This is a genomic window from Phormidium sp. CCY1219 (assembly GCF_035615515.1).
Classification (GTDB): Bacteria; Cyanobacteriota; Cyanobacteriia; order Cyanobacteriales; family Laspinemataceae; genus CCY1219.
On the sequence record NZ_JAJENT010000550.1, the window covers coordinates 1 to 82,985 of the forward strand.

At 50.0% G+C, this 82,985-nt stretch carries 69 protein-coding genes, 1 CRISPR repeat array and 1 riboswitch; of the genes, 26 read left to right on the forward strand and 43 right to left on the reverse strand.

Translation table 11 applies throughout. From position 1 onward, the window contains the following. The first annotated feature begins 639 nt into the window (after positions 1 to 639). Complete coding sequence (locus LKK83_RS14910; RefSeq protein ID WP_324631990.1) at positions 640 to 2,961, forward strand: caspase family protein; 2,322 nt, start codon at positions 640 to 642, stop codon at positions 2,959 to 2,961. A gap of 125 nt (positions 2,962 to 3,086) precedes the next feature. After that, positions 3,087 to 4,010, forward strand: a complete 924-nt coding sequence (locus LKK83_RS14915) for a M23 family metallopeptidase (protein WP_324631991.1) — start codon at positions 3,087 to 3,089, stop codon at positions 4,008 to 4,010. A 125-nt stretch (positions 4,011 to 4,135) separates the two neighbouring features. On the opposite strand, the gene glgA is transcribed toward LKK83_RS14915, so the two are convergent. From glgA to hemC, 3 genes are all read right to left on the reverse strand, one after another. Then, positions 4,136 to 5,560 carry a glycogen synthase GlgA gene (gene glgA / locus LKK83_RS14920; protein WP_324631992.1) on the reverse strand — a complete coding sequence of 475 codons (1,425 nt, stop codon included), beginning with the start codon at positions 5,558 to 5,560 and terminating at the stop codon, positions 4,136 to 4,138. A 238-nt stretch (positions 5,561 to 5,798) separates the two neighbouring features. Then, positions 5,799 to 6,458 (reverse strand): glycoside hydrolase family 108 protein, encoded by a 660-nt coding sequence (locus tag LKK83_RS14925; RefSeq protein ID WP_324631993.1) that lies wholly within the window; start codon positions 6,456 to 6,458, stop codon positions 5,799 to 5,801. A gap of 182 nt (positions 6,459 to 6,640) precedes the next feature. Next, complete coding sequence (gene hemC, locus LKK83_RS14930; protein WP_324631994.1) at positions 6,641 to 7,609, reverse strand: hydroxymethylbilane synthase; 969 nt, start codon at positions 7,607 to 7,609, stop codon at positions 6,641 to 6,643. A 770-nt stretch (positions 7,610 to 8,379) separates the two neighbouring features. Between hemC and LKK83_RS14935 the strand changes: the two genes are divergently transcribed. Together LKK83_RS14935 and LKK83_RS14940 are read left to right on the forward strand one after the other, a co-directional pair. After that, positions 8,380 to 9,003 (forward strand): hypothetical protein, encoded by a 624-nt coding sequence (locus LKK83_RS14935; RefSeq protein WP_324631995.1) that lies wholly within the window; start codon positions 8,380 to 8,382, stop codon positions 9,001 to 9,003. A 458-nt stretch (positions 9,004 to 9,461) separates the two neighbouring features. Next, a complete protein-coding gene (locus LKK83_RS14940) occupies positions 9,462 to 10,031 on the forward strand; it encodes a pentapeptide repeat-containing protein (RefSeq protein WP_324631996.1) in 570 nt (189 codons plus the stop codon). A 124-nt stretch (positions 10,032 to 10,155) separates the two neighbouring features. Here LKK83_RS14940 and LKK83_RS14945 read toward each other — a convergent pair whose 3' ends face one another. Together LKK83_RS14945 and LKK83_RS14950 are read right to left on the reverse strand one after the other, a co-directional pair. Next, positions 10,156 to 10,911: a hypothetical protein gene (locus LKK83_RS14945; protein ID WP_324631997.1), complete on the reverse strand. Its 756-nt coding sequence runs from the start codon at positions 10,909 to 10,911 to the stop codon at positions 10,156 to 10,158. 274 nt (positions 10,912 to 11,185) lie between these two features. Beyond that, positions 11,186 to 11,953 (reverse strand): ferritin-like domain-containing protein, encoded by a 768-nt coding sequence (locus tag LKK83_RS14950; RefSeq protein ID WP_324631998.1) that lies wholly within the window; start codon positions 11,951 to 11,953, stop codon positions 11,186 to 11,188. Between the two features lie 467 nt (positions 11,954 to 12,420). On the opposite strand from LKK83_RS14950, the gene LKK83_RS14955 reads away from it, so the two are divergent. The 3 genes from LKK83_RS14955 to LKK83_RS14965 are packed head-to-tail and all read left to right on the forward strand — an operon-like array spanning position 12,421 to position 13,578. After that, entirely contained in the window at positions 12,421 to 13,191 is a 771-nt protein-coding gene (locus LKK83_RS14955; protein WP_324631999.1) for a pentapeptide repeat-containing protein, read from the forward strand. Positions 13,192 to 13,206: 15 nt separating this feature from the next. Continuing rightward, positions 13,207 to 13,401, forward strand: coding sequence for a hypothetical protein (locus LKK83_RS14960; protein WP_324632000.1), 195 nt, complete (start codon positions 13,207 to 13,209; stop codon positions 13,399 to 13,401). A 33-nt stretch (positions 13,402 to 13,434) separates the two neighbouring features. Then, complete coding sequence (locus tag LKK83_RS14965; RefSeq protein WP_324632001.1) at positions 13,435 to 13,578, forward strand: hypothetical protein; 144 nt, start codon at positions 13,435 to 13,437, stop codon at positions 13,576 to 13,578. Between the two features lie 230 nt (positions 13,579 to 13,808). Here LKK83_RS14965 and LKK83_RS14970 read toward each other — a convergent pair whose 3' ends face one another. The 4 genes from LKK83_RS14970 to LKK83_RS14985 form a co-directional block, all read right to left on the reverse strand. After that, positions 13,809 to 15,569, reverse strand: coding sequence for an NAD+ synthase (locus LKK83_RS14970; RefSeq protein ID WP_324632002.1), 1,761 nt, complete (start codon positions 15,567 to 15,569; stop codon positions 13,809 to 13,811). Between the two features lie 61 nt (positions 15,570 to 15,630). Further along, positions 15,631 to 16,347: an NUDIX hydrolase gene (locus LKK83_RS14975; protein WP_324632003.1), complete on the reverse strand. Its 717-nt coding sequence runs from the start codon at positions 16,345 to 16,347 to the stop codon at positions 15,631 to 15,633. A gap of 4 nt (positions 16,348 to 16,351) precedes the next feature. Continuing rightward, complete coding sequence (locus LKK83_RS14980; RefSeq protein WP_324632005.1) at positions 16,352 to 16,930, reverse strand: nicotinate-nucleotide adenylyltransferase; 579 nt, start codon at positions 16,928 to 16,930, stop codon at positions 16,352 to 16,354. 76 nt (positions 16,931 to 17,006) lie between these two features. Continuing rightward, the gene (locus LKK83_RS14985; protein ID WP_324632007.1) at positions 17,007 to 18,416 is read right to left on the reverse strand and encodes a nicotinate phosphoribosyltransferase; all 1,410 of its coding nucleotides are present in this window, start codon (positions 18,414 to 18,416) and stop codon (positions 17,007 to 17,009) included. Positions 18,417 to 18,983: 567 nt separating this feature from the next. On the opposite strand from LKK83_RS14985, the gene LKK83_RS14990 reads away from it, so the two are divergent. Continuing rightward, positions 18,984 to 19,133 (forward strand): hypothetical protein, encoded by a 150-nt coding sequence (locus LKK83_RS14990; RefSeq protein WP_324632008.1) that lies wholly within the window; start codon positions 18,984 to 18,986, stop codon positions 19,131 to 19,133. 132 nt (positions 19,134 to 19,265) lie between these two features. Here the strand turns inward: LKK83_RS14990 and LKK83_RS14995 are convergent, their stop codons facing one another. Beyond that, positions 19,266 to 19,898 carry a diacylglycerol/polyprenol kinase family protein gene (locus LKK83_RS14995; RefSeq protein WP_324632060.1) on the reverse strand — a complete coding sequence of 211 codons (633 nt, stop codon included), beginning with the start codon at positions 19,896 to 19,898 and terminating at the stop codon, positions 19,266 to 19,268. A gap of 269 nt (positions 19,899 to 20,167) precedes the next feature. Between LKK83_RS14995 and yidD the strand changes: the two genes are divergently transcribed. Beyond that, positions 20,168 to 20,428 (forward strand): membrane protein insertion efficiency factor YidD, encoded by a 261-nt coding sequence (gene yidD, locus LKK83_RS15000; RefSeq protein ID WP_324632009.1) that lies wholly within the window; start codon positions 20,168 to 20,170, stop codon positions 20,426 to 20,428. 117 nt (positions 20,429 to 20,545) lie between these two features. On the opposite strand, the gene LKK83_RS15005 is transcribed toward yidD, so the two are convergent. From LKK83_RS15005 to LKK83_RS15035, 7 genes are all read right to left on the reverse strand, one after another. Further along, positions 20,546 to 20,746 carry a hypothetical protein gene (locus LKK83_RS15005; RefSeq protein ID WP_324632010.1) on the reverse strand — a complete coding sequence of 67 codons (201 nt, stop codon included), beginning with the start codon at positions 20,744 to 20,746 and terminating at the stop codon, positions 20,546 to 20,548. 394 nt (positions 20,747 to 21,140) lie between these two features. Then, on the reverse strand, positions 21,141 to 21,449 hold the full coding sequence (locus LKK83_RS15010; RefSeq protein ID WP_324632011.1) for a Calvin cycle protein CP12: 309 nt from the start codon (positions 21,447 to 21,449) through the stop codon (positions 21,141 to 21,143). Positions 21,450 to 21,633: 184 nt separating this feature from the next. After that, positions 21,634 to 22,770, reverse strand: coding sequence for a mechanosensitive ion channel family protein (locus tag LKK83_RS15015; protein WP_324632012.1), 1,137 nt, complete (start codon positions 22,768 to 22,770; stop codon positions 21,634 to 21,636). Between the two features lie 8 nt (positions 22,771 to 22,778). After that, positions 22,779 to 23,882: a mechanosensitive ion channel family protein gene (locus tag LKK83_RS15020; RefSeq protein WP_324632013.1), complete on the reverse strand. Its 1,104-nt coding sequence runs from the start codon at positions 23,880 to 23,882 to the stop codon at positions 22,779 to 22,781. Between the two features lie 234 nt (positions 23,883 to 24,116). Then, complete coding sequence (locus tag LKK83_RS15025; RefSeq protein WP_324632014.1) at positions 24,117 to 26,510, reverse strand: CHAT domain-containing protein; 2,394 nt, start codon at positions 26,508 to 26,510, stop codon at positions 24,117 to 24,119. A gap of 185 nt (positions 26,511 to 26,695) precedes the next feature. Further along, a complete protein-coding gene (locus tag LKK83_RS15030; RefSeq protein ID WP_324632015.1) occupies positions 26,696 to 27,730 on the reverse strand; it encodes a serine hydrolase in 1,035 nt (344 codons plus the stop codon). A gap of 369 nt (positions 27,731 to 28,099) precedes the next feature. Beyond that, complete coding sequence (locus LKK83_RS15035) at positions 28,100 to 29,116, reverse strand: transposase (protein ID WP_324632016.1); 1,017 nt, start codon at positions 29,114 to 29,116, stop codon at positions 28,100 to 28,102. A 244-nt stretch (positions 29,117 to 29,360) separates the two neighbouring features. Between LKK83_RS15035 and LKK83_RS15040 the strand changes: the two genes are divergently transcribed. After that, the gene (locus LKK83_RS15040; protein ID WP_324632017.1) at positions 29,361 to 30,845 is read left to right on the forward strand and encodes a protein adenylyltransferase SelO; all 1,485 of its coding nucleotides are present in this window, start codon (positions 29,361 to 29,363) and stop codon (positions 30,843 to 30,845) included. A gap of 98 nt (positions 30,846 to 30,943) precedes the next feature. Here the strand turns inward: LKK83_RS15040 and LKK83_RS15045 are convergent, their stop codons facing one another. After that, entirely contained in the window at positions 30,944 to 32,215 is a 1,272-nt protein-coding gene (locus LKK83_RS15045) for a tetratricopeptide repeat protein (RefSeq protein ID WP_324632019.1), read from the reverse strand. A 259-nt stretch (positions 32,216 to 32,474) separates the two neighbouring features. Here LKK83_RS15045 and LKK83_RS15050 point away from each other — a divergent pair, with 259 nt between their 5' ends. Together LKK83_RS15050 and LKK83_RS15055 are read left to right on the forward strand one after the other, a co-directional pair. After that, positions 32,475 to 33,218: a RibD family protein gene (locus LKK83_RS15050; RefSeq protein ID WP_324632020.1), complete on the forward strand. Its 744-nt coding sequence runs from the start codon at positions 32,475 to 32,477 to the stop codon at positions 33,216 to 33,218. A gap of 115 nt (positions 33,219 to 33,333) precedes the next feature. Beyond that, complete coding sequence (locus LKK83_RS15055; RefSeq protein WP_324632021.1) at positions 33,334 to 34,530, forward strand: GNAT family N-acetyltransferase; 1,197 nt, start codon at positions 33,334 to 33,336, stop codon at positions 34,528 to 34,530. A gap of 108 nt (positions 34,531 to 34,638) precedes the next feature. On the opposite strand, the gene alr is transcribed toward LKK83_RS15055, so the two are convergent. Next, positions 34,639 to 35,832, reverse strand: coding sequence for an alanine racemase (gene alr, locus LKK83_RS15060; protein WP_324632022.1), 1,194 nt, complete (start codon positions 35,830 to 35,832; stop codon positions 34,639 to 34,641). A 53-nt stretch (positions 35,833 to 35,885) separates the two neighbouring features. Between alr and LKK83_RS15065 the strand changes: the two genes are divergently transcribed. The 6 genes from LKK83_RS15065 (at position 35,886) to LKK83_RS15090 (ending at position 43,034) form a co-directional block, all read left to right on the forward strand. Beyond that, positions 35,886 to 36,089: a hypothetical protein gene (locus tag LKK83_RS15065; RefSeq protein WP_324632023.1), complete on the forward strand. Its 204-nt coding sequence runs from the start codon at positions 35,886 to 35,888 to the stop codon at positions 36,087 to 36,089. A gap of 225 nt (positions 36,090 to 36,314) precedes the next feature. Then, entirely contained in the window at positions 36,315 to 37,361 is a 1,047-nt protein-coding gene (locus tag LKK83_RS15070; protein WP_324632024.1) for a cytochrome-c peroxidase, read from the forward strand. Next, positions 37,358 to 39,298, forward strand: a complete 1,941-nt coding sequence (locus LKK83_RS15075; protein WP_324632025.1) for an adenylate/guanylate cyclase domain-containing protein — start codon at positions 37,358 to 37,360, stop codon at positions 39,296 to 39,298. The genes LKK83_RS15070 and LKK83_RS15075 overlap by 4 nt, the downstream gene beginning before the upstream one ends. Positions 39,299 to 39,549: 251 nt before the next feature. Beyond that, complete coding sequence (locus LKK83_RS15080; RefSeq protein ID WP_324632026.1) at positions 39,550 to 41,082, forward strand: adenylate/guanylate cyclase domain-containing protein; 1,533 nt, start codon at positions 39,550 to 39,552, stop codon at positions 41,080 to 41,082. A gap of 78 nt (positions 41,083 to 41,160) precedes the next feature. Beyond that, entirely contained in the window at positions 41,161 to 41,658 is a 498-nt protein-coding gene (locus LKK83_RS15085; RefSeq protein ID WP_324632027.1) for an HNH endonuclease, read from the forward strand. Continuing rightward, a complete protein-coding gene (locus LKK83_RS15090) occupies positions 41,655 to 43,034 on the forward strand; it encodes a DHH family phosphoesterase (protein WP_324632028.1) in 1,380 nt (459 codons plus the stop codon). The genes LKK83_RS15085 and LKK83_RS15090 overlap by 4 nt, the downstream gene beginning before the upstream one ends. A 109-nt stretch (positions 43,035 to 43,143) precedes the next feature. Here the strand turns inward: LKK83_RS15090 and murJ are convergent, their stop codons facing one another. Next, complete coding sequence (murJ, locus tag LKK83_RS15095) at positions 43,144 to 44,808, reverse strand: murein biosynthesis integral membrane protein MurJ (protein ID WP_324632029.1); 1,665 nt, start codon at positions 44,806 to 44,808, stop codon at positions 43,144 to 43,146. Between the two features lie 284 nt (positions 44,809 to 45,092). On the opposite strand from murJ, the gene sfsA reads away from it, so the two are divergent. After that, positions 45,093 to 45,824 carry a DNA/RNA nuclease SfsA gene (gene sfsA, locus LKK83_RS15100; protein ID WP_324632030.1) on the forward strand — a complete coding sequence of 244 codons (732 nt, stop codon included), beginning with the start codon at positions 45,093 to 45,095 and terminating at the stop codon, positions 45,822 to 45,824. Positions 45,825 to 45,923: 99 nt separating this feature from the next. Here sfsA and LKK83_RS15105 read toward each other — a convergent pair whose 3' ends face one another. The 3 genes from LKK83_RS15105 to LKK83_RS15115 form a co-directional block, all read right to left on the reverse strand. Beyond that, positions 45,924 to 46,889: a protochlorophyllide reductase gene (locus LKK83_RS15105; protein ID WP_324632031.1), complete on the reverse strand. Its 966-nt coding sequence runs from the start codon at positions 46,887 to 46,889 to the stop codon at positions 45,924 to 45,926. 501 nt (positions 46,890 to 47,390) lie between these two features. After that, a complete protein-coding gene (locus LKK83_RS15110; protein WP_324632032.1) occupies positions 47,391 to 47,768 on the reverse strand; it encodes a single-stranded DNA-binding protein in 378 nt (125 codons plus the stop codon). 724 nt (positions 47,769 to 48,492) lie between these two features. Beyond that, positions 48,493 to 48,699 carry a hypothetical protein gene (locus tag LKK83_RS15115; protein ID WP_324632033.1) on the reverse strand — a complete coding sequence of 69 codons (207 nt, stop codon included), beginning with the start codon at positions 48,697 to 48,699 and terminating at the stop codon, positions 48,493 to 48,495. A gap of 479 nt (positions 48,700 to 49,178) precedes the next feature. Here LKK83_RS15115 and LKK83_RS15120 point away from each other — a divergent pair, with 479 nt between their 5' ends. From LKK83_RS15120 to mreD, 3 genes are all read left to right on the forward strand, one after another. Continuing rightward, positions 49,179 to 50,189: a rod shape-determining protein gene (locus LKK83_RS15120; protein WP_324632061.1), complete on the forward strand. Its 1,011-nt coding sequence runs from the start codon at positions 49,179 to 49,181 to the stop codon at positions 50,187 to 50,189. A 69-nt stretch (positions 50,190 to 50,258) separates the two neighbouring features. Further along, the gene (gene mreC, locus LKK83_RS15125; protein ID WP_324632035.1) at positions 50,259 to 51,032 is read left to right on the forward strand and encodes a rod shape-determining protein MreC; all 774 of its coding nucleotides are present in this window, start codon (positions 50,259 to 50,261) and stop codon (positions 51,030 to 51,032) included. 8 nt (positions 51,033 to 51,040) lie between these two features. Beyond that, positions 51,041 to 51,598: a rod shape-determining protein MreD gene (gene mreD / locus LKK83_RS15130; RefSeq protein ID WP_324632036.1), complete on the forward strand. Its 558-nt coding sequence runs from the start codon at positions 51,041 to 51,043 to the stop codon at positions 51,596 to 51,598. 20 nt (positions 51,599 to 51,618) lie between these two features. Here mreD and dtd read toward each other — a convergent pair whose 3' ends face one another. The 11 genes from dtd to LKK83_RS15185 form a co-directional block, all read right to left on the reverse strand. Beyond that, positions 51,619 to 52,077 carry a D-aminoacyl-tRNA deacylase gene (dtd, locus tag LKK83_RS15135; RefSeq protein ID WP_324632037.1) on the reverse strand — a complete coding sequence of 153 codons (459 nt, stop codon included), beginning with the start codon at positions 52,075 to 52,077 and terminating at the stop codon, positions 51,619 to 51,621. 492 nt (positions 52,078 to 52,569) lie between these two features. Then, positions 52,570 to 53,733 carry a CobW family GTP-binding protein gene (locus tag LKK83_RS15140; RefSeq protein ID WP_324632038.1) on the reverse strand — a complete coding sequence of 388 codons (1,164 nt, stop codon included), beginning with the start codon at positions 53,731 to 53,733 and terminating at the stop codon, positions 52,570 to 52,572. A 469-nt stretch (positions 53,734 to 54,202) separates the two neighbouring features. After that, a CRISPR array of direct repeats spans positions 54,203 to 57,782; the repeat unit is 36 nt; unit sequence GTGCTCAACGCCTTACGGCATCAGAGGTTAGGCAAG. A gap of 250 nt (positions 57,783 to 58,032) precedes the next feature. Then, on the reverse strand, positions 58,033 to 58,326 hold the full coding sequence (gene cas2 / locus LKK83_RS15145) for a CRISPR-associated endonuclease Cas2 (RefSeq protein ID WP_324632039.1): 294 nt from the start codon (positions 58,324 to 58,326) through the stop codon (positions 58,033 to 58,035). Between the two features lie 9 nt (positions 58,327 to 58,335). After that, the gene (locus LKK83_RS15150; protein WP_324632040.1) at positions 58,336 to 60,000 is read right to left on the reverse strand and encodes a type I-MYXAN CRISPR-associated endonuclease Cas4/Cas1; all 1,665 of its coding nucleotides are present in this window, start codon (positions 59,998 to 60,000) and stop codon (positions 58,336 to 58,338) included. A gap of 84 nt (positions 60,001 to 60,084) precedes the next feature. Further along, on the reverse strand, positions 60,085 to 60,804 hold the full coding sequence (locus tag LKK83_RS15155; protein ID WP_324632041.1) for a CRISPR-associated protein Cas5: 720 nt from the start codon (positions 60,802 to 60,804) through the stop codon (positions 60,085 to 60,087). A gap of 2 nt (positions 60,805 to 60,806) precedes the next feature. Then, the gene (locus LKK83_RS15160; RefSeq protein ID WP_324632042.1) at positions 60,807 to 61,727 is read right to left on the reverse strand and encodes a type I-B CRISPR-associated protein Cas7/Cst2/DevR; all 921 of its coding nucleotides are present in this window, start codon (positions 61,725 to 61,727) and stop codon (positions 60,807 to 60,809) included. A 75-nt stretch (positions 61,728 to 61,802) separates the two neighbouring features. Further along, positions 61,803 to 63,491 carry a type I-MYXAN CRISPR-associated protein Cmx8 gene (cmx8, locus tag LKK83_RS15165; RefSeq protein ID WP_324632043.1) on the reverse strand — a complete coding sequence of 563 codons (1,689 nt, stop codon included), beginning with the start codon at positions 63,489 to 63,491 and terminating at the stop codon, positions 61,803 to 61,805. After that, the gene (cas3, locus tag LKK83_RS15170) at positions 63,488 to 65,878 is read right to left on the reverse strand and encodes a CRISPR-associated helicase Cas3' (protein WP_324632044.1); all 2,391 of its coding nucleotides are present in this window, start codon (positions 65,876 to 65,878) and stop codon (positions 63,488 to 63,490) included. The genes cmx8 and cas3 overlap by 4 nt, the downstream gene beginning before the upstream one ends. Before the next feature lie 52 nt (positions 65,879 to 65,930). Next, positions 65,931 to 66,581, reverse strand: a complete 651-nt coding sequence (gene cas6 / locus LKK83_RS15175) for a type I-MYXAN CRISPR-associated protein Cas6/Cmx6 (protein ID WP_324632045.1) — start codon at positions 66,579 to 66,581, stop codon at positions 65,931 to 65,933. 137 nt (positions 66,582 to 66,718) lie between these two features. Continuing rightward, a complete protein-coding gene (locus tag LKK83_RS15180; protein WP_324632046.1) occupies positions 66,719 to 67,081 on the reverse strand; it encodes a hypothetical protein in 363 nt (120 codons plus the stop codon). A gap of 270 nt (positions 67,082 to 67,351) precedes the next feature. After that, positions 67,352 to 68,344: a helix-turn-helix transcriptional regulator gene (locus LKK83_RS15185; protein WP_324632047.1), complete on the reverse strand. Its 993-nt coding sequence runs from the start codon at positions 68,342 to 68,344 to the stop codon at positions 67,352 to 67,354. Between the two features lie 661 nt (positions 68,345 to 69,005). Between LKK83_RS15185 and LKK83_RS15190 the strand changes: the two genes are divergently transcribed. Then, positions 69,006 to 70,301, forward strand: coding sequence for an aminopeptidase P N-terminal domain-containing protein (locus LKK83_RS15190; RefSeq protein WP_442957319.1), 1,296 nt, complete (start codon positions 69,006 to 69,008; stop codon positions 70,299 to 70,301). A gap of 183 nt (positions 70,302 to 70,484) precedes the next feature. Here LKK83_RS15190 and LKK83_RS15195 read toward each other — a convergent pair whose 3' ends face one another. The 5 genes from LKK83_RS15195 to LKK83_RS15215 form a co-directional block, all read right to left on the reverse strand. Continuing rightward, positions 70,485 to 70,724, reverse strand: coding sequence for an HNH endonuclease (locus LKK83_RS15195; protein ID WP_324632048.1), 240 nt, complete (start codon positions 70,722 to 70,724; stop codon positions 70,485 to 70,487). Between the two features lie 5 nt (positions 70,725 to 70,729). Continuing rightward, on the reverse strand, positions 70,730 to 71,383 hold the full coding sequence (locus LKK83_RS15200) for a hypothetical protein (RefSeq protein WP_324632049.1): 654 nt from the start codon (positions 71,381 to 71,383) through the stop codon (positions 70,730 to 70,732). A 208-nt stretch (positions 71,384 to 71,591) separates the two neighbouring features. Then, positions 71,592 to 71,957 carry a KGK domain-containing protein gene (locus LKK83_RS15205; RefSeq protein ID WP_324632050.1) on the reverse strand — a complete coding sequence of 122 codons (366 nt, stop codon included), beginning with the start codon at positions 71,955 to 71,957 and terminating at the stop codon, positions 71,592 to 71,594. A 193-nt stretch (positions 71,958 to 72,150) separates the two neighbouring features. Next, positions 72,151 to 72,498 (reverse strand): KGK domain-containing protein, encoded by a 348-nt coding sequence (locus LKK83_RS15210; RefSeq protein ID WP_324632051.1) that lies wholly within the window; start codon positions 72,496 to 72,498, stop codon positions 72,151 to 72,153. Between the two features lie 302 nt (positions 72,499 to 72,800). Next, positions 72,801 to 75,263: a dynamin-like GTPase family protein gene (locus LKK83_RS15215; RefSeq protein ID WP_324632052.1), complete on the reverse strand. Its 2,463-nt coding sequence runs from the start codon at positions 75,261 to 75,263 to the stop codon at positions 72,801 to 72,803. Between the two features lie 23 nt (positions 75,264 to 75,286). Here LKK83_RS15215 and LKK83_RS15220 point away from each other — a divergent pair, with 23 nt between their 5' ends. Further along, positions 75,287 to 75,511 carry a hypothetical protein gene (locus tag LKK83_RS15220; RefSeq protein WP_324632053.1) on the forward strand — a complete coding sequence of 75 codons (225 nt, stop codon included), beginning with the start codon at positions 75,287 to 75,289 and terminating at the stop codon, positions 75,509 to 75,511. A gap of 313 nt (positions 75,512 to 75,824) precedes the next feature. Here LKK83_RS15220 and LKK83_RS15225 read toward each other — a convergent pair whose 3' ends face one another. From LKK83_RS15225 to cysS, 3 genes are all read right to left on the reverse strand, one after another. Further along, complete coding sequence (locus tag LKK83_RS15225; RefSeq protein WP_324632054.1) at positions 75,825 to 77,486, reverse strand: hybrid sensor histidine kinase/response regulator; 1,662 nt, start codon at positions 77,484 to 77,486, stop codon at positions 75,825 to 75,827. A 445-nt stretch (positions 77,487 to 77,931) separates the two neighbouring features. Further along, positions 77,932 to 79,041, reverse strand: a complete 1,110-nt coding sequence (locus LKK83_RS15230; protein ID WP_324632055.1) for an AI-2E family transporter — start codon at positions 79,039 to 79,041, stop codon at positions 77,932 to 77,934. A gap of 141 nt (positions 79,042 to 79,182) precedes the next feature. Continuing rightward, a complete protein-coding gene (gene cysS, locus LKK83_RS15235) occupies positions 79,183 to 80,646 on the reverse strand; it encodes a cysteine--tRNA ligase (protein WP_324632056.1) in 1,464 nt (487 codons plus the stop codon). A gap of 352 nt (positions 80,647 to 80,998) precedes the next feature. On the opposite strand from cysS, the gene LKK83_RS15240 reads away from it, so the two are divergent. Beyond that, positions 80,999 to 81,151 (forward strand): hypothetical protein, encoded by a 153-nt coding sequence (locus tag LKK83_RS15240; protein ID WP_324632057.1) that lies wholly within the window; start codon positions 80,999 to 81,001, stop codon positions 81,149 to 81,151. A 250-nt stretch (positions 81,152 to 81,401) separates the two neighbouring features. On the opposite strand, the gene LKK83_RS15245 is transcribed toward LKK83_RS15240, so the two are convergent. Further along, a complete protein-coding gene (locus LKK83_RS15245) occupies positions 81,402 to 81,725 on the reverse strand; it encodes a DUF4278 domain-containing protein (RefSeq protein ID WP_324632058.1) in 324 nt (107 codons plus the stop codon). 38 nt (positions 81,726 to 81,763) lie between these two features. Then, positions 81,764 to 81,853, reverse strand: a riboswitch (Glutamine riboswitch). 193 nt (positions 81,854 to 82,046) lie between these two features. Here LKK83_RS15245 and LKK83_RS15250 point away from each other — a divergent pair. Continuing rightward, complete coding sequence (locus LKK83_RS15250; protein WP_324632059.1) at positions 82,047 to 82,874, forward strand: hypothetical protein; 828 nt, start codon at positions 82,047 to 82,049, stop codon at positions 82,872 to 82,874. The last annotated feature ends 111 nt before the right edge of the window (positions 82,875 to 82,985 follow it).

The following is an 82,985-nucleotide window of genomic DNA, read 5'->3' on the forward strand; positions in this document are numbered from 1 at the left end:
GTTACCGCTACGGCTAACCCGGGAGGAGAGAGAAGCAAGCACCATTGACGCACCATTGTTTTGACTCCTAGTTTTTCTGTGGACAGGGGGCAAGAATTCCCCCGCGCCCCCGGGAAATTGATTCCTCGGCGGATAGCTGCCATTTGCTTGAGAATCCCCGGCAAAGATACCGGGGTTTTGATGCCCCGATCGCATGTCCGGGGAATGAACCGAAACCATCGGGTGGGCCAGTGATGTGCCCAACTTCGTGAGGAGGGGGATCCTCGAACTTGGGAACAAGTCTGAAAAGTAGGTTGTTGTGCCGGGACGCGATCGCCTTACCCTGGAGTGGATCCGTAAAACCACGGAGTCCGAATCGCCCGCGAGTGAGCCTTCCATTTGACCCCAGCATGGCACTTGGAAAGAGCCGCCCTGGTTCGGTAAATGTCCGGAGTCCGGCGCAATTTTTCTCCACTATACTTGCCCTTTCAGCCAACGTCAATACCATTTGACTTCTGTTAAAAAATTTTTTCAAACCGATGACATTTCCTTAGGAGTGTGGTAAGTTAGGTGATAACTGGGTTTCCCTGGGAACTCCAGGCGATCGCTGTTGGCAATCTAGACTAAACCCCCTTAAAAGTTCTTCCATCAAACAAACCAATGGGTAACATTAAACGTCGTCACTTTCTCCAAGGAGCGGGGGCCGCCCTCGCCGCCTTGGGATGGGACCACATCGGGATTCAGCGTCAAGGGTTGAGTTACGCAAAAGTGTTAGCGCAGGATACGCCGCGCAAGCTAGCTTTACTGGTGGGTATCAATGACTATTCCGCTGCAAATATTACCCCATTGCGGGGCTGCATGACAGACGTTCACTTACAGCGAGAATTGTTAATCCATCGGTTTGGTTTTCATCCACAAGATATTGTTTCAGTAACCGATGATACGGAAATCAAACCCACTCGGGCTGGCATTCTCGAAGCGGTAGAAAACCATTTAATCAAACAAGCAAAACCCGGAGATGTGGTGGTGTTTCATTTCTCCGGACATGGTTCGCAAGTGGTGAATCCATACAATCGGTCCGGGAATGTCCGAGAAAAGCTAAATAGCACCTTTGTGCCCAGCGATCGCACCAGTCAGGTCAACAACCAACAGCCCACGGTTTCCGATATCATGGGAGCTACATTATTCCTGTGGATGTCAGCGATAAATACAGAGCAAATAACCACCGTATTAGATAGCTGTCATTCCGGAGGCGGGAAACGGGGAAACTTAACGATTCGCGCGTTACAAGGAGGCGAATATCCCAGTGAAGAAGAAATCGCCTATCATCAGCAGTGGATTTCGCAATTGGAACTATCTCGAGACACATTTATTCAGGCAAGAGAGCGCGGCGTAGCGAAAGGGGTCGTTATCGCATCGGCTGGGGCGCATCAACTGGCAGCAGATGCACCGTTTGACGGATTTTTTGCCGGGGCATTTACGTATTTGCTCACCCAATATTTGTGGCAGCACACCGGCGATCGCGCGGTAAAAACCGTGTTAGCAAATGTAGCCCGTAGCACTACCCGTCTCTCTTCTACGCAACAAATTCCGGAAATGGAAGTCAAACCGGGAAGCAATCATGGCGATCGCCCCAGTTATTTCCTCGAAGCTCAATCATTACCCGCCGAAGCGGTGATTAATTCCGTAGAAGGCGACGATCGCTTCCAATTGTGGTTGGGAGGCATCGATCCGCACTCATTTGCTGCCTTCGATCGCACTGCGGTATTTGCAGTAGCCGAAGGGTCGGGAGAGGTACAAATCGAATCGCGCCAGGGATTATTCGCACGCGCCAAAGCGATCGCACCTTCCCCAAATTTGCAACCCGGCACCCTGTTACAGGAAAAAATCAGAGCGATTCCGGCCAACCTCACATTAAAAATTGGCTTGGATGAGTCCTTGGGCGAAGACAGGGAAACCGCAAAGGCGGCGATCGCCCAACTGGACCGCATCGAACCCCTGGCTTTAGGTCAAACCCAAGTGCATTATATTTTCGGACGGATGACCGAGGCATTGCAAGCACAATTGCAGCAATCGGGGGTAGCCGAAATTCCCCCGGTGGGCAGTGTGGGATTATACGGTGCCGGTTTAGACGCGATTCCCGGTTCCTTTGGCGAGGCGGGAGAACCCGTCGCCGAAGCTTGCGATCGCCTAAAGGCGAAGTTTCGCGCCTTGTTAGCCGCGCGAATTGTCAAATTAACCTTAAATGCCGAATCCTCTCGATTGAACGTCTCCGCTGCCCTGAAAGTGGTGCAAGGCACCCAGACGGAATTTGCCGCCACTGCCTTTACGCCGCGCAGCCTCCGCAATCTATCACAAAGTGAGAAAACGGCAGCTAACCCCCCTTCCGGCACCATTGCCACCGTGGCAGGCATCCCCCAACTGCCCATCGGCACCCAGGTTCAATGCGAAATCGCCAATGGAGAAAATCGAGACTTATACGTTACATTGTTAGTGGTGACGACTACTGGGGAATTAGTGGTGGTGTTTCCGAATAGTTGGACCGCCGGCATTGATGCAGCGATCGTGAAAGCAGGAGAGACGCGCACCATCCCAGACCGCGATCGCGATGCCTTTCAGCTCACAGTAGGCGGTCCCGGGGGCAGTGCAGAAGTGTTAGCGATCGCCACCTTAGCGCCATTACGAGACTCCCTGCAACAACTGCAAGCGATCGCTGCCGCCAGAGGCACCCGCGAAGGCGCTTTAGTCCTCGAAGAAGAATCGGTAAACGCCGTAGATGGACTGCTGACGGATCTCGATCGCGCCGTTCGCAGCACCCGCAACCTCGAAGAAGAATCGGTAAACGCCGTAGATGGACTGCTGACGGATCTCGATCTCGCCGTTCGCAGCACCCGCAACCTCATCGCCTCCTTCGACCCGCGATCGCGCGTTGCCGGAACCGAACAACTAGCCTCCCTGTCGATTACCTACGCAGTGGTTTAACAGTGGTGTCGTGCAACCCATGTTAACATCAACAGGACTGACGCACCACCTTCACCGGTAGGGTGGGCAAGTTTTTGCCCACCCTACAAATAGCTAAATACTACCTCTTACCTTCCTAACTGCCCATGATTTCATCCCGTTGGTCGATCGGACTTGCCACCCTCCTGTGCCTGACCCTTCCCCTGGGAGAGGTGCGGGCAAATCCCAGCACCTCCGAGACAAATATTTGTCCCCCGAGTTTGGGTTCCCCCGCCCTCGATCGCGTGCAAATCCATACCATAGCCCAGGGCGAAACCCTCGAGGCGATCGCGCAACAGTACAACCTCAAACCCGCCACCATCATTGGCATGAATCCCATCCTGCAAACGGGACAATTCCCCGTGGGCACTCAGATTCGCATTCCCCCGTTTGATGGCATAGAAGTCAGAGTAGAACCGGGACAAACCTGGAGTGACTTAGCAGCCATTTACCAAGTGCCAGGGGCAGCAATTTTCGACAATAACGGCTGTTTGCTCTCGCCGCCGGAAGTCGTCTTCATCCCCGGCGTCATGTGGTCCGAGGATGGTTCTAGCGGGGGTCGGATCCCGGTTGCGCCGGCGGGCAGTCAGTCTCCGACCCCGGAAATCGAAGGCTATCCCTTAGCGGTTCGCGGAGAAATGATTTTAGGGTATGGCAACACCCGCCAGGAACCCCAGACGGGACAACTGACCTTTCACAGCGGGATTGATTTCAAAGCGCCGATTGGCACTGCAGTATTGGCAACCGATGATGGGGTAGTTGCCTTTGCCGGCGATCGCGGGGCCTATGGCAATCTAGTAGTTATCAACCATGCCAACGGCAAACAAACCCGCTACGCCCATCTGGGCATTTTAACCGTAATGACGGGAGAGCAAGTGCAGCGCGCTCAGCAAATTGGCACCCTGGGATACTCCGGAAATCCCGACAGCAACGAACCGCATTTGCACTTTGAAGTGCGATCGTCTACCCAGGAAGGATGGGTCGCACAAAATCCCGAACCCTATTTGCGATCGCAAATCCTCACACCGTGAATCCCCCAACTCGGCAAAATATAAAAACAGGAGAGGGTAAAGTGCCAAGGCGAAACCATCCGCTTTCACCTGGGCACGCTTCTCCCTTCTCCTGCATCATGTGCCGATAAAAAGGCCGATTTCAATTAAGTTTCAGCCATTTCCTTTTTCGGTTCTGAGGGGAAGAGTTCCTCTTCCGGCAGACCCAGAATGTTCCCGTACATTTTGACGTATTCTTTCGCCGAGTTCACCCAGCTAAAGTTTTGCGCCATGCCGCGCTGTTGCAATTGTTCCCAGCGGTCTTTGAAACGATAGCCTTCCCAAGCGCGCACCATGCAGGTGTACAAATCTAACGGTTCATAGCGATCGAAACAGTACCCGGTACCGCTTTCGTTCATCGGGTCGTGATGAGACACCGTATCCACCAGACCTCCCGTGCGGCGCACGATCGGTACGCATCCATAGCGCATGGCCAGCATTTGGCTGATACCGCAAGGCTCAAAGCGACTGGGCATCAAGAAAGCATCGCTGCCGGCATAGATGCGGCGGGCGAGAGAGTCGTTATAGAGTAAATACGTGGCCATGCGACCCGGGTAACGAGTTGCCAGTTGCCACATTTGGGTTTCGTAGTAGCGATCGCCGGTCCCGAGCAAAATGAACTGAGCATCTGTATAAGCCAAAAAGCGATCGAGGATCTGCAACGTAATATCCAAACCCTTTTGTTCCACTAACCGCGTTACCATGCCGACTAAAAAGGCACCCTTATTCACCTCCAAACCGACTTCTTCTTGTAACGCAATTTTGTTGGCTTCCCGTTTATCCAGGGACTTGGCCGCGAAATTTTGCGCCAGACGGTTATCTGTTTCCGGATTATAGGAATCGAGATCGATGCCATTGACAATTCCCACTAATTTTTCACTGATAAACGACATCAACCCTTCCAGGGTTTCGCCGTAATTAGCGGTTTGAATTTGTTTGGAATAGGTAGGAGAAACGGTATTGACGCGATCGGCGTATTGCACCGCCGCCGCCATTGTGTTGTGACCCTGCATGTACCAGGGGCACCAGGTCATCTGTTCCAAACGCCAACGCCACGGCCCTTGATAGGCCAAATTGTGAATGGTGAATACCGTGCTAATATCGGGAGATTGGTGCATCCACACCGGAATCATCCCCGTGTGCCAGTCATGGCAATGGATAATCTCCGGTTTCCAATAGTTCCAGGCAAATTCTGCCGCACCATTGGCAAATAAGGTGAAGCGCCAGTCTTCATCCTCTCCGGCATAGATGCGGCGCGGGAGAAACGAGGGATGGCCAAACAGGTACAAGGGCACTTCGGTTCCAGGTAGCATGGTTTCGTAAATGTCGAAACTCTGGAACATCGCATATCCCTGCCAAATAGGGTCGCTCGGCACTTCCATTTTGTCAGGTAAGAAACCATAGTAAGGCATGAAGATGCGGACGTCATGCCCCATCTGTCGCAGCACTTTTGGCAGTGCGCCGACTACATCACCCATTCCGCCAACTTTTGCAATTGGAGCCGCTTCTGCGGCGACAAATAGAATTCGCATCTTGTTTTCAGCGTTCCCTGAAATCTTCACGTACCGCCATCATAACTGGAGGGGTGACATGACGAGCGCGATCGCCGCTTTGAATCTGGGGCAATGCAACCTCGGTACCGACGGTCCCAACCCGTGGCGATGCCGCATAATTTTAGGGACAAGGCATTATTGCCTTGTCCCGAGAAGATTTGCGATCGCCGGTTGATAAAGTTGGGATTCGATCGCCCATTAATTCTATGTTGTCCGATTAATGAGGGGTTTTGAGCAAATCCACCACTTCTTGCAACAGGGCGATCGCCTGTTCGAGTTTGCCTGCAATCTCTACCTGCGGTGCCCGCGACACCTCCCGGATGGGGGGTGCTTCGGCGACGGATTCGAGGCTCAATTGCTCGATGCAATGCAACAAATCGCGATCGCGACGCAACCATCCTTGCAAAAATATCTCTTGGCTGGGATTGGCTTTCACTCGCTGCTGGCGATATGCCATTCGCCCATGACAATATCGCTTCGCCGTTTCCAGATTGTTCTGTTTTGCCAACGCCGCTTGGGTTTGCGGCCCAAAGTCCCCATCCACGGTGACGCCAAGGGCTTCTTGCAAAAACTCAATGCTGCCTCTAACGTGAAAATTTACCGCCGTATCGAATTGAACCACGCTTAAGGGCAAGCACATGACCTCGGCGTGGCAACGCTGCCAATAATAGCGGTAATAAATGTCTTCCAGTTCGCTTTCGGTCATTTGGCTGACGAACTGTTCCGGTAAGCCTTGGTGGCGGCGATAGGTATCGTAGGTGGCTTGACTAATTCCGCGATCGACCTTTCCGGCGAGGTCTTCTGGGTGTCCGCTTCCTCCTTCCCATTTGAGGGTGAATTGCAGGGCGGTTTTAAATGGATCCACTGAATGGGTCATAATCGAAATTTGGACTTGCAATTTGCAATGGTGGTAGAGACGCGAAATCTCGCGTCTCTATTCCCAAAATTCAGCGGATGTGGAGGCTGACCCGCAAAACCACCCAAATCGCTTCCTCTACAGCGATCGCTTTTCCCGATCCGGGCAAACCGATTTGGGGGGCGCGCCGAACCAACCCAGAATTAACTGCGCTGGATTTGCTCGAAGATTTCGTCGAGAATTTCTTGGGCACCCATTTCCCGCAATTTCTCCGCCAGTTGGATCCCTAGGTGTTGGGCTTGGTCTGGGGTGCCGCTGATGGCGTCTTTAATTAGTCGCTTGCCATCGAGACTGGCGACCATGCCGGTTAAGGTCAGCCGATCGCCTTCAATTTTGGTATTTACTCCAATTGGCACTTGACAACCGCCTTCAAGTGTGTTAAGAAACGCCCGCTCGGCATAGCAGCGTTGCGCGGTTTCCCGGTGTTCGAGGGCTTTGAGCAGGTCGAGGATTTCCGCATCGTCGGTCCGACACTCAATCCCTAGGGCACCTTGCCCCACGGCATGCAGGGAAATTTCCGGGGGAATGACTTGGTGAATGCGATCGCTCATTCCCAGTCTGGTTAACCCGGCGACGGCTAAAACAATCGCATCGTACTGTCCTTCGTCTAGTTTCGCCAGTCTCGTATTCAAGTTGCCCCGGATATCTTTAAATTCTAAATGGGGGAAGTGATACCGAAGCTGGGCCAGTCGTCGCAGGGAGGAGGTTCCTACCACCGATCCCGGCGATAGGGTCTCGAGCTGTTTGTCTTTGTGCTTCTCATGCACCACTAGGGCATCCGCCGGATTCTCCCGTTCGGTGACGCATCCTAACATTAATCCTTCGGGTAGGTTGGTGGGCAGGTCTTTCAGGGAATGCACCGCTAAGTCGGTTTCGTGCTGCAGCATTCCCACTTCCAGCTCTTTGGTAAATAGCCCTTTATCCCCAATTTTGGCTAAGGCAACATCGAGGATTTTGTCGCCTTGCGTACTCATGGTGTGGACTTCAAAGCGGCGATCGGGAAAATGCTTTTGCAGTTGCTCTTGCACCCAGTGGGTCTGCACTAGGGCGAGTTGGCTTTTGCGTGAACCAATGCGAACGGTGCGCGGCGGGCTGGAAACGGTTGAGGTCATAATGATGTCGCGTGGTTTATGCTGATAGGTTAACCATGTCTAGACTACCGCAGGGGGAACTCAATTCTCTCTTTTGGCCGATCGCTTTTCCTCAACAAAAGGGCGATCGCTCCTCTCCTCCTTCCCCGGTTTCGCGATCGCTCTGGGCTATCCTCCTAACACTCCGCCTCTGCTGCTGTGTCCTGTTTCCCTCTACCCCCCCCATCTCTCCCTCCCTTTCTTTTCCTGTGGCTTCATCTGTTGTGACAATCGGCGATCGCTATGGCTGGCATGGCCTTTTTCTTCCTCTTCCTTTCCCTCAACTCCTAAAGAAATATGCATCTAGATAGAGTGAATTATTCTGCAGGTTCGCTACAATAGTCCCCAAGATAGACTCAAGGTAAAATTTAACCAAGTCGGTATTTTTTAACCCCTCTCAAATCCAGCTACCCCTATCTTTTCAGCTTTTCGGGTGGCTGCTTTTTAAATCAAATATTCTTTTAGGGTAAAATATTCTATCACCGGATAGATAATTTAACTGACTATTTCCTGTATCATAACTAACTAAAGCAGCAACTTTTTGCACTGAACTCTATAAACAATCATTTTATTTCTCCGATTCAAACCCCCCATTTAATCGGATTTTCAGGAAATCACCCCATCTAAAAGAAGAGGAGAAAATGGATATTTAAGAGTGCAAATATATACGGAGATAGATATCATTCTGGAAAAATATGAGCTAGATTAACACTAGCCGAAAAACGCAGGAGAAGGAGAGGAGAAAAATTATTATGCGAAGAATAGCTATCATCGGTTCTAGCGGCTCTGGAAAATCTACCCTAGGTCGGCAGCTTTCCGATCTATTAAATGTGGATCTGATTCACTTCGATCGTCTGTGCTGGAAACCCGATTGGGTGCCCACCAGTAACGCCGAACGACAACAACAGTTAGATCGTTATTTGCAAAAAGAACGTTGGATTATTGAAGGCGACGGCGATCGCGCGAATCCGAATCTTATCTACGATCGCCGTTTTGCCCATGCAGATACCATCGTCTGGTTGGATTTTCCCCGCCATACTTGTTTCTGGCAAATTGTCCAAAAATACTTGAACGATTCCGGCGATCGCCAGGATCTACCCGCCGGATGTCAGCCCAATATTTTCCACAAAGGTTTTCTTAACTTTCTCAAGCAGCTGTGGAACTATCCCCAACGCGATCGTCAGATAGTTGGTGAAAAAATCCAGCGTTATTGGCCAGAAAAACGAGTGTTTATTCTCCGCAGACCCACAGAAGTGAAAGACTTTATCCACGCGATCGCCCGCGTTAATTTTCTATCTACGTCGGCAGTGTCCCCCAAGGTTTCCAAAACAAAGCCTACAATCTCTAAGCTAATTAGCATCCCCGCCACTAGCTAATTTTCTTCAATCGCATTGATGTAAGCAACTCCTTGTCCGCTCATCGTTTAGAACAATTAACTCCACTTTAATTAGGTCAAAACCACCTGTAGCTTACTTTCTCCAAGTTAGGGAATCGAATTGCTCGATAAAAAGCAATTTTCGGCTAACTTGGAAAATTTTAATGGCAGAAAAATTATCGGTAAAAATTATCAGCAATTATGCAAAATAATTTGCAGGTTTTAACTCGTTAACTCGTTCCCAGGCTCCCGCCTGGGAACGAGTTAACGAGGCTCCGCGTCCGCCCAATAATTGAGAATGGAGAATTGGCATCCTTGCGCCGGAGGGAGGGTGGATCGATCGCGATGGGCGGGGGGGTGAAAAAGCGATCGGCTGTTGACAGGAGGATTGACCTCAGTTTGAACCCTCCACCCTACAATATTCTAGTTGTGTCAAATTGAGGTGCGGAGGAAACGAACGTGGATTATCGCGAACTGGTGGATCGCTACAACCAAGGAGAGAGAGACTTTCGGGGCGTGGATCTCGAAGGAGGGGACTTGGTGGAAATCACCCTCTATAGAGCGATGCTGAATAATGCATGCTTGAGGAAAGTCTATATGGGGCGGGCGGATCTGCGCGCCGTAGATCTGCGAAATGCGGACCTGAGTGGGGCGCAGATGAATGGAGCCTCGTTGGTGGGTGCAGACTTACGAGGAGCCAATCTCAGTGGGGCTTCTCTACGAGAGGCAGATTTGTACCGGGTGAACTTGAGTAATGCCAATCTCAGTGGGGCAGATTTGCATGAGGCAGATTTGCGCGAAACCTCTTTGCAGCAAGCGAATTTGCACGAAGCGGTGATCAGTGAAGCAGATTTGCGACAGTCTTCTTTGAGTGGGGCGAACCTCAAGGGTGCCGATTTGCGCGAAAGCAATCTTTATCAAGCCTCTTTCTATCAAGCTTGCTTGCACGAAGCGGATCTGCGCGATACGATTTTGACCTATTGCAACCTGCATGGTGCCACGATGCCCGATGGCACGATCCATGAGTAGTTAATTGCGCCTCGGATTGGCTCACAAGTGCGATCGCGCGATCGCACTTTCCGCCCTAGGGCGCGCTGTGGGGGGTCGATCCCGAGGCGATCGCCACCCTAGCCAATCCCCAGGGTCTATTCGATTAGGCTTCGGGTTCCTTTCCTGGCTGGAATTCTATCAGTTTTACATCGATTTCCGAGACGGTGCCGTGATGCAGGTATTGATAGCGACTCATGCCCACACCGGGAATAAAGTCTACCACTACGCGATCGGGGGCGGTGCGATAGGTGAACCGATATTGCGTTTTACTTCCGGAGGCGATTCTCTTGGCTTTTAATCCCACGAGTTCCTGTTGTTCCACATTCCAGCGATACGCACCATCTAAGCGCGTTAGCTGTGATGTCGGCCCAAACACTTGTCCGTCACGTAGGGGCGATTCGAGAAATAGTTCCGATTCTTCCAGTAAGTTGGCTAGGAAATCTCCCTCATCTTTCAGGCGCGTCAGTACCTCTGGAACGCGATCTCCCATCACTAAATAATACTTCCCCGGGTTCACTTCCACGATTAGATAATCCCCCCGCTGTTTGCCTTCCCTATACCACACTAAATCCGCCGGATGTCCTTTAATAACCGCTACGTTCAAATGTCCGCGTTGAAAGTTCTCGATGACTTCCATTCTCCAGGTTATCTTTTTTTCCTCGAGGTCTGCGGAGTTTTCTTCGGTCCATTTCGTCACGCCTTCGTAGAGCCAATAGGTGCCCTCGGACAGGGGCAATGCTATTTTATTGGCGGCAGTTTCTTGTGCCACAATTGTCTCTTTTGGCAACTGGATTGCCACCCGAACGCCTGACAAAATTACGGCGATGGTAATTACTGTAATAAACCACTGATGTTTCATTTTTGTAAAACTTAAAATCAAAAAATCACAGATGGGGAACGAATCGAACAAAAATTTATCCACAAGGTGGCGTCGGTCATTTATCCTCCCGGAATGACCCTCCCTCCGGACAAGATGAGGCCAATATAAACCGCTATTCGTTCTGCTAAAATTATTAGATAAATTATGAATCCTTGCTCATCGTTTTCTCCAGGACAATTCCCGGAATGAGGGGGCAATTCCTAAATTGCCCCGAACTCGGAAAGGCGATCGCGCGATCGCCTTAGCAGAGTGGTTAAGCGGCGGTTAATTCAGAGGCGGTTTCTTCAGTTTCCTCCATGTCTGTAGGTGCCCCATCGCGCACCAAGGAAGCTTGCGGTTTGCCTTGCATGAAACTACCTACCATCGCTAACATGGCATTCACTTTGCGCTCGCGCCACCGATCCACTACGCGATCGACTTCAGGCGGTGATAAGCGTCGCTGCAGCGCTTCGTACAAATACGCCGCATGACCGATTTCATCGTTGGCGATCGCGAGCATTCCTTTCTTCAAATTCGCACTGTGCGCCTCGTCTTCGGGCAACGCATTTGCCATTGATGCAAAATCTCGACTGGCATCCCGTTCCAAAATATAGGTGCTGCCCATAAATACAATCCAATCTATCGCTTCGGGTTTCAATTGCGCCGATTCATATCCCTCAAAAAATGCCGCAAAAAACGGACTGCGCCGATCGGATTTTTTCCCGTCTTTCTCGCTTTTGTTTTTCCGCATACTCTGGATATCGATCGCTTGTTTGTTAAGCTGTTTGAGCGCATGAGCGAAAATTTGACCGTGCCGCCGTTCGTCCGCTGCATGGCGATCGAGTTTCTCGGCTAACCATTCATCTCCCTCTTTTGCCGCTCTGTCTCTCAATGCTTCCAGAAAAGGCACCGATCCAGATTCGGCTAATTGAAACCCAGCAAGGGTATTGGGTCGCGTCAGCGGATCGCGAATGTTTCGCGCAGTAATATAAGCAACTGCACCGGAACTGACAAGATGGAGTACGTGAGTCCAGACGTTCATGGGCAATACTTTTCTAGATGAGTTGGGTCTATTCTGGTGATTTTAATGCATTTTTCTTGATTCGGTTTGATGGGTCTGATACATTTCGCCAAAATTTATGCCCTTGAAGGGCAATCAGCGGGATTAAGCGATCGCCCCGTTAAACCTCGCGGGTTAATTATTAAGCCCAACTCCACTTCCGGTTGCCCGATTCTTGCTTTCTCGTTTCGCCTTGGCTGATTTTTTCAGCCAAATAAACTCGCGGGCCAATCGCCAATTTATGGGAAAAATGGCAGGGAATCCCCCAGGGGCGATGGCGCAATGGCGCAGTTGCGATCGCGCAGTGTGAAAATAAATCCCCCCTCCACGGACGAAGAGCGGATAAAATTAAACTAACCATAGCGCCTGAATGGTGAAAATCTGCTTCGCCCGAAAGGTGACTTTGGCGGCTAATCCCAAATCTGTTAGTTGCAACAGAAGGATAAATAATGAAACTTAAACTCCTAGCGCCAGCAGCGGTGCTGACTACTTTTTGCTTTGCCATGCCGACAAGTGCGGAAAACGTGCAACAGATTCAACAGTTGCTCTCTACCAAGGAATGTGGCGGATGCGATTTGAGTAACGCCGGGTTGGTGAGGGCCAATCTCTCCAACGCCCAACTGGGTGAGGCAAATTTGATGCGGGCCAATCTCAGTCGCGCCCAACTGATGGGGGCGGATCTGCGCGGGGCGGATCTGCGCGGGGCGTCTTTGTTTGGGGCAAATTTGATGGGGGCGGATCTCAGCGGGGCGGATCTGCGCGGGGCGGATCTGCGCGAAGCGTATTTAGTGGATGTGAATTTGACTGATGCCCAAATTGAGGGGGCAAATTTGCAAGATGCGATCGGTACTCCCGCTACTGTCATGGATGTGGCAGATGTTTATAACTGGGGCGTCAGAGCAGCACAGCAGAAAAATTTGGACGAAGCGATCGCCTATTTTAACCAAGCTTTAAGCCTGGATCCGGAATTCGCACCCGCCTATCTGGCACGCAGCATTGTCCGCGCCCAAAAATCCGATCTCCCAGGGGCGCGCGGCGATGCAGAAATTGCCTTAGAACTGTTTGCGATTCAAAATAATCCCCAAGCGTTTGAAGCGACTCAACAATTAATCGCTCAAATCGATGCGGCTCAAAATCCCGACTCTGGTAACAATGGCGGCGGCGGTTTTATGCGATTCGTCGGCTCGATGGGGGCGCTGCTCCTGCGCTTGATGTTATGATTCCCCTCTTGGCAATTGAATTGGCATGGGAGTTCGAGTGTTAAGCGCAAAGGGGGGCGCACCCCTGGGGACTCGCGCCCCCTCCCCGCGCTCTTCACGCCAGTTGCGATCGCGATCGCCGAGTGTTTGGGCAAATATCACATGTCGGTTGCGATCGCGATCGCTTCCTCTGCGCCCTATATCGGGGATTCTACAGATATAGAATTTTAATCCTCTGGGTACTTTCAGGGATGGTGAGGGGCGATGTTAGAAAAACTCATTTTATCGGCAACAATTACCTTTGTCCTTAATTTCTTTGTCAGCACGAATCAACCCCCCGGACCCGGGATGCATCAGGGGGTCGAACTCCCGCAACCGGAATCGGCGATCGCGCGTTTCCAAAAATAATCCATTTTGTTGAAATTTCTGTTAACTGGTTCCCCCCCATGAGCGGGGAACCAGTTCAATGAAAACCTGCCAATTATTTTTCCTAAGTGATTACCAGTTGATTTTAACACAAAAACCCAAGCGTTTCAAGAGTGGCGCAGAGCATTTCCGAGAAATTTTTCCGCGCTGATTGCATTGATTCCGCAGGGGGAACGGAAACGGCTCTTCGCCACTGTTGTGGATGAGTAAAATTAAGTAGCAATTGGTTCTTTTTTGGTTTCTTCACTAATAATCGATTGCGGGACGCGAGAGGCAATTGGCATTCGCCAGCCGGTCCCGAAAGCGCGATCGGTGACTTTTAATCCCGGCGGGGCTTGTCGCCGTTTAAACTCGGCCCGGTTGAGGAGTTTGACGATTTTTTGTACCACGGCGGGTTCATGTCCGGCGGCGACAATTTCAGCCAGAGATTGATGTTTGTGAATCAAGCGATCGAGGATGTCATCGAGAATCTCGTAAGAGGGCAGAGAATCTTGGTCTACTTGACCCGGTTTGAGTTCGGCACTCGGGGGTTTAGTGAGGACACTTTCGGGGATAATAGTTTCGCCGGGATGGCGGGTATTGAGCCAGCGACAGAGGGCATAAACCTGGGTTTTGGGAACATCGGCGATCGCGGCTAAACCGCCACTCATATCCCCATACAAGGTGGAATATCCCACCGCCATTTCTGATTTATTCCCCGTGGAAATCAGCATATGTCCGAACTTATTGGAAATCGCCATTAATAAATTGCCCCGGATGCGCGCTTGCAGGTTTTCTTCAGTAACATCGTTAGGCAATCCTGCGAACAAATCCCCTAGGGTGCGATCGTAGGTGTCCATCAACTCGCCGATGGGTAAAGTATGGGTTTGAATGCCCAAGTTTTTGGCCAATTCTAATGCATCGTCGATAGATTGCGATGACGTATGGGGAGAAGGCATCAAAATGCCGAGTACCTTGTCTTTCCCTAAAGCAGCAGTGGCGATCGCCGCCACCAGAGAAGAATCAATCCCGCCACTTAATCCCATCACCGCTTTATCGAACCCACATTTGCAGGTATAATCCCGCACCCCCAACACCAGCGCCGACCAGATTTCTTCTTCTTGATTCAACACCGGATGTATCGGTTGGGTTTCGATTGGCTGTAAATCGCGCGTTTGTTCGTTCAGTTCCACCATGACAAAATCGGTGTCAAATGATGCCGCGCGCATCACCACTTCCCCAGACCGATTTAATGCCACGCTGTACCCATCAAAAATCAAGTCATCATTGCCCCCCACTTGGTTGACATAAATCACGGCTTTTTGATAGCGTAGGGCAACGTGACGGAGCATTTCTTCTCTGAGGTTTTGTTTGCCCACGGTGTAGGGAGAGGCGGACAAGTTGAAAATCAAATCCACGCCTTCTTCGGCAAGGTCGGAAATCGGATTGCAGGAGTAATGTCTTTTCCCCCAAAAGCGATCGTCATTCCACAAGTCTTCGCAAATTGTGACGCCAATGCGAATCGGATTGGTTTTCTCTTCCGAACCGTCCTCATCCAGAATATCCGTCAGGGAAAAAAAGTTGCTCAACGAGGCAGAATCAAAATAGCGATTTTCGTCAAATACATCGTAGGTAGGCAACAAGCGTTTGTGAAAAAAATGTTTGATTTTGCCGTTTTTTAGGAAGGCGATGCTATTATATAATGGCTTGCCCCCGGTGGTGTCGGCAAGGGCATTGACCTGTACCGTTCCCACTAAAACCGGCAGTTCGCTGGGTAATTGTTCTGCTAGTTTTTTTAACTGGATGACCATTGCTTCGATAAAACTCGGTCGCAACAGTAAATCTCTGGGGGGATAGCCACAAAGGGATAGTTCGGGGGTGAGCATCAGGTGCGCGCCTGCATCGGCAGCTTGTTTGGCCGCTGCAAGGATTTTTTCTGAGTTTCCCAGCAGGTCTCCGATGGTGGGATTGAGTTGCGCGATCGCAATTTTCATCAGGTTTTCTCCTATAAATATAAGGGTAAATGGAACGGAATTTATCTTCAGTTAGCCCGGGTCAAATAAACACTAGCGGTTTATCTTTTAAAGGGGCAAAGGCTTCAGCATCGAAGCGATAGAGAGTGGCGGGACGTCCTGCGCCGCGCGAAACTTTCAGCCCCGTATCGGCCAAAAACCCCAGTTTGAGAATTCTCGCCCGAAAATTAGAATAATCGGAGAAATTTTCGCCTAAAACTGTAGTATAAAGCTGATAAAGGTCGCTTAAGGTAAACACTTCTGGCAAGACTTCAAAGGCAACGGGACTGTATTCGAGCTTGTTTCGCAGTCGTTGATGACCGTATTTTAAGATTTCGTTGTGGTCGAATGCCAGTTGCGGCACTTCATCGAGAGGATACCAGGCAATTCCGCGCACGCCGCAACTGATTAATTGCGCTTCCTCAAATCGGACTAAGGCAAAATAACTCACCGACAAATAGCGACAGGGAGGAGATTCGCTGAATTCGCGCGGGTCGCGACCTGGGCCGCCGAAGGTGTACAATTGCTCTAAATAGAGATTGTTGGCTTGGATTTTTTCCGATAAAATCCGATAGGCTGCTTGTTCGAGAGATTCGCCTTGACGAACCAGGGTTCCGGGCAAACACCACTGTCCCAAAAAGGGTTCGTTTTCGCGCATGACTAACAAAACCAGCAACCGATTTTGGGCTGGATCGACGGAAAAAATCGCGTTATCGACTCCCACTTTAAAATCCAAAGGGAGGCTCAAAGACGCTGACATTGGTTTAACCGGCGTCCTGATAGGCGTAGAGATGTTCTTGGTTGATATAATTTTCCACGGGCGGGGGAACGGCTTCTTTGGTTTTGGTTTGGCGATAGGCGGTGGAGGAGACATCGGGAACCTCGAGAGGGGCGATCGCCACCTGCGCGCCCATGTCTTTCAGGGTTTGCAAGGCGTCTGGGGAAATCTCCGCACCAGGACGGGGCACCACCAGCAGTTGCACTTGTTGTAATAAAGTTTCCACGTTATACCACTGGGGTAACTGTTCGATCAAGTCGGAACCAATGACCAGGTGCAGTTCAGCATCGGGCCATTTTTGCCGCGCCACTTTCACGGTTTCTAGAGTTCTCGGATGACTCAATTCGGGATAAAAGTTGATATTCTCGGATTGGGAGACGCTTTCTCCCACCAACAACCGCAACATCTGCGATCGATGGTCCAGGGGGGTCTGATGAGATTTAAAGGGATTGTCCGAGGTCCAAACCGCCACGCGATCGAAGTGTTGGGAGAGCCATTTAATAATCACTTGGTGCGCTTTGGTCGGCGGATCGGCACTGGTTCCAAATAAAGCAATTGAAGTCATAGGATAGGTACGGGGTTGATTGCAGCAGAATTGAAAGTGTCAGGTGGATAAGGGATAATCGCTCATCCACCGGGGTTTACAAGAGGTTATATTTCTCTTGGGTTTTTTGGGTGAGCGCTTGCAAGGACTCGGAAATCTCTACCGGTGGTGGGGTGGGGTCGTCCAATTGGCGGGCGCTGTCGGGGAGAGAGGCAACGGTGTTTTGCGTGCGATCGCCGATCGCTTCGAGGGTGTCGGGAGAATGCACCGGTTTGCCTTTTCGGTAGAGCAGTTGCAACATGGGCGTTTCTCCGGGTTGCGGTTCCTCACTTGCCAATCCCAAGCGATCGCCCACCTGTTTCCCGCCTTCATAGCGGCGAAAAATTTGCTTGCGCCCCGGATAGGTGACTTTACCGCTGGATTTTTTCATCACGGGCATCCCGTCGATTTCGACGATTTTATACACCCCATTGACGGGGGAACCCGTGACCAATTTCGTGCCCACGCCATAGCCGTCTATCGGGCAATTTTCGGCTTTCAATTTGGCAATTTCCCACTCATCTAAATCGCCACTGACAAAGATGCGCGCGTCGGGAAGCAGTTCTTTCACCTGTTTGGAGAGTTTGGCCAAATCCCCGGAATCTATGCGGACGCCGGCCACTTCCATATCGCCGTCTAGGAGGCGATCGGCTAGCTGGCGGGCCGCTTCTACGGTATCGTAGGTATCGATCAGCAACGGCGCGCCGGGAAAGTAGTGGTGAAAGGCACGAAATGCCTGCATCTCGCTGCCTTCGGTGGCGGTGAGCGCCATCACCAGGGAATGGGCCATCGTCCCGGAGGGTTTGCGCCCTAGTTTGAGCGCCGCGAGAACGTTGGAGGTGGAATTCATGCCGCCGGCGATCGCCGATCGCGCCCCCCACATGGAGCCTTGGGGGCTAAAGGCGCGACGGGTGCCAAATTCTAGGATGGTGGCGGATGGTCCGGCGACATCGCGGATCCGGGCGGCGCGGGTGCCCACTAAGGTTTGGTAGTTTAAGGTGTTGAGTAGGTAGGTTTCTACTACCTGCGCCTGCCAAAACGGGGCCTCTACGCGCAAGAGGGGTTCGTTGGGGAAAACGGCGGTTCCTTCCGGTAGCGCCCAGACGTCCCCGGTGAAGCGCGCATTTTCTAGGGTAGACCAAAATTTGTCCGAGACTTTGGCAAAAATGCCGGTGGATTGCAAGCTGCTAATCTGCTCTGGGGTGAATCGGAAGTTGTGCAGATACTCGAATGCCTGGGCTAGTCCCATTGCGATTAAGTAGCCAAAGTTTTTGGGGAGCTTGCGGACGAATAGCTCGAAACTAGCGGGGCGATCGTCGAGTCCTTCGCCACAGTAGCACGCCGCCATTGTCAGCTCGTAAAGATCGCTTAAGAGGCTATAATCCTCTGGGGCGATCGTTAGGGATCCCTCCCCCGGGGGAGAAGCGGGTCGAGATCCGCGATTGTCTGATTCGGTGGCGGTTGCCATCTGCCTGGGTCCTCCTGCGATCGGTTTGTCTAATTATAGTAGCAATTACTAAAATTTGTCAGGGATTTCCAGATTATTTTTGGGAATTTGCGGCTCGAAACCCTGAAAAATCGCTTTGGTTAAATCTGTAACAGCTTCGCCGAGGATTTTATTTTGGTGAATTTCATTAAAAAGACCGAGGGAGATTCTGTCTCTCGGGGGATCGGATTGCCGGTGGGGGATGCTACGGATCGCGAGTGAGGCGGATGTCGGTATTGGGTGAAATCCCGAACCGCATACCCTCGGGAAACCGGATTGAAGCGATCGCGGATAATGTTAAAATAATCTATAGTTGTGCAGGCTGATTCCAGGTAAACGGTTGTAACGAAAAATTACTAACCTTAACGCAATTACCGCTGAAGCTTCCCCAAATGTTGCGCGAAATATTACGAAATTATAAGTTCTAATACAAAAGATTGCAAACTCCCCCCAAAGCTCTCCCCATGCTTTAATGTAAAAAGTAACGAGGTCTAATACCTTTCCTCTTAATTCTTGTTTTCAAAGTAGCTGAATGTTAGGAGCTTAACCATGAATATTTCCAAAATGTTTTCCGATGTTATGCAATATGTGTCCGAAGCCTTTGCTCGGATCTTTAGTCCCAGCGACGATATCTATCCCATGAGTGGCGTACAACCCTTTGAAGGCGACCCCTACAAAGACTCTCAATGGGCGGACTAATTCTAGCAAACCATTAATTGTGGCAAGCGTTAAAATACCTAAGTCAACCCCATCCAACCCGCGTTTGGATGGGGTTGGCTTTTGGATCGAAAATGGCAAAATTTAAACTTTATTTAACAAATGGGCCAGTTCCTAACTGAAAAATATCCGCTCTAACAAAAAGCAAAGCGCTGCAGTACCGAGGGGAACGGTCAGATTATCGATGCCGATTTTCGACACCGCTTCGAGTCCGGTAGCGAACAAAGCAACGGCAACAGATAACACCCAGATCGGCCAGAGATTGCCTTGGACGAGGGTAAGAATCAGTACCGTTACGGCATAGCTGACCGATGCCATTGTTAGCGACCCTTCCCAACTCTTTTTTTCCCCCCATAATCGATAGGGATGCTTGCCAAAACGCTGCCCCACTAAAGCGGCGCATCCATCCCCATAGGCCATGATTAATATGCCGATCGCCGCATAGTAGGGTTTGTCTAGGGGCCAGAACCACGCCACTAAGATGCCAATACTGATGGCATAAAAAAAGGTGCCCAGACTTTTGCGCCCCACGCTGTTGATACCGGGGAAGAGGGGATATTTGTAGGACAACAAAGCGATCGCCCCGGCGGCGATCGAGGCGACAATTGCCACCCAGGCGGGAATATCCAACCACCACGCCAGCAAAATCACGTTTCCGGTTCCGATATGAACCACCTTGCGAACCAGTTCCGAGTCGGTGTCGGTAAACTTATGCAGTCCTTCTGCCGTGAGAAAAATGACCGCCATCCAAAGGGCAACGGCTGCGCTATGTAGCCACAAATTCTCTGCAAATTCTAAGTGAAATAGGGAAGTAAGCACGGAAGTGATTTAACTCGCCATTAACAATACTTCCTATCACTGTATGGGATAATGGTGTCCTCGGCGATACTCCCAGGCCGATTTTCTGGAAATGCAGGGGCTTTCCCCGGTGGATAGCAGGGGTAGGGGGGCAACGAGTTGCCCACCGGTTATTGTCTGTTGGAAGTTAAAATTCAAATAGAATGCACGGGAGATTTATGAAAGCAGTGTTAATCGGGTTGATTCGCGGCTACCGCCTGCTGATTTCACCCCTGTTTCCCCCCGCTTGTCGGTTTCGGCCCACTTGTTCGGAATATGCCCTGGAAGCGATCGCGCGATTTGGCCCCCTGCGGGGCAGTTGGTTGGCGATCCGCCGCATTTTGCGCTGTCACCCGTTGCACCCAGGCGGATACGATCCGGTACCATTCCCCAGGGAGGAGATATCGAACCGGATCGAAAAAAAGGATTCAATTGATTGAGAATAAAAGAGTTTTGCTGAAATTTTGGCCGCCAATTATCTGGGGCGAGACCCCCCAAGGGCGATCCTCGCGCGATCGGCGAGTTGTAAACAAGGAGGAATTGGGCAAGGGACTCCCCTAGTCCAGAAGTTTGACCCGACCGCGTTTGGCGCTGTAAATCAGTCTGTTAATGATGTCGAGATGTTCGTCGTTTAAGGGAGAGTTTAAAAGTGCCGCCCGCAGTTGGGTGCGATCGGCGATCGTCATCTGACCCGAACACAAAATATCACCAAAGCGTTCTTCAATGGTGTCTTGGCATCTATTTTCCAGAGCTTTCATGGTTACGAATGGGTTTTAGTCAAATCATTCTCTCAATTCTCCGGGATTTTACGGAATTTGGGTGCGATCGCGGTTCGGGTTTCCATGTGACAATCATCGGCTCATTTAGTGACCTAAATCATTGACAAAAAAATTCCACAAGTTAAGGCAATCCCGCGATGGGAATAAATTCTCGTCAAAAAAAATAATCCCCAAGAGGGCAAGCTTCCCTCGGTTCCGACCTTTCATCTGAGAAGGAGGAAATAATTCGGATCCCTAGGGCACTCCTTTGGATGTCTCGTTCTACCGTTTTTAAACAATAATCCGGCAGGCAAATCTAAAATTTTTATTAAAAAAAACCCAATCCCGTTCGGGATTGGGAACTTAGCAATTGTCTAGAGAGTCTTAAAAATTCTTACAGGTCGTACATCCGAGCTTCAGAAGCATCCGGATGCTCCTCGCAGTAGCGTTCAAATGCGGTTTTCGGTAGTTTTTCTCTGCGGTGTGCCGAGGCAGAAAGTAATTCTTCTACGATATCCCATGCGACGGCACTCTCGCGAGATTCGACACCTTTTGCTTCGGAAATCGCACGCGCTTCGGCGATCGCTGCTTCGATTTGTTCATCCAGAGTGGGTGTAGGGCGTTCTCGAACCGGAACTGCAAATGGGGTGCTTCCCCGATTTACTCTAGCTTGCTTTTGTGGAGCTGTTAACGCTGGAGCCATAATTGTCGTACCTCCTATAAAAGATTCCCCGCCAGTTGGATTCTTCAGATTTGGGGAAGGGTTAAAAAGTCAATGACTTTTAAACCCGATGTCTTTATTTTAACGCGCCTGACCGACGGTTGGGGTGTCAATAACCGTAAAGCTTTTTTGCCAAACGTTATGAAGTATGAAGTTATGGAAATTTTTACAACGTAATCGGCGATTCCACATAAATGGTGGGGTCTTGCATGGTAAAATCGATACCGAAGGCTTTTAACTTTTTAGACATCGTATTGTTGGCTAATTCCAGCAATCGCTTCCGAAGTTCGATGGAATTTTCACTGGAGCCTAAAATGAAAAACGTCACCCTTGCCTGAGTGGTAACTTTTTCAAAGCCCTCTGAGTTGCGTTTCAGGAAATTATCGTTAAAGGCAATTTTGGTACTACCCGGATCGATGCCGTACACAGAGTTGGTGCTTTCTTTAATCGTCTGTTGCACCAAGGCATGTTCCCGTTCTTCCAGCAACCGATAGAAATCCAGATAAAGCAACACCATCACCTTCTTCGCCCGGGTGAGATTTTCGATTTCCATGCTGATTAAGGTGGAGTTGGGGACGATAAACAAGGTGCTTTTAGCAGAAGTGCGGATTTTAGTAGACCGCAAACCGATAGACTCCACCCGCCCCAACTCGCCATTCTGGAGGCGAATATAATCGCCGGGAACGAAGGGGCGATCTAAGTACAAGACGATGGTACTGAGAAGCTGCTCTAAAATCTTTTGCGCGGCGAAAGCAACGGCTAAACCGCCAATCCCCAAGCTAGCCATTAACCCAATTAAGTTAATCTGCAAGCTATTGGCATAGACGAGGGCAGCAAAAAAGCCGATAATCACATTCACCAAGGTTTCGATAACTAAGAGAAATTCATCTCCCGATCGCCCCCAGCGGCGAAGCAAGTCAATCCCATAGATGCGGACGACTTGGCGAAAAATGCGCGAAATCAGCCACGCCACGCTCACAATTACCCCTAAGTTAACAAACGGGGTCAGAAATTGGTACAAACTGGGGTAATCCCGCAGCCATACCAAAGATAAGGAAATCAGCAAAAAGGTGCCTGCCAATCTAAACGGTTGTTGCAGGGGTTCGATAAAATTATCGTAAATCGTCGTCACCTGCTGCGGCGAAACCCGGTGAATAATGATGCGGACGATGCTGGGGGTATAGCGCCCGATCGCCAAGGAACCGAGTAAGAAAATCAGAAAAATGACGTAGTTGGGCAGATCCGAGTCGTACAAAACATTGTAAAAGTTGCGGATGATACTGGTAAATTCTGACATATTCATCGACAAGGTTAGATAGTAATGGGCGAATCGACATAAATGGTGGGTTCTTCCATATCAAACCCAATCCCGTAGTCGCGCAATCGCTGGGTAATGTTTTGATTGGCTAAATCGAGCAGTTGACGGCGCAATTCCATCGACACTTCCCCAGAACCGAGAATAAAAAAGGTAATTTGCGCTTGAGTGCGCGCGTCGCTGCCGGCGAAGGTGCGATCGCGAAAGGAAACATCGGTATTGCGCGAGTCGATGCCAAAGATATCGTTGGTACTTTCTACAATTACTTGGCGAATCAATGCCCGTTCTTCATTGGGAACGATCCGGTAAAAGTTCAGGTAGGCGATCGCCATGACTTTTTTCGCCCCGGTAAAGTTTTCGATGGTGGTTTGGGTGAGGGCATTATTCGGCACCACAATTACCGTTCCTTTTCCAGAAGAGCGAATTTTGGTCGATCGCAACCCGATGGACTCCACCCGCCCAAAGGTGCCATCGGGCAAGCCGATATAGTCATCCACACCAAAGGGGCGATCGATATAAAGCACGATTCCGCCTAACAGTTGTTCCAAGGTTTTTTGCGCTGCAAATGCCACTGCCAATCCGCCAATCCCCAAACTGGCAAAAATTCCCAAAATATTGATTTTATGGGTTTGGGCAAAAATGACAAAGGCGATTAAAATAATCAGAAAATTAACCAGCCATTTGGCTAAAATCAAAAACTCGCTGTTGGTTTTTCGTCCTTTTTTCAGGGCGGCATCCAACACATACAGGTCGAAAAACTGTTTGAACAACTGAGAGGTCAACCAGGTGACACCAATGGCGGCGGATAAACTCAGGGGAATTTCGATCGCATCGGACCAGCGATCGGCGGGGTTGGGAATAATCAGCCACGCAATATCCGTAATACTCAGGGCAATCACCACCCCGATTAACGCCCGATAAGGATCCACAATTTGCTGATAAATTTCGACGGTTTTCGGCGCAGCGAATAACTTAATCAGCGGTTGAATCAGTTTCGGGATGAAATAGCCGGCAAGAAAGGCAACAACGCCCGCGCATCCGAGAAATAAAAACTGGACGCTTCGATCGATAAAGACGGCTTCGGGAAAATAATCAAGCATGGTAAATCTCCATCGCATTCTCCACAGAGAACCCCTGACGGGCAGAGGGCCTCAACGCATAAAAAACCCTGCCTCGCGCAAAGCATTGGCAACGGCAATCTCGTTGGGGGGTTCTCTGCTTTAGCGGTTGTCCATTGTTATTGTGCCATGAAAGGGGGACGCGCGATCGCCAAATCCGCGAATCGACCGCTCATCAAACGCCTTTCTCGTGCTGACGCGCACTATACAATTGCCTCAAAACGCTTCGCCAACCAGGGTAAATGCCGCCCAATCTCTCGGATCGGGATGCTGTTGCATGGTGTCTAACATCGCCGATCGCAATGCAGAGGCTTTATCGGGAGTGTCTTGTAAGACGCGGTAAAAGGCACGCATCAAATCGGCGGTGGGGGCATCGGGGACGAACCACAGGGACACCACCACGCTGGGAACCCCGGCGGAAATAAACGATCGCGACAGTCCAATTACCCCATCCCCGGTAATTTTACCTCTGCCGGTGTTGCAAGCACTCAGCACCACTAACGAGGCGTTCAAGTTCATGGACAGGATTTCGTCGGAGGTGAGCAATCCGTCTTCCTGGGGGTCTGGCGTGAGTGCCAGAGCACCGGGAACCCCCAATCCGAGGTGTTTGAGTTCGTCTAGCAATCCGTGGGTGGCTAAATGAATAATATCTGCCCCGGACATCTGCTGTGCGATCGCGGATTCGGTAGCCGTCTCGCCGATTATCGGCGCAATATCGAGCAAAGACGAGATGGCGATCGCTTCTTCTTCCGCCCCCGGTAATGGACTCAGAGGCGTGGGCTGTTCTCCCAAGTTTATCGGAATGCTGGGCATTTTCGGATTTCCTACCACCAAAACCGATGCGGATTTTAACGGATTTTCCCCCTTTTCTCGGGTAAGTTCCCGGGCGACTTTATGGGTTAAATCAAGTACCTGAATCGACGGTGCAGTGAGAATGGTATGCTGTTCGATTAAATACCGCCCCGCTTCATCTTGCAACGCGGGAAAGGGCACTAAAAATAGAGAGCCTTGCGGAATGAAAATCACCCGCGCTTCTGGATTTTCTGGCAATAAATCCACAATCGGCTCGATTAATAATTGATAGCTTTGCTGCAATCTGGCGTTTTTGCTTCGCCCTAGGGGTTTTTCGGAATTCCCCGATCCATCTTTCACCTCGTCGCGGGTGTTTCCTACCCACTCGGAAAGTGCCGCCTGGGACGGATTTACTCCCCGACTTCTGCCAGTGGCGGCGGCAATTCGGGTACGGGATGCGGCATCTTCTAGGTCGAGTTCTAAGCCTTCCATTGTAATGGTGCGAAAGGCTATTTTTCCGTTGGGAGGAATCACCCAACACCACAGTTGATTCTCGCCGATCGCGTATTCCACTAAGGTGGCATTTTGTTGGGCGGCAATTTGCTTGATTTTCTTGATGCTGAGGGGGTCGGGGGGTTGAAATTCTTCTGGGTTGGCGGCGAGTCTGGAGGCGAGAAGTTCCACAAATGCCCGCGCCCGACTTCGTTCGGCAATTTCTAAGGCAAATTCGATGTTTTGTTCTTCGATGAGGATTTGTTGTAGCAGCCGATAGGTTTCGGTTTGGCTGTCGAATAGGGAAACTTTGTTGGCATCGCTCAATCCCGGTTTGAGGGATTCTAATACTTCGATCGCGGCGAATAGGTTTTCAATTGCTCTTTCCTTGTTTCCCGATTTTAACAGGGTTTCTCCCATGTGGGACAAGGTGATTTTTTCTCCCCAGCGATCGCCAATGTCTCGTTGGATTTCTAAGGCTTGCTGATAGGCATCTAGGGCGTCTCGATATCGGTTGAGGTCGGTGTATGCTTTACCTATGTCGCTGAGGGCATAGGCTTCTTCTCTTCGGTTGCCAATTTGACGGGCGATCTCCAGTTGTTCCTGATGAAGTTCTAGGGCGCGATTGGAGAGTCCTAATGCAGAGTAGGAAACTCCCAATCCACCCAGCGAAAAGGCAACGCCTGCGGGATAGTCTAGGGTTTTTCTGATGTCTAATGCTTGGTGATGAAAGGAGATCGCATCTAAGTTTTTGCCTAAATAATAAGAGGCCCATCCCATTCCGCCCAGACAAAAGGCTGACCCGGTGGCTCCCTCGATGTCTTGGAAAATTTTTAGGGCTTTTTCATACTCGGCGATCGCGCGATCGTATTCCCCGAGGGAAAAGAATGCCCACCCCAATGCATACAAGGAATACGCTTCGCCGTTGGGGTCTTCGGTTTCGGTTTGCAGGGTCAGCGCTGCGCGATGAAATTCCATCCCGGTTTGATAGTGGCCTAGGTAATAATGCGCCCAGCCTAAATTGCTCAGGGTACTGGCTTCCCCGGCGCGATCGCCGAGTTCCCGATACACCTTTAACGCGGATCGCAACAGTTCGATCGCGGCTTCGTATTTACTCGCCCCGATTTTTTCTTGCGCTTGTTGCAATAATTTATCCGCTGATTCTTGTTTCGCCGTTTCCGCCGTTTCCGCCACGGTTGGAGTGGCCAAAATGCTTTCCTGGGGCGGGAAAAATGCCGCGATCGGTGTCCCTCTGCCATTCACCCACAGGGCAACCAGAAAGGATAAAATTACACCCGTGATGAAGCCTCTTTTATGCCGTCTCATGGTCTGCTTCTGCCTCCGCCAGACCTTCGCATTATAGCAAAAATTTTGCCGATTATTTTATTTTTTACAAAATTTTACCCCAAGAGCTTTTCTGGCAATGCAGGAGGAGAGGTTCAAAATTAATTTGCATTGAGCTTGCAGTTTATACTTCTAGACGAGGCAGCAAAGTAGGTATTTTTCGGCACTTAAAACAAGCGGGGTAAAATAAACTCTGTGACCTGGTTCATCCAATGTAAAACATCTGCTTCGGCGGCGGATTCTGGGGGGGTGACGGCAAACAGCAGATAGTATTTTTCGCCGCTGTCGGTTTGGAGAAAGCTGCTATCAATATAGGTGTTGGAAAATAAAGCCACTCCGCATTTACTGAGCATTCTGCCGGATTGATGGGCGTATTTGCGTTCCACTTGGCTCAAAAATCGACAGTAATTATCGGCATAGTTAAATCCTTCTTCTTTGGGGGTGTGAGACATCACCTCGCGCAACCACTGTCGGTCGGATTCGGTGAGGCGGAAACGCTCTTCGGGGGAAAAATACTCCGGTTGCACCAGGCGAACTAACACCTCTAAAATGTCGCTGGCACTCGCACAATTGCCCGGTTGTTTGTCTCTTTCCCAACAGCTAAATTGAGTAACCACAGGTTGGGCATCCTGACGAATTAGGGTTTGATTGTCGCGAATTTCAAACGGGGGCGAATCCACTAAGGTACCGCGATCGAGCATCAATCGCGTGATGGTCAACTGTCGCAAGTTTTTCGCCTGCAAACTGCGGTTGAGTTGTTCGAATCCCAACCATAATATCAGTCGGTTGGTGGATTCATTGTCGGAAATTACCAGCATTTTTCGCAGGTCTTCTGCGATGGAATACCATTCACGTTTGCCGACAATTCGATATTCGGCATCCCGTTGGATGTCCAGGCGATTCAGTTTTTCTAGCACTAAGGCGGCGATCGCCACTTTTACCGTGGAAGCAGGGGGAAAAAATCCTTCGTCGCCAGGGTCTACCATGCCGTTTTGATTGCGATCGCCATAGATGGCATGATGGGCGTAATAGCGAAATTCAGCCGGATTTTGCGTTTCGTCTACTTTCAAAAATAACGCTTTGCCTTGCCATTGTTCCATCTGCGTTAAGTAATTTCCTTGTTGCAAAATATCGCCTAATGTGGTAAGGTCTGACGTCAAGCGACGCGACAGAGAAGTGTCGGGCAAGGTTCGATTGACCACCGCTTCCCTCTGGCGCGCTTTTGGGGTAAGTCTGGGCCTGGATTCCGCCGATATGCAAGCGCTGGAAATGGCGATGGGAAGCAAGAAAGCGATCGCAAATCGGAGAGGGGCAAAAAGCCAATTTAATTTGATTTGGGGCGCGAGTTTGGGGGCCATTATATCGCGGGGGAAAACAACGGTCGAAACAGCAGTGAATTTAAACCGAGCGATCGGGTTTATTCCGGGATGCTGAGGTCTTCTCTATGATAATAGAAAAGGCGATCGCATTTCTCTCGCATCGGCCAGGTTTTCTCCAATCAATCCTCCGCAGCGAATCGGGCGATCGCCGGGGTGGGTTGTCATTAGAAATGCGATCGCCTCCTTGATTGCTTAGCTTTCTGTTTCTGGGTTGAGGAGTTGCTGGAATTGCGCCACCGATGGAATTGCGATCGCCTGTCGATGAAGCTGTTTGAGCAAATCGATGTCTTCAATCTGATTCACAGAAGCCACCACTTCTGCTGGCACCTCGGCAAACCGAATTTGCAAAATTTCCAGCACATCCTCGCGGCGGGTTTGGAGAGTTCCTTGTTGACGGCCCTCTTCACGTCCTTGTTGACGGCCCTCTTCACGTCCTTGCTCAATTCCCTCCTCTTTTGCCATTTCTTCTATCTGACTCATAAAAGGCATTTCTCTTTCCTCCCGATAACGAATGATTTCGGTTTTTAATTCTTGTTCGAGTGACGTGGGTAGAGTCATCATGCGGTCGATAAACCGGAAGAGATTCACCACTTCCTCTCGATTATAACCCCGTTCAAACAGGGAGCGGATGAGGGTCCACTTCCACTGTTTTCGTTCCGCCATTTTGCCCGTGGTAGCTAGGGTTTTTAAATGCGCCCTCACCATCAGAGCAAAGGGGTTATCATCTGATTCTAACTCCTGCCACCGACTTTCATAGTCTAGCAGTTTGGCGATCGGGAATTTGAACTTGAACTCATACCCATCCAGGGTGTATAAAATTTCACAAGGTCGCCACGAGGGGTTATTGTCCCCTAAAACGCCCAAGCTGACGACCCATCGGTTATATCGATCCAAGGCACGGTAATTGTACCGATAGATGCGATCGGTAAAATCGCGATCGTACTGACTTTGCACTTCTACGTGAATCAGAATCCAGAGGGGGTCTCCCGCCCTCAGTTTGACTTCAAACAATTTATCGGGAAACTTGGTACCACGCTTGGATTTGCGCCCCAGTTCCATCAGTTCCTTGTCTAGAGAACGATAGGGTTGACTCCAGTCGATTTCGCGATGAAGGTTGGGAAAAAAGAAAAGGAGGAATTGTTCAAAATAGATAGAGAGGGCTTCTTTCCAAGGGCCATCGTAGTCTGCTTTGATTTCTTCACTGCTCATAATAATTGATTTTAAATGGTGGTATTGAATTCTACTACATCAGAGGGGTTTAGTTCAAGCCATCGTTAATAAGTATCTACAATTCTGTAGTGCGCGCCACCTGATGGGTGGAGGCTTTCAAATGTCAGGGGAATCGGTTAATCACCACCGACGGTGAATTGCATTCTCCAATTTCACGCCAGCGATCGCATTTATCTCGCACCTGGTGGGTTATGCTGAAAAGAATGACTTTGATGCAGACCCTATGACTTTCGCTGAAACCTCCCAAACTCCAGAGTCCAATCCGTTTTTAACCCTCAACTACGAACCCGCCCTGGAATCCTTGGGCGACGATTACTACGATCGCGTCCCGGCGGCGGAATTTCCCTTGCACGTTCTGCGCTGGCGCAATGACGAAGTGCTGCCCAAACTGGGATTAGACCCCAATGCGGTCGCCGACGACGACTTTATCGAAGCCTTCGGGCACTTTCGCGCAGTGCGACCTTTTCTCGCACTGCGCTACCACGGGTATCAGTTTGGCGAATACAACCCGCAATTAGGGGATGGGCGCGGTTTTCTGTACGGACAAGTGCGCGGAACTGATGGCAAACTCTACGATTTCGGCACCAAAGGAAGCGGAACCACCCCCTATTCCCGAACGGCGGACGGACGCTTGACGCTCAAAGGCGGAGTGCGCGAAGTGCTGGCGGGGGAAATGCTGCACCGCATGGGGGTGCGAACCTCTCGCTGTCTCAGTTTAATCGAAACCGGGCAACAATTGTGGCGCGGGGACGAACCTTCCCCCACTCGTTCTTCCGTGATGGTCCGCTTCAGCGAGTCTCACATCCGGTTTGGCACCTTTGAACGGTTGCATTATTTGGGTCGCAAGGATTTGATTAAAAAGCTGCTCGATTTTGTCATCGAACAGTATTATCCCCGGGTGCGATCGGCAGTTTCTCCACCGATTCCGCCGTTAACTCGCACGGAAACCACCCATCCGGAGGAAAAATATATCCGCTTCTATCACGAATTGGTGCAACGGGTGGCGAAGTTAACAGCCCAATGGATGGCGGCGGGTTTTTGTCATGCCGTCTTGAATACGGATAATATGTCGATTACCGGGGAAAGTTTCGACTACGGCCCCTATGCCTTTATCCCCACTTACGACCCGAAGTTTACCGCTGCCTATTTTGATTATTTCGGTCGCTACAGATACGGCAATCAGCCAACCATTTGCCGCTGGAATCTGCAAATGTTGCAGGTGCCCTTAAAGGCGGTTATTGACCAACATGAAATGGAAGCGGCGTTAGAGCATTTTTACGAGTATTACAATCACTATTATCGGCGAGTGATGCTGGCGAAGTTGGGTTTCGGGAAACAAGATGTGCCGGAAGAACCGGGGACGGAATTGGTCAAGTTGACCATTCAGCTTTTGAGCGAGTCGCAAGTTATTTATCCGGAGTTTTTCTGGCAGGTAAGGAAGCAGTTTTCTCGCCAGTGGTGGGAAGATGCCAGCAAAATTTTACCCGAAATGGAAGGGTCGGAACTGTTGCATCAATGGCGGGAATTATACGCTCATTTGCTACAGTTCGTGTCTACCGACAGTCTGGAAGACATGCAAAATCGCATGGCGCGATACAATCCAGAAACGGTGATATTGAGGCCGGAAATTGAAGCAATTTGGGAACCAATTGTGGTGGATGATAATTGGCAGCCGTTTTACGAGTTGTTAAAGCGGATAAAAGCTTAATTGACCTGGCCTACTTAATAGCAGATTCCGTAGGGTGGGCACTGCCCACCGAGCAATTTTCATTCAAAGCGAGGGTGCCTAGCAGGCACCCTTTCGTATCATTCCCGATCGCGTTCGATATCGCGAATCACCTTTTCCAAATACCATTGTTCGCCCATTGCCGGATGTTCTTCTCGGGCACTTTGCAGCAGTCGTTCGGCGAGTTCCCAATATCCGCCCACGAGTCGCAGCAGTCGCTTTCGCAGGAACTCTTGAGTCGGCGCGGGGGTGGCTTGGGGCGTGATAGATTGAATTTGTTTCAGACTCTCCATCGCTTGATTGTAGTTTTGCCAATCTTCACGATCGCAATAAATTTTCGCCGCCGTTTGATAATCCTCAATCGCCGCCTGCATCTCCTCTAATTTAGAATAAGCGAGCGCCCGATTAAAATACGCATCGGGACTGTCTTCGTTGATTTCTAAAGCATAATTGTAATCGTCCAGCGCCCCGAGATGATTCCCCATTGACCGATAGATGTTTCCTCGGATAACATACAAACTGGCATCTTCCGGATTCAATTCCAAGGCGCGATTCAAGTCAGCGATCGCCCCGTGATTGTCCGCAAGTTTTAAGCGTACTTGTCCGCGATGCCGATACGCCAGTGCATCTTTGGAATTCAATTTTATCGCTTGATTTAAGTCAGCGATCGCCCCTTGCAATTCCCCTTGTTTGCCCCGAATCATCCCGCGATGCCGATAGGCGATCGCATCTTGCGGATCTACGTCTAAAATCCAGTTTAAATCCTCGATAGCAGCGCGATACTCACCTTTCTCCGCTTTTTGCAAAATATCCACAAAAAATTCCTTCGGATCGCGCAAGGGTAAATTCTGCCGAGGTTCGGCGTTCACTGGCGGTGGCGCTGGGGGTTGAAGCTGTTTGATTTTATCGAGACACTGGCGACATTTTTCCGAATCTTGTCGTTCGAGATACAGTTCCGCCGCTCTTTTAAAATTGCCGATCGCCATTTCCGTATCTCCCATTTTCCGCCGAATACTACCGCGCAAATTGTACGCCGAAGCATAATCCGGGTTTAGATCGATCGCGCGATCGGCATCTTGCAGTGCCTCTGGCAATTCCCCCGCTGCTAAGCGCGCTAAACTGCGGGAAAAATAGGCAGAGATTGCATCCGCATCCCGTTCGATGGCGTGGGTATAATCTGCGATCGCCCCGGAGAAATCTCCCGCGTCAAACCGCGCCAAACCGCGCTGATAAAACGCTTTGCCAAAAGAGGGATTTTGCTCTATGGCTTGGGTAAACGCCGCGATCGCCCCCTGATAGTCTTTCTGGCGCGCTTTTTCCAATCCTCGCTCGTAAAATTCTTCCTCTTCCATTGCCCAATTCGCCGCTTTTTTCGGCGCTCCTTGATAGTCAACCCGATAATTTTAGCTCGCTTTCCCGATTTAGTGCGCCAGGTCGTCAATTGGAATTTAAGCAATGCCCAGCCGAAGCTTTTAGATATTAAGTATAAACCATTGCGGGGTGGGCAGTTCCAGAACAGATGCGCGATCGCCCCCTCTGAGAGTGGCGAGGCCCATCCTACCATCTGCAATTATTTTTGCCCGAGTACATATAAAAATCAAACCTTTACCAATGGCACCCCATCTCTTACAATACATTCCATCTATCAAACCGCGAGGGACAGTAAATCCTATGCTCGATCGCCCCTATACCACCGTAGTGCTCGCCATGAGTGCCGATGGCAAAATTTCCGATGCCCAGCGATCGCCCACCTTATTCGGGTCTGCCAACGATAAAGCGCACTTGGAACGACAAGTGGCGGCGGCGGATGCCGTGTTAGGCGGGGCCGGGAGTCTGCGCGTCGGGGGAACCGCAATGCGCGTCCGAGATTCGCAACTGATACAACACCGTCTTGACAACGGCAAACCCGCACAACCGATGCAGATTATCGCCTCTGCCAGCGGTAACATCGACCCCACCCTGCCATTTTTCCGGCAACCCATTCCCCGCTGGTTGCTCACCACCGCCACAGGCGCTCAACCCTGGCAGAACCAACCGGGATTTGAGAAAATTCTGATTTGCCACACTCACGCCGGCGCGATCGCCTGGGAAAGCGCATTGCAACAGATTGCCCAGGCGGGAATCGAACACTTAGCGGTACTCGGCGGCGGTCAATTGGTGGGATCGTTGGTAGCGGCGGGGGCGATCGACGAACTTTGGCTCACGGTTTGCCCCCTGCTAATTGGCGGAACCCAGGCCCCCACCCCGGTAGACGGAAGCGGATTTCCCCTCCAGATGGCGACGCGCTTGGAATTGTTAGAGGTCACACCGATAGAACAAGAGCTATTTTTGCACTATCGAGTGAGAAAAGACTGACAATTGACAATTGATAATATTAAAATTGCCAATTGTCGATTGTCAAGAATTTATGCAAGAATTCCGGAGATTGCATTACCCTAAAATTTGAACGCTCTACCCTCAACGTTTGGTAATGGTGGAAAAGCATAAGCCTCAAGTTTCGGTTGTCTGGATTAACAAAATCGCTGAAGTGCCCCAGTCGGAGTGGGATGCCCTGGCGCTGCCGTTGAAAACGCCATTTTTTGAATGGGATTGGTTGCACAATATGGAGAGTTCGGGGAGTGCCACCGCAAAAACGGGGTGGTTGCCGAATCACTTAACTGTGTGGCGAGACGGGCAGTTAATTGCGGCGGCCCCCATGTACTTGAAAGGGCATTCGCGGGGTGAATTTGTATTCGACCATCAGTGGGCCGATTTAGCCTATCGATTGGGAATCGAGTATTATCCCAAATTGCTGGGCATGAGTCCAGTTACGCCGGTGACGGGATATCGATTTTTAATTGCCCCGGGAGAAGATGAGGAAGAAATCACCGGGTTGATGATTCACGCGATCGATGAATTTTGCGATCGCAACCAAATTTCCTGCTGTAACTTTCTATATGTCGATCCGGAATGGCGATCGCTCATGGAACGCTTGGGTTATATCAGTTGGCTGCATCACAGTTATATCTGGCAAAACAAAGGCTTCAACACCTTTGACGATTATCTCGCCGTCTTTAACGCCAATCAGCGCCGCAACATCAAACGGGAACGCAAAGCAGTTGCCAAAGCCGGTATCGAAGTCAAAGCCCTGCACGGCGATGAAATTGCTCATGCATTGTTTCCCCGGATGTATCAATTTTATAGCGACCACTGCGATCGCTTCGGTTGGTGGGGCAGCAAATACCTAACCAAGCGTTTTTTCGAACAACTCTACCATAACTATCGCCATCGCATCGTACTCGTCGCCGCCTACGAAGAAGGCATGGATGCGAGACATCCGGTGGCCATGTCCTTTTGCGTCACCAAAGGCGATCGGCTTTACGGACGGTATTGGGGCTGCAATTACGACATTGACTGCCTGCACTTCGATGCCTGTTATTATACTCCGATTGAATGGGGAATCGCACATGAGATTCAAACCTTTGACCCCGGTGCAGGGGGACAGCACAAAAAACGTCGCGGCTTTCCCGCTACCCCAAATCACAGCCTGCACCGCTTCTATCATCAGCGCCTCAGTCAAATCCTGCGCCCTTATCTCAAGGAAGTTAACCTGATGGAACAAAGACAAATCGAAGCAATCAACGAAGGTGTGCCGTTCAAACAAACCATGCCCGAATTGAAAATGTAACTTTTACTCACTTTTGCCACTCGTTCCCAGCACGTGCTGGGAACGAGTCATTCGTCCCCGTAGGCGGACTTAACCTGCTAAGGGACGATTTCAATCCCCCGCGTTTTATTAGGATTGAGCGGCGGACTCGCAACATTCCCACGGTTGACCGACAGCGACGCGAGGTAAGCGATGTTTGAAGCCGCAGAGAATTTCCCAGGAAATGGTTCCTAAAGTTTCCGCCCAATCATCGGCGGAAATGCTATATTTGCCATCGTCGCCCAAGAGCGTCACCACTTCACCGGGTTCGAGATCCGGGAATCGGCTCACATCAATCATCATTTGATCCATCGTAATCGCGCCGATTTGTCGCACTTTGTGGCCTCGGAGGAGAACCTGCATTCGGTCCGAGAGGTTGCGCGGTACGCCGTCAGCGTAACCGATCCCGATGACAGCGATTCGCAGATCGCGATCGGCCATAAACCGATGTCCGTAGCTGACCCCGGTGCCGGCGGAGATGTCCTTCACGTGAGTTACTCTCGCTTTGACTTGCAGTGCGGGTTTCAAATCCACTCGCGATCGCAAATGGAGGGCTGGATACAATCCATAAAGTCCCAATCCCACCCGCACCATATCGTAATGCAATGCGCGATCGCTCAAAGTCGCCGCAGAATTGGCTAAATGCAGGCGCGGTAGCTCAATGCCCGCCCCTTGTATCAGCGCAATCGCACGTTCAAACCGTTCTTGTTGCAAGTGCATCATCGTCGGATCCGGACTATCCGCCGTGGCCAAATGAGAATAAACGCTCGCCAATTGCAAATGGGGCAACCGATGCACCAACTGTACGAATTGCGCCGCCGCTTGCCAAGGTGCCCCCAACCGGGACATGCCCGTATCCAGCTTTACGTGAACCGGAAGCGACAGATCCGCAGCGCTCAAGCTTTCCGAGAATACCAGTGCTTGCTTGGGAGTACACAGAGTCGGTTGCAAGCGCCAGCGTACCATTGCGCGAAGCTGTTCGGGGGTATAGGTTGCACCGAGAACCTGCACCGGCGCGGTAATTCCCGCTTCTCGCAGTTCGATGCCCTCGGGAATTGTGGCCACACCAAGCCATTGGGCACCTGCTTTTAAGGCGGTTTGCGCCACCGTCACCGCCCCGTGACCGTATGCATCGGCTTTAATCACCGCCATCAAGTCGGTATGGGGGGATAACAAATGCTTGATAGCGCGGATATTGTGGCCGATCGCCCCGAAATCCACCTCCACCCACGCGCGATCGCGCCGCATTGACGAAATACTCTGGCTTTCTTCCCAGCTCAGCATGTCCACTCACTCCTCAACAGTCTGATTCAATTTCAATTAAGCACTATAAACCCATGCCTCACTCCGGATTTTTCAATTCCCGAAAGCGATCGGCAGGAGTTTCCCCCCATCAGCCTGCGATCGTACCACAGGGCAATGCTCTCTCCATCCCGGGAGAAAAATCCGCACAGCCGGAAAATCTACCCCTCCGACAGCGGATTCACTGGCTTCCCCCCGGATTCCCCACTCCAAAAAAATTAACGATCGAAAATCAATAATCGAGAACTGCTCAGCCGGATATTCAGACAACCGGACCACACTCCCTCCCGGGGGGTTTCCCTCATTTCCACCGCAAACCCTAACCGGGCGCTAGCATCTGCAACACAGTTCGAGTCCCACACTGCGGCTCAAATTGCAGTAGCATAAAAACAGCGATCGCGAGTTTTTTCCATTATCTGGCGAGAAGCTCTTGATTTCAATGCGATGGACGAACAGAAGGATCAATGATGACAGGTTTCAATACCAGCAATCGGTTAATTGCCCTGTTTTGCGTGTTATTTGCAATTTTGGTAGGATTGTTAGGGATTTTACTCTGGCAAGAGAGCCGATTTCCAGAGCCATCGGAAATGGATTGGGTTCAAAATGCTGTGGAAATTAGTGACATTCACGAACCAATTCAACCCATTCCCCAACACCTGGACTTGAATCCCGATAAAATTGCCTTGGGAGAAAAATTATTTCAAGAGCCACGGTTATCCAAAACTAATACTATTGCTTGCATAAGCTGCCACAATTTAAAGACCGGGGGAACTGATGGGCGGACTCACCGACGGCAGATAAATGGAGAAACCGTAAAGTTAAATACCCTAACCGTTTTTAATAGTGGATTTAACTATAAAATGAACTGGTATGGAAAATTTGACAGTTTAGAAGCACAACTAGATGAAGCGATAAGCAATCCCAATGGCATGGATTCGAGTTGGTCGGAAGTTCTAAAGACACTTGGAGAATTGCCCGATTACCTACAGGAGTTTCAGGAAGTATATGCCGATGGGATGACTCAGGCAAATGTGAAAGATGCGATCGCCACCTTCGAGCGATCGCTCTACACCCCCAATGCTCGTTTTGACCGCTTCTTATTGGGGGAAGAAAATGCCATCAGCGAGGAAGAAAAAGCCGGATATCAGCTTTTTAAAGACTATGGGTGCGTGAGCTGCCATCAGGGAAAAAACGTCGGCGGTAACTTATTTCAAAAGTTTGGGATTATCGGCAATTACTTCGCCGATCGCGGGCAAATCACCCGCACCAACTTCGGACGCTTTAACCTCACGGGGAACCCGGACGATTGCTATGTATTTAGGGTACCCAGTTTGCGAAACATCACCCTAAGAAGCCCTTACTTTCACGATGGATCTGCCCCGACCCTAGAAGCCGCCATTGCCGTAATGGCACAATATCAATTAGGACGTCAGTTATCCGCCGAACAAATCCAGCGGATCGTTCAGTTTCTAGAGACCTTAACTGGCGAATATCGAGACCAACCGTTATGAACTTTTTTCGACTTCGAGAACTCGCGATCGCCGTATTAGCGGTGATTGTATTTGGCTTTTTGTGGATTAATTCCCAAGCTATAAATTATCGAGAACATGAATATTTCAACCAGAGTTTGCGGCAATATAAAGAAATCAATGCCATTATCGACCGCGAAATATTTGAAATTCGCTATGGAATTTTAACCTACTACGATCCAATTAATCAGAATATCAAAAATTTGAAATCATTGCAACAGCAATTAAAGCAAGCCCCCAGCTTCATTCAGGGGCAGCAACGGGAAAAACTCAATGAAGTCCTGGAGGCAAACGCTAGACTCATCCAGGAAAAAGAAACCTTAATCGAGCAATTCAAATCCCGCAATGCCGTTCTCAACAATTCCCTGATTTATTTTCCCACCTTAGCCACAGAACTCGCGCAAAAAGCAGCCGCCGTTCCCCGAGGTCAGAAGTTGGCCGATCGTCTCAACCAATTATTGCGCGAGGTGTTAATTTATAACCTGAATTCCCGAGAAAATCTCGCGCCCAAAATCGAGGCAGAATTGGAAACATTATTGCAGATAAAGCGTGAGAGCAAGACTCAGGTAAAACCGCGCGAGATTGAGTTTGCGATCGCCTACGTGCGAACCATTTTAACCCACAAGCCGCAGGTGGATGAATTAATCGAGCGCTTAGTATCCCTGCCGATTTGGGAAAGCAGCGAAGACCTGTACAAAATCTACGATCGCTACTATGAAGAAGCCTTAAAAACCGCCAATATTTATCGCGTGGTTCTGTATTTATTTTCCTTGAGCGCTATTGGTGGCACTGCGGCCTATATTATCATCAAACTGAATAACTCCGCGATCGCCTTAAATAGCGCCAAAGAAAAACTGCAAGATGCCTTCAAAGCTACCCGAGAAGCCGAAGCCAAATATCGCACCATTTTTGAAAACGTCACCGAAGGCATATTCCAAACCAGTCGCGACGGAAAATTCCTCAGTGCCAACCCCGCACTCGCCCGGATTTTAGGGTATGATTCTCCCGAAGAAGCGATCGAGCTGATTGGCAACATCGGAAAACAACTTTACGTAGAAGCCTCTCGACGCCAAGACTTCATCGACTTAATCGAAAAATCCCACCTCGTCGCTGATTTTGAATCCCAAGTGTACTGCAAAGATGGCAGCATCATTTGGATTTGCGAAAACACCCGCGCCGTGTACGATAGCAACAACGAGTTTCTCTATTACGAAGGTACCCTGCAAGATATTACCGTTCGCAAACTTACCCTAGAAGCCCTGCGGTATCAACAAGAACAAACCGAAAAACTGCTGCTCAATATTTTACCCGAACCGATTGCAGAACGGTTAAAACGCCAAGAAGGCGCGATCGCCGATAGCTTCAACGAAGTCACCGTAGTATTTGCCGACATCGTAGGATTTACCGAAATCTCCTCTCAAATTTCTCCCAAGGAACTGGTTCAAGAACTCAACATTATTTTTTCGGGATTCGACCAACTCAGCGAGAAACACGGATTAGAAAAAATCAAAACCATTGGCGATGCTTATATGGTGGTCGCCGGACTCCCCCACCCGCGAGTCGATGGGGCCGAAGCCGCCGCCGAAATGGCCCTCGACATGCAGGAGAAAATTCGCCGACTCAGTAGCGCCACTTGTCAACCCTTCTCCATCCGCATCGGGATGCACACCGGCCCAGTTGTCGCCGGGGTGATTGGCATCAAAAAGTTTAGTTACGATCTGTGGGGAGATACCGTCAATACCGCCAGTCGCATGGAGTCCCAAGGAATTTCTGGGTGCATTCAAGTCACCACAGAAACTTACGAGCGATTAAAGCATAAATACCTATTTGAAGAGCGCGGATTTATCAAAGTCAAAGGCAAAGGCATGATGAAAACCTATTTGCTTCTCGAACGAAAGCTATGCCCATATTCAGTGTAAACGATAAACTAGCAAGAGTTGCACTGGAGCAACGCAATTGAGAATCGCGCCATTACATTCCACGAAACCGGTAAAACGCACTGCAACAACCCTTTGACTTGATTGGGGTGCTTCTACTAAAACTCCATCCAATTCCAGGTGATTTCCTTGGGAAACTGGTTCAGTTTAGTGCCAAAAGGAACCTCGGGGTAGGGATATCATCTAAAACATTCAGGTATCTAAATTAATAATAAGTAAACCTAAAAATACCCATGAAACAAAGATGTGTTACGGTAAAAAATTTGCTAAAATCTCGCTTGTCCCGGCAGATTACCCGGTGGGTATTTGTTAGCATTGTGGTGGTCGAAGCGATTATTTTGCTGCCTTCAGTTTACCGACGCGAGCGAGAAATAGTCCAGCATTTAGAAGAAGTTGGACTCGCATCGGTTGCTCCCCTCGTGCGTTTATGTGGTTCCCAAGTTACCCAAGAGAGAATTCGCCAAGTAGCCAAGCAACTGATGCTAGATTCGGTGGTGAAAGGCGGAGTGGTTTATATGGCAGACGGGCAACGCTTGGGAAGCTTTGGGGAAACCCCAGTGTTGAGATTTGCCGATTTAATGGGCAGTCCCGAGATGCGCTATCGGACGCCGGATGGCAACCGACATGAATTAGCCATGTCCACCCAGGAATTTGGAAATGATTACATTTTAATCGTGCGTTTGGATTCCTCCGACGTCAAATGGCAACTGAAAGCCTTTGTGGCCAGAATTGCCGGGTTAGTGTTGATTATTTGCGTTTTCGTAACCGTTGCCACCATGATAACCCTGGGAATTATCGTCATCGATCCGATTTTAAAATTGCGTCAAGCGCTGATTGCTGTGGGGGAAGCGCCGGGGGAGGATAATGGGAATTTAGCCTGTTATTCCCTTGGGGTAAAGCGTCAGGATGAGTTAGGGGAAGTGATGCTGACATTTAACGATATGCGGCATCAAATTTCGAGTTATGTCAGGCAGATTAAAGAGCGCGAAAAGCAACTGGAAAATCTGGTGATGGAGTTAGGAGTGGCGCGCGATCGCGCCGAAAAATTGCTGCTGAATATTTTACCCGACCCGATCGCCGAGCAGTTAAAACAGGGAGTGTATCCGATCGCCGAAAGTTTTGGTCAAGCCACCGTTTTATTTGCCGATCTGGTGGGCTTTACCGAACTTGCCGGCCACACCCCAGCGGTGAAACTGGTAGAATTACTCAACGAAATATTTTCCGCCTTCGACCAGTTGGCCGATAAGCATGGATTAGAGAAAATTAAAACCATTGGCGATGCCTATATGGTGGTTGGGGGGATTCCCACCCCCAGACCCGATCATGCCGAAGCGATCGCGCAAATGGCCCTAGACATGCAGCAAGAAGTGCGCCGCCTCGCCGCCCTTAAAAGCGAAGCACTCAGCATCCGAATTGGCATCCACACCGGGCCAGTGATTGCCGGCGTGATTGGCATCAAAAAATTTATTTACGATTTGTGGGGGGATACGGTCAATATTGCCTCCCGCATGGAGTCCCACGGAATCGCCGGCTGCATTCAAGTCTCCGAAACCACCTACCACCGACTGCAGCAACAGTTTCGCTTCCAGTCGCGCGGCCCGATCGCCATCAAGGGAAAAGGCAAGATGCAAACCTACCTGCTGATCGAGACACTCAACCCCACCCCCGACGAGACCCCCACCCACACCAAACCCAGCACTCGCGGTACATTAGAGCGTTTGGGAATTCTCAAACCCGCCTTAGACGAAGAGGATTTGACCAATTAAATCCAGATGAGCTAACACAGGACAAAAAACCTGTGTTAACATCTTTGACAACATTCTTTTTCTCAAAATTGAAAAGCAATGGGCAAGGTTCTAGTCCTTAATGCCTCCTACGAACCGCTCAACATTACGAGCTGGCGGAGGGCAATCGTATTGTTGCTTAAAGGCAAAGCCGAGCAAGTCGAACATAACGGCAGGATGATTTATGCCGAATTTCCACTGCCAACGGTCATCCGACTGAGGCATTACGTTCGCGTGCCGTACAAAGAAATCCCACTCACCAGGAGGAATATCCTACACCGGGACGGGCACAGTTGTCAATACTGCGGCTGTACCGGAGAAGATTTAACCCTGGATCACGTGATTCCGCGATCGCGCGGGGGAGGAGACACCTGGGAAAACCTAGTCAGCGCCTGCGTCCGCTGCAATGTCAAAAAAGGAAACCGCACCCCAGACGAAAGTAAAATGCCATTGATGAAAAATCCGCGTCGGCCATACAGTAGTCTTTATTTTGAAGTGACCAAACACCTCAAAACTGGCTCCCACAACGAGTGGCAAAAATACGTGATCGGAATTTGAACCCCAAGTCGTTGCAAGAACGGCTTGGGGTTTTTTCCAATCTGTTTGTGGCGATCGCTCCCCCTTGCCGCTCTCGCGTTATTGTTGAAATGTGTTGGCGCAGCTCCAGACGGTATTTGCCTGGGGGGGGCTGGCGCTGTTGTCGCTCGCCGATTGAGGGGAAAAATTTAGTGGGAGAATCGAACAACGAACGAGCCGAAATTGCCATTAACGAACAGGGGAAGCACAACTCAGCCGACGAGGCGTTCAGATGGCTTGACGAAGTAGCGATCGCCCAAGCAGACGCCCTGCGAACCACCTTAGAGCAGCACGTAGGCGATCGGCACTTGGTCGTTCTCCAGGATTTCCCGGATCCAGACGCCATGTCCTGTGCGTGGACCTACAAATTAATCGCCGCTCAATACGGCATTGAATGCGATATCGTCTACGCCGGGGCACTCAGTCACCAAGAAAACATCGCCTTGGTCAAACTCGCCGGGGTGCCGGTGCAGCGCTGGTCGATGGATACCGCAAAAACCAAAGATTTCACCGCCTACAACGGCTGCGTCTTAATCGACAACCAAGGCACCACCAGCCAGCTTTTATCCACCATAAAATCGGCGCAAATCCCCTTTACCGTGGTCATCGACCATCATAAGTTGCAAGAAGACTTGCACCCCGAATTTGCCGATATTCGTCCCCACATTCGCGCCACAGCCACGATTTTTACCCAGTATCTGATGGCGCAATTACTGCGGATCGATCCGAACAACGAAGACCACATCAAATGCCTCACCGCCCTGATGCATGGGTTGCGCGCCGATACCAACCAACTGCGACAAGCGCGGGAAGAGGATTTTCTCGCCGCCGCCTATTTGAGTCGCTATTACGACCCGCAACTGCTCAGTTCCGTGCTGCAAGCCACCCGCTCTAAACGAGTGATGGACGTCATCGAGCGATCGCTAAAAAATCGCATGATCCTCAATAACTTCTGCATCGCCGGCGTAGGCTACCTCCGCTACGACGATCGCGACGCCATTCCCCAAGCCGCCGATTTTCTGGTCACGGAAGAAAACGTTCATACCGCCGTGGTATATGGCATCGTCCACGATGAGGACGAAGACTTAGAACTGGTCACCGGATCCCTCAGAAGCAACAAAATCACCCTCGACCCGGATGAATTCATCAAAGAAGCATTCGGCAAAGACGCCCAAGGACGCTACTTTGGCGGCGGGCGCTCTCAAGCCGGCGGCTTTGAAATTCCGATGGGATTCCTCTCCGGAACCAACGAAAGCAAAGAATATGCCCGCATGAAGTGGGAAGTCTTCGATATCCAAATCAAGCAAAAGTTACTCAAATTGGTCAGTCCCAAAGATAACCCGATCGAAACCGAGTGATAGCACCCACAAAACCCCGCACCCTAGAAGGGTGGAGGTTCGCGCAAAAAGCCCGCCGACGCGGGCTAATTTCATGCCTACTGTTGCCCGGGAGTCATCCCGGGGCCAATTAACCCGATCGCCGAGAAAAGCGTTGGCGGACGCGCTCTACAAAAATATCCACTTCCGGCAATTTTAACTGAGTGGCGCATAAGGCAAAAACGCCCAACCCGCCAAATCCGGCCACACTCAGTTGCACGAATTGGATCGGCAAGCCCACCGGCGCGATGAGTTGTTCGCAACCGTGAAGAATGCCCCATCCCGCGAAACCGGCGAGGACGCTAGCCCCACTCAGCAAGGCCACCGGCTGACTCCAGGCTAACAAAGGCAACCCATGCAGCTTGCGATGGAGCAGCACCAACAGCGTCACCATCGAGATAATATTGACCCCCACGGTGGCCAACACCAAACCGGGGGCACCAAATGCATTGACTAACAGAAAATCCAGCAAGGCGTTGAGGAAAATATTCACCACGCTGACGCGAAAGGGGGTCTCGCCATCGCCCAAGGCATAAAACACCCGCACCAGCACGTCCCGTCCCAGGTAAACGAACATGCCCACGCCATACGCCATCAACATGGGCGCGACAAATGCGGAGGCGGCGGGGTCGAATGCGCCGCGTTCGTACACCACCCGCACGATCGCCACGGCTAAGGTAATCATTAATGCCCCCAAGGGCAACATGGTCAGGGCGGTGAGGATCAATCCCTGACGAATGCGCTGTTTGAGTTCGGGCCAATCCTGGGGGTCGGCTAAGCGGGAAAAGACCGGCAGTAAGGGGACTAAGAGCATGTTGGAGATAATGCCCAAGGGGGTCTGAACTAATAAGCCGGCATATCCCAAGGCGGCGGCGGCTTGCGGGATGTAGGAGGCGAAAAACAAGTCGGTGTAGACGTTGATTTGCAGCATCCCGGAAGACAGGGTAGCCGGTCCCATGACTTTCATCACGTCTTTGACCCCAGGGCGATTGAATTCAAACCGCAGGCGCAAGGTGCCTAAGCCGCTGCGCCACTGGGCGAAGACTTGGGCCAACCACTGCAATAGTGCGCCGGCAAGGGTTCCGCCGGCTAAGACCATACCGCCGATGGTGGCATATTGGGGAAGGCTGACATTGCTGCCCACTTGCACGACGAAGATGCCTAATGCGCCAATCACGGCGACGCTGGAAAATAAGGGGCTGATGGAGGGAAGCCAGTATTGGTCGGCGGCGTTTAGGGTGCCAAACCCAATGCCAATTAAGCCGGCAAGGACGGCGAGCGGAGCCATGATCCGAAATTGCCGGATGGCGATCGCTTGGGTCAGTTGCAGGGTTTGGAATTTTTCTGGATCGATTCCCTCGGCGGCTGCTTCGGCGGCGCTGATGTCCAGTCCCGGGGCCACTACGCTCATCAGGGGGTCGGCAAAGATGACTAAAATTACGGTGACGATCAGCAGTAAGCTCCCGACAAGGGTGGTGATGGTTTCCACCAGGGGGGCGGCTTCTTCCGCTTTGCGTTTGGCTAAAACGCTGACAATGGCGCTGTGGAACGGTCCGTTGATACCGCCGAGTAAGATGAGCAAAAAGCCGGGAATTACGTAGGCGTAGTTGTAGGCATCGAAGGCTGGCCCTACGCCAAAGGCTGCCGCGATCGCTTGTTGCCGCACTAAGCCAAAGACTTTGCTAATTAAGGTGGCGATCGCCACAATTCCCGCAATTCCGGCTAGGGAACGAGTCCGTTTTTGTTTTTCAGACACAAATCTTTACAAATCGTGACAGTGCTTCAATTTATTTAACCCCGAAATGGCTAATTGTAAACCTCTCGGGGGTTGCCTGCTGATACTGCTGCGTCCCCTCATCTTCAGGATTTACAATTAACATTCGAGTCAGGGGGTCGGTTTGATTTTTTCCCTCAGTAATCTACTCCCACTGTTGGTAGGTATTTTCTTCGTTTTTCGGCAATTTTCTGCAATCCTCGCGCAGTTGTAGCAAAGTATGATAAACTTAAAGATTGCCAAAATGATTCCTGTATCTTTCTTCGATGACCGACTTTATTTACCGCTATCCTTCGTTACAATCTGGCCGATTAATCAAACGCTACAAGCGGTTTTTGGCCGATATAGAATTGGAAACTGGCGAAACCATTACCGCCCATTGTGCCAATCCCGGAAAAATGCGGGGATTATCGGAACCGGGATACCGCGTCATGGTGTCGCGCAGTGACAATCCCAAGCGAAAATTGCCCTATAGTTTGGAATTAGTGGAGGCGCAGGATAACGAACCGACTTGGGTGGGGGTGAATACGAATTTGCCCAATCAAGCGATTAAATTGGCTTTAGAAGCGCGATCGCTTCCCGGATTGGGGGAGTACGATTCCATTTCCCCGGAAGTGGTGTACGGGCGGGATAAAAAAAGCCGGGTAGATTTTTTGTTAAATAAAAATGGAGAAAATCCGCCGATTTATGTAGAAGTGAAAAACGTAACTTGGGCGGAAGGGAGAAAGGCGTTATTTCCCGATGCGGTGACAACGCGCGGACAAAAGCACTTGCTTGAATTAGTAGATGTGGTGTTAGGAAATCAGGGGAGAGCCGTGGCATTATTTTTTATTGGTCGCAGTGATTGCGATATATTTGCCCCGGGAGATAGTGCCGATCCCGAATATGGGAAATTGTTGCGTCACGCGATGAATCAAGGATTGGAAATTTTGCCTTGTCGGTTTGAATTGACGCCGGAAGGGATTCGGTATTTGGGGTTAGCCAAACTGGAGATGTGAAAAAAATGGCTACGGCGATCGCGCGGTGGAATGCATCGGCGATCGCCGATGAGCCGCTATAAATGCTCGATTTCAAGAGCAATAGCAACCTCGGGAAGCTTATGCCAGTCCCACTAGCTTGGCGCTGAGATCCCAAAGACGCTCGGCTTTTTCATCATCCCGTGCTTGGGAAGAGACTTTTTGCACGAAGGACTTGCCATTTTTCTTTTGGCGATTGCCCCAACTCCAATAGGAACCAGATTGCTTGTATTCCGGATCGGCAACCACTGCCGCTACCCGTTCGCCGGCTAACTCTTGAGACACATATCCCCCAGTGACGTACTTTTGGAACAGGGGGAAAATTTTCTGAAACAGAGGATAGTGGTTGCGGAATAGGGGCGTATCGGCAACGCATCCGGGGTAAAGGGAAGTGAAGACGATGCCGGTGGAGTCGTGATAGCGCCGATGCAGTTCTCGCATCGTCAGCACGTTGCACACCTTGCTATCTTTGTAGGCTTTCACCGATTCAAAGCTTTTGCCGTCAATCATGGTGACGGGATCTTTGAAGCCAGCTTCCAACCCTTCGAGATTGCCCAAATCCGGACGCGGCGGAATCTTGCCGCCCAATTCTTCCGGATTGTGGGTGACGGTTCCCAAGATCACCATTCTCGGATCTGGAGACGAGGAGCGTTTCATATCCTCTAGCATCACATTACACAGGAGAAAGTGCCCCAAGTGATTCGTCGCAACGCTGAGTTCGTATCCTTCTGGCGATCGCAACGGTTCTTTCAGCAAAGGCATATAGATTGCCGCATTGCAAACCAAGGCATCGAGGGGTCTGCCGCTGGCTCGGAATTCGTTGATAAACCGTCGCACGCTATCGAGAGACGCCAGGTCGATATGCATAATGGTGTAGCTGTCGGCAGGCATTTCGACCGCTTCAGCCGCTTTTTTTGCCTTTTCTAAGTTCCGACAAGCCATCACCACATGCCAGTCTCCTCGTTTGGCAAAGGCTTTGGCTGCATATAAGCCAACCCCCGAGGAGGCACCCGTAATCACCACCGTTGACTTGCGATCTTGTCCCATGCTGTTCAGATTCAGTTGATTGCCGTTGACTGTATTGAGGATTTTACAACACTTAGACCCTGACGGATTAGCTCTGTCATAAAACCTAACACTATAGCCGCTTAAAATCTTCGATGCCTTGTGGCATCAGGGATTCAACTATTCTGGAGCGGATAAGTAATGATACTTAATCCGCAGTTACCTTCCCGGTGGCGGTGGCGGGTGGTGGGTTGAACTGACCCGCGTTTATCGGCTCAATTTGTCATCATTGCCTATCTCTCGATCGCGGGGTTTTCCCTGCCGAAGTTCGCCACAATTGCCGCGTCATGTTTGGCAGACAAACGCCCTGAAAAGCAAGGGTGAAACCATCATCAACCCAGGACTATCCCCTCACTCATTCCTGAACGGTGGAGCAGCAGGGAACCGTCATCACCTGCTGCTCCACGGATGCAGACTGATTCTATGGGTGGGCAAGTCCCTGCTAAGGCAGGTTGGTTCGGCGGTTATCAGAATCGGCGGGGATTAGAAATCCTCGTCGTCATCATAGTCATTGCCCATGCTTCTGGCACCATTGGCGGCATCCTGTTTGGAACCGAGCAGATCTAGGCGATCGACTTTGATCACCGGCTTCGATCGCTGGGCACCGGTGGACCGATCTTGCCAATAATCAAACTTCAAAGAACCCGTGATGCCAATTAAGCTGCCTTTACGGACGTAGTTTCCCGCCACTTCCGCAGTTTTCCCCCACATTTCTAAATTGAACCAGTCCGGTTTATCGCTATTGCGACTGGGACGATTTACGGCTAACGTTACATTACAAACCACGCTACCAGACTCGAAATATTTAACTTCGGGGTCAATCCCCGCACGACCGACTAAAGTCACAACATTGAGCGTCATATTGCTCCTTCCTTATCCAACAAATTAACTCCCCAATTATAAACCATTTCTCCCTATCATATCAAGCAATTATTGTTTTTTACTTTGATTTACCCCAGGAATATGACCCGGATTGTTGGGGGTGCAATTAACCGTTAATTTGCACCCCACAAAAATCAATCCCACTCCCCGCAATATTTTTTAAATTTTGGGGATGAATATTGCAGAATTTTTGACTAAAAAGCACAGAAAATTGAGATGTATTGCAAGAAAGGTTAATTGAACCTAACTATAAATCAAAAAATGACCAAAAGAGGGGAAATCGGTTTCATAGAGAAAGGAACGCAAAAATGCTTGAAGTATGATGTGATTATTTTACCATGAATTTGACGAAAAAATCATCCAGCGGATGAATGAATGAAGGGAGGCGATCGCTGTAGCGGAGGCGAAGTGCGGGAGCGAAATTGCTTGGCATTAGCCTAAATGTCACCATTCAATGGAGTTTGGGAGTTGCTTGCGGGTAATCGAAAGGATTTCCGCAGTAGAAAATAACTGAAAATCCAGGGAGAGTCAGGAAAGCGCGGGCGGGCATTGGTTCAATTGGGCGGGGATAAAGATTCGTACAGTAAAATTGACTGCCGCAAACAGAAAACCTCCAGAGGATTTTGCCCCACTCTCGCGGCGCAAAATCGAGCTGAGGTGGGAGGCATTGATTTGATAGTCAATCATCAACCTGCCGCAACGGTCAAGGGGGCAAGAGAGTCATTGCATGAGGCGAGGATAAGCGCGCCCCACCCCAGTTAGTAGCGCATCTATTGGCTGTAGGCATATCAGTTACCACAACCTTTTCCAGAGAAAGCACGCCCTCGGGAGTTAACACCAAGCCATTGTAGTTTTGGCGATCGGCGATCGCCTCCCAGAAAATAGAAAATGCCCCCTTCAGGGGGGACATCAGAGAAAAGAAAAAAGGGAATAGATAAGCTTTCAGCCAAGAAGCAAAGCCGCATCATTAATAAACCCAATCGATAAACCAACAGCGCAATCCACCTGAGCGAGGTAAAGTATGAGTTTAGGGTGAAAATTCCCGCATTTTGAGGCGTAACCTTTGCATATTTAGGCAGAAGGGAGAAGCTAGAGGGCGGATTTCGCCGCAGATACTCGGCAATCGCTTGCAAGCAGAAGCTGCTAATCTTAGGCCAGATTTGAGATAGGAGGGGATTTTCTCCGGATCCGGCGCAGACTCAGAAGGAATATTTGGCACTCTCCCGGCTTCATGTGGGAAAAAAAATCCCGCCTGACTAGACTCAGGAGAGAAAACATACTAGAATCCACCACGAGAACAAATTCTGTTACATTATAGTCGCACAGCATCACGTTTTGGGGGCGTAGAAACCAGTGGGTCTTTTCAATCGCTTTTCCCTATCCCGGGATATGGGTATCGATCTCGGGACGGCGAACACGCTAGTTTATGTATCCGGTAAAGGGATAGTTCTTCAAGAACCCTCAGTCGTTGCCATCGATAAAGAGGAAAAGATACCTCTGGCAGTAGGAGAGGATGCCAAAAAAATGCTAGGTAGGACGCCGGGAAATGTCATTGCCCTGCGCCCCCTTCGGGATGGCGTCATTGCCGACTTCGACACTGCCGAATTGATGCTCAAGCATTTTATCCGGCGAGTGCATGAAGGTAGCGCCTTAGTATCCCCTAGGATCGTGATTGGGATTCCATCCGGCGTCACGGGGGTAGAACGGCGCGCGGTGATGGACGCAGCCACCCAAGCAGGAGCCAGAGACGTTTACTTAATTGACGAACCAGTAGCGGCGGCGATCGGAGCCGGATTGCCGGTTGCAGAACCCACCGGGAATTTAATCATCGATATTGGGGGCGGCACTACGGAAGTAGCGGTTTTGAGCTTGCAAGGCACGGTTCTGAGCGAATCCGTGCGGGTAGCAGGGGACGAACTGAATGATGCCATCACCCAGTACATGAAAAAAGTTCACAACCTGGTGATTGGGGAACGGACCGCAGAGGAAATCAAAATTCAGATTGGCTCGGCGTATCCCACCCACGATGATGATGATGCCACAATGGAAGTGCGCGGCTTGCATCTACTGTCGGGTTTACCGCGAACCGTGACCATCAAAGGGCCAGAGATTCGCGAAAGTATGGCCGAACCCCTGGCGGTAATTGTGGAAGCGGTAAAACGGACCCTGGAGCGCACCCCTCCGGAATTGGCGGCGGATATTATCGACCGAGGAATTATGCTCGCCGGCGGTGGCGCTTTGTTGAAAGGTCTCGATACCCTGATCGGGCACGAAAGCGGCATCGTTACCCATGTGGCGGCGGATCCGCTAAGCTGTGTGGTCCTCGGAACCGGTCGGGTTTTGGAGAACTTCAAGCAGCTCGAACGAGTATTCAGCGGTCGTTCTCGGAGTAGTATGTAGGACCTGCCAACCGAAGAGCTTCCCTACGTACAATCGCCTCGCGAATACTGAAGTCAGCTAAAAATTTTAATGTACACATTGCGTCGCTGGTGGGATCGGCATGGTTTACAAGTTGCATTGGTGGGGTTAGCCATCACTGCAGCTTTGGTGGTTCGGCAAACCCAAGGGTCAGTGGTGTTTGAAATTTACCAGAGACTCTCTCGTCCTTTTCAGTCGAGTCCCACTCAACAAGAGCAACTCACCCATGCCCGAACCCGCGAACTCGAACAAAAAGTTCAAGAATTAGAAGCCCAAAACCAACGGCTCAAAGAGGTAGTGGGCTATGTTTCGGCAAATAAAAAAGAAGGTATTGTCGCGCCAGTTGTCGGGCGCAGTGCAGATCACTGGTGGCAACAGGTGACTATCGGTCGAGGAAGCAAACACGGCATCAAAAAGGATTTTATCGTCACCGGTCCGGGAGGCTTGGTGGGACGCATCATCAGCGTCACTCCCCATACCAGCAAGGTGCTACTGATCGGGGATCCGAGTTTCCGCGTGGGGGTGACGATCGCTCGCTCTCGGCAAATGGGGGTGATGCGAGGCAAGGCGGCAAATCGCGCGGTAATGGAATTTTTTGATAAAGTGCCAGAGGTTCGTCAGGGAGATGTGGTCTCTACTTCCTCTTTCTCTCAGATGTTTCCCTCCGGGTTGCCCGTGGGTCGCGTGGAATCGGTGAATTTGAATAAAAGTCCGGCACCGGAAGCTGTGATCGAGCTGTCTGCACCGATAAGCGCTCTGGAGTGGGTGGTGGTTTACCCTCACGAAAAGGCTGCTAACGATGGGTCGGAAGGTCAATCTAATTAGGAAGGCAGATGAGAAACGATCGCTTTACTGCCTCGGGTAGGAATTCCACAAATCTTAAACTTCTCAATGCCGCTATCTTGGTTGGCTCTGTCGCTCTGTGTTTGTTGCTGATGCCGACTCGCTTTCCGGGAACGGAACTGTTGGGCGTCTCCCCAAATTGGTTGCTGATTTGGGTGGTGGCTTGGAGTCTGAAGCGTACTCCCTCTCAGGGGGCGCTTGCTGGCGTTATCTTGGGCTTACTTCAAGATGGCATGAGTTCGGGCGCACCGACTCATGTGTTCAGTTTGGCTCTGGTTGGCTATCTCACCGCTCGCTTGCAAAAACAACGCTACCTGCAAGAAGATTTTATCTCGGTGGCGTTAATTGTATTTGGCATGTCGATTGTGGCGGATACGGTGCGCGCTTTGCAATTTACTGTGATGAGCGATCGCAGTCTCGAAGAAATCTGGATGCTTCATCAACCCCTGGCTCTCTCATCGGCAATCCTCAGCAGCCTTTGGGCACCCACGATTTCTTTTCCGCTCAATCGCTGGTGGCAACGCATGGAGCGCCTGGAACAATCTTAAATCTACTCTCTCTCCCTCTCCTATCCCGTGGCTTCTCGCTCTAGCAGCAAGGTCACGGGACCATCATTCTCTATCCCCACTTGCATCATCGCCCCAAATTCCCCTGTTTCCACTTTTAAGCCGCTTTCTCGCAACTTTTCGACAAATTTCTCGTAAAGCAGGTTGGCTTTGTCTGGAGGCGCAGAACGGTCGTAGGAAGGACGCCGCCCTTTTCGACAATCGCCATAAAGCGTAAACTGACTGACGACGAGCAGCTCTGCGTTGATGTCTTGCACTGAGAGTTCCGCGCGATCGCTTTGCTTTTCTGGATCGGGAAATACCCGCAATTCTAAGCACTTTCTCGCCATCCAATCCAGTTCCGCCTCCGTGTCGTTCTGCCCAATCCCCACCAATAAATTCAGTCCTTTGCCAATTTTTCCCACCACTTTTCCATCAATGGTGACTTGAGAGGATCGCACTCGCTGGATTATGACTCGCATTTTTTCGTTCTATCTTGAAAAGGGTCAATCTGCTAAGGGTTTCGCTTCTTAATTTACAATAAACTCCGCCCTAAAACCACTATTTTTACCGAAAAATTCTCAAAGCAGTTACTCTAATTCGCGCCGCACCCCGGATTTCCTCCCCCTACCCAAAACAAATTTGGCGTTGTAAAATTTCTGGTTCCCAGGTGGAGCCTGGAAACCCCCTTCGGAGGCTCTACCTCCTAATTTACCCAAGCATTAAATAGATTCAAAAACAGCCGATCGCTCTTTTACAATTGCGGTTGATTGTTACTCTTTAAATTGGCGTTTTTATCTCGTTTTAATAAAGGCAAATTGCTAACCTCTCACGGTGATGACAAGGCAGTGCCATGTTCCTTTGTTAGAGAGGCAGCATTATGTTTGAGCCGGAGATTATTAGCCGTAAAAAAGGCGGTTGTGGGTGTGACCAGCAGCGGCTGCCGGTCACCGATGAAGCTTCACAGAATTAATTTACTTGCCAAATCCTTTGCCGCGATTGGTGGAAGGCAAACAAAGGCATTTTTCAAGCTGCGATCGCAAGGTTTCGCTCTCTAAATTCTGACCGATGAGAACCAGTTGGGTCTTGGGCTGACCTTTCCATTCGTCATCATCGATAGAAAATCGCTTGCCGCTGAGGTGGAAAATATGACGGCGATCGCTTTCGTCAAACCACAAAATTCCCTTAGCTCGAAACACACTTGCCGGCAACTGATTGTCTAAGAAATACTGGAATTTCCGAATCGATAGCGGGCGATCGCTCTCGAAAGAAATCGACGTAAATCCATCAATAGCCAGGTGATCCGAGTGATGATGGTGGTGATGATGCTCGTGGTCATGCTCGCCATCGCACTCGGCATGGTCGTGATGATGGTCGTGATGATGCTCGTGATGATGGTCGTGATGATGGTCGTGATGATGCTCGTGATGATGCTCGTGATGATGGTCCTGTTCTGCTGCCGATTCTTGGCCATTAAAATACTTGCCCGAATCGAACAAACCCACACTCAAAATCAACGGTAGCGGCACTTGCGATCGCTCGGTGCGTAAAACTCTCGCATCAGCTTTAATATCGCGGATCTTGCATTCCAACAAATCCACATCCGCCTCATCTACCAGATCCACCTTATTGAGTAAAATAATATCCCCATAGGCAATCTGACTGTAAGCCGCTTGAGAATTAAACAAATCCAAGCTGTAATTTTCCGAATCAACCAGGGTAACGATCGAATCCAGGCGAGTTAAATCGCGCAGTTCCGTTCCCAAGAATGTCAGCGCCACGGGCAAGGGATCCGCTACACCGGTGGTTTCCACCACCAAATAATCGACCTTATCCTCGCGCTCCAAAACTTTGTACACTGCATCGAGCAAATCATTGTTAATCGTGCAACAAATACACCCATTGCTCAATTCCACCATATCATCGCCAGTGGAGACGATCAGCTCGTTGTCGATGCCGACTTCGCCAAACTCGTTCACCAGTACCGCTATCTTGAGTCCCTGCTGGTTGGACAGGATATGGTTCAGAAGGGTAGTTTTGCCACTGCCGAGAAAGCCGGTAATAATCGTTACCGGCAAGCCGTGTTTGGGTGCCTCCATTGCCGGAGACTCTGCGGAAGAAGTTGCTGTTGTCTGCATGGCGTTGCTATCAAAACTCTCAGAAACTCGAACTGACGGCTCAGATCCAAATCTCAGCCTCGTCCAGTTTGATTTTAAACGAAATCTTGCATTTGTCTCCTGGCAAATTGCCAGTTAACAATTGATTACTTCTCTTAACTGCTTGTAGGGAGCAAAACTTCTTCACTGTGGCAATCTCGCCGGTGGGCACTGCCAACCTTACTCCCGACTTACCGAATCGATAGAGTAGGTACGGCCCACCTTAAACCTACATTAATGGTGTTGAGTTTTGGAGAATTCCCACCCTCCTCAGGATTGACACTGCAGCGAACAGTGCCCACATCCCTGCTATGTCGAAAGTAAAATTGTGGGGAAAGACAATGCAACGTCAGTTTGACCCTCTTCAGGCAAAAATCCCCCCTTAATTGCGAGCTTGATTGAGATTAGTCGGTTCTTGCTAACCCAGTGGTTCCGGGGTCAGGCATGGAATGTACTCAACGCCTTACGGCATCAGAGGTTAGGCAAGCTCGAACTTCATCTTGCCATCCCTCAATTCCTTTCGTGCTCAACGCCTTACGGCATCAGAGGTTAGGCAAGGAGCAAACTTTCTTTGAGTTCGTCCATCGTGAGCGATGTGCTCAACGCCTTACGGCATCAGAGGTTAGGCAAGAATTAGAATCTGGCCGCTGGTTCCGGTTTTGTAAATCGCTCGTGCTCAACGCCTTACGGCATCAGAGGTTAGGCAAGCTTCTGTGGTTAGTTTATAAAATGTTGTGGTAGTGTGCTCAACGCCTTACGGCATCAGAGGTTAGGCAAGATCGTCCCATCGGCACGTTAAACTCGCCTTTAGAAGTGCTCAACGCCTTACGGCATCAGAGGTTAGGCAAGCCAAACCCATGCTGCCAGAGATAGCATTGCGATTCAGTGCTCAACGCCTTACGGCATCAGAGGTTAGGCAAGAACGCCTTGCGATCGCCGGATGGACATCAGAACGGAATGTGCTCAACGCCTTACGGCATCAGAGGTTAGGCAAGTGTAATCGTTACGGGGCGGGTACTTTGATTTTTTTGGGTGTGCTCAACGCCTTACGGCATCAGAGGTTAGGCAAGTGAACTGCTTGGGGGACTCTTTCAGCCATAAGGTCGTGCTCAACGCCTTACGGCATCAGAGGTTAGGCAAGGATTCCGCCGAGGATTTTGACAATAATTTTCAGAAGTGCTCAACGCCTTACGGCATCAGAGGTTAGGCAAGATTTTATGTCCCCGCTATTCTTCGAGATGGCGATGCGTGCTCAACGCCTTACGGCATCAGAGGTTAGGCAAGGTGGTTTCTCTTAATCGGGTAAATAAAATCCCCTGTCGTGCTCAACGCCTTACGGCATCAGAGGTTAGGCAAGATATAGAGGCGAATCCACCGCAGCAGCAACTTCCATTGTGCTCAACGCCTTACGGCATCAGAGGTTAGGCAAGCCCTGGCAATCGTGGGCGGTGCGATCGCGCTACTCTTCGTGCTCAACGCCTTACGGCATCAGAGGTTAGGCAAGTTTAGCGAGGTTATATCCGAGTTCTCTGAAGTCAATATGTGCTCAACGCCTTACGGCATCAGAGGTTAGGCAAGTGGGTTTCAGCCAATGATCGCTAACCTCCCAAAACTGTGCTCAACGCCTTACGGCATCAGAGGTTAGGCAAGGATTGAATAATTCCACCCAAATCAATTGAGGGCATTAGTGCTCAACGCCTTACGGCATCAGAGGTTAGGCAAGTTACTGTGAGTGGAAGTATCACCAGATACTCCATGTGCTCAACGCCTTACGGCATCAGAGGTTAGGCAAGACCCTACAACAACAATAATATGTCCCGAGCGAGTAAACGTGCTCAACGCCTTACGGCATCAGAGGTTAGGCAAGCGGGTCGTCGCCCTCAAGAGAACGATACTTTGACAGAGGTGCTCAACGCCTTACGGCATCAGAGGTTAGGCAAGGTTGCACCGCATAACTATTATTTCGCTGCTTTTTAGGGTGCTCAACGCCTTACGGCATCAGAGGTTAGGCAAGGGCAAGATTGGTGGAAGTGATTCCGGGGTGGGAGAAGTGCTCAACGCCTTACGGCATCAGAGGTTAGGCAAGACCTAATTTGATGTTTTGTTTTTCCTCTGTTGAAGTGCTCAACGCCTTACGGCATCAGAGGTTAGGCAAGTGTTTGCCCCCTCAAATCCACCAAAGCGGTACTCAGTGCTCAACGCCTTACGGCATCAGAGGTTAGGCAAGTTTTCAGGTCTTAGTGCTTTTAGTTTAGCAATTGTTTGTGCTCAACGCCTTACGGCATCAGAGGTTAGGCAAGAAGACAAAGTCATACTCTGCAATCTAGGATTGATTTGTGCTCAACGCCTTACGGCATCAGAGGTTAGGCAAGCCCGTAGGACAGGCTTTGAAGATTCCCGATGTATTGTGCTCAACGCCTTACGGCATCAGAGGTTAGGCAAGTCGGTGGAAAGGTCTTGACAAGCCTCAAACAAATGGTGCTCAACGCCTTACGGCATCAGAGGTTAGGCAAGGTTACAGAGGAACTTGCGGCGTTAGGAACTAAAGACGTGCTCAACGCCTTACGGCATCAGAGGTTAGGCAAGAGAATCAGGAATATTTGCTAATTCTCCCCAGTCGATGTGCTCAACGCCTTACGGCATCAGAGGTTAGGCAAGTCTTTAAGAGGCAAATAGCGTTCATTGTTAAGAGAGTGCTCAACGCCTTACGGCATCAGAGGTTAGGCAAGTCCCTATTGACCGTATCGCCGTCATCGCGTGTAGTGGTGCTCAACGCCTTACGGCATCAGAGGTTAGGCAAGACCGAAGCAATCGCGGCAGGGCTTCAGCGTGCTTCCATCGTGCTCAACGCCTTACGGCATCAGAGGTTAGGCAAGCGTGTAAGCGGTCTGCCCTTTTCTGCCCCTTACTTGTGCTCAACGCCTTACGGCATCAGAGGTTAGGCAAGATTAGGCGAATGAATTGCGGATGCAGCTGCAGAGAGTGCTCAACGCCTTACGGCATCAGAGGTTAGGCAAGCTTAGTAAAAGCAGAAAAACAATTTTCGTCTTCATTGGTGCTCAACGCCTTACGGCATCAGAGGTTAGGCAAGGGTGCGAGGAACAAGGACTTCCGCGACGGCGGAAGTAGTGCTCAACGCCTTACGGCATCAGAGGTTAGGCAAGTGGCGATTTGTTCGATTTGCTCGATTCGGTCGATAGTGTGCTCAACGCCTTACGGCATCAGAGGTTAGGCAAGTGCTGGTATTGGAGCTTATACGCAAAAACGATACCGTATGTGCTCAACGCCTTACGGCATCAGAGGTTAGGCAAGTGTAAGGGTTTCAGGCTTTTTTGGGGAAACCTAAATTGTGCTCAACGCCTTACGGCATCAGAGGTTAGGCAAGCCTATAGCGGCAAAAACTGTGACGCCTACGCGGTGTGCTCAACGCCTTACGGCATCAGAGGTTAGGCAAGTACAGACGGTCGCTCGGGTTTTCGGGTTTAAGTATTGGTGCTCAACGCCTTACGGCATCAGAGGTTAGGCAAGACTTTTAATTTCAAAGTAGACCTTAACACACCCAAAGTGCTCAACGCCTTACGGCATCAGAGGTTAGGCAAGTCGGTATTTTGGCGCAATTTGCGCCGTCTCCCGGGTGCTCAACGCCTTACGGCATCAGAGGTTAGGCAAGCTTCGCTAGGCCGTAACCCAATTCTCTAAAATTCATGTGCTCAACGCCTTACGGCATCAGAGGTTAGGCAAGCTTGTTTTACAAAAAACGGTCAATGCCGCGTCTAGTGCTCAACGCCTTACGGCATCAGAGGTTAGGCAAGTTTACCACGCGGCGCAAACTTCCGGTCGATTGTAGTTGTGCTCAACGCCTTACGGCATCAGAGGTTAGGCAAGTTGCTTTGATAAGTAAGGATTCTTCCAAGGATTATTCGTGCTCAACGCCTTACGGCATCAGAGGTTAGGCAAGATTCTAGCGTTCGATGGTTAGCGCCTGACGAATTTCTGTGCTCAACGCCTTACGGCATCAGAGGTTAGGCAAGGGCGCAAGCCACATCCCTTTCCAATAAACCGCTCTGAACCAATTTTACAAGCACCTGTGGTAAAACGCAATCAAGTTGACCCAATTGCCACAAAACCCTCTCAATCCTCCTCCTTCAAACCCTGACTCTATCTCCATTCTAGCAAAAATCAAGCACCTGCGCCACCCCTGAATCGCCCCAAATCCCAACCCCGGGAAGATTTCCGGCTGTGAACCAGCAGCTTGCGCCTTCACAGCCGGAGGTGCTTGCATTACAGAATCCGATGGGACTCCTCCTGCACCGGCCAGGATCCGGGACGGTTATAAGCGGCAATTCCCCGCACGCACTGGTTCGACAGGCGAATCAGCAGCAAATCGTCCTCCGCCGCCAACACCTTCTCCAACTCCCAGCGCAACTTCTCCCGCCCCCGTTGGTTCAACCAACAGCGAAACATCGAATATTGGATCCGTTCGCCGTACCCTTGCAGCAACTTGTAGGCTTTGCGCCAGCGCTTCGGATCCCGAATGTCATAACAAACCAAATACCAATTCTGTGCTTCACTCATCTTCCCACCTCAGCGCAACACCAATTGACCGAACAAACCGCCTTCGCCGCACCACTCTTTCTCCAGCAGGCGCACTTCCAACTCCAAGAGGCGACGATAAGTCAACGAATACCCCGTCACCGGATGCTTCCAGGTTTCTTCCTTGCGGCGTTCGTACAAATTCACCAACTTGCGACGTCCCGCATCGCTCAACCACACCTGTTCCCCGCGCACCTCGAAGTCTTCGCGCACTTCCCAGTGACCGCGATTCACCGACCCCATCACCGGCATATCCACCAAAGGCACGCGAAAAATCTCCATCAAATCCAACGCCAACGGTGGTGCCTGAGTGCGCGGTTGGTGGTAAAATCCCAATGCTGGTTCCAACCCCACCGCCAGGATGGCATTCATCACATCTTTCAGCAGCAAGGCATAACCAAAACTCAGCAAACAATTAAACCGATCCTTCGGCGGACGACGGTTGCGCCCCACAAACCGCATTTCCGCAGGCACGTCCGGCAATATGGCACAAGGCAAGGCCCCAAAATAAAGCGCCGCCAGATTCCCCTCCAATCCCAACAGGGTTTCCAGGGAATTCGCTTGGGGAATCTGCTTGAGTACCTTCTTCATCTGCGCGATCGCATCGTTCAATTTAGCCGAGGGTTGCTTTAACCCCCGCTTCCCCCGCATCAAAAACTTGCGCTGCCCCTCGGCGCGACAGCGCACCAACTGGCGCGCCAACTGTAGGCAAAACGCCCCATCGCTCAAGGCCCCATACTGGCGAATTCGCCGTTGGATGCTGCCCCGCCTGGTCTCGAAACTGCCCACATAGCGCCCACCGCCGGAAATAAAATGCACCCCAATCCCCTGATAGGCGCAAAAATGCAGCGCTTGGGTGGACACCTGGGAAAAACTGTGCAGCACCAGTTGCCCCACCTGCTGCGCCGCCAGGGTTTCCACCGGTTGACCCCGGCGGGCAATCTTCAGTTGTTCCCCGGTGCGCCCTACAGCAGTGCCCGGTTCTAGCACGTGAATCACCTGCCGGTCGTCGTCTTGGGGGAATAACCGCATGGGTTGCCACTCCCGGTTGTGGGCCAGTCGCGCCTCCTCGGGCAAACATACCGGTGCGAGAGAACAGCGGGCGCACAGACGCTCATTTTCCGTCACCGGGGGACGCTGGGTAGACCCCCGCAGCATCCGCGCCCGTTGCACCGCCTCGCGCACCGCCTCGCGCCCCGCCTCATCTAGGGGCACCCGCACCAGCACGTTATCCGCGTGATAGCGAATCCGCCCCTCAGTCACGGGAAGTCCCAAGGCAGATTCGATGAGACAGGCATAGGCAAGCACTTGCAGGCGATCGCTCTCCCAGGCGATCGGTTGTTTGCGCTCATCCCGCTTGCTGCGCCCCCGCTTGTGCTCGTAAGGAATGGTCGCTCCATCTCGCGTGCGAAGCGCATCCACACATCCGCGCAATCCCAATTCCGCCGATTCGAGAAACAATTCTTCCCAAGTTTCATCCTCCTGTTTTTCCAATTCCGCGTGCAGTCTTCGCCCCGCAAAAACTGCGGCATTTTGGGTGTAGAGTTCTTCCACTTCTTCGAGATAGAAAAGGCGGGGACAGTAGGCAAGGGCGTGCAGCGCAGAAACGCGAATCGTGTCTTGGGTTGGGGTTGAGATTTGTTCGATAAGTTGCATAGAAAATCGCTCTAGAATGACGTTAACTTCACTCTAGAGCGATGCCTCGGCAAAAACCTTTCCGGGTTGAAATAATTGGGGAATTTAGACTTGTAGGCGATCGGGTGCTTTAGGCGTCCAGGTCCAAGCGCTGTCTGGGGGATAAATGCTTGGTTCTTCCACAGGCGCGTACAAAAAGCTAGTGGTTTCGCTGTTATTCTTGCGGTTGATTCCCACTGTTAATCGGCAGGTTCCCAGTTTGGGAGCGGCATCGAGTTCTATACGTTCGTACCAGTATGTTTCAGGGGGGCGTTGGAGTATTTCCAGTCGATCGAACAGCAAATTATTGTCCCCGGCAAATGGCAATCCATACCGCTGGGCGTTGAACTCGCCGTTTAAACCTCGAAGGATGCGATCGACTAACCCATCCTCCGGGTTTTTCAGAGCGATCGCCATATCCAGATTTGCCAAAATCTCGCGACGAACTGGCACAATCCAATATTTTTGACCTTGGACATACTCTTTCAGATTTTCACCAGGTTTTCCCACAGGATAACTGTGCAGTTGCTGATAAAGCGTAGAAGTGTAGGTTCGTTCTGGGGGAGTTATAGTGCCGATCGCCAGACACAAATGAGGGATATCTTTGCGAATTTGAGTGGTCACATCATCCACTGACTCTCGCATTTCAATTGCTGCCAGATTTAAAACCAATCCCAGTGCGGCAGATGGGGGCAGAATCGGCATCGTAGAGCGATAGCTTCCTGCCTGAAAATAGCGATAAGCAGCAAAAGGGGCGATCGCTCTAATCCATAGGTAATTCGTCACCTTTAACTCTCCTCTTGATTCAGAAACCCATCAGACAAATCAGCTAACAAGCGTTCTGGATTTTTGTAGAGCTTCACGCCGAGAGATTTTAAGCGTCCCAACTCCGGATCCTGATTCTCTTTCATCTGACGGACCAATTCACCCCCCAACCAAAATTCCTCTCCTGGTAAATCTTCTGGATGAATTCGAGAGAGTTCTGAAAATGAACCATCTTCCTGAAACCCATAAGTATTATATCCAGCAGCTAAACGGGGAGTCAGTCGCGCAATGATGGTACGTGGTGCCATTTCAAAATAACTCCGAGCGTGATTTCCTGCCACACCATTTAATTCACCAATTGCTCGCAGTAGTGCCGCCACCCATTCTTTTTTCGACTTGCAATCAGAATACGCCAAAGCAAAGGGATATTGATAGGCCGTGTAAGCAACTTCCCGGTGCAATAATGCTGAATTTTTAGAATTCTTCCAAGGACTACTTCCGGCATTTTGAGGCGATTGATGAAACGTGGTATCAAATCGATAAGAGGTTAATGCCATCGCCAAGTTTTGTCGAAAAACGCTATCTCGTTTAGGGGGAGTTCCTTTATTCTTTTTAATGGCCTCTTTATCTGCTACCAAAAATCCAAACAGAAAATCATCTGCATATTTTTCTGCATCGGGGAACCCCTTAAATTCAACTGCTAGTTGATCTTCCTCATACAGCCGAGTGCGATTGTGGGGCAAATCGTACTTGATTAAAATTTCCCGAAGTGCATTTCGCATGGATTCCGGGCTGATAACTGTATATTCTTTTTGCACCCCTTTATTTTCTTTCAGAGTAATTTTTTGCAGTACAGTTCGATTGGCTTCACTTTCCCCGCGATAATTAGAACTGGGTGCAGCATAAGTCAAAACAGTAGCGAAGAGATTTTTGGTTTTTGACATAACAGAACATCCTTTGTAGAGACAACAGTGGGCAAGTAGCCCAACGCCTTGCGGCATCATCGGTTGAACTTGAAATTAAATATTTCCAGCCAAAGCTAAAACCGTTAAGTTACGAACTTTTTCAGCATCTTCATACAGCAATTTAACCAGCTTACTATAGTTATCAAATTTCAAGTAGTAACTTTGATTGACAGAAGCAAAAGTCTCGGAAAAGTATCTAATAAACTCTGTTCCTGTTTTGTGGCGACAGTGATAAAAGGCGTCCTTAGCCAGTTTCTCTTTAGCGTCATTGAATTCTTTTTTATCATCCTCATTTTTCTCAGCTTCTTTCCATTTTTTGTATTTTTCCTCGGCTTTTTTAAAGAGATAGTTGCCTACGACCTCATAAATCAGCTCTTCTTCCGAAAGATTTTTTGCATTGGATTCATTGTTCATCTTACTGTTCTCCGTTTCTGCTTCTGCCTTAAAAGAAATTCGAGCATCGCGCCGGAACGTTACCATCCCTAATGTATCCTCAACTGGTAGGCTTGCACATAAATCGGCAAAGCCAAAATACCAGGGTTTTAAGTCTAGAACATTTCGCAATCGCTGTTCTAAAAAAATATAGTCTTTGTAAGCCTTTTTGACGCGAACGTACTCACCCACTTGGTCGTCATTAGCAGGAATTCTGGCACTTCGCAAAATTTTGATACTATTCCCCTGCTTTTCTGCATGGACTACCTCAACTGCTAACACTAAATCGTTAATCGCGATCCCAGCTTGCATTTCTTTTATGCGATTTTGCAAAATCCGCAACATTTCCAAGCCACCAACTACAGCGAGATTAATCACTCCTTCTTGAGGTCGATAGCCATTTTTTCCAAACCTTTCGGCACGACGCTGCTCTTTCATGGCATATTTAAACTCTTCGCAAAACATATCTAAATCTGCCACATCTGGAATAACGATCGCATAGCCGACTGATTTGAGTTTATGCTCTCTTCGCTTGTCTTCTTTTTCATCTTTTTTACTTTGATTCTCTTTCTCTTCCTTCTCTGCCTTCTCTTTTTTTTCTTCACTTTTCATGGGTTCGCGAACGACGGGTTCGTAAACTTGTACGACTAAAGGCCAGAAGTGTAGCAAAAATTGGAACTTTGCCCGATCTTTAAAGGGGACATTTTCAGCATTGGTAGCTTGAGCGCCTAAAAAATAGGTACTGGGTAAATCTACAGTAGCGTTACCATCCCCTTTCGATAGCTGAGTCCAAACCTTTTGAACCTCAGCGATTTTTTTGTCATTGGCACTATCTTCAAAAGGCTTGCGCGTGGTGGGAATACCTCGCAGGATTGACCAGAACATATCGCGCCACAGCTTTACCCATATTCCATCAGTTCCGTCTCCACTTGGATCCAAATCAGCAATTAAACCTGCTTGAGGAATTACGTTTGGATAGATATAGTAGGTTTCGGTCTTAGTTTTGCCTTTAACCGTCTTTTCTACCGTCTCTGTTCTTATTGGCTCTTTCTTTTTAAAGGGTTTTTTGGATTTGATCTCACCGAGTTCACCTGCATAAAGTGTCCCAAATAAGACTTCTAACCCAGGGCGATCGATAGTTAACATAACGCCGGTAGCAGTGCGATCGCTCAATTCACAGATCCCTGGATGTTCTCCAAACCTCTTAAGCCAATCCACCATCATCACCAAACCCGCTAAACCGGCTCGATGTTGCGCCGAAGGCAACTCTGCCAGATGATATTCAAAAGTTAACGCTTTCTTCGTCATCATTCTTTTCCTTTGGCATAAAATCCCCGTGTTGGGGTGTAGTGTCGGCTATCGGCAATGCCGAAATATTTGGGAAATTTTTGAGGGCGATCGCTGCGCTCTAAGTTAAAATCAGCGTACTTGCAGTTTTTGGGAACATCGATAACATATCCGTCCCAAGGTTGTTTGTTGTTGATGCAATCTTCAACCGCTTTGATATCCCCATCTAAAATACAAGGTTGCTTGTAATCATCAATATCCCGCAACTGACCGGGAGTGGCGTAGTAACCACTTTCTAAAAACCGCGCTTTACCATCCGCACTCGGTTCTCGCCGTGCGTGTTCCTCCAGCTTTTCTGCGAGTTGGCGCTGACTCAAATCTTCCGAGCCTAAATCGTCAATAAATGCTTCTGCGGCTTTCAATTCTTTTAATTTATACGGCTTTTCTTCTTCAGAAGCATAAACCAGTAATGAGGCTCGATATTCGTCTCCTCGCTTGCGGTGGCGGTTAGCGCGACCGAATCGCTGGACTAGAGATGATATCGGTGCGAATTCGCTAATCAGGAGATCTGCATCTAAGTCCAAACTCATCTCGCACACTTGCGTTGTCACGGCGATCGCCGCTTCTATCTTATCATTTTTCTGAGTTAAAAATGCAGCCATTGTCTTCTTGTGAATTTTTTGTCGATCTGCCAACGTAAACTGACTGTGATAGCTCAGCACTTCCACCTCTAAACCTAATTCGTCTTGCAGGCGATCGGCCATCTGTTGGCAGCGTTTTACTTGATTGACCACCCACAGAACTCGCTCCCCATCCCGAAATGCTGCAATGGCTCGTTCAAATGCGATCGCTTCAGTTATCTTTTCTAGACGATATCGCAGATGGGATTCCTGTTCTTCTAAATCCTTAAGTTCTTTTCGGTCTTCAAGTGTAGGATAAATCCTGAGTCCGGCTTTTTGTAATTCTTCTTGACGAGATTTGGGCAAAGTAGCCGTCATACATAATACTGGCACATCAAATGCCTGCAAGAAGGCAATCAGATTATCAAACATTCGGCGATCGAAACTATGCACTTCATCAATCACCACTGCTGCATCGGCCAAAACCGGAAGCAAACACATCCCTCGATAATCGTGTTCTATGAAACTTAAAAACTGGTCTACTGTAGCGCTGAAATAGCAGCGCGACCAATAAGCCAGCGCATACAATCGCGCCTCGGATTCGGATAGCTTAAAATTTTTATCTTTCGTTGCCTTGTTATCATCGGGATTTTTTCGTAATTCCTGGAGTTCGTACTCCGACGTCCCACTCAAATGAGCTGCCGACTTTTCTGGTGCCCAACCAATATAGTTTTTAAATCCTTCTAAAGCGGTGGCTCGGGTGGGATACAGAAAAATTATTTTTCCGATCTCATAATGTTTAGACTGCTCTTTAAGCCATTCAAAGCCAGCCCTTGTTTTACCTGAACCACAGGCGGTTATCAATAAAGCTCTGGAACCCAAAAATGCAGCTTTTTCTTGAAAATCCCGCAATCTAAATTTAGTGTAGGGATTCTCTTTCTTAATCTGTTCTGTAGAAGGAGTTAAAATTTCAGATTCAATTCGGTCGGGTGTCAAAGGTGGAGTATGGACAGTTTTATTAATCCACTCTTCAAAAGTTAGATCTTCGCGGACTAGAGCGGATGCTGCTGAGTCAGCAACGATTAATGCCGCTTTTGTGGCTAAAAGTAAAGCCCGTTTACCATAAATTGTAGGGTTGTCACTAGATTTTCTCAAATTCCGACGACACTGCTTAGCAGAGTTATATCCGCATTGGAGTGCTTGTTTCCATACTAAGTTCGAGTCTGACCAATTCTCGGTGGGGAGTTTGGGAATAGCGCCCAAAGAAGCCACTTGACGAATCCTTTCTAAAATAGCCGTAACTTCTGGCGGTTGGTGTAAACACAGTTCTACGGTTTTTGCCCGACGGGATTGACACCATTCGTAGTCTTTACCTGTATCACTTGCTTTGAGATGATGGGATAAAACTGCTGCACTGATTGCATCGCAGTCGAGCAAAGAATTGGCGCTTAGCCAAGTCTTCACGGCTGGCAGTTGCAAAATTAAGGCACTGAAATGTTCGTGTCTGACAGACTGAGCCTTAAAACTTGCACTAGAAACAGCTTCTTGAAATTCTTTATTGGCTTTACCTATATCGTGAAACAGTGCGGCAACTCGTAAGTTAAGCAAAAATTGTTCTTCCGCCTCTTTTCCTCGGATGCCAAAAAATCGGCAAAAGTTTCGGAACCAGCGCTGTGTGGGGTCGAAAATTAACAACGCGGTTGCTTCCGTATCCAGCAAATGCTGTTGCACTGTCAGCGGTTCGCGATTTGGGTATTGTTTTTTTGCAAGTAGTTTAGTTGGTTTACTCATGTTACCCACTTTGATATTGCTATTTCAGTCCAGCCAATTTATATCGATTGGATTAGAACCTGCGGAAGGGAACAAAAATCCCACAGCCCATGCGACGTTTACCGCCCAATCCAATGGCTTGAAGCTGTAGGGAATGTTCCTCTGTTAAATCAATAATTTCCAGGCCAAATCCAACAACAGAATATTTTTTGATTTTGATGGCTTTCCGAGCGGGTTCTCCCTCGGCGTTAAGCGGAATAGCAAGGGTTCCTTGAATGCCAAGTTGTTCGAGTTGACGCTGGGCTGCTTCTAAAAAGGGTTCCGGATCTTGATATCCTTTAATGGTGACAATGCGCGATCGCAGTCGAGCCGCAGGTTGCAGCAATAGAATTTGGGGAATGTGGAGCCAAATATCGCTATTTCCAATCGTTAGCTTTTTACCGGCTAACAAACAAGCCAGATCCACGCGATCGGTAGAGAGGCGAATTCGCAATCGCGATCGCTCTGTTAGGGTGATTTTTCCTTGGCGATCTGGAATACCCATAATGGTTTCTATGCTTAGCCCGGGAATTCCATGAAGTTCTGGCACAAGATGAGAGATAGCAGCTAACAACCCATATCCGTGATCGGCGGGTAAACTTTCTCCAGTAATTCCAAAACTCAGTTCCACGTAGGGCGACTTACTGCCTTGTCTCGATGGTTGGTTTTCGTGAAGCGTCAGCATGATAAAGTTCTATTCAACTGTATAGTACAAGCGGTCATAGGCGGGTTTGCCACCTCTCAATGCCATTGAGAGTGGTGAAACCATAGAACTGATAGTGCGACAGAAGGTGTGCGATCGCTCTCCCTATCGATCGGAAATTACACTTGGGAGGTTCTGCCTTCAGATACCGCACAGGTAATAATGAACTCCAGGAGTTCCTCCTTACTGCGAGATTCCAAACGCGGATTAATTGGTTTGCAGCGATCCTCCCATTCTCGCGCCTTTGCCATTAGCCACTCAGGTTGAGGGCTGGATTTATCGGGGCATGGTCGATAGTTTTGTATGACTCGCACGTAAAATTCAGCCAAGCGGTTCGCATTCTGGTTAGCCTGCTCGCTGAGGTGTTGACCACAGCGACTGGCAAATTCCAATAACGGATCCCCATCCCGGGACGAACCCACTTCACCCGTGGAGGGTCTTGAGAGTTGTGGAGCCAATGGCTCCTTTTTATTTTGTTTCATAATTTTCTCCATTGTTAAATTTCGTGGACTCCGGTTAGCAAGCGCAGCCGGAGTTTTTTTGATTCTAGCACGCTTTTTTAGATTTTGGCTATGCCATTAACTAATTCCCTGAAAGTTAATCAGGGAATAGCTTTCAAACGCCTTACGGCATCACTGGTTCCTAGAAACTCTGAGAATGAGACTTCTAGAGTTTGGATATGCTTGCTCAACGCCGAGGGTGCTTGCACACCTGGGGCATCCAAGATAGCCAACAATTCATTGTACAAGATCTTAACCTCTTTCAACTGCTTCTCCAATTCCACGATAAGAACGATTCATCGCCTCAAGCTCCTCCCGTACCATGTCCACCAACTCTGGCGGGTCTTTCACCACTGCACTTTTCCCATATCCCAATACCCATCGCTTGACTTCGTTCATCCCGGAGACGACCATCCGCAAGGTCAAGGATCCATCAGCATGGTTCTCAATTTCTTGGGTAGAGTGCCAGTTGCGCTCTTCAATATAAGGCGCTGTCTGTGCATCGAACCAAATGACCACCTGTTTGGGCGAACCGCCGACTTCATGCTGAAAGACATACTGGAGATACTCTTTCACATCAAAATTTGGATCCGGCTCGAATTTCTCATCCAAAATCTTTAACTCCTTAATCCGATCTATGCGAAACGAACGGATTTCGCGGCGAAGATGGCAAAACCCAATTAAGTAGGTATTGGTTCCTCGATACAAATCCAGTAAATACGGATCGACAACTCGCTCAGACTCCTGCTTGCGACTGGCGGCAAAATAGCGCATCTTTACTTGTCGCGAAGTCTGACAAGCTTCTTCTAATTGATGCCAGATTTGCGGATCTAGGTTGGTTTGCGCTCCAGGACGTAACAGGATTTGCTGATTGGCAAGCTGTTGTAAATTGAAGTAGGTTTGTTCGGGCAATCGTTCGCTCAATCGCCCGATCGCAGATTGCAATTCTTCCGCATAGGGGGAACCCGCATAACATTCGAGCATTCTCGCTCCCAATGTCAAGGCAAGCAGTTCTCCCTGATTTAAAGGAATACTGGGCAAACGCCAGTTCGGATCGCTGTAATGATGGCCTTTTTGCCGGTTGTATTCCAAGGGTGCGGAGAAGCGATCGCGCAAAAACGCTAGGTCATTGCGAATCGTGCGAACGCTCACTTCCAGCGCTTTCGCAAGACTCGGCACCGTCTGTCGCTGTCTGGAACGCACCAAGTTATCTATTTGTAGTAATCGCTCTAAATGACGAGACATCACATCACAATTATGTTTCCTTTCAACTTATAAATCCATCTTACATACACTACCCGGCAAAAACCTTTCCGCCTTCCAAAAAAAAATCTTAAATTTTCCCTTACGGATTCATGCTTCGCAAAAAACTAGAGCGCGATCGCTGCACTCCACCTCTCAACCCGATCGCCCCAATTGCATCTCTCAAATTGCCAATCATTAACGGCTCGCGAAAAAAAAGGCAAGTGTGACACCTGCCCGCGAACCTAACCTATAGTTTTTTTAGAATCAATAACTTGAATTTGTTAAGCCAAACTTATCTTAAGACCGATTGATGCTCCAATAAAGGCATCGCCAAGTTGCACATCGCCTCGCGGCGGATAGTCCCAGAATTTACTGCGTCCCAGAGTGTCTGCAGAGCATCTAAATCGGTAGACTTGCATCCACCCTTGGCTATAATCTGGCGAATTAACGCTTCCGACTCTACACTGAGGCACCCTGTTTTAAACGCAGATTCTACAATCGCATGAATCATAACCCTCTATGCGTCCCTATGGTTTTAGAATCTATTTCCTACTATCCATCATCTGAACCGAAAACAGGCTGATAAAGATCCGAAAAATTTGTGATACTAAACACTAAAGACAAGTGATTTTAATCACGGCCCAGCGGAGGACAAGCAAAAGTGACGATCGCGCCAACAGAATATCAGCAACGACGACAAGCCTTAATGGAAAAAATCGGCCAGGGCACAGCCATCTTTCGCAGTGCGCCGATGGCGGTGATGCATAACGACGTCGAATATGCCTACCGCCAGGATAGCGACTTCTTCTATCTTACCGGATTCAACGAACCGAATGCGGTGGCCGTGTTTGCCCCCCATCACGAAGAGCACCAATTTGTGTTATTCGTGCAACCGAAAGACCCGGAAAAAGAAGTTTGGACCGGCTACCACGTGGGAGTGGAAGGGGCGAAAGAACGCTATGGCGCAGATGAAGCCTACCCGATCGCCGAACTGGATGAAAAACTGCCCCAATACCTGCAAAACGCCGATCGCATTTACTACCGCCTAGGACGCGATCGGGCATTCAACGACACCATCTTAAAACACTGGCAGCGCTTAATGAGAACCTATCCCAAGCGCGGCGTCGGACCAATCGCCATTCAAGACGCAGGAACCATCCTTCATCCCCTGCGACTGGTCAAAAGTCCCGCCGAACTCGAACTGATGCGAAAAGCGGCAGAAATCTCCGTCAAAGCGCACAATCATGCCCGGGAATTCGCTCAACCGGGACGCTACGAATACGAAATCCAAGCCGAAATGGAACATCTGTTCCGCCTGCATGGGGGCAACGGTTTCGCCTATCCCTCCATCGTCGCCTCCGGTTCGAATAGCTGCATTTTGCACTATATCGAAAACAATCGCCAACTGCAAGACAACGACCTAGTGCTCATCGATGCCGGCTGTTCCTACGGTTACTATAATGCCGATATCACCCGCACTTTTCCAGCCAATGGTACCTTTACCCCAGAACAAAAGACCATTTACGAAATTGTCTTGTCAGCGCAAAAGCAAGCGATCGCCCAAGTTCATCCCGGCAATCCTTACAACCAAATCCACGATACCGCCCTGCGCGTTATTGTCGAAGGATTGCTAGACCTTGGATTGCTCGCCGGGGACATCGACGAAATCATTAAGGAAGAAAAATACAAACCCTTCTACATGCACCGCACCGGTCATTGGTTAGGCTTGGACGTGCATGATGTGGGGGTGTATCAAAATGGCGAAGACCCGCAACCCTTGCAACCCGGAAACGTTCTCACAGTAGAACCGGGCATCTATATCGGGCCGGAAACCAAACCCGCCGAAGAACAGCCGGAAATTCCCGATCGCTGGCGCGGAATTGGGGTGCGAATCGAGGATGATGTGCTAGTTACCGCACAAGGCCATGAAGTTTTAACCGCCGGCGTACCGAAATAAAGTGCGACCTTTCCCGCGTTCCCAGGCTTCTGCCTGGGCCACCCTCCTCGAGGCTCCGCCTCCACTTGCCATCGGTGCGGTGCTGTGCGGTACTCAATCCGTGGGCAGCAACAGCAGGCATAAAATTAGCCCGCGTAGGCGGGCTTTCTTGGTTCGACGCGACTCATGTATCGCCACTGGATGTCATTCAAAATAAGGGCGAAAACGAGAATCGAAATGGTGTTTTTTTTGCGCGTTGCACGAGCGACAGAGAGTGTGCAGGTTAGCGATATCGTTGGAACCTCCCCGAGCGAGGGGAACAATGTGGTCTATAGTGAGTTCTACCTTCTGGCGAGTTTTGCCACAGCTTTGACACTGGTAGCCATCGCGCTGGAACACGTAGTTCCTCACTTCTGCGGGAATGCGAATGCGAGGGGTTTTCATGGGTGCTATTGTGGCGGGAGGGATTGCAGGGGAGAAATGTACATTTCGCCGAGGGGGGTCATATCGCGGGCGATCGCGGCATCTCTGGGTTGCCCGTTCTCGTCGTAGGCGCGATCGGACACAAAGCTCATGTCCATATCCAATCGCATCTGTGCCTGTCGCCATTCTTTCCCCGGTTCCAAAAACTCAATGGTAGGATATCCCAAGCGCGTCGGTTTGACAAAATCAGTCATTTCAGCGCAGGCGATTTGCACTTCTTCTTTCAGTTCTTTGAGAATACCATTCACTTGCCGGGGTTCGCGACAAATTAGATTCGTATCGGTTTGAATTACCGCGCTGTCGGGCAAGAGATAAGTAGGTATTTGTTTGGTCAAACAGTCGATTTGCTGCACCCTTTCTTCGCCGCGTATCTGCAAGGTGGCGATCGTCAGCAGACGAATCGTACCGCGATCCCATCCACCACTGGGTTGAATCGCCATTCCTCTGGATCCATCAATCAAACATTTGACATCATAGGAAATCCGCGTCACCGCCCATAACAGAATCGACAGCAGTTCCTCAAACAGAAAGGTCTGGCGATAAAATTTGTGGGTGGGAAGCTTGATTAAGGTATCGTTCGACAGAATACAGGTTTGGGTTCGAGTTTGAGATTGGGTCATAGCTGCAAGCAATAGGCGTTCTCAGATACAAGATACCGCTCCAAGGGCATTTTGAAGCGATGATATTGTAACCGTTTTAGACGATTTATCACCTTTCGTCCCGGTGGCGGGTTCTCCAGGCTGATTTTTCCCGGGGACGAGGCGTTCTCGGTACGCCCAAGCGCAAGGGTTGCGATCGCCCACCCCACCGCTGCACCCCCCAGGGGGCTTAACGATTCTCCTCGCGCTTCATCCACAAAATGTTATCCTGACCCCACTCGGGTTCCTCTTCCTCATCCGCCAGAAACTCCAAACTGACTTTCATGCGGATTTTTCCTTTTCGCCACCCTCTAGAACCAATTTTGAGCAGTTCCCCATTCACCCCAGTTTCCAAAAATTCTTTGGCGTAGGCGAGATCTAATTGTAATCCTTGCTGGCGTAAGGCATTCGAGATGGTATGGGGAAGTTGGTTTTGCCCGGTTACCGCGCCTCCCATGAGTTTGCGTAATTCGCCGACTTTAAACAATTTTCCCCGAAATGAGACCACATCATCATCGCAGCAGTCAGGGAGGATATTATTTTCTTCCATAAACATTCAAATCAGCCTGCGACCTTTTCGCAGATACCATACAACCCAGATACTCGATGAACCGTATTTTTCAATAGCAAAATGACTGATGCCCTGGAAAATTGTAGCGACAATTGTTAGTGAATCGCCCAGTGGGTGCCTTGTTTTTTTGCTTGCTGTAGCAGCATGGTCCGACCATGCTACTAACAATTGCTCATATTTATGGGTTTTCTTCTCTAATTTTCTGACGGATTTCATCCAGAGGGGATTCGGGTTCCGTGGGTTCTGCTTCAGTCGGACAAAATTCGATTGTCAGCCTCAATTTCCCTTTTTGCCAACCCTTAGCCCCAAACTTGAGAACTTCTCCTTTCACTCCCTCTAATGCCCATTTTGCTTTTTCTTCATTCCAATTTTGACGAGCCACATTGTCGGAATTTTTAATAATATTAATCGCAGCCTTTATTAGCTCTTCTACCTTGAAAGTAGTATGGGGAATTAGGATTTTTGAATCTTCCTGGATTGACAATATTTCTTCCTTGTGTAAAGGTTCATAATGGCGTTCACTCATTTGATTTCCTCCTGAAGTAATTTTGTGTTCGTTCTGGATTGTTGTAGGGTAAAGGGTTTCCAATCTGACAACCCATACAATTAGCTTCGATTTGAGGTGTAGCTTAAACCATAGAATTCAAGTTAATTGCAAATTATTAACTTATTGGTTCCATATTACCCTCGACTTTGCAGACAGATTGGATTGCGTTAACTATCCTATCATATTCCTACCATGTAACCCTCATATTTACAGTTGGGTTTTAACTGACTTTAGCTATGAGCCGGGAACTCAAAGTCCCCGGCTGCAACTAGACCAGGAATCTATTCAACAGCGGGAGAGAGGAGATTTTCCACCGCTTCCGCTTCCGTTTCCGCTTCTGTTGCTTCAATCGGCGAGAGTTCCGAGTCCACATCCACGATCGCCAACTGATAGCGATCCAACTCAAACGCCTGCAAGCACTCATTAATGCCCGTCACCGCTTCATTGTAACGGTCTATTTTCTCCTGTAACTGAGCTTGCATTTCCTGAGTTTGCTGGAGTTGTTCTTGCGCCTCTTTTTCCAAAGTATTTTCCAGATGAGAGCGGGCGCGGTTGTACTGTTGCAGAATCAATTCTTCCTGCTGTTTTGCCATTGGTAGCAGATGGGTTTTCAGGGTTTGGCTAACCGCTTGACGGAACGAACTTTTCACCGTATCCCGGACCTTCGGTTCAAAATCCAACTTGAGCAACTGACGAATTGCCGATTCTGCATCAATCATGCTACTACAGTCATAACTTTGAGAAGTTTGCTGCAAGACTTGACGGAATTGATAAATCGAAAACGTGCCTTCATCGTAAAAGCGGGGGCTTTCGCGCACGTAGCGATCGCACTCGGTACTCACTGCAGCGCGAATTGCCTGCTGCACCTGAGATTCCAACTGTTCAAACGCCTGCAAAATGCCCGCATCGCTGCCCACCAAGCGGCACAATTCCCGATAATAATCCTGGCGGCGAATTTGGTCAACTAAATAGGCAAAAAAGTTAGCGATCGCCCGTTGGGATTCAGCCGCCAAAACATTTTCCAACGCATTGGACAAATAATAAAACGCTTCCACTAAAATTGCCAGCAGAGGCGCGGTAGAATTGCGGGGATGACTGGCGGTAGCTTGCTGATACGCTTCTTCCACAGAAAACGTCTTGAGCAGCTCATCCAACTTAGTCACCATGCGCGCCGTCAGCTTGCGAAAATCCTCTTCAAACGTCTGACATTGATTTGTCACCACGCGATTCACTTCATCTTCCACATGGGCATTTAATGCGTCGCCCAACCGTCGCAACTCCTGATTCAAACTGGACAATCGCCGAGATTTCACCCCTTCAATCTCGCGAGGTTGGCTATCGATTTCGCGATATTGCTCCAGATAAAAATTATGCAGAGCCATGCAAGCCGGCTGCAAATCATTCGCCAGGTTTTCAAACAGTTGCGGGCGCTTTTCTTCCATCAAATAGCGCTTAATGCCGGTGCGAAATTCTTCAATCCCGCTATCCTTAATGAGCTGTTCGATTAAACTCGTCCCCCAGTTGCCGAGAATCCGCACGTAATTGTCATTTGGCGTTTCGTAGCTTTTCACCTCAATGCGGAATGCTGTGGGAGAAAGCTTTCCGGAATTGGAACAATAGCGGAGAAACTCATTAACAAATTGCGGAGTTTCTTCTTGGATGCCGCTGCTTTTCACGCTTTCGGTAAAAAGCGTATCCAAGCCGAAGCGATCGCCCCCACTGGTGTCCTTCACCTGACTGCCATAAAACCCCAATAAAGCGCTGGTTTGATAAAGGCGCTTTGTTTGGCGAAATTGGGTATTAATCAGTTCGTACAAGCGCTGCCGCAGTTGACCATTATACCAGGTTTCGTCGATGCGATTAAACACATAGAACACGCGATCGCGAATTCCGGGATTGCGCCGCATCTTTTCCAGCATTTGGGTTTCTTCCGTAGTCATATCCCCTTCCGAAGCCGGCTTGAGGACGCAAATCACCGCCGAAGTTTCCGGGTCTTCAATTTTGCGATAAGTCAATTCCGCATCGCGCTTCACCGGGGCATCAATTCCGGGCATATCGATAAGCACATTGCCATCTTCGAGTAACGGATGGTGACAGTAATACTCAATTTTCTTCAATACCGCGCTATTGCTACCGCGCCGCGCATAACTCGCCGCCTCGCTGAGGTTAGAGAAGTTAAACTGCTCCATCGGATAAACCGCATTGGTATTCGGATAAATGCGATCGCGATTTTCCTCCAACCCCTGTAGCAACAACAGCAGCGCTTTTGCTTGTTTCGCTTTTTCCGACTTACTTTCTCCCCCTTCTTTTTGGATAATCGTGTCGCCGCCCTGACGCAGCAGATCGATAACTTCCGGGTTTTGAATATTCACCTGGGTTTTCAATTCCAACTGCACCATCAGCTCTTGAACCTGCTTCTGGATTTCCGCCTCGCTGAGAAACGTCAGCACCACGCGCTCCTTGTCTGGGGCGGCGTATTCGATATAACATTCGGTGCCCGTAGCGTGACCCTCGGCGCTATAGAGCAACTCGCGTTCGAGCAATGCATTGATCAGCATTGATTTTCCCGCCGAGAAGGCACCGGCGAACACAATTTCGAACTTGGGGGAAATGGCTTTTCGCAGGGAAGCTTGAATCGGCGTGGGATCCTGCTGCACCCGTAAAGCCGATTCCTGATGTAGCAGATCTAGTAAAGAATCCACCCGATCTGGTAAAGTTTGACATTGCAATGGCGTTTGAGTCATGGTTGAAGTAACAAACAAAATCAATGAGGAACCCATATAACCAGTTTCTCATGTTTGAGAACCTGTGGCACAGTTCCAGAACATACATTTACCAGCGCTGGATGGATACAGAGTTCGTCTGGCGCTTGTGGATCCGCACCACCCGCCTCTGGGGGGGTATTGCGCCCGCGCCTTTTCCGTATCAGCGATATTTCCGAATTGTCAGACTGTTAGCGGAACTTCTGCCCCTGGGGGTGAAATGGCGCTAAAATGAGAGATTGGCAATTGTAAACAGGTCAGCGATCGGGGTGCGTCAGACGGTTCCCCTCGGGATTCCACCGGCTGGGTTGTGAGCTGACGCCCCTTTTTTTGAGGATTAATAAAATGTAACAAACCCCTTAACGGGATGGGATCTTAAATGAGTCGGCAGAGGAGATGGGCGAAAAAGAGGGATACGAATCTGCCAGAGGGAGGGAGAATTTTTCCCGGGAACTGAGGGGATAAGCACCCGGTTTATCGAGAGAGTTTTGCGGTGAGCCAGCGCGTTTGAAAGAGACGGAGAAAAGTGATGAAAATTAGGGGTTAAGATTGGGTATAATGTAATAATAGCTTGTCGAGTTCTTCGAGTTGAAAGGGTTTGCTGAGATAATCCGTTGCGCCAGCGGCGAGACAGCGATCGCGATCGCCCGACATCGCCATTGCCGTTACCACCACCACCGGTAGGGATTGCAACGGCTCTTCTTGTCGTAACTGCGAGACTAATTCCAAACCCGTGACTGGATTGGCGAGTTGGAGATCTAACAAAATCAGGTGAGGGTTAAAGGAATAAACCCGATCCAAAAAATCGCTGCCATAACCAATAATTTTAACCCGATGACCCATTGCGTCTAAATAATCGCGCAACAGAATTGTATTTGACTCATCATAATCCACGATTAAAATCCGCCGTTTGCTGGGGCACACTGGGGAAGTTTCTGGCAAGGAGAGTGAGTCGTTGGCGGAGGTAGGGGTGTAACCGGGAGGCAAGTCAGGCAGATAAATGGTAAATTCACTCCCTTGACCTGGAGTGGATTGAGCGCTGAGTTCTCCCCCATGTAAGTGTGCGAAATCCCGGGTGAGTGCCAATCCCAAGCCGGTGCCTTTCGTTTTCTGGTTGAGTTCGTTTTCGATTTGGCGAAATGCCTCGAACACCAGGGGTAATTGTTCCGGGGAGACGCCAATGCCGGTATCTGCAACGGTAAATTCAATGCCTTCGGGCTTTTTAGCCACAATCAGAGAGACGGTTCCTTTGGGGGTAAACTTAATGGCATTGGAGAGGAGATTGAGCAGCATTTGTTTGAGGCGGCGTTCGTCAGCGATGCAAATTTTCGCCTGCGGATCGATGTGAGTGGTGAGTTGCAACCCGCGTTCCGAAGCACGTTCTTGGATAATTTTCAAGCAGTAATGACATAACTCGGCAACTGGCACTTCCTTGAGTTGGAGTTCTTCCTTGCCGGCTTCGATTTTGGATAGATCCAAGATATCGTTAATCAGTTCGAGGAGGTGATCCCCGCTGGTTTTAATGCGGCTGACGTATTCTTTTTGCTTGGGATTGAGGGTGCCAAAAATTTCTCTCTGTAGCATTTGAGAGAGTCCTAAAATGGAATTTAAGGGGGTACGAATTTCGTGACTCATGTGAGCGAGGAATTCACTTTTGGCGCGATTTCTGGCTTCGGCAATATCGCGGGCGCGGGCGATCGCTTCGGTTTCTTTGCGATGGGTGATGTCACTGATAGAAAGCACAACCCCATCAATTTTTCTAGTAGGGTCAAGCAGGGGGGCGGCATTAATAGATAAAAACAGCTGAGTGCCGTTGGAATGGGCGATCGCATATTCCATGTCACATAACCCTTTGCGGCTCTCCATCACCGGGCAAAACGGCAATTCATTCACTGGAAATCCGGGGGGGTCGAGTCGATGCAGTTGCCAAATCGGATCGCGATAAGGGCGTCCGATAATTTGCGATCGCCGCAATCCGAGATGTTTTTCCGCTGCTCTATTTGCCAGGGTAATATACCCTTGGCGATCGAACACCAAAATCCCTTCTGCATTCGTTTCGATAATTGCTCGCAGCCGCTCTTGGTTGCTTTGCAGGTTCTCTTTCGAGGCTTGCAGCGCAGCGACATAATACCGAATTAACTGATACAAAATTACCGCCGTAATTGCTACATAAAAGCACCCTTTGACGGTCTGGAACCAACTCAAGTTTTCGATGCTTGAATGCCGAAATAGTCTAGTCAGAAGCTTATCGGAAAATAAAACCCATAGGGTTCCTAAAACGACATAAATTCCAACAATTCTAGCGGGGGTTAACTTAGGTTTAAGCGGCCATCTTAGCATGTTAGTTTGCCTAGGGGTTTGGTAGAAATTGCAAAAATCGGTCACCAGTGACGATTTGGGTTTAATTCTACTGTGAAAACTCCATAAATCAAGCTAGATTGATGTTAATCGTAAGTTTTTAAACCCTATCATTTTTTTTAAAAAAACACTCCACTCAAGGGAATTGGGGGAGCGATCGCGGATCAAAGCCGTGAATTTAGGGGGAACAGCCAGATTATAAAGCGATCGCTTCCCTTTGCGCCACCCAAAAACTGAAAAACCGCCGAGTTACCTCAAGCAACGCGACGGGGCGCAAGGGGGGCGAAGGCGATTAATGGGGCACAGACATAGAACTGGAGGGAGTGGGCGGAACTTCTGGAGTAGCCTCTGCTTTTTCTGCTAATAATTTGGGTTTTAAGTAAAGATTTTCCACCAACGCCGCCACTCCCGCCACCCAGGGCGGAACGATTAATGCGCCCACAATGCCCAACACCTGCACCCCGCCGATGACCGAGAGCAACTGATACAAGGGATGAACCCCCACCGAAGACCCCACCAACAAGGGATCGAGGACGTAAGTTTCGATATTCTGGACGATCGCAAATAAAATCAACACCCACAAAAACACCCATCCCCCTTGAGAAAGCGCCACGATCAGCGCCGGAATTGCCCCTAAAATCGGACCGAGAAACGGAATCAAATTTGTCAAGCCAGCGATCGCCCCCAACCCCAAGGCAAAATCTCCCAATCCCAAAAAGCTCAGCCCTACACTTGTCGCGACAGCCAATACCACCGAAACCACCAAACGTCCTCGGATGTAGCCGCCCATGCGCTGCGTCACCGGCAACACCTGCGCCTCTAAGCGCTCGTCCCAAGGTTTGGGAAACAACTGCACCAAACTTTTAATCAGGGTGCGACTATCCGCGAGCATGTAGCCAGAAATAAAAATCGCCAAAATCAGCGTCACCACCCCGCCCACAAACCCTCGAGTCAGCCCGTAAGAGCGCAACAAAAGCTGTTGTGACGAACCGAGCAGCCATCGCGTCACCGACTGGGTATCGAAAAACTGACGCACGAACTCCGGCGGCGTATCGTTCAATCGCGCCGCTAAATCCTCCGCAATTAAGCGCACGGTTTCTAAGTAGGTGGGTAACTGGCGCACCAAACGCTGAATTTGATCCAGCGCCGTCGGACCGATGAGCAACGCGATTCCCATCAAGGCGGCGATCGAACTCAAATAAGCCACAATCGTCGCAATCCAACGCGACACCCCTAACTTATGCCCCCAATCCACCACTGGTGCGATCGATGCCGCCAGCACCACCGCCACCATCAAGGTAATCAGCAAACTGCGAAGCTGCCACAACAGAACCAGCAGCAAGCCCATTCCCACAAAAATGAGCAAATTGGTTAAAGCAATCGTAATCCGTTGGGTTGACATAAGGCACGGAACTGACGGTTGATTGTATGTAGGTTAACTGGTGTTGAATTCGGTTCGAGTATGAGTTGGGGACCGCTGTGGTTAGGGTTGCACGAGGGCGATCGCAGCGGTGGGAGATTTAATCTGCACTCCGCCATCGTGCTAGCTGCGGTGCCAATTCGTCACCCCTCCCGGTTTATCGATTAAAGTAATGCCTTGGGCTTGCAATTCGTCGCGGATGCGATCGGCTTCGGCAAAGTTTTTGGCTTTGCGTGCAGCTTGGCGTTGCGCGATCGCCGCTTCAATCTCTGCATCGCTTAACCCCTCGGTTTCCTGGGCTTCCCCTTCTTCCTCTGGCCACACTTCCAAGCCCAACACCGTCGCCAGTTTCACTAACGTGAGCCACTGCTGCTGTAACAGCGCCGAGTCCGTTTCGGTTTTGCCCTCATGCACCAGGATATTCCCCTCCCGGCGCAACTCTTTCGCCAGTTCAAACAACACCGCCAACGCCCCCGGGGTATTCACATCGTCATCCATCGCCGCATTAAAGCGTTGCACCGCCTCGGGGATGAGTTCGCCAGACATCGGCGCAACGGTGTCCCAGCCCAGTTTTGAGCCGCATTCATCGGCAAAGCGCAACCCGTCTTTCAGAGTATGCCAGCCATTTTCCGCGCTGGCGATCGCCTCCTCGGTAAAATCCAGGGGTTTGCGATACTGCGCCTGCAACACAAACAAGCGCAGCGCCATCGGTTCTACCGGCTTATCCAACAACTCGCGAATGGTAGTAAAATTCCCCAACGATTTGGACATTTTTTCCCCATTCACCGTCACCATGCCATTGTGCAGCCAATATTTCGCCAAGGGTTTCCCCGTCGCCGCCTCAGATTGGGCGATTTCATTTTCGTGGTGGGGGAACACCAAGTCCGCACCCCCCACGTGAATATCGATGCTCTCCCCTAACTGTTCGCGCACCATTGCCGAACATTCGATATGCCATCCCGGACGCCCCTCGCCCCACGGCGACTCCCACGCCGGTTCTCCCGGTTTCGCCTTTTTCCATAAGGCAAAATCAAACGGGTCTTGCTTCTTCTGCGCTTCCTCGTCCTGTCGTTCCACGCGACCGCTGGCTCCCGCTTGCAGGTCGTCGAGTTGTCGTCCCGAGAGTTTTCCGTACTCGGGAAACTGCCGGACTTTGTAATACACATCACCCGATGCGGCGTAGGCATAGCCTTTTTGCTCCAACTCGTGAATCAGGCGTTTGATGCCATTCAGGGTATGGGTGGCACGGGGATATTCGTCCGCTTCCAAGACGTTTAACCGCGCCATATCTTCAAAATAGGCTTGAGTGTAGCGATCGGCCACCTCCTGCATCGAGCTGCCCTCGGTACGCGCCCGATTGAGAATCTTATCGTCAATATCGGTAAAATTCTGCACGTAGCGCACTTCATACCCGCGCCATTGCAGATAGCGCCGCACCGTATCCCAGATAATATAGGAGCGAGCGTGACCCAAGTGGCAGTAATCGTACACCGTAACGCCACAGCAATACATCCGCACCTTGCCCGGATTGACTGGCTCAAACGGTTGTTGACTTCGGGTGAGGGTGTTGTAAAGCGTTAAGGTCATAAAATCGGTTTCTTCCCCTACGGTAAGCGCGAATATGTTCTCTGAAGTTGCTTTTCTCCCGGGGGATGGGTTTCCCCGATCGCTGGGAGAGGTTTTCTATTCTATCGTTCATAATGACATGATTTGCACTCCCCCTTCGAGGGGATTGGTGGAAATTCGCCCGCCCTCGGCGATCGCCTCTCTACTTCACCTCACTCGAACTCATGTCATTCACCGCCGTTCGCGCGCCATCTCGCCTGAGGATGCTCGAAGTTAATTGCATCGGAACTCCTGCATTAGGGGCAACCCCCGCCAGAGATTAAAGTCTCCACCCTCATGGAGGGAGGGGTTGCTTCAGAGGAGTAAGAAGCTTGTGGGGGAAGGCTTTGAGGGGTCTGGCGAGGAGTTTCGCGAGGCGGGGAAGAGAGGAACCCAAAGCGCGCGCGATCGGGTGATTGGGCGGGGACAAGATGTCAGCGAAACGGGTGCGATCGCCCCCAGGAAAACATCGGGAAGCATCCGGTGACGCCCTATTCTTTGACTTCTCGTCGCCGATTGAAGGGGGGCGATACGCCGCCAAGAGAACCCAGTGGTGGGGGTAATATTCCTACCTCTGCGTCATTCTCGCTTCCAATTCGCAATATTTAGGTGCCGCGCGCTTCGCGCTTGAGAAAAAAAATACCCCCCAAATCGGGGGGTAAATCATTCCTGAAGTTGTTAAGGATTGACACTAAGCGGCTGAAAGCCGTACAACTGGAGTTATGGATAAAATTTGATTAGTGAGCCACAACTGGAACGGTTTGAAGCTCGCCCACCAAGCGGCTTAACATCGAACGCTGGCGTTTTTGCGTCTTCACTTGCCGATTCATCATCAAGTTGCGGGCTTTTTCCGGGGCAGATACCGTAGCTGCCTCGGCAGTTCCATTCGCCACCGGAGCACCTCGATATTTCAGCTCAACGGTGGTTTGATGAACCGGTTGCTTTTGAGTATTGCAGAATTTCCAGTCTAACCCGCGATATTTTCCACCCAGTTCGACTTCAGTGACCTCAACGGTGGGGGGAGTGTATTCGTAGGTGGTTCCGCGATAAGAAAGTTTCATAGTTTCGCCTCCTAATAAGACATCGTTGTGATTTGCGAGGCGCGTTCCTTCGGGAGTTTTCCCTACTTCCGTCCCTCGGATGTCTCTACGTTAGGTTCTAGGCGAGACCCTTTAGAGGGATGAACGATTTACTTTCTGTATTCATTGTTACCGTTTTTCTGGAAAATGTCAAGGGTTTTTACAAAACTTTACAAAAAATCTGCGCCGCATCCCCCGCCAAGGCCCTCCGTCCCCCCGAAACCCCTTACGGGGAAAGGGAGTCATCTGAGGTGGCGAGATATTGCCATAACTCAGATGTAATGCCACAGGAGAAGGAACAATATGCAAACTCGAGGGATTGCCAGTGTTGTGTTCGGAATGATGACGGTTCTGGTGGGGTCTGCTTTCCCCACTGCGGCAATGGATCCACAGCGATCGGCGGTTCCCCATTCGCCGATGCCTTTCGCGATCGCGCAGATGCCGGGGTCTTCCCTGGCATTTTTCTGGGGGAAAGATGACCCGCCGAGTACGGTGGAAGGACGCTGGCGGATTACTGAGGGGACAACACCTGAAGGGGAGGACTATACCGGCACGATCGAGATGGAGGCGATTGGCGATCGCGCCGATAACCTCTATCAACTGTCTTGGAATACCTCGGAAGGCAATTACCGGGGACTGGGGTTCTATGAAGATGGGCGCTTGTTGGTGGGATCCGGACGCGAGGACGGGATTTACGGCGTGGCGCTTTACCGAATTGAAGACGATGGCACCCTAGCGGGCAAGTGGAGTTTGTCCACCGCCCAGGGGGCAGTGGGGACGGAAATTGCCACCGGGGCTAGATCCGGGGACGTGGCGGGGGAATATCGCACGGAAAGTACGGATCCCGGAGAGGCGGAGTCTAGCTTTACCGGCAGGTTAACGATTAGCCGATTGGACGATACCTATCGCTTGGTATGGCGGGTGGATGAGGACACCTATCGCGGGATTGGTCTGCGATCGGGGGATTGGTTGATTGTCGGTTGGGGGCCAGGGGATGACTTTGCGGTGGCGGAGTACGAGTTTGACGGGAATGAGGCCACCGGTCGCACGGCGGTGTCGGGCAGTGTTAATGTAGGGGAGGAGGTGCGAATCGTTCCCGCCAAAGTCAAGGTTGAAATACCGAAAACGTAAGCGGGGCAAGGAATCTAAGGCTTAAAAGCCGAGGAACCTTGACAACTGTCATCTGGTTGCTAAGGAGGAGGGAAGCGGCCTAGACCGTAACCAAATCTGAGGTCAGCAGGC

Coding starts and splice junctions, on each gene's coding strand:
- LKK83_RS15115 (WP_324632033.1), bottom strand. CDS start 48,699: ATGTCCCCCCTGAAGGGGGCATTTTCTATTTTCTGGGAGGCGATCGCC.
- LKK83_RS15120 (WP_324632061.1), top strand. CDS start 49,179: ATGGGTATCGATCTCGGGACGGCGAACACGCTAGTTTATGTATCCGGT.
- LKK83_RS15035 (WP_324632016.1), bottom strand. CDS start 29,116: ATGAGCAGTGAAGAAATCAAAGCAGACTACGATGGCCCTTGGAAAGAA.
- LKK83_RS15195 (WP_324632048.1), bottom strand. CDS start 70,724: ATGAAAACCCCTCGCATTCGCATTCCCGCAGAAGTGAGGAACTACGTG.
- LKK83_RS14995 (WP_324632060.1), bottom strand. CDS start 19,898: ATGGCGGTCATTTTTCTCACGGCAGAAGGACTGCATAAGTTTACCGAC.
- LKK83_RS15200 (WP_324632049.1), bottom strand. CDS start 71,383: ATGACCCAATCTCAAACTCGAACCCAAACCTGTATTCTGTCGAACGAT.
- LKK83_RS15110 (WP_324632032.1), bottom strand. CDS start 47,768: ATGACGCTCAATGTTGTGACTTTAGTCGGTCGTGCGGGGATTGACCCC.
- LKK83_RS15010 (WP_324632011.1), bottom strand. CDS start 21,449: ATGGCTCCAGCGTTAACAGCTCCACAAAAGCAAGCTAGAGTAAATCGG.
- cas2 (WP_324632039.1), bottom strand. CDS start 58,326: ATGAGTGAAGCACAGAATTGGTATTTGGTTTGTTATGACATTCGGGAT.
- LKK83_RS15105 (WP_324632031.1), bottom strand. CDS start 46,889: ATGGGACAAGATCGCAAGTCAACGGTGGTGATTACGGGTGCCTCCTCG.
- mreD (WP_324632036.1), top strand. CDS start 51,041: ATGAGAAACGATCGCTTTACTGCCTCGGGTAGGAATTCCACAAATCTT.
- LKK83_RS15070 (WP_324632024.1), top strand. CDS start 36,315: ATGATGACAGGTTTCAATACCAGCAATCGGTTAATTGCCCTGTTTTGC.
- LKK83_RS15245 (WP_324632058.1), bottom strand. CDS start 81,725: ATGAAACTTTCTTATCGCGGAACCACCTACGAATACACTCCCCCCACC.
- LKK83_RS14910 (WP_324631990.1), top strand. CDS start 640: ATGGGTAACATTAAACGTCGTCACTTTCTCCAAGGAGCGGGGGCCGCC.
- LKK83_RS15025 (WP_324632014.1), bottom strand. CDS start 26,510: ATGAGACGGCATAAAAGAGGCTTCATCACGGGTGTAATTTTATCCTTT.
- LKK83_RS15005 (WP_324632010.1), bottom strand. CDS start 20,746: ATGAAAGCTCTGGAAAATAGATGCCAAGACACCATTGAAGAACGCTTT.
- LKK83_RS15150 (WP_324632040.1), bottom strand. CDS start 60,000: ATGCAACTTATCGAACAAATCTCAACCCCAACCCAAGACACGATTCGC.
- LKK83_RS14985 (WP_324632007.1), bottom strand. CDS start 18,416: ATGGCAACCGCCACCGAATCAGACAATCGCGGATCTCGACCCGCTTCT.
- LKK83_RS15210 (WP_324632051.1), bottom strand. CDS start 72,498: ATGAGTGAACGCCATTATGAACCTTTACACAAGGAAGAAATATTGTCA.
- mreC (WP_324632035.1), top strand. CDS start 50,259: ATGTACACATTGCGTCGCTGGTGGGATCGGCATGGTTTACAAGTTGCA.
- LKK83_RS15220 (WP_324632053.1), top strand. CDS start 75,287: ATGAGGAACCCATATAACCAGTTTCTCATGTTTGAGAACCTGTGGCAC.
- sfsA (WP_324632030.1), top strand. CDS start 45,093: ATGACCGACTTTATTTACCGCTATCCTTCGTTACAATCTGGCCGATTA.
- LKK83_RS14950 (WP_324631998.1), bottom strand. CDS start 11,953: ATGAACGTCTGGACTCACGTACTCCATCTTGTCAGTTCCGGTGCAGTT.
- LKK83_RS15085 (WP_324632027.1), top strand. CDS start 41,161: ATGGGCAAGGTTCTAGTCCTTAATGCCTCCTACGAACCGCTCAACATT.
- LKK83_RS14980 (WP_324632005.1), bottom strand. CDS start 16,930: ATGACTTCAATTGCTTTATTTGGAACCAGTGCCGATCCGCCGACCAAA.
- LKK83_RS15040 (WP_324632017.1), top strand. CDS start 29,361: ATGACTTTCGCTGAAACCTCCCAAACTCCAGAGTCCAATCCGTTTTTA.
- LKK83_RS15180 (WP_324632046.1), bottom strand. CDS start 67,081: ATGAAACAAAATAAAAAGGAGCCATTGGCTCCACAACTCTCAAGACCC.
- LKK83_RS15065 (WP_324632023.1), top strand. CDS start 35,886: ATGCCTCACTCCGGATTTTTCAATTCCCGAAAGCGATCGGCAGGAGTT.
- LKK83_RS15075 (WP_324632025.1), top strand. CDS start 37,358: ATGAACTTTTTTCGACTTCGAGAACTCGCGATCGCCGTATTAGCGGTG.
- cmx8 (WP_324632043.1), bottom strand. CDS start 63,491: ATGATGACGAAGAAAGCGTTAACTTTTGAATATCATCTGGCAGAGTTG.
- LKK83_RS15215 (WP_324632052.1), bottom strand. CDS start 75,263: ATGACTCAAACGCCATTGCAATGTCAAACTTTACCAGATCGGGTGGAT.
- LKK83_RS14965 (WP_324632001.1), top strand. CDS start 13,435: ATGTTAGAAAAACTCATTTTATCGGCAACAATTACCTTTGTCCTTAAT.
- LKK83_RS15160 (WP_324632042.1), bottom strand. CDS start 61,727: ATGTCAAAAACCAAAAATCTCTTCGCTACTGTTTTGACTTATGCTGCA.
- LKK83_RS15205 (WP_324632050.1), bottom strand. CDS start 71,957: ATGTTTATGGAAGAAAATAATATCCTCCCTGACTGCTGCGATGATGAT.
- dtd (WP_324632037.1), bottom strand. CDS start 52,077: ATGCGAGTCATAATCCAGCGAGTGCGATCCTCTCAAGTCACCATTGAT.
- LKK83_RS14975 (WP_324632003.1), bottom strand. CDS start 16,347: ATGTCAGCGTCTTTGAGCCTCCCTTTGGATTTTAAAGTGGGAGTCGAT.
- LKK83_RS15140 (WP_324632038.1), bottom strand. CDS start 53,733: ATGCAGACAACAGCAACTTCTTCCGCAGAGTCTCCGGCAATGGAGGCA.
- LKK83_RS15250 (WP_324632059.1), top strand. CDS start 82,047: ATGCAAACTCGAGGGATTGCCAGTGTTGTGTTCGGAATGATGACGGTT.
- LKK83_RS15015 (WP_324632012.1), bottom strand. CDS start 22,770: ATGAATATGTCAGAATTTACCAGTATCATCCGCAACTTTTACAATGTT.
- glgA (WP_324631992.1), bottom strand. CDS start 5,560: ATGCGAATTCTATTTGTCGCCGCAGAAGCGGCTCCAATTGCAAAAGTT.
- LKK83_RS14955 (WP_324631999.1), top strand. CDS start 12,421: ATGAAACTTAAACTCCTAGCGCCAGCAGCGGTGCTGACTACTTTTTGC.
- LKK83_RS14925 (WP_324631993.1), bottom strand. CDS start 6,458: ATGACCCATTCAGTGGATCCATTTAAAACCGCCCTGCAATTCACCCTC.
- cas6 (WP_324632045.1), bottom strand. CDS start 66,581: ATGCTGACGCTTCACGAAAACCAACCATCGAGACAAGGCAGTAAGTCG.
- LKK83_RS15055 (WP_324632021.1), top strand. CDS start 33,334: ATGGTGGAAAAGCATAAGCCTCAAGTTTCGGTTGTCTGGATTAACAAA.
- LKK83_RS14915 (WP_324631991.1), top strand. CDS start 3,087: ATGATTTCATCCCGTTGGTCGATCGGACTTGCCACCCTCCTGTGCCTG.
- cysS (WP_324632056.1), bottom strand. CDS start 80,646: ATGACCTTAACGCTTTACAACACCCTCACCCGAAGTCAACAACCGTTT.
- LKK83_RS15185 (WP_324632047.1), bottom strand. CDS start 68,344: ATGTCTCGTCATTTAGAGCGATTACTACAAATAGATAACTTGGTGCGT.
- LKK83_RS15045 (WP_324632019.1), bottom strand. CDS start 32,215: ATGGAAGAGGAAGAATTTTACGAGCGAGGATTGGAAAAAGCGCGCCAG.
- yidD (WP_324632009.1), top strand. CDS start 20,168: ATGAAAGCAGTGTTAATCGGGTTGATTCGCGGCTACCGCCTGCTGATT.
- hemC (WP_324631994.1), bottom strand. CDS start 7,609: ATGACCTCAACCGTTTCCAGCCCGCCGCGCACCGTTCGCATTGGTTCA.
- cas3 (WP_324632044.1), bottom strand. CDS start 65,878: ATGAGTAAACCAACTAAACTACTTGCAAAAAAACAATACCCAAATCGC.
- LKK83_RS15020 (WP_324632013.1), bottom strand. CDS start 23,882: ATGCTTGATTATTTTCCCGAAGCCGTCTTTATCGATCGAAGCGTCCAG.
- LKK83_RS14945 (WP_324631997.1), bottom strand. CDS start 10,911: ATGAAACATCAGTGGTTTATTACAGTAATTACCATCGCCGTAATTTTG.
- LKK83_RS15080 (WP_324632026.1), top strand. CDS start 39,550: ATGAAACAAAGATGTGTTACGGTAAAAAATTTGCTAAAATCTCGCTTG.
- LKK83_RS15230 (WP_324632055.1), bottom strand. CDS start 79,041: ATGTCAACCCAACGGATTACGATTGCTTTAACCAATTTGCTCATTTTT.
- alr (WP_324632022.1), bottom strand. CDS start 35,832: ATGCTGAGCTGGGAAGAAAGCCAGAGTATTTCGTCAATGCGGCGCGAT.
- LKK83_RS15050 (WP_324632020.1), top strand. CDS start 32,475: ATGGCACCCCATCTCTTACAATACATTCCATCTATCAAACCGCGAGGG.
- LKK83_RS14935 (WP_324631995.1), top strand. CDS start 8,380: ATGCGAAGAATAGCTATCATCGGTTCTAGCGGCTCTGGAAAATCTACC.
- LKK83_RS14990 (WP_324632008.1), top strand. CDS start 18,984: ATGAATATTTCCAAAATGTTTTCCGATGTTATGCAATATGTGTCCGAA.
- LKK83_RS14970 (WP_324632002.1), bottom strand. CDS start 15,569: ATGAAAATTGCGATCGCGCAACTCAATCCCACCATCGGAGACCTGCTG.